This is a genomic window from Streptomyces kanamyceticus, from assembly GCF_008704495.1.
In the GTDB taxonomy this organism is placed as follows: Bacteria; Actinomycetota; Actinomycetes; order Streptomycetales; family Streptomycetaceae; genus Streptomyces; species Streptomyces kanamyceticus.
Genome location: NZ_CP023699.1, coordinates 5029824 through 5145166, shown reverse-complemented (window position 1 = coordinate 5145166; position 115343 = coordinate 5029824). Strand labels below are relative to the sequence as shown.

Here is a 115343-nt window from a genome sequence, read left to right as displayed (position 1 = left end):
CATGGTTGCGCCTTACCACGCGGGGAACTCGCGCGGCACTGTGTGCTGGGACCGCGACCGCTCTCCCAAAGCTGCGGAGTGATGATGCGTTACGCCGATCATCAAGTTCTGGTGGCCCGATACGAGGAGTTGCGCCTCGGCGTCCAGCAGACGTCGGACCGTACCCATCGCATGCAGGCGGAAGCCGTCGAGATGCGGTCGAGGGCGCTGGAGATGCGCTATGAAGCGGTGACACACCCTGGCCAACGGCGTGACAGTCGCGGATCAAGGTGAGACAGCCGCCCACGAGAAAGGGTGCCTCTCAGTGAGAGACACCCTTCTGACCAGCCCATACGCTGACCTGCTGCGGTGGGTGTGGGATTTGAACCCACGGTGACTCGCGCCACGACGGTTTTCAAGACCGTTCCCTTAGGCCGCTCGGGCAACCCACCCCGCGCCGGTCACCGGAGATCCGGGATGGCGCGGGGACAAGACTAGCGGGTCGGTCGTCGGGTCAGCTGTCGCCCTTGCGTTGGCCCAGGGTCACGTCGACCGTGTGTTCCTTGCCGCCGCGCTCGTAGGTGAGCTTGACCGTGTCGCCCGGCTTGTGGGTCCAGATCTGGCCGATCAGGGTCGGACCGCTGTCGACCACCGTGTCGTCCAGCTTGGTGATGACGTCGCCGGGCTTGAGCCCTGCCTTGTCCGCGGGGCCGTTCGGAGTGATCGCGGCCGCGCCGTTCACCCCGTCCTGGGAGATCGTCGCGCCGTTCGTGCCGTCCTGCTGCAGGGCGACCGAGGCACCGATCACCGGGTAGACCGGCTTGCCCGTCTTGATCAGCTGCTGCGCGACGTTCTTCGCCTGGTTCACCGGGATCGCGAAGCCGAGGCCGATGGAGCCCGACTGGCCCGAGCCGCCGAGGCCGCCGCCGCTGTCGGCGGGCTTGATCGCGGAGTTGATGCCGATGACCGCGCCGCGCGCGTCCAGGAGCGGGCCGCCGGAGTTGCCCGGGTTGATGGACGCGTCGGTCTGCAGCGCGCTCATGTACGAGCTCTTGCCGCCCTGCCCGCCGTCGCTCGACGTCACCGGGCGGTTCTTGGCGCTGACGATGCCCGTCGTCACCGTGTTCGAAAGCCCGAAGGGGGCGCCGATCGCGATCGTCGAGTCGCCGACCGCCACCCGGTCGGAGTCGCCGAGCGAAAGCGGCTTGAGGCCCTCGGGAGCGTTCTTGAGCTTGATGACCGCCACGTCGTAACCCTCGGCCCTGCCGACGACCTCCGCGGCGTACTTCTTGCCGTTCGAGAACGTCGCCTGGAGCTTGCCGCCCTCGGCCGCCGACGCCACCACGTGGTTGTTGGTGAGGATGTGGCCCTGCCTGTCGTAGACGAAGCCGGTGCCCGTGCCGCCCTCGCCGCCGCCGCTCTGCGCCTCGATGGTGACGACGCTCGGCAGCGCCTTGTTGGCGATGCCCGCGACCGAACCAGGCTCGCGCTTGAGGTCGGCGGGCGTGTCCGACGCGGAGACCGTGGTCGAGCCGGTGTCGTTGTCGTTCCGCTCCGCCGCCCAGTAGCCGATGCCGCCGCCGACGCCGCCGGCGAGCAGCGCGGCCGCGAGCACCGCGGCGACGAGTCCGCCGCGTCGGCCGCCGGGCTTCGGCTCCTCGGGGTGGTACGAGGCGCCCCAGCCGGAGCCGGATCCGCCCCCCGTCGCGTACGACGGCATGGCGGGCGGCTGCGGGGGCGGCCAGCTCCCCGATCCTGCGGCGGGCGCGGCGTGCGCCGGAGCGCCCGCGTAGTGCCCGGTGGCGCCCGCCGGGACGGGATGCGCCCCCTGGGCCGGGGGCCCCGCGGGAGCGGGAACCGGGTGACCAGAGTGGCCAGTGTTCTCAGGGTGTCCGGGGGGAGCGGGCGGCACGTCCCCCGTGGGCGCGGGCGGCACGTCCCTCGCCGCGTCCCCAGCGGGCGCCGCGTACGGATCCCCCGAGGGACCCGAGGGAGCGGACTCGGCGGAAGCAGCAGCGGGAGTGTCCACCGGCACGGGAGGCGCGGACGGGGCCGGAGGTACCGCGTTGCCCTCGTTGCCCTCGTTCTCGGTGCTCACAGCTCTTCTCCTCGGTCCATGCTGTCGTCGCTGTCGTTGCTGTCGGCGCTGTCGTTCTCGGTCACGGCCTGGCTGTGCCAACTGTGCATCTGTCTGCAGTCAGCTTTTCCCATGGGCTGTCAGGGCACCATAAGCCGATCCTGTGTGTCCGGCGTCCCGGGACGCCCCCTCGGGCGAGCCCGCGGGTACCACGTGATGGCACGATGACGCGGTGACCTTCGCACGACAGCACCAGATCCAGGTCGTCGCCCACCGCGGAGCCTCCGAGGACGCTCCCGAACACACCCTGGCCGCGTACAAGAAAGCAGTCGAGGACGGCGCCGACGCACTCGAATGCGATGTCCGGCTCACCGCGGACGGCCATCTCGTCTGCGTCCACGACCGACGTGTGAACCGTACGTCGAACGGCCGAGGAGCCGTCTCCGCGCTCGAACTCGCCGAGCTCGCCGCCCTGGACTTCGGCTCCTGGAAGAAGGACCACGACGAGGTCGCGGAGGGGGAGGGCCCGGACTGGGAGGGCTCGGCCGGCGACGAGGTCACCTCCGTCCTGACGCTGGAGCGACTCCTTGAGCTCGTGGCCGAAAGTAATGCCTCGGGGCGCCGCGTACAGCTCGCCATCGAGACCAAGCACCCCACCCGCTGGGCGGGTCAGGTGGAGGAGCGCCTGCTGCTGCTCCTCAAGCGCTTCGGCCTGGACGCGCCGCCCGCGCAGGGTCCTTCGCCGGTACGCGTCATGAGCTTCTCGGCGCGTTCGCTGCACCGCGTGCGGGCCGCGTCGCCGACCCTGCCGACCGTCTTCCTCATGCAGTTCGTCCTGCCGCGCCACCGCGACGGGCGGCTGCCCGAGGGCGTGGGAATCGCGGGCCCCGGCATGCGGATCCTGCGCAACCACCCCGCCTACGTGGCCAAACTGAAGCGCGCGGGCCACCAGGTGCACGTCTGGACCGTGAACGAACCGGAGGACGTCGAGCTCTGCGCGGAACTGGGTGTCGACGCGATCATCACCAACCGTCCCAAGCAAATCCTGTCCCAGCTGTCCCGTCTGGGACACCGCTGACTTTCGTTACAGGGAGTGCACCGGCGCGTTCGGTCCGTATTCGATCGTTACGAGTGCGTCACCGCACGTGGATTGGCCGGTTTCCGGTCCAGTCCATTGGGGCATCCACACCGTGGCGTGGGGCGAAGGAGGTCTCGGGGGTGGCGTTGGTGGTGGCACAGGAGGTGCCCACGTCGTCGAGCATGGCCATACCTCATGGCCCTGCGGGCGTGGGGGAAGCAAGACACCGGATGCGTGATCAGTTGCGGGTCCGCGGGGTGTCGGAGACGGTCATCGACGATGCCGTACTGGTTCTGTCGGAACTGCTCAGCAATGCCTACCGGCACGGCAGGCCGCTGGGCCGGGGAATGGTCGGCGACGGCGACGTGCGAGCGGCCTGGCACGTCGACAAGACGGGGCGGCTCACGGTCGAGGTGACGGACGGCGGCGGCCCGACCCGCCCGGTGCCCGCGACTCCGTCGGTCACCGCGCGCGGCGGCCGCGGGCTCAACATCATCACGGCACTGGCCGATGCGTGGGGCGTGCGCGACGACGTGCACGGCGAGGTCACCGTCTGGGTCGTCGTTCACGCGGGGCACCGCCACGAGGACTTCGCTACGCGCGTCGCCGCCCCTTCGGCGGCCGCGCTGCCGGAGCTCGCCTTCGCGGACCCCTTCGACGACTTGGACTGATTCCGCCAACGGCTAGGCTCGCGGCCGTACGCAAGAGACACGCAAGAGAGCCGTAGCCGGGAGACACCCAAGATGGCCAAGAAGCGCCCTCAGACCAAGGGCAAGCAGCAGCCGCAGCTCAAGGACGGTGAGATCCCGGTGGTCGGGGCCCGTGAGCCCTGCCCGTGCGGTTCGGGCCGCCGCTACAAGGCCTGCCACGGCCGGACCGCCGCGCACGCGGTGACCGAGCTGGTGCAGCGCCCGTTCGAGGGCCTGCCCGGCGAGTGCGACTGGGTCGCGCTGCGCGAGCTGGTGCCCGCGGCCACCGTCGAGCTGCACCTCAAGGGCGGGCTCCCGGAGGGCGTGCCCTCGGTGTCCCTCGCGACGGTCCTTCCGATGGCGTGGCCCGCGCTGCGCCGTGACGACGGCGCGGTCCTGCTCGGCCTGCAGAACGACACCTCGTCCGGCGACATCAGCCGCGACCTCGCCGACACCCTGCGGCGCGCCCTGGAGGCCGATCCCGGCACGCCGGTGCAGGCTCGCCGCGCACCGGCCGACGGACCGCGGCTGCAGGACGTCCTCGACCCGGCGGGCGCCTTCGAGCCCGCCGTGCACGCGGGGTTCGAGTTCTGGGTGCAGGACGCGGAGAACGCCACTCCGGAGGTCGCCGCATCCCTGGAGCGGGCGAACGCCGCGGCCATCCCGACCGTGAAGCTCACCGGCGTGGACGCCGCCTACTGGTGCGAGACGCCGGAGAAGAACCACCTGCGCTGGGTCATGCCGCACCCCGAGGAGCAGCTCCTCGACGCGCTGGCGCGGCTGCACGCGGCGGGCACGTCGAGCCTCGGCGAGGGCACGCGCCTGGTCGGCTCCTTCCGGGCGCACGGCGTGACCGTGCCGGTGTGGGACCTGCCGAGCGGGGTCGGCGCCGACGACATCGAGAAGCCCGCGGCCGAGTTCGCCGAGCGGCTCGCGGCGGCGCTCGCCACCGACGCCCCGCTGACGCCCGACGAGCGCCGCGCGCGCGGTGGCCTCACCAACCGCCAGGTGACGCTCAGCTGACGCCTGGGTCAGCCGTGACGCGCGTTCGCGGCTGACCCACCAGTCAGTCGGTGTAGAACGCGTGACTCCTGTCACAACTCCCCGTAGCGGCAGGTAAATCCCTGTCCGGATAACTGAGATCGAATTTGCCAGGAGCCGATCTCTTGTTACCGTTCTGGTAGCCCGGTTGCTGGTGCATCCCCCGTCGCCAGCAACCGGGCCCTTCCATGCCCGGGACCTGTTCAGGGCTCAACTGCCCTGAGGCGCCGCCGAGTTGCTGCCCGAGCGCAGCAGCAGCGAGCCCGAGTCCCCCGCCGCGAACTCCGCCACCGCCGAGTACTCCGCGGCCGCTCCCGCCGACCGCTCGCGCGGCGTCTCGCAGGCTCGCGGTTCGTCCTCCGTACCCACCGCACAGTGCATCTGTACGGTGCGCCCTACCGGGCCCATCACGGTCAGAACGGCCGCGAGCTGCTCTCCGGTGGCGTTGCGGTAATAGGTACGCGCCCAGGTGTCGTGACCCTGTCTGAGGACGCACGTCTGGGCCTCGACGCCGTCCGGCGAGGAGAGTTCGGGGCCGCAGCGGGCGGCCGTGGCGACGCCGAGTCCGGCGAGCAGCGAGGGTTCGGGGCTCGCCGACGGCGACGGCGTGGCGGGCGCCGAGGGGGCGTGCGAGGGGGTGGCAGGGGGCGACTTCGCGTCACCGTCGCCCACCGGCCCCGCGGCGGCACCGGCGAGCGGCAGGAGAGCCGTGACGGCCACGACGCCCAGGAGCACCATGAGGCGGGGTTGCATGCCCCGAAGATAACGACAGTTGGCGCGCGGCCCGTTCGCCGCGCGCCCATTTCCCCTACAACTCGGGCGCGCTCACACCCGTACGAGTGAGGACGTCCACGACGGCGTCCACCACCGCTTCGACGCCGGGGACCCAGGGGGCCGCGGAGCCCGGCAGCGGCGCGCGCTCCCAGTGGACCTGTCCCTGACCGGTGCCGGAGGGGGGCAGGGCGAGATAACCGCCCTCTCCGTGGAAGCGCAGGGATCCCGGCACCCAGTCCTTGGCGTACAGCAGTTCGCCCAACTGGGCCATGGAGTACGGCGCGACGAGCACGTAGACGCGGGTCTCGGTGGCGACCACGGGGCCGAGCCTGATGCCCGCCTCGTCGAGTGCGGCGAGGGCGCGCAGGCCCGCGTCGGCGGGCAGGCTGACGGCGCAGGGGGCGCTGCCGCCGGTGGCGAGCACGACGGGCGCGCCGGGGCGGTTGGTCCACCACCAGCGCACCATGCGCTCGTCGGTGGTGGCCGCGAGGAGGCCGGGGTCGAGGGGGTGCGCGCCGGGCACCACGCACTCCGGGTCGGGGCAGGCGCACCGGGTGCCGTCGCGTCGGTCGAGTCCGACGCCGGGCAGTACGGGCCACCGCCATGCGGTCGCGAAGGTCAGGGCCGCGCCGAGTTGTCCGGCGTTACGGCCGGGCTTCCTTCCCGTTCGCCAGGACAGGAGCCTGCGTCGCCTTCCGAGGATCTCGCGCATGAGCGCTCGTTCCTTTCCGTTGCACGCCGGCGATTACGCCGGGGAGACTGCGGGCCACATCACACCATGTGTGGATCACTTCGCTGTACGTACGAACTGGCACATCCGATCCCAGCCTGCGGCATGGGGAACCACTCTGAACCGAGCGTTGACGTGGCGTGGGGTGGCGGCGCCTGGCGTTTGCCGTCCCGCGATATTTCTGCCGCCTCCGCCACGGGAGGATGGGGCACGGTCGTCGTGAGTTAAGACGCCCCGGTCGTTCGCCAGGTTCCGGACGGATCCCAACTGCCCCTGGCCATCACCGAGTACGTACCCATCACGACCGCTGTAACGCTCTACCGAACAACCTCAGTCGACCGCAATATGCCCTTCCCTGGCACAGTTTTCGGCCAAGTTCTCAAGATCGCCAGTAGTTCACCGAATTACCACGGACACCAGGAATCCCAGCAGGACAATGCTGGACATCCCCTCACCAGTGCGTGTACATCTGGAGACATTGCTAGCGGCGCAGAACGACATGGGGGTTTGCGATGCTATTGAGCATTACGCACCAGCCGGAAAGCCGTCAGCCATGAGCGCCCCGCACCTTCCGAAAGTGGCCGGAATCGATTCCACAGTTCCGTCACCCGCGCACACTGCCGCGCCCGGCGCACCCGTCACACCCTCAGCGGACGACTCTCCCGTACCGGGCCCACCCGGCGCGCTGATCCAGGACCGGCTCGCGGGCTGGGTCTCCGATCTCACCACGCTGCACGAACTCATCGAGCGCCTGACGCGCACGCCGGGGCTCGACGAGGCGCTGCGCGAGCTGCTGCGCGCCGGGTCCGCGCTGGTCGGCGCCCGGCGCGGACTGGTCGTCATCGAACCCGCCGACGGACTCGGCCCCGCCACCACGGTCGGCCTCGGCCTCGCGCGCGCCGACCTCGGGCACATCGAGACGGTGCCGCGCGGCGCCACGTCGTACGGCAGGATCCTGGACGCGTCGGGCACCGCGAACCCGCCCGCCGAGATCGCGCAGCCCGACCTGCTCGCCGACGACGGACTCGACCCGCGCCACCGCGAGGTGGCGGCCCGCATCGGCTACGCGGCGAGCTACGCCCTGCCGCTCGCCACCGAGGACGCGGGCCGGATCGGCGCGGCGGTCTGGCTGTACGACGAGCCCGCCGAGCCCACCGAGCGCCAGCGCCACCTCGTCGGCCTCTACACGCGCCACGCCACCGAGCACCTGGCGCGGCTCATCGATCTCGACCGCGCCCGCACCACCGTCGACACCCTGCGCGAGGAGCTGATGCCCTCGCGGCTGCCCCGGGTCGCCGGGGTACAGCTCGCGGCGCGGCACCGCACAGGACCGCGCGGCGGCGGCGACTGGCACGACGCGCTGCCGCTGCCGGACGCCGCGCTCGGGCTCGCGGTCGGCTCCGTGACCGGCTCCGGGCCCAGCGCCGTGGCCGCGATGGGGCGGCTGCGTGCGAGCCTTCGGGCGTACGCCGTGATGGAGGGCGAGGACCCCGTCGCCGTCCTCTCCGATCTGGAGCTGCTGCTGCGCCTGACCGAGCCCGCCAGATCGGCGACGGCGCTCTTCGCGTACTGCGAGCCCGCCCTGCGCAAGGTCGTGCTCGCGGGCGCGGGGCACAGTCCGCCGCTGATCATCGGGGAGCGGCGCACGGAGTTCGTGGAGACCTCCCTTTCGGCGCCGCTCGGGATGCTCGCCTGCTGGGAGGCGCCGAGCGTGGAGATCAGTCCGGAGCCCGGAGAAACGGTGCTTCTCTACACCGACGGGCTGCTGCACCGCACGGGTGACCCGATGGACCGGGCCTTCGCGCGGCTGCACGCGGCGGCCGCGAGCGTGCCCAAGGGCATCAGGGACGACCCCGGGGCGATCGCCGACCACGTGCTGCACACCGTGCTGCCGGAGGGGCTCGACGCGGTGGACAGCGACGAGGACGTGGTGATCCTGGCGGCGCGCTTCGAGTAGTCCGCCCGGCCAGAGTGAGGCCCCGGGCACGCGCTGTAAGTGGTCCTACGCCTCTGGGACCCCTTCCCGTACGGCCGTACGATGGAGGGTGGTCCAGTGTCGTACATAGGAGGCAGATCGTGTCGGACGCTCTCAACGCGGAGATCCCGGAGACCCCGGAAGAGACCGAGGAAGAGCCGATCAAGCAGCGCAAGAACGGCCTGTACCCGGGCGTTTCCGACGAGCTTGCCGAGAGCATGAAGTCCGGCTGGGCCGACACCGAGCTGCACGACCTGCAGCCGATCGCGCAGGCCGAGAACACCGCCGCCCGCCGCGCCGCGCTCTCCGCGCGCTTCCCCGGCGAGCGCCTGGTGATCCCCGCGGGCAACCTGAAGACCCGCTCGAACGACACCGAGTACGCCTTCCGCGCCTCCGTCGAGTACGCCTACCTCACCGGCAACCAGACCGAGGACGGCGTCCTGGTCATGGAGCCGAAGGACGGCGGCCACGAGGCCACCATCTACCTGCTGCCGCGCTCCGACCGCGAGAACGGCGAGTTCTGGCTGGACGGCCAGGGCGAGCTCTGGGTCGGCCGCCGCCACTCCCTCACCGAGGCCGAGCGGCTGTACGGCATCCCCGCCTCCGACGTGCGAGAGCTGGCCGACAGCCTGCGCGAGGCGACCGGTTCCGTCCGTGTCGTACGCGGGTTCGACGCCGGGATCGAGGCGGCGCTGACCGACAAGGTCACCGCCGAGCGCGACGAAGAGCTGCGCGTCTTCCTCTCCGAGGCCCGTCTGGTCAAGGACGAGTTCGAGATCGGCGAGCTGCAGAAGGCGTGCGACTCGACCGCCCGCGGCTTCGAGGACGTCGTGAAGATCCTCGACAAGGCCGAGGCGACGAGCGAGCGCTACATCGAGGGCACGTTCTTCCTGCGCGCCCGCGTCGAGGGCAACGACATCGGCTACGGCTCGATCTGCGCCGCGGGCCCGCACGCCACCACCCTGCACTGGGTGCGCAACGACGGCGCCGTGCGCTCCGGCGAGCTGCTGCTGCTCGACGCCGGTGTGGAGACGCACACGTACTACACCGCGGACGTCACCCGCACGCTGCCGATCAACGGCCGCTTCGACGAGCTGCAGAAGAAGATCTACGACGCGGTGTACGAGGCCCAGGAGGCGGGCATCGCGGCCGTGCAGCCGGGCGCCAAGTACCGCGACTTCCACGACGCCGCGCAGCGCGTGCTCGCCGAGAAGCTGGTCGAGTGGGGGCTCGTCGAGGGTCCGGTCGAGCGCGTGCTCGAACTCGGTCTGCAGCGCCGCTGGACGCTGCACGGCACCGGCCACATGCTCGGCATGGACGTGCACGACTGCGCCGCCGCGCGCCGCGAGTCGTACGTGGACGGCACGCTGGAGCCGGGCATGTGCCTGACCGTCGAGCCCGGCCTGTACTTCCAGGCGGACGACCTGACGGTGCCGGAGGAGTACCGGGGCATCGGCGTCCGGATCGAGGACGACATCCTCGTGACGGCGGACGGCAACAAGAACCTGTCCGCCGCGCTGCCCCGCACCTCCGACGACGTCGAGGCGTGGATGGCGCGCGTCAAGGGCTGAGTCGGACCCGCAGCTGAGTCGGACCCGTACATGGCGAAGGGCCGGTCCCGGTGGGACCGGCCCTTCGGCGTTCCCTCACCGCTTCGGCTGCCGGGGGAAGCCCAGCGCCACCAGGGCGGTCAGCGCGATGCCCGCCGTCGCGACGAAGAGCGCGGTGCGGGCGCCGTCCGCCGTGGCCGCCGCAGAGGCGTGCTCGCCGAGGCCCGCGATGCCGACCAGGACCGCGAGGCCCACCGCGCCGCCGATCTGCTGGGCCGTGGACGCCATGCCGGACGCGATGCCCTGCTCATGGCCCGCGATGCCCGCGGACGCGGCGCCGAACATCAGGGTGTAGCCCGCGCCCTGGCCGACGCCGAGGATCAGGAAACCGGGGACGAGAGCGGCGTATCCGCCGTCCGCCGACATGGCGAGGGCGACCAGTGCGGTGCCCGCGGCGCCGAGCGCGAGGCTGCCTGTCATCGCGGTCCGGGTGCCGAGCCGGGTGGTGATCCGGGCCGCGAGGAGCGAGCCCGCGGTGATCGCCAGCATCGGGACGAGGTAGGCGAGTCCGGTGCGCAGGGCGTCGTAGCCGAGTACGGCCTGGAAGTAGCCGGTGAGGAAGTAGGCGAGGCTGCCGATCGTCGCCATGAAGAGGAACGTCACGGCCATGCCGGTGCGCAGACCGCGGCCGCGCAGCAGCCGCAGAGGCATCAGGGGGTCGCGGGTGCGGGCCTCGATGAGCAGGAAGGTGGCGAGCAGGGCCGCGCCGATCACCGCGGGGAGCACGACGGTCGCCGAGAGCCAGCCCGACTCCGGGCCCTGGACCAGGGCGAAGACCAGACCTGTGACGCCGAGCGTCGAGGTCAGCGCGCCGGGCAGGTCGATCCTGCGGCCCGCGCGTTCGACGGTGTCCGGGGCGATGAGGCGGAAGGCGGCCGCCACCGCGATCAGGGCGAGGGGCACATTGACGTACAGGACCGAGCGCCAGCCGAGGAGTTGGGTCAGTACGCCGCCGAGCAGCGCGCCCACGATGAGGCCGCTGCCGCCCGCGGCGCCCCACACCGAGTAGGCCCGGTCGCGGTCGCGGCCCTCGGCGAAGAGCGTGCCCACGAGGGTGAGCGTGGCGGGGAAGAGGAAGGCACCGCCGACGCCCTGCACCGCGCGGGCCGCGATCAGCAGCCCGGGGCCCGTGGCGAGGCCGCCGGCCAGCGAGGAGACGCCGTACAGGCTCAGACCGAGGACGAACATCCGGCGCGGTCCGAAGAGGTCGCAGGCGCGGCCGCCCAGGAGCAGGAAGCCGCCGAAGGCGACGGCGTAGGCGCTGATCACCCACTGGAGGTGGCCCGCGGAGAAGCCGAGTCCGCTGCCGATCTGGGGGAGCGCTACGTAGACGATGTTGTAGTCGACGGAAATGATCAGTTGGGCGAAGGCGAGCAGGGCGAGGGTGACGGCGTTCGCACTGCGGGGTGTGCGGGCGGAGTCCTGGACGGCGGCCGGAGTCGTACCGGCCGCCGTCTCCAGGGTGGCGGTCATCAGTGGGCCACCCGCTCGTCCTCGCCCGCGACCTTGGCGGTGCTCAGGGCGATGCGGTTCCAGGTGTTGATGGTGAAGATCAGGGCCAGGACGCGGGCCAGCTCCGACTCGTCGAAGTGCTGGGCCGCCTCTCCGTAGACGTCGTCCGGGACGCCGCCCTGCGAGACGAGGGTGACCGACTCGGTCAGGGCGAGCGCCGCCCGCTCCTTCGCCGTGAAGAAGTTACGGGCCTCGCGCCACACGCCGATCATGTGCAGCCGCGCCTCGTCCTCGCCGGCCTTGCGGGCGTCGGAGGTGTGCATGTGGAGGCAGTACGCGCAGCCGTTGAGGAGCGAGGCGCGGATCTGGATCAGCTCGACGAGGGCCGGGTCGAGGCCGTCGCGGGCGGCGGCGTCGAAGCCGATGAGGGCCTTGAAGGCCTTGGGGGCGGCCTGGGCGAAATTGACGCGGGGGGCGGGGGCTTGGGCGGTGGTGTGGGTCGCGGCGTGGGTGGCGGTGGCGGTCTGCGTGGTGTTCGTGTCGTTCGTCATGACCATGAATCTACGGTCGCGAAAGACCTCGGGTAGGGTGCATTTCCATGCCGGAATCATGGGTCAATCTGGCGGAGCGCATCGGCACCGACCTGCATGTGGACCTGTCGGGTCCCGGCAGTCGCAGAGCCGTCCTCATCCGCGCGCTCCGGGACGCCGTACGCGAGGGACGCCTGCCACCCGGCACCCGTCTGCCGCCCTACCGCTCGCTCGCCGCGGACCTGGGCCTGGCCCGCAACACCGTCGCCGACGCCTACGCGGAACTGGTCGCCGAGGGGTGGCTGACCGCACGGCAGGGATCGGGCACCCGGGTCGCCGAGCGTGCCGCGCCGCCCAAGCGCCCGCGGCTGCCGAAGCCCGCCCCCGCCAAGCCCGCCGCCCCCGCGTACAACCTGCTCCAGGGCACCCCCGACGCCTCCTCCTTCCCCCGCACGGCCTGGCTCTCGGCCGCCCGGCGCGCGCTCGGCGCCGCGCCCAACGAGGCCTTCGGGCCCGGTGACCCGCGCGGCAGGATCGAGCTGCGCAGGGCGCTCGCCGACTATCTGACACGCGCGCGTGGAGTACGCGTCGACCCCGAACGGATCGTGGTGTGCTCCGGGTTCGCGCACGCGCTGCGGCTGCTGTTCGGCGGCGGCGTACTGCGCGGCCCGTTCGCCGTGGAGTCGTACGGCCTCGGCTTCCACCGCGAGATCCTGGCGGGCTCGGGCGTACGGACGGTGCCGCTGGGGCTCGACGAACAGGGCGCCCGGGTCGAGGAATTGACCGAGGGGTCGCGGGGGCGCGAGACCGGGCCACGGGTGCGCGGGGTGCTGCTCACGCCCGCACACCAGTTCCCGACCGGCGGCCCCCTGCACCCCTCGCGCCGCGCCGCCGCCGTCGACTGGGCCCGCTCGCACGGCGGCCTGATCCTGGAGGACGACTACGACGGGGAGTTCCGCTACGACCGCGAGCCCGTCGGCGCCGTGCAGGGCCTCGACCCCGAACGCGTCGTCTACCTGGGCTCGGTGAGCAAGAGCCTGTCCCCCGCCGTACGCATCGGCTGGATGGTGCTGCCCGAGCACCTCGTGCCCGACGTGCTCGCCGCCAAGGGGGAGCGCGAGGCGTGGGCGAGCGTCCTCGACCAGCTCACGCTCGCCGACTTCATCGCGTCCGGGCAGTACGACCGGCACATCCGCCGGATGCGACAGCGCTACCGGAGCCGCCGCGACCGGCTCGTCACCGCCCTCGCCGAGCGCGCCCCGCACATCACGGCCACCGGCATCGCGGCGGGCCTGCACGCGGTGCTCCGGCTGCCGCCCGGCACGGAGGCGTCCGTGGTCAAGGCGGCCGCCTGGCAGGGGATCGCGCTGGAGGGCCTCGCCCAGTTCCGGCATCCCGAGGCCACGATGGCGGCCACGGACGGTCTCGTCGTCGGCTACTCGACGCCCTCGGAGCATGCCTACGGAGCGGCGGTCGACGCGCTGTGCCGCGCGCTGCCGCCGGACGAGCGGGGGTACCCCACCGACGGCCGGGTCAGGCCGTCAGCAGCGGCGCGTCCTCACGCCACTTGAGGATCTTGTCGAAGCTGATCACCGCACCACCCCTGCCCGGCCTGTTGCCGAGCTGGACGTGGTCGGCGAGTTCACTGATCAGCCACAGGCCCCGGCCGTGCTCGTCCGTCTCGGACGCGGGCGGCCTGGGCAGGGGACGGCCGCGCGTCGCGGACGCGACGGCGGGAACGGCTGCGGGAGCGGCCGCCGCGGGGCCCTGGACGCCCGGGAAACCGGGGCCCGAGTCGGCCACCACGATGCGGCACTTCTCGCCGTCCAGATACGCGGTGACGCGGTACGCCCCGCTCGTGCCCCCGTGCGCGGTGGCGCCGCCGTGCTCCACGGCATTGGCACACGCCTCGCTGAGGGCTACCGACAAATCGTAGGAAACGTCCGGATCCACACCCGCCGTGTCCATCGCACCGATGAGCAGACGACGGGCGAGCGGAACGCTCGCGGCTTCGCGCCGCAAATGGAGAGACCACCAGATGCTCATGCTCCAGCCTCCTGGCCGCGGCTCGACATACCGATACGTATTGCCGCAACCGCCCGGGGATAAGCGCCCAGTTGACGTGATGCCGCCCATACGGCGGATGCGCGGTCTTCTCGGCGCGGTGTAGAGAAGGTGGCCCCGGCAGCGCGAAAGCCGCACTCATCAGCGCGAACCGGACCTAGCGGACCTGCCGTATGCGATGGGTAAGTCCAGTGCGATGATGGCCCGGCCATGACTGCCCCCCACCAGCGTCAGCCGCGCGCCGGAGCCGATCTCCGGCTGCTCAGGGCCGCGATGTTCGCCGCGGTCTGCGTCGTGCTGTCCGCCGGGGGCCATGTGCTCGCTTCCTGCGTCGCCGTCCCGCTGTGGACGCTGGGCGTGGCCTTCGTCGCCGTTCTCGCCGTCACGTTGCCGCTCGCCGGGCGCGAGCGTTCGCTGCCCGGCATCGCCGCGCTGCTCACGGCGGGCCAGCTCGGCCTGCACGCCCTGTTCGGCCTCGGCCAGCACGGCTCCGCGACCGCCGCGGCGAACAGTGACGCCTCCCTGGTGGAGCGGGCCGCGCGCCTGGTCTGCGGGGCGGGTACCGCGACGATCAGCCCGGCGCAGGCCCAGCGGATCCTCACCACGGCGGGGCTTCAGCCGGGCGGCACGAGCGGCGCGGGCGGCATGGACCACGCCGCCATGCACCAGCACGGGCAGTCGGCCGCCGCCGCGGCGGACACCGCGGTGGACTCGATGACCTCCATGAACGGCATGGGCGGTATGAGTGGCATGGGCGGCATGTCGCTGATGCCCTCGCTGCCCATGCTGATCGCGCACGTCCTCGCGGCCCTCGCCGCCGGCTGGCTGCTGCGCCGCGGCGACATCGCCCTGTTCCGCCTCGTCCGGCTCTCGGCCGACAGCGCGACCGGGTTCGCCGAAGGGGCGCTCGTACGCTCGTTGCGCTCCGCCCTCACGCTCGTACGCGCCCTGCGGGCCGGACTGCCCGGCGCGGACCTGACGACCGGGCCACTGACCGCGCGTACCGCACCGCGCACACCGGCCGAGCCCCGGACGGTCGCACTGGAGGACACGGTGATCAGGCGCGGCCCGCCCGCCGCCGCCCAGGACGTCGAACTCGCTGCCTGACGCACCGCACTCCGCACACAGCACGGAGGGGTGCCGTCGGCACGCACGCGCGCGTGCCCGCTCGGTCCGCGCGCCAACCTCCGTACTGCTCACCACTGTGGTCACCGTCGTGACCACCCCTGCTGAATGTGGAGTGCCTCCATGAACGCCAAGTCACGCCTCGCCGCCGCGGCCACCGTCGCCGCCTCCGCCGTGCTCGTCCTCTCCGCGCCCGCCTTCGCGCACGTCAGCGTCTCGCCGGAGGGCGAGGCCGCCAAGGGCGGGTACGCGACGGTCAACTTCAAGGTGCCGAACGAGCAGGACGACGCCTCGACCGTCAAGGTCGAGGTCGCCTTCCCGGGCGACCACCCGCTCGCCTCGGTGATGACGGAGCCCGTGCCCGGCTGGAACGTGAAGGTCACCAAGGCCAAGCTCGACAAGCCGCTCGAGATCCACGGCGAGAAGATCGACGAGGCCGTCTCCAAGGTCACCTGGACCGCCGACGGCAAGGGCATCCAGCCCGGCACCTTCCAGAAGTTCCCCGTCTCCATGGGCCAGCTGCCCGAGAACGCGGACTCGTTGGTCTTCAAGGCCATCCAGACGTACGACAACAAGGACGTCGTCCGCTGGATCGAGCCGCAGCAGAAGGGCCAGGAGGAGCCGGAGCACCCCGCGCCCACCCTTGAGCTGACCGCCGCCTCCGACGACCACCACGGTGGCGCGGGAGCGAAGGACGACGCCAAGGCCGGTACCGAGAAGGCCGCCGCCTCCGAGGACTCCGACAGCAGCGACACCACGGCCCGGGTGCTCGGCATCGTGGGCATCGTCGTGGGCGCCGCGGGTGTCGCCTTCGGCGTGCTGGCCGGCCGTCGCCGTACCGCCGCCTGATCCGTCGGCAGAGCCACCCTTCGGGGTGCGCCGGCCCGGCACACGCCTGCCCCGGTGCACCCCGGCCCCCTCACATCTGGGACATTTTCGTATGCGCACGAAGAGCTCGAAGAGCACTGACAGCAGCACTGACAGCAGCACTGAAGCGGGTATCGAAGCAGGTACCGCAGTAAGCACCGACCACGGCACCGTCCGCACCGTCCGTACGGGCCGCCGCAGGGCACTCGCCGCGGCCGCCCTGCTGAGCGCGGCCGCTCTCACGCTGACCGCCTGCGGCAGCGGCGGGGACGACAAGCCCGTCGCCGACGTCTCCGTAGAGAAGGACTCCGGCAAGGCCGCCACGGTCCTGGACAACCCGTACAAGAAGCCGAACCTCGTCCTCAAGGACGTGAACGGCAAGAAGTACGACCTGCGCGAGCAGACCAAGGGCAAGGCGACCCTGCTCTACTTCGGCTACACGCACTGCCCCGACGCCTGTCCCCTGACGATGGGCAACATCGCGGTCGCCAAGAAGGAACTGGAGAAGTCCGGCCTCTCCAAGGCCGAACGGGACAAGCTCCGGGTCGTCTTCGTCACCACCGACCCCGACCGCGACACGTCCGCCCACCTCAAGGAGTGGCTGGACGGCGTGGACTCCGACTTCGTCGGCCTGACCGGCGACTTCGCGACCATCCAGGCCGGGGCCAGCCAGGTCGCGATCAGCGTCGAGCCGACCAAGAAGGACAAGAAGGGCAAGCTCGTCTCGATGCACGGCACATCGGTCATCGCCTACTCGCCGAAGACCGACAAGGGATACGTCCTCTACGGAGAGAAGGCCACCTCGGCCGACTACACCAGGGATCTCCCCAAGCTCATCAAGGGAGAGACCCCGTGAACCACCGCACCACCACCCACCGCCGCGCCCTCGCGGGCGGCGCCATAGCGCTGGCCGCGGCGCTGACCCTGGCGGGCTGCGGCGGCGACTCCGACGCCAAGGAGTCCGCCGACAAGCCCGAACTGAAGGTCAGCGGGGCCTTCATCCCCGAGCCCACCATGGACGACATGGCCGCGGGCTTCCTGAAGATCGACAACGCGGGCGGCGCCGACAAGCTGACCTCCGCCACCAGCGACATCGCGGGCGACGTCACGCTGCACAGCTCCAAGGACGGCGCGATGAAGGAGCAGGAATCCTTCACCGTGCCCGCCGAAGGACAGCTCGACTTCACCCGCGGCGGCAACCACCTGATGTTCGAAAAGCTGAAGCGCAAGCCGAAGCAGGGCGACAAGGTGGCCGTGACACTGCACTTCCAGAAGTCGGACCCGATCAAGGTCGAGGTGCCGGTCAAGGAAGCGACGCACAACCCCGAGCAGCAGGGCGAGTCGGCACACGGCTCGCACAAGTCGCACTGAGGGACGGACCGTTGATGCAGACCATCGCTCCCCGCTCCGGGAACGCTCCCGGTTCCAGGACCGCTCCCGGTTCCAGGACCGCTGGCCACGCCTGGACCGGCGTGCCACGCCTCCTGCGGCTCCTCCTGGTGATCGTCGCCGCGACCGGCGCGTTCCTCGCCGGTGCCGCGCCCGCCTCCGCGCACGCCGCGCTGACCGGCAGCGACCCGAAGCAGGGAGCGGTGGTCCCCAAGGCTCCCGACCAGGTGAAGCTCACCTTCTCCGAGAAGGTCGCCATGTCGGACGGCTCGGTGCGGGTGCTCGACCCCTCGGGCAAGCGCGCCGACACCAAGAAGACCACCGACCTCGGCTCCAACACCTACGGCGTGAAGCTCCGTCCCGGCCTGCCCGACGGCACCTTCACCGTCGCCTACCAGGTGGTCTCCGCCGACAGCCACCCCGTCGCCGGCGCCTTCACCTTCTCCATCGGCGCGCCCTCCGACACCAAGGTCGCGCTGCCCGACCAGGAGGCGGGCGGCGGCCTGGTCGGCGTGCTCTACGACATCGCGCGCTACTTCTCGTACGCCGGGTTCATCCTGGTCGTCGGCGGCGCCGCCTTCGTGCTCGGCTGCTGGCCGCGCGGCGCGGGCGTACGGCCCGTCCAGCGCCTGGTGACGTACGGCTGGGTCACGCTGACCGGCGCCACCCTCGCCCTCCTCCTGCTGCGCGCCCCCTACACCAGCTCCGGCAAGCTCGCCGACGCCTTCGACATGGGCAAGCTCGGCGACGTCCTCAACACCAAGACCGGCGCGGCCCTGGTCTCCCGGCTGCTGCTGCTCGCCGCCGCCGCGCTGTTCATCGCGGTGCTCTTCGGGGCGTACGAGAAGCGGACCGACCCCAAGGAGAAGAAGGACCTCACCTTCGGGCTCGCCATCGGCGGCACCGTCGTCGCCATCGGGATCGCGGCGACCTGGGCGATGGCCGAACACGCGTCGACCGGCATCCAGGCGGGGCTCGCGATGCCCGTCGACGTGCTGCACCTGCTGGCCGTCGCCGCCTGGCTCGGCGGGCTCGCCGCGCTCGTCGTCGCGCTCTACCGCACGCCGTCGGTGGAGGAGGCGGCCGTACGGCGGTTCTCACGGGTCGCCTTCACCAGCGTCGTCGTCCTCGCCGCGACCGGCCTCTACCAGTCGTGGCGGCAGGTCGGCTCGTGGTCGGCGCTGACCGGTACGTCGTACGGGCAGCTGCTCCTCGTCAAGGTCGGCCTGGTCGTCGTCCTGGTGGGCGTCGCCTACATCTCGCGGCGCTGGACCGGCCGCATCGCCGCGGAGGCGGGCGGACTCGCCCCGGAGGCCGCGGCCGCCGTGGTCGTCGAGCAGCGCACGGAGAAGCCCGTCACGGTGCCCTCCGGCGGCGCCGACGCCCAGCGCTCCGCCCAGCTCGCCCGCCAGCAGGCGGCCATGGCGAGCGCCCGCGAGAAGCGCATCCGCGACGCCGACCCGCACCGCTCGGGGCTGCGCCGCTCGGTGCTCACCGAGGCGGGCATCGCCGTCGTCCTGCTGGCCGTCACCACGATCCTGACGACCACCGAGCCGGGCCGTACGGAGGAGGAGGCCGCCAAGGCCACCTCGGCCGCGGCGGCGCAGCGCTCGGGCCCGCTCACGCTCAAGGTGCCCTTCGACACAGGTGGCCAGGACGGCAAGGGCACGGTGCAGCTCGACCTCGACCCGGGCCGCACCGGCAGCAACGCCCTGCACATCTACGTGAAGCGGCCCAACGGCAGCGCCTTCGACATCCCCGAGGTGAAGGTCTCCTTCACTCTGGAGTCGAAGGACGTCGGACCGCTGCCCGTCGCTCCCGACCACATCGCCACCGGACACTGGAGTGCGAGCGGGGTGCAGATCCCGATGGCGGGCGACTGGAAGATCGCGGTGACCGTGCGGACCTCGGACATCGACCAGGTCACCGTGAAAAAGAACGCGCAGATCGGCTGAACGGAACCACCATGGCGGACAACGGGATCTCGCGGCGTCGGCTGCTCGGCACCGCGGGCGCGACCGGCCTCGCGCTCGGCGCGGGGGGCGGCGCGGTCGGCTATGCCGCGGCCTCCTCGGGCTCGGGCTCGTCCTCGGACGGCGTGTCGAAGGCGGCGCTCGCGTCGCTCGGCACGGACGAGGTCATGTTTCACGGGAAACATCAGGCAGGCATCACCACGCCGACACAGGCCAGCGGCCACCTCGCCGCCTTCGACCTGACGGCGGGCGCCGGTCGCAAGGAGGCGGCGGCCCTGCTGCGCCGCTGGTCGGCCACTGCCGCGCGGCTGATGGCGGGCGAGCCCGTGGCGGGCGACGACACGTCGGTCGCCCGGGACGCGGGCCCCTCCTCCCTCACCGTCACGTTCGGCTTCGGCGCGAGCTTCTTCGCCCGTACGGGCCTTGCGAAGCAGCGCCCGGACGCCCTCGATCCACTGCCGGACTTCTCGTCCGACCGGCTCGACAAGGCGCGCAGCAACGGCGACCTGTGGGTGCAGATCGGCGCGAACGACTCGCTGGTAGCCTTCCACGCGCTGCGGGCGATCCAGCGGGACGCGGCGGGGGCGGCGCGCGTGCGCTGGCAGATGAACGGCTTCAACCGCTCCCCTGGCGCCACCGCGCACCCGATGACGACCCGCAATCTGATGGGCCAGGTCGACGGCACGAACAACCCGAAGCCGTCGGACAAGGACTTCGACGAGCGCGTCTTCGTGCCCGCCGACGGCGACCCCGCGTGGATGGCGGGCGGCTCCTACGTGGTCGTACGCCGGATCCGGATGCTCCTCGACAGCTGGGAGAAGCTCGGCCGCAAGGACCAGGAGGCGGTGATCGGGCGGCACAAGTCGGACGGTTCGCCGCTGACCGGCGGCACGGAGACCACCGAGCCCGACCTGGAGAAGACCGGCGCCGACGGCACGCTCGTCATCCCCGTCAACGCGCACGCCCGCATCTCGCGGCCCGACCAGAACGGCGGCGCCGCGATGCTGCGCCGCCCCTTCTCGTACCACGACGGCTTCGACGGCAAGGGCGCGCCGGACGCGGGGCTGCTCTTCGTCTGCTGGCAGGCGGACCCGGTCCGCGGCTTCGTCCCGGTCCAGCGCAAGCTCGACCGGGGCGACGCCCTGTCGGAGTTCCTCCGGCACGAGTCGAGCGGGCTCTTCGCGGTGCCGGGCGGGGCGGCGAAGGGCGAGTACGTGGGGCAGCGGCTGCTGGAGGGGTGAGGGGCCCCGCGGGGGTGCGGGGGTCGCCCTGTGAGACGCGTGAGCCATGCCACGTACGGGCCATTAGGGTGACGGTATGTCGGCCACGCGCTACACCTATCTCGGCCCCGAGGGCACCTTCACCGAGGCCGCTCTCCGCACGCTGCCCGAAGCGGCCGCCCGGGAGCTGGTCCCGATGGTGTCCGTACCGGCCACGCTCGACGCGGTCCGCAACGGCGAGGCGGCGGCCGCGCTCGTGCCCATCGAGAACTCTGTCGAGGGCGGCGTCACCACCACCGTCGACGAACTCGCCAAGGGCGAGCCCCTGATGATCTACCGCGAGGTGGTCCTGCCGATCACCTTCGCCCTGCTCGTGCGCCCGGGCACCGCGCTCACCGACATCAAGACGGTGACCGGCCACCCGGTGGCCCAGCCCCAGGTGCGCAACTGGCTCGCCGCGCACCTGCCCGACGCCCTGTGGGAGTCGGCCGCCTCGAACGCGGACGGCGCGCGCCTGGTCCAGGAGGGCCGCTTCGACGCCGCCTTCGCGGGCGAGTTCGCCGCGGCGACGTACGGGCTCGTGCCGCTGGTCAGCGAGATCCACGACGCGGTGAACGCCGAGACCCGCTTCGTGCTCGTCGGCCGCCCGGCCAGGCCCGCCGCGCCGACGGGCGCCGACAAGACCTCCGTCGTGATCTGGCTCGGCGACGACCACCCCGGCGCGCTGCTCGAACTGCTCCAGGAGTTCGCCGTACGCGGCGTCAACCTCATGCGGATCGAATCGCGCCCGACCGGCCAGGGCATCGGCAACTACTGCTTCTCGGTGGACGCCGAGGGGCACATCACCGACCGCCGGGTCGGCGAGGCGCTGATGGGCCTCAAGCGGATCTGCCCCCAGGTGCGCTTCCTCGGCTCGTATCCGCGGGCAGGGGCGGCGCCCGCCGATGTGCGGCCGCTGCGGCCCGGCACGTCGGACGAGGCGTTCATGGCGGCGGCGGACTGGCTGGCGCGCAGCCAGGACGGCCGTTTCTAGCCAATCGCCCCAGTCCTACCTGCAGATTTACGTTGTCCACAGAAGTTATCCACAGGTGTGCGTCTCGACCTGGGGACAAGTCGACAACGAAGCACGACATGGTCGACAAATCTGCCTACAGGGCCCAACTCCATCCACAGTCTCGTACGTCACCCCTCGTCCACTCTTTTCCATTGATCAACTCTTTGGAGCGAACCATTTCCACTCGAAAGTGGGGATGAGCGTGGTTTGGGAAAGGAATCCTTCGTCACGCATGCGGCTTTCGGAATGACTACTTCCGGCATCCACAGATCTTTCGCACACCCTGTGGATAACTCTTCGGAGGGCTACATTCCTGTGGACAACAGGAGTGCACCGGCACTCCAAGTCCCGCCTCCCGCAAGGGGTTCAGGTCAAGGCGGCGAGGGCACTCTGCCCCATTTCGGGGATTGGCACCTTTTTCATTGACCGGCCGTCGACACATGCGAGACGGAGCTTTTCCGGCCGAATCGATGCCGGATCGATCATGATTACGCACCCCTCGAACCGGGAATTCATTTCCTAGCAAACCGGGCATAACGTACACAATGGAATATCGAGTCGTGGGCCGGAACCGCTCGACGGTAGCCTTGAGGGGTGATTGACCTTCGCCTGCTCCGTGAGGACCCCGACCGTGTTCGCGCCTCCCAGCGCGCCCGTGGAGAGGACGTCGAGCTCGTCGACGCCCTGCTCTCCGCCGACGAGCGGCGCAGGTCGTCCGGCGTCCGCTTCGACGAGCTGCGCTCCGAGCAGAAGTCGCTCGGCAAGCTCATCCCCAAGGCCACGCCCGAGGAGCGCGCCGAGCTCCTGACGAGGGCCGAGCAGCTCAAGGTCGACGTGAAGTCCGCCGAGGCGGCTCAGAACGAGGCCGACGAGGAGACCAAGAGCCTCCTGCTGAAGCTCGGCAACATCGTCCACGCGGACGTCCCCGTAGGCGGCGAGGAGGACTTCGTCGTCCTCGACACCATCGGCACCCCGCGCGACTTCGCGGCCGAGGGCTTCGAGCCGAAGGACCACCTGGAGCTCGGCGAGGCGCTCGGCGCCATCGACGTCGAGCGCGGCGCGAAGGTCTCCGGCTCGCGCTTCTACTACCTCACCGGCGTCGGCGCGCTCCTGGAGCTCGCCCTGGTGAACGCGGCGATCGCGCAGGCGACGGAGGCCGGGTTCGTCCCGATGCTGACGCCCGCCCTGGTCCGCCCGCGCGCCATGGAGGGCACCGGCTTCCTCGGCCAGGCCGCGGACAACGTGTACCACCTGGAGAAGGACGACTACTACCTGGTCGGCACCTCCGAGGTGGCCCTCGCCGGGTACCACATGGACGAGATCATCGACGCCGACAAGCTGCCCCTGCGGTACGCCGGTTTCTCGCCCTGCTTCCGCCGCGAGGCGGGCACGTACGGCAAGGACACCCGCGGCATCTTCCGCGTGCACCAGTTCGACAAGGTCGAGATGTTCTCGTACGTCGACCCGGCCGACGCGGAGAACGAGCACCAGCGCCTCCTGGAGTGGGAGAAGCAGTGGCTGACCGGCCTCGGCCTGCCCTTCCAGGTGATCGACGTCGCCACCGGTGACCTCGGCTCCTCGGCCTCGCGCAAGTTCGACTGCGAGGCGTGGATCCCCACCCAGGGCAAGTACCGCGAGCTGACCTCGGCCTCGAACTGCGACGGCTTCCAGGCCCGCCGCCTCTCCGTGCGCATGCGCGAGGGCAAGAAGATCCAGCCCCTCGCGACGCTGAACGGCACGCTGTGCGCCGTCCCGCGCACCATCGTGGCCATCCTGGAGAATCACCAGCAGGCCGACGGCTCCGTGGTGGTGCCCGAGGTGCTGCGTCCTTACCTCGGGGGACGAGAGATTTTGGAGCCCATCGCCAAGTGAGCCACCCAGCTCCGGTCACGCCCTCCTTCCCGTACAAGCTGGTCGCGACCGACCTCGACGGGACGCTGCTGCGCCCCGACGACACGGTTTCGGAACGGACGCGCGAGGCGCTCACCGCGGTCACCGCGGCGGGCGCCGCGCACATCATCGTCACCGGCCGTGCGGTGCCCTGGACCCGTCACATCCTCGACGACCTCGGCTACGAGGGCATAGCGGTGTGCGGGCAGGGCGCGCAGGTCTACCACGCGGGGGAGCGCCGGCTGCTGACGTCGGTGACGCTCGACCGGCAGCTGGCGGGCCTCGCGCTGGCCAAGATCGAGGCGGAGATCGGCCCCCTGGCACTCGCCGCGAGCCGCGACGGCATCGACGGCGAGGTCCTGGTCGGCCCCGGGTACGGGGTCCAGGAGGGCCCGCTCCCGGTGATCCCCTTCACGGACATCGCCGATCTGTGGGCGGCCCCGCTGAACAAGGTGTACGTCCAGCACCCCGGCCTCGGCGACGACGCCCTCGCGGACGTGGCCCGTCAGGTGGCGGGCGACCTGGTCGGCGTCACGATGGCGGGCGAGGGCATCGTCGAGCTCCTGCCCCTCGGCCTCTCCAAGGCCACGGGCCTCTCCCTGGCGGCCCGCCGCCTGGGCGCGAAGGCCGCGGACACGATCGCCTTCGGCGACATGCCCAACGACATCCCGATGTTCGCCTGGTCGGCCCACGGCGTAGCCATGGCCAACGCCCATGAGGAACTCAAGGCGATCGCCGACGAGGTGACCACGTCGAACGAGGCGGACGGCATCGCGGTGGTGCTGGAGCGGTTGCTGGCGTAACAGCCCGTCCGGCGTTTGAGGACGAACTCGGCGGAGCCGGTGACGACACCGGCCCCGGACCCGAGCACCACGACCCGCTCAAGCCCAGTGCAACGCTACGCGGAGGATGCGCGGATCGAACGCGCGCGGGGCTGTCGACCCCGACGACGGCTTAGCAAGCCGCTGCCTTACCACTCGGCCAATCCTCCGGGTGGGCGGCCCGCGCAGAACGGTCTCTGCGCGCTCGAAGCGGCCGCCCCGGGCAGCTCCCCCGTGAGCGGGGCTCCACGGAGTGAGTAACTACTCCGGCGCCTGCCGCGGGCTGCCCTGGTGGGAACTCGACGGACTCGTCCTGACGGACACGTCGGCTCCTCTCCCAGCAGGTGAGCGCCAATTCCTGGCGCGGTGACGTCAACTACTCTGCCCGCAACGCGAGTTCACCGCCACCGAATAAATCCGCCCCGGCGCCGCCGCGACGCTAGCGCCGACGCCACTTCCTCCGGCGTGACCTGCTGAAGAACCATCCCGCGGGCGGCTCGTCGGAGCGCCACGGCTGCGGCTCGGGCGCCCCGCGCGCCCGCCACCGCTCGGCGAGCATGCGGGCCCGCGCCGACGGCTCCTCCGCCGCCGCGGACCGCACGAAGTCCTCGTCCAGGACGACGTCGTCCCAGTCCTCCTCCGATGCCCTCGCCATCGCGGCACCTCCTCGGAAACAGCGCACCCTCCCACCAGTGTCCTGATGGGAGGGTGAAAGCACCGTCAAGACGGGCGCGGGCTACTCCTCCCCGGCCAGCTTCAGCGTCCGCAGCTTCTGTCCCGCGTACCAGGTCGTGACGACCGTGACCACGACCAGCAGGATCGTCGCGGCGGGCAGGCCGACGTCCGAGGTGATCAGATCGCCCTCGCCGACCTTCTGGGCCACCGCGAGGGACCACTGCTGCACGCTGAGGGTGCGCGCCCCGGCGACCAGGGAGCCGAAGAGGGCCTCCCAGACCAGGGCGTAGACGAGCCCGAAGACCACGGCGTGCCGGGTGACGGTGCCGAGCAGCAGGAAGATCGCCGCGTAGGTGATCGAGGCGACCAGCGACGCGATGGTGTACGCGATGGCGATCTGCTGTCCGTTGCCGTTCAGGATCATTCCGGCGATGAACGTCGGGATCGCGGAGAACGCCATGGTGACGGCGATGGCGACGATCAGCTTGGTGAAGATGATCGTGGGCCGCTTGATCGGCTTGGAGAGCAGGTAGACGACGGATCCGTCGTCGATCTCCGGGCCGATCGCGCCCGTGCCCGCGATGACGCCGATGATCGGCACCATCGTGGCGAGCGCGAATCCGCCCAGGACGTCGACGGCCACTTGGTCGTCGGCGCCGCTGAAGCCGCGGACGGCGGCGGAGATCACGATGAGCAGGACGGGCAGGGCGCAGAGGATCAGAGCCCGGCGGCGGCCGAGCAGGGCCCGGTAGGTGAGCCGGGCGACAGTGGGGTCGTACACGATGGCTCCCTTTCAGGCCGCGACGAGATAGGAGAAGACCGACTCGAGGGACTCGTCCGAGGGCGAGACCGTCAGGAGCCGGATGCCGTGCTCACGGGCGACCCGTGGCAACAGCGTGGTGAACCGGCCGAAGTCGACCGCCTGAATGCGCAACGCGCCCTCCTTGAGGTCGACTTCGATGCCGGCCGTAGACGGATCGGCGATCAGCGCGGCGGCCAGGGCGCGGTCGTCGCTGGAACGGATCAGGTAGCGGTGCGGGCGGTCGGTCATCAGGCGGCGGATCTTGCGGAAGTCACCGCTCGCCGCGTGCCGCCCGGCGACGATCACCTCGATGTGCGAGGCGAGTTGCTCGACCTCTTCGAGGATGTGCGAGGAGAACAGGACCGTGCGGCCCTGGTCGCCCATGTTCCGCAGGAGGTCCATCAGCTGCATGCGCTGGCGCGGGTCCATGCCGTTGAAGGGCTCGTCGAGCAGCAGCACGGACGGCTCGTGGACCAGGGCGGAGGCCATCTTCACGCGCTGGCGCATGCCCTTGGAGTACGTCGAGATCTTGCGGTCCTGCGCGTACTCCATCTCGACCGTGGCGAGCGCCTTCTTGGCGGCCCGCTCGTCGAGGCCGTGCAACTCGGCGTTGGCGACGACGAATTCGCGGCCCGTGAGGAAGTCGTACATCGCCTCGCGCTCGGGGACGATGCCGATGTCCTTGTAGATCTGCTCGTTGCGCCAGATCGGCTTGCCGTCGAGCGTGACGCTGCCCGTGGAGGGGGCGAGGAAGCCGCCCATCATGTTGATGAGGGTGGACTTGCCCGCGCCGTTGGGACCGAGGAGTCCCGTGACTCCCGGGCCGATGTTCATGGTGATGTCGTTGACCGCCACCACGTTTCCGAACCAGCGCGATGTGTGGTCGATGTTGATCATCGTCATCAGAGGCCGACCTTCCGGTAGCGGCGCATCATGGCGCCGTAGCAGCCCGCGATGAGGCCGAGAACGACGAGTGCGTAGATGACGCCGACGCCCGTGGACGGCCCTTCCCCGCCGGGGAAGGCCGAGGTCGCGCCGAGGAAGGCGGTCTGCACGCCGTCGATGAGGGTGATCGGCGAGAAGAGTCCGAGCCAGGCGATGGCGCCGGTGCTGCCCTGGTCGAAGGCGATCGCCTGGACCGTGGACACCGCTCCGTAGGTGATGGTCAGGACCGCGATGACGGCGGCGATGCCGAAGCCGCGCCGGGGGGTGATCGCCGAGATGACGAGCGCGATGCCGCCGAAGAGGAGCGAAAGGAGCGCCACGGAGACGAGTCCTTGGGCGAATCCCTTGGTCTGGTCGGCGAAGTCGAGCTTGGCGAGCAGCGCTCCTACGTAGAGCACGAGCAACGGGGCCGCCGTGAGGATGAAGAGGGCCGAGCTCATCGCGGCGAACTTCGCCTGGACGTAGTCGCCGCGCTCGATGGGCCGGGAGAAGTAGAGCGGCACCGTCTTGAAGCGCAGGTCACGTGACACGGTCTGTGGCGCCTGCGCGGCCAGGAAGAGGCCGATGACGGCCTGCATGACGATCGCGTAGCGCGTGTAGTCCACGGGGAGGCTGTTGGCCTTGGTGGCCACGGCGACCGCGACCATGATCGCGGCGGGCACGCACATCACCGCGAAGAGGACCATGGGCAGGACCTTGGACTTGGCGGAGCGCCCGAGGCCGTACGCGCCGCGCAGGCTCTGGGAGAAGAGCGAGCGGCGGGCGTAGGCGCGGCCGAGGCGGGGGCCTTCGTAGTTGCGGTACCCGATGTTGTGGATCTGGGTGGATTCCGTGCTCATCGCTCGCCTCCTTCCTGCTGTGCGGTGGCCGCGGTGGCTGCGGTGGCTGCCCAGGCGGCCGCGCGCTCGGAGACGGGCTCCTGCCGCGGCTCTTCCTTGAAGACCTCCGCGATGTGGTGCCTGCGCTGTTCCATCCGGACCAGGCCGATGTCGAGGTCGGCGACGAGGTCGCGCACGAGGTCGTAGGTCTCCTCGCCCTCGGCGGTGAGCAGGATCGTGTGTCCCGCGCCGGGCAGCTCGCCGCCGGCCTCCGTGTCGATGCCGCGGCCCTGGAGCGCGTCGCGCAGCGCGCGGGTGCCGTCGGGGTGGGCGTCGGTGTCGGTGACCTCGACGGCGAGCGTCGTGGTGGTCTGGGTGAAGTCGGTGGTGGAGCTGGACCGCAGGAGCTTGCCGCCGTCGACGACGACGACGTGGTCACAGGTGCGCTCCAGCTCGCCGAGGAGGTGCGAGGTGACGAGGACCGAGATGCCGAAGTCGGTGTGGACGCGGCGGATCAGGCCGAGCATCTCGTCGCGCCCGACCGGGTCGAGGCCGTTCGTCGGCTCGTCGAGGAAGACCAGCTGGGGGTCGTGCACCAGGGCCTGCGCGAGCTTCACGCGCTGCTTCATGCCCGTCGAGTAGCCGCCGATGGGGCGGTACCTCTCCTCGTAGAGACCCACGTGCCGCAAGGTGTCCGCGGTGCGTTCGCGGGCCGCGGTGGGCGGGAGTCCGGACATGCGCGCCATGTGGACGACGAACTCGGTGGCCGAGACGTCGGGCGGCAGGCAGTCGTGCTCGGGCATGTATCCGACGCGTTCGCGGATCTCGCCGCCACTGGTGGCGACGTCGAGGCCGAGCACGGACGCGCGGCCCTCCGTGGCGGGGGACAGACCCAGCAGGATCTTGATCAGTGTGGACTTGCCGGCTCCATTGGCTCCGACGAGTCCGGTCACACCGGGCCCGATGTCCATGGAGAGCCGGTCAAGCGCGGTCACCCTCGGGAACCGCTTGCTCAGGCTTTCGGTCGCGATCACAGTCACGCTTCGAAGGTAGTGGCGCAGAGCACACCAGTCGTCAGACCACGGGCTTGCCCTGACCTCACTCTGGAGTATTACGGGCCCGTAAGGGTCGTCCGGAAGTCGACCCTTGGGGGTTCTTCCGGACCTGTCCCGCAGGGTTGGGCAGAGCTATTGACGTAGCCGCCGGTCATTGTCACATTCATCAGTGTCAAGTTACGAGCGCGTACAGCGATGGACCGGACAGAGGCCTGGCACGCACGGGCCGGACACGGGACGGACGGTGGCATGACCTCAGCAGTTGCAGGCGAACTCTCCGCGGAGCTGCGGGGGTTCAGGGAAGTGCAGACCCTCGCGTACGCATGCGCGGAAGCGGTCGCCGCCCAGCTCAAGCCGGGTGTGACGGAGCGCGATGCGGCGCGGATGCAGCGCGACTGGCTGCGCGAGCGCGGTGTGCGGGACTGGTTCCACCTGCCCTTCGCCTGGTTCGGGGACCGCACGGCGTTCGTGAACTTCCGGATCCCCCTGCAGTTCTTCCCGACGAACCGGAAGCTGGAGCCGGGGATGCCCTTCATCCTCGACATGGCCCCGGTCTACAAGGGGTTCACCGCCGACATCGGCTACTCGGGCTGCCTTGGTCTCAATCCCGTGCACGACAAGCTCCTCGCCGACCTGGAGGCGCACCGCGAGCTGATCCTGCGCGAGGTGCGCGAGCGCCGCCCGCTGCGCGAGATATACGAGGACGTGGACCGCCTCATGGTCCGCCAGGGCTATGCCAACCGCCACCGCGCCTACCCCTTCGGCGTCATCGCGCACAAGGTCGACCGGGTCAAGGAGCGCCGCCTGACGCCGCACCTCTTCGGGTTCGGCACGCAGTCGCTGAAGGGCCTGGCGAGCGACGCGATCCACGGCCACCGGGACGGCTGGTCCCCGCTGTGGTCCCCCTACAAGTTCTCCGACCACCCGCCCCGCCAGGGGCTCTGGGCGGTCGAGCCGCACCTCGGATTCCGGGGTACGGGCGCGAAGTTCGAGGAGATCCTGGTCGTCACCGACTCCAAGGACCCCGAACAGAGCGCGTTCTGGCTGGACGACGACCTGCCGCACGTGCGGCGCTGGGCTGAGGAGAGGGCCGCCGCATGACGACCGCAGACATCCACAAGAGCACCGGCGGCAAGAGCACCGGCGGCATCTGGAAGGACGCTCGCGAGCGCTGGGTGCGCACGGGCGGTGTCGAGCTGTGCGTCGCCGAACTGGGCGACGCGGAGCGGCCCACGGTCCTGCTGGTGCACGGCTATCCGGACTCCAAGGAAGTGTGGACCGAGGTCGCCGAGCGCCTCGCGGACCGATTCCACGTCGTCCTCTACGACGTGCGGGGCCACGGCAGGTCCACGGCCCCGCGGCCGCTGCGCGGCGGCTTCACGCTGGAGAAGCTGACTGATGACTTCATCGCGGTCATCGACGCGGTCAGCCCGGACAGGCCGGTGCACGTGGTCGGGCACGACTGGGGCTCGGTGCAGTCCTGGGAGTTCGTCACGGTCAAGCGCACGGAGGGGCGCATCGCGTCCTTCACCTCCATGTCGGGCCCCTCGCTGGACCACTTCGGGCACTGGATCAAGAAGCGGATGACCCGGCCGACCCCGCGCAAGGTCGGTCAACTCCTCGGCCAGGGCGCCAAGTCCTGGTACGTGTACATGCTGCACACCCCCGTACTGCCCGAGCTCGCCTGGCGCGGCCCGCTCGGCAAGCGGTGGCCGAAGATCCTGGAGCGCGTCGAGAAGGTGCCGTCCGGCGACTACCCGACGTCCTCGCTGCCCCAGGACGCCGCGCACGGTGCCTGGCTCTACCGGGACAACGTCCGCGCGCGGCTGCGCAGGCCCCGCGCCGACGCGTACGCGCACGCGCCCGTGCAGCTCATCACGCCCTCCGGAGACATCTTCCTGTCCGAGCGGCTCTACGACGAGTTGGAGCTGTGGGCCCCGCAGCTGGTCCGCCGCACCCTGCCCGCCAAGCACTGGGTCCCGCGCACCCGGCCCGACCAACTGGCCGCCTGGATAGGCGATTTCGTCACGAGCAACGAGGACGGCATGCCCGCCAAGAACAGTGTGGCCACGGGGAAGCACGCCGACCGGTTCGGCGGTCAGCTCGTCCTGGTCACCGGCGCGGGCAGCGGCATCGGACGGGCCACCGCGTTCGCCTTCGCCGAGGCGGGCGCGCGCGTGGTCGCCGTCGACCGGGACGCGGAGAGCGCGGCCCGCACGGCGGAGATGTCCCGCCTGATAGGCGCCCCCGCCGCCTGGGGCGAGACGGTCGACGTCACCGACGAGCAGGCCATGGAGAAGCTCGCCGAGAAGGTCGCCACGGAGTACGGAGTCGTGGACGTCCTGGTGAACAACGCGGGCATCGGCCTCTCCGGCTCCTTCCTCGACACCAGCGCCGAGGACTGGAAGAAGGTCCTGGACGTCAATCTGTGGGGCGTCATCCACGGCTGCCGCCTCTTCGGCAGGCAGATGGCCGAGCGCGGCCAGGGCGGCCACATCGTCAACACCGCGTCCGCCGCGGCCTATCAGCCCTCCAAGGCGCTGCCCGCCTACAGCACCTCCAAGGCGGCCGTCCTGATGCTCAGCGAGTGCCTGCGCGCGGAGCTCGCGGGCCAGGGCATCGGGGTCTCCGCGATCTGCCCGGGCCTCGTGAACACGAACATCACGGCGACGTCCCGCTTCGTCGGGGTCGACGCCGACGAGGAGAAGCGCCGCCAGAAGAAGTCCTCCCGGCTCTACGGGCTGCGCAACTACCCGCCGGAGAAGGTCGCCGACGCGGTCCTGCGCGCCGTCGTGAAGAACCAGGCGGTGGTCCCGGTCACCCCCGAGGCCCGCGGCGCCCACCTCATGTCCCGCTTCACTCCCAAGGCCCTGCGCGCGATCGCCCGATTGGAGCCACCGTTGTGAGCACGGAGAAGAACGCCGATACGCGCGCCGAGGAGCACTACAGGATCGTGCCGCGCCGGGTCTCGTTCGACTGGGACGAGACGCCGCTGCACTGGATTCCGGACGAGCCGACCGCCACCCACGTCATCAACGTCCTGCACTTGCTTCTCCCCGCGGGGGAGCGGTGGTTCGTGAAGGTCTTCAAGGAAGGCCTTCCGCTGGTCACCGACCCGGTGCTGCTGAAGGACGTCAAGGGCTTCATGGGCCAGGAGGCCACGCACAGCGTGCAGCACGCGCACGTGCTCGACCACCTGGCCGCGCAGCACCTGGACACCGCGGCCTTCACGAAGTACGTCGACTTCCTCTTCGAGAAACTCCTCGGCGAGGAGCCGCCGTTGGGGGCGCCGATTCCGACGCAGGAGTGGCTGCGCTTCCGCCTCTCCGTGGTCGCCGCGATCGAACAGTTCACCGCGGTCCTGGGGAACTGGGTGCTGCACGCCGAGGGCCTGGACCGCGCCGGTGCCGACGAGGTCATGCTCGACCTGCTGCGCTGGCACGGCGCGGAGGAGGTCGAACACCGCGCGGTCGCCTTCGACATGTACCAGCACTGCGGCGGCACGGGCGCGCCCCGGTACGCCCGCCGGATCGCGGGCATGGCGGTCACCGCGCCCGTGATGCTGTACCTGTGGATCTGGGGCACCGCCTATCTGATCCGCCACGACCCCCAACTCGCGGGCCGACTGCGGTACTCACTGGCCGGGCACAACAAGGCGGTCGCCAAGGGCCTGCTGCCCACCTGGCGGGAGCTCGGCACGGCCATACCCCGCTACCTGCGGCGGTCGTACCATCCCTCGCAGGAAGGCTCGCTGCGCAAGGCCGTCGAGTATCTGGCGCAGTCACCCGCGGCACGTGCCGCGGCCGCGGCGGTGGGCCGAGCGGCCATCGCCTAGCACGAGGCAACACGGAGGGCGGGGAGCGTGGAGTACACCGAGCCCACGGAGCGGTTCCGGCTGGAGTACCGGATCGAGGACCTGGCGCACCACAGCGGCGCCACGGTCCGCACGATCCGCGCCTACCAGGACCGCGGGCTGCTCCCCCGCCCGGAGCGGCGCGGCAGGTCCAATGTGTACGGCGACGCGCACCTGGCGCGGCTGCGGCAGATCGCCGACCTGCTCGACCGGGGCTACACCCTGGCCTCCATCAAGGAGCTCCTGGAGGCCTGGGACGCGGGCCGGGGACTCGGCGGCGTGCTCGGCCTCGCCGCCGAGGTCGACGGGCCCTGGACGGACGAGAAGGCCGACCGGATCACCCGCGCCGAGCTCGACGCGGCCTTCGGCGGCACCCCGGACGAGGCGGCCGTCGCCGACGCCGTCGCGCTCGGCGTCCTGGAACCCGTGCAGGGAAGCGACGACGAGTTTCTCGTGCCGAGTCCCCAAGAGCTCGCGGTGGCCGTCGAGTTGTACGCGGCGGGAGTTCCGCTCTCCGCGATCTCGGGGCATTTGCGGGAGTTGCGGGGACAGGTCGAGCACATCGCCTCCCGTTTCCTGGAGTTCACCACCGAGCACGTCTTCGCGCGATATCTCGGCAATCACCCGCCGACAGAGGCGGACGCCGCAGAGGCCGCCTCTCTCGTACGCCGACTGCGGCCCCTCGCACAGCAGACGGTCGATGCCGAACTGGCGCGCGCCATGCGTCTGTTCGCCACCCTGCACCTACGGCGCCACCTCGACCCCGAGCTGCCGCCCGAGCACGCGGATCTGCCGCAGAACGTGGCCCTGCCCGCCGCCACAATGCGGGCCGTGCGGGCTCTGGTTGGTGAGGAGAACACCCCGGCGTTCATCTCCGCAGCTGCCGAACGGGAGGTCCAGGCCCGGACATTGGACGCACTTGCCTCAACTCACCTCAAGAGTGAGTAAATTGGTCAAATAGCCTTAATCGCCTGTGAGTTGTCCACAGAATCGCCAAGTAGCCTGTGGATAACTGGACTTGGCTGTGGATCAAACCTGTGGATTGAAATTGGCGGATGAAAAATGGGCGACCGAAAGTGAACGGAGCCGGAAAGGGAGGAAAGAAGAGAGGAACGAGAGAGACGAGAGGGACGATGCGGAGCGGGCGGCGGCGACGGAAGAAAATCGCGTGCGCGGGAAGCGGATCCCCGGGACGCTGAACGGATGACAGAAAGACCCCCCGCGGGGCACGAACGACAAACCCGGGGCCAAGAACCCGGCGCGCACCACCAGCGCACCGTGAAGGTGTCCAAGTACCTCTCGAAGCACCTGCGCCACCAGCCCGAGCGGATCGGGCTCACGCTCGACGCACACGGCTGGGTGGAGATCGACACGCTCCTCGCCGCGACCGCCGCGCACCGCTTCCCCCTCACCCGGGCCGAGCTCGACCACGTAGTGGAGACCAACGACAAGCAGCGCTTCGCCGTCGAGGGCACCCGGATCCGGGCCAGCCAGGGGCACACCGTCGACATCGACCTCGACCTGCCCGCGGCGACGCCGCCCGCGTACCTCTTCCACGGCACCGTGGCCCGCCTGCTGCCCGCGATCCGCGCCGAGGGGCTGCGCCCGATGAACCGGCACGCCGTGCACCTCTCGCCCGACCGCGGGACCGCGACGCGCGTCGGCGCCCGCCGCGGCCGCCCCGTCGTCCTGTCCGTGGACTCCGGCGCGCTGCACCGGGACGGACACCTGTTCCAGGTCAGCGCCAACGGCGTATGGCTCACCGCCGCCGTACCGCCCGCCTATCTGCGCTTTCCCGGCCCGCACTGAGCGGGCATGATCGGCCGCATGGAGCATCTGCACAGCACCGAGGCCGCCCTCGACGCCCTGCGCGAGCTCGCCCGTGAGTACGACAGGGAGATCGAGGTCACGCACGACATCGGTGCCGACCAGACCTCGCGCCGCGGTGCCGCGGGCATCGGCGTGACCGCCGACCCCGACGGTTCGCTGCCCCACGAGGCGTACGTGGAGTTCGGCGGCTCGCCGCGGATCTCGGTGCGGCTCTACCCCGGCGACGAGTCCGGGGACGCCGACGCGCTGATCACCGTGGAACACGTCGCGTGCCACGACATCCCGCGCGACTCCGTGCCCGCCTTCGTCCGGTCGGTCCTCTCCGGCCTCGCGCACGTCAAGGGCAGGCGCTTCCCGCCCGGCTACCGCTTCGTCGTGCCGCTGCCGGGCGACGAGACGTACAAGGAGTTCATCCCGATGGTCAGCCTGACGCCGTGGCTCAGCTCCAGGGTCCGCTGAGCGGCCGGTCCGCCGACGGACTTACGCTCGGACACATGAACCTGCGCCTGAGCACCGTGATCCTTCCCGTACTCCGCTGGCACGAGGGCGGCAGGGAGCGCTGGCAGCGCGCGGAAGAGCTCGGTTTCCACACCGCGTACACCTATGACCACCTCTCCTGGCGCACCTTCCGCGACGGCCCGTGGTTCGGCGCGGTGCCGACGCTGACCGCCGCCGCGGCCGCCACCGAGCGGATCCGGCTCGGCACGCTCGTCACCTCGCCCAACTTCCGGCACCCGGTGACACTCGCCAAGGAACTGATCACGCTCGACGACGTCTCGAACGGCCGGATCACCCTCGGCATCGGCGCGGGCGGCAACGGCTTCGACGCCACGGCGCTGCGCCCGAGCGACGAGGAGCCCTGGACGCCGCGCGAGCGGGCCGACCGCTTCGGCGAATTCCTGCCGCTCCTGGACCGCCTGCTCTCCGAGGACGTCGTCTCCCACGACGGCACGCACTACTCGGCGAGCGAGGTGCGGAACATCCCCGGCTGCGTCCAGCGCCCCCGGCTGCCCTTCGCGGTGGCCGCCACGGGACCGCGCGGACTGCGGCTCGCCGCCCGCCACGGACAGGCATGGGTGACCACGGGTGACCCGAAGCTCTTCGAGAACGGCACTCCGGAGCAGTCATTTCAAGCCATCCGCGGACAGGCCGACAAGCTCGCCGCGGCCTGCGACGAGATCGGCCGCGACGTCGCCGAACTCGACAAGATCCTGCTCACCGGCTTCACCCCGGACCGCCCGCTCGACTCCTTCGACGCCTTCGTCGACTTCGCGGGCCGCCACGCCGAGCTGGGGTTCAACGAGATCGTCATCCACTGGCCGCTGCCCGGCACATACTTCGGGACGGACGAGAAGGTCTTCGAGCGGATCGCCATGGAGGCTCCGGCCCAGCTGATCAGCGGCTCGACGGGAGCCTGACGGCACTCAGATGTGCGCCCCAGCGCACGGCCGTGCACACGGGTACGGGACAATCCGTGGCGTGACCTCAGCTACCCCTCGGCCCCAGCCCCCGGCCGCCACCGCCCCGGACGCCTTCGCCCCGTCCGGTCCGCGACCGCGGCCCCGGATGATCGCCACGGACCTGGACGGAACGCTGCTGCGCGACGACAAGTCGGTCTCCGACCGCACGGTCGCCGCGCTCGCGGCCGCCGAGGAGGCCGGGATCGAGGTGTTCTTCGTGACCGGCCGCCCGGCCCGCTGGATGAACGTGGTCAGCGACCACGTCCACGGTCACGGCCTCGCCATCTGCGGAAACGGCGCGGCGGTCGTCGATCTGCACGGCGGCCCCGGCGCGCACCGCTTCGTCAAGCTGCGCGAGCTGGAGCGGGAGATCGCCCTCGACGTGGTGCGGCGGCTGCGGGCCGCGGCACCCGGCACGTCCTTCGCGATCGAGCGGACCGGCGGGCTGCACCACGAGGAGACGTACCCCCCGCTGCACATGGAGCCCGCCGAAAGCGTCGCGCCCGCCGAGAAGCTGCTCGCGGCGGACTCCGTAGGGGCGGCCGTCGCGGACCAGCCCGTCCTGAAGGTCCTCGCCCACCACCCCGACCTCGCGCCCGACGAGTTCCTGGTCGTCGCCCGCGCCGCCATCGGCGACCGCGCCACGGTCACCCGCTCCAGCCCGAGCGCCCTCCTGGAGATCAGCGGCCCCGGCGTCTCCAAGGCCAGCACCCTGGAGCTGTGCTGCGCCGAGCGCGGCATCGCGCCCGAGGAAGTCGTCGCCTTCGGAGACATGCCGAACGACATCGAGATGCTCACCTGGGCGGGCACGTCGTACGCGATGGGCAACGCCCACCCGGACGTCATCGCCGCCGCGTCGGGGCGCACGGTCGCCAACAACGAGGACGGCGTCGCGGTCGTCATCGAGCAGATCCTGGCGGACCGGCGGACGGACGGCACGGCGGACCGACGGCAGGGCTAGAGCCTGACGCCCCGCTCGGCCAGCCACGCGCGCGGGTCCACGCCCGAGCCCAGATAGGGCGTGAGCCGCGTCTCGAAGTGCAGATGCGGGCCCGTGGAGTTGCCGGTCGTGCCCGTCTGCCCGATCCACTGCCCGGGGCGCACCCGGTCCCCCTGGTCGACGCCGACGGCCGCGAGATGCGCGTACTGCGTGAAGTAGCCGCCCTTGTGCCGCACCACGATCTCGATCCCGAAGCCCCCGCCGCACGACACGCTCTCCACCCGGCCCGCGCCGACCGCCCGCACGGGCGTGCCGATGCCGACCGCGAAGTCCTGCCCCGTGTGCCGGTGCGCCCAGCGCTCGCCCGCGCTGTCGAAGCCCGCGGAGAGTTCGTACGTCTCCACGGGCGTCACCCACGCGCGCGTGGGACGTGTTCCGGGCTGCTCCAGGCGTACGGCACCCCGGCACTTGCCCGCGGTGACCGACCGGTCGGCCTCGCCCTGAAGGGTCCACCGCGCCGACTCCAGCTTCGCCTCGATGCCGCGCTTCAGGCGCGCGAGGCGTACGTTGCGCCGGTCCAGGGAGCGCTTGGCGCGGTCCGCCCTGCGCTTGGCGACCGCGAGCCTGGCCGCGGCCCGCTGGGTCTTGGCGACGGCGCTGTTCACGGCGAGATCCGCCTGCAGCAGGGCCTGCTTGCCGCGCATCAGGTCGTCGGGGCTGTCGGCCAGGAGCAGCTGGGCGGTGTAGGGCAGGCCGCCACCGGTGCGGTACTGGGCGCTGGCCATCCGGCCCAGGTCGCCGTGGAGCACGGCCACGTGGTGCCGCTCGTCGGCGAGGAGCCGGTCCAGCCTCCGGAGCCTCGTCCGTTGGAGGCCCGCTGCCCGACGGCCCTCTTCGTAGCGTGCGGTCGCGGCGGACGCCTCTTCGTAGAGGCGTGCCACATCGGCGCTCGTGCTCGGGCCCTCGGAGCCGGCGGCGGGCGGCATGAGGCCCAGCAGCGCGCACAGCAGCACCGACACGCTCAGGAGCGGGTGCGGACGGCGGTGGCGGCTCGGGGGGCTCGGGGACATGTCAGGGATCGTTGCCCGACCCGGCGGCATGCTTCCTGCGCGACTCGTGCACTCGGGGGGCACGGTGCCCCGTACGGCCCAGGTGCATACCGCCGAACAGGGGCGTTCCCCAGAAGCCTCAGACAGGGGCGTTCTTCCGGAGCCTCAGACAGGGGCGTTCTCCAGGAGCCTCAGTACGGCGCCTGCCACACCACCGTCGTGCCGCCGCCGTCCTCGCCGATGCCGGGTCCGTACCAACTGTCGCCGCCCAGCGACTCCGCCCGCCTCTTGAGGTTCTTCAGGCCGCTGCGCCTGCCGCCCTCCGCGATGCCCACGCCGTCGTCGGCGACGGTCAGACGCACCCCCTGCTGCCCGTCGGGGAGGATCACGGAGGAGTCGACGACGACGTCGATGCGGGCGGCCTCCGCGTGCCGGAACGCGTTGGACAGCGCTTCCCGCAGGGCCGCGATGAGGTTCTTGCCCGCCAGCTCGCCGACCACGGTGTCGACGGGTCCCACGAAGTGGTGCGAGGGCTTGAAGCCGAGCGGCACGGCGGCCATGTTGATCTCGCGGAGGACCCGCGTGCGCAGCCCCGAGGGGGCCTCGGCCGGTCCCTGCTGGAGGGCGAAGATCGCCGTACGGATCTCCTGGATCGTCACGTCCAGCTCGTCGACGGCCTTGCCGACGCCGATCTGCACCTCCGGCACCACGGACCTGCGCTGGGCGCTCTCCAGCATCATGCCGGTGGCGAAGAGCCGCTGGATGACGAGGTCGTGCAGGTCCCTGGCGATCCGGTCCCGGTCCTCGTAGACCGCGAGCCGCTCCCGGTCCCGCTGCGCGTCGGCCATCATCAGGGCGAGCGCTGCCTGCGAGGCGAACTGCGCGGCCAGCGTCCGCTCAGCCTCGCTGAACGGACGTCCCCCACGCGCGCGTGGCGTCACGAGCGTCCCGAGCACCCGGCCGTCGCTCTGCAGCGGCAGCATCATGACGGGTCCGTAGTGGCGCGCCAGGTCGGTCATGACGCGTGGGTCGGTCGCCGCGTCGTCGATGAAGACGGCCTGCCCTTCGAGCAGTCGGCTGACGATGCGGCTCTCCGGAGGGACGATCATGCCCAGGGCCCCGCCGGGTTCGTCCGAGGAGACGGCGACGATCTCCATGCCGCCCTCCTCGTCGGGGAGCAGCACGATGCCCGCCGCCGAGTCCGCCAGGTGCCTCGCCTGCTCGGCGACGACCGCGAGCGCCTCCTCTGCGTCGCTGCCGGAGAGCAGGGCCGTGGTGACCGCCACGGAGCCGTCGATCCAGCGCTCGCGCTGCTTGGCGGCTTCGTAGAGGCGTGCGTTGCCGATGGCGATGCCCGCCTCCGTCGCGAGGACGCGGACCATGTGCACGTCGTAGTCGTTGAAGTCCGCCCCGCCCCGCTTCTCGGTCAGGTAGAGGTTGCCGAAGATCTCGCCCTGGACGCGGATGGGGACGCCGAGGAAGGTCCGCATCGGCGGGTGGTGGGGCGGGAAGCCGCAGGAGCGCGGGTCGGCGGAGAGATCGGCGAGGCGCAGCGTCCTGGGCTGGTGGATGAGGGCGCCGAGCAGCCCCTTGTGGCCGTCGGGCAGCCGCCCGATCCGCTCGGCCGTCTCGGGATCGATGCCGAAGTAGACGAAGTCGGAGAGCCCTTCGCCGTCTTCGGAGACGACGCCGATCGCCGCGTAGTGGGCGTCCGCCAGCTCGGCCGCGGTCTCGCAGATGCGGTCCAGGGTGGTGTGGAGTTCGAGTCCGGTGCCGACCGATCGCATGGCTTCGAGCAGTTGCGGCACCCGTGAGGTCAGCTCGGGCGAGAGCCCTTGCAGGCTGCGGGTGGCCCGCGTCGCAGCCTCCGCCGAGTCCGGTGTGCCGTCGGGGAACGGAGAGTCGGCGGAGGCCGATGGTGCTGACATGTCTTTGAGCCTAGTAAGTCCTATTTGCAGGGGAAAGTCGAGGCTCTTTCTCCAGCCCTCCAGCGCGCCCCCGGCGGCGCGCGTCCACTAGCGCGCCCCGGCCGTCAGCAGATCCGCCGCCCGCTCCAGCTCCAGCATCCGCCGCAGCGGCCCGTCGAGCGCGGCCAGCTCGTCGTACGTGCCGTGCTGCGCGACCCGTCCCGCGTCGAGGACCAGCACCTCGTCCACCGCGTCGAGCCCGGCGAGCCGGTGCGTGATGAGCAGCGTCGTACGACCCTCGGTCGCGGCGAGGAGGTCGGCGGTGAGCGCGTCGGCGGTCGGCAGGTCCAGGTGCTCGGCGGGCTCGTCGAGGATGAGCACGGGGAAGTCCGCGAGCAGCGCGCGGGCCAGGGCGAGACGCTGGCGCTGGCCTCCGGAGAGGCGCGCCCCGTGCTCCCCGACGAGCGTGTCGAGGCCGTCGGGTAGCGAGTCGGCCCAGTCGTCGAGGCGCGCGCGGACCAGGGCGTCGTGGAGCTCCGCGTCGGTGGCGTCCCGCTTGGCGAGGAGCAGGTTCTCGCGCACCGAGCTGTCGAAGATGTGCGCGTCCTGCGCGCACAGCCCGACGAGCCCGCGCACGGTGTCGCCGTCCAGCGCTGCCGCGTCCGTGCCGCCGAGCGTGTACGTCCCTTCGTACGACCCGAGGAACCGCAGCAGCACCTGGGCGAGCGTCGTCTTGCCGGACCCCGAGGGGCCGACCACGGCGATCCGCCGCCCCCGCTCCAGCGTGAGGTCCACCCCCGCGAGGGCGGGCGCGTCGGCGTCCTGCCCCTCGTAGCGGGCGCACAGTCCCTCGACCCGCAGCGGGAAGGGCGTCGTGGGCGCCTGTGCGGGCTCGGCTGGCTCGGGGACGGGCACGGGAGCGTCGAGGACCTCGTAGACGCGCTCAGCGCTCTTCCTGACCCGCTGGCGGTACTGCACGGCGAGCGGCAGACCCGCCACCGCCTCGAAGGCGGCGAGCGGCGTGAGGACGACGACGGCCAGGGTGATGCCGCCGAGCCGTCCGTCGTGCACGGCCTGCACGCCGACGAGCGCGGCGGCGGCGACCGTGAGGCCGGTGACCAGGGCGCCGAGCCCGTCACCGAGTGCCGTCGCGGTGGCGCCCCTGGAGGCGATCCGGGTCAGCGCGGCGTCGGACTCCCGCGCCTTGGCCGTACGCCGCCCCAGCGCACCGGCGACGGTCAGCTCCGCGGTGCCGGTGAGCAGGTCGGCGACGCGGGTGGCCAGCGCCCCGCGCGCGGGGGCGAGGCGCCGCTCCGCGCGCCGGGCCACGGCGCCGCTCACCAGCGGCACGCCGACGCCCGCGAGGAGCAGGCCCGCGGCGAGCACGGCGCCCGCCTCGGGCAGCAGCCAGGCGGTGAAGCCGACGGCGCCCGCGCTCACGACGGCCGCGGCGGACGCGGGCAGCAGCCAGCGCAGCCAGTAGTCCTGCAGCGCGTCCACGTCGGCCACCAGACGGGAGAGGAGGTCACCGCGCCGGGTGCCCCGCAGACCCGCCGGAGCGAGCCGTTCCAGGCGCCGGTAGACGGCGACGCGGGTGTCGGCGAGCATCCGCAGCACGGCGTCGTGGGACACGAGGCGCTCGGCGTACCGGAAGACGGCACGGCCGATCCCGAAGGCGCGGGTCGCCGTCACGGCGATCATCAGGTACATCACGGGCGGCTGTTCCGACGCCCTGGAGATCAGCCACCCGGAGGTGGCCATGAGCCCCACGGCACTGCCGAGCGCGAGGGCCCCGAGCAGCAACGCCAGCGCCAACTGCCCGCGCCGCGCCCGCGCGGCGTGCCTGACGCGGGCCAGGACCCCGCCCTTGGAGCTGGCATCCTCCGGCAGCGCTACAGGCCCGGCGTCCTGCCCGTTGTGGGCAATCGTGCCGCTGGGCGAGTGGGGCCTCCCCTGCTCGAGCGAAGCCGAGAGCTTGGGGAAGGGTGGGCACAACCCCCGCTGCCGAGCACCCTCCACGGAGGCATCTAGCCGGACCACCCGATCGGCGACAGCCAACAGCGCGGGCCGATGCACGACCAGCAGCACGGTCCTGCCGACAGCCAACCGCCGGACGGCTTCCACCACTTCCGCCTCGGTCCCACCGTCAAGCGCCGCGGTCGGCTCGTCGAGCAGCACCACGGGCCGGTCCGCCAGGAACGCCCGCGCCAGCGCGAGCCGTTGACGCTGCCCGGCGGAGAGCCCGGCCCCGTCCTCACCGAGCACGGTGTCGGCCCCGGCGGGCAGGGCGTCGACGAAGGACAGCGCCCCGGCCGAGCGCAGCGCCTCCCGCAGTTGGGCGTCGGACGCCTCCGGCCGTGCGAGCCGTACGTTCTCCGCGATGGTTCCCGCGAAGAGGTGCGGCCGCTGCGGCACCCAGGCGATCCGCTCCCGCCACCGCTCCGGAGAGACATCGGCGAGGTCGACGTCCCCGACACGGACGCGTCCGCCGTCAGGTCGCACGAAGCCCAACAGCACGTTCACCAGGGTCGTCTTGCCCACTCCGCTGGGCCCCACGAGCGCCACCGTCTCGCCGGATCCGACCTCGAAGGAGACGTCCGACACGGCGTCCGCCGACCGGCCCGGGTAGCGGACGGTCACGCCGTCGAAGGCGATGGCACCGGTGGGCGCGGGCCCCGTCCCCGCGGTCGGTGCCGGGGTCTCCAGGACCTCGAAGATCTCCTCGGCGGCCGAGAGCCCCTCCGCCGCCGCGTGGTACTGCGCACCGACCTGGCGCAGCGGCAGATACGCCTCGGGCGCCAGGACGAGGACCACGAGGCCGTCGTAGAGGTCCATCTCGCCGTGTACGAGCCGCATGCCGATGGTGACCGCGACCAGGGCGACCGAGATCGTGGCCAGCAGTTCCAGGGCGAAGGACGACAGGAAGGCGATGCGCAGCGTCCGCATCGTCGCCTGCCGGTACTCGCCGGTGATCTTGCGGATGGACTCGGCCTGCGCCTTGGCGCGGCCGAACACCTTCAGGGTGGGCAGCCCGGCCACCACGTCCAGGAAGTGCCCCGACAGGCGGGAGAGGAGCCGCCATTGACGGTCCATCCGGTTCTGTGTGGCCCAGCCGATCAGGATCATGAAGACCGGGATCAGCGGCAGCGTCACGACGATGATCGCCGCCGACACCCAGTCCTCGGTGACGATGCGGGCGAGCACCGCCACCGGCACCACCACCGCGAGGCCCAACTGCGGCAGGTAGCGCGAGAAGTAGTCGTCGAGCGCGTCCACTCCCCGCGTCGCGAGCGAGATCAGCGACCCGGTCCGCTGCCCGGTCAGCCACCCGGGACCGAGCTCCCCCGCACGCTCCAGCAGCCGTCCCCGCAGCTCCGACTTGACCGCCGCGCTCGCCCGGTGTGCGGCGAGCTCGGTCAGCCAGGAGACCAGACCCCGTCCGGCGGCGACCACGGCGAGCAGCACCAAAGGAGTGCCCAAGTCGCCTACGGAGTGGCCCTTTTGGAACGCGCCCACCACGATCTCGGCGATGAGCATCGCCTGTCCGATGACCAGGCCCGCTCCGACGAGCCCCAGAACCACCACCGCGACCAGGAAGAAGCGAGTGGCGCGGGCGTACCGAAGCAGGCGCGGGTCGATCGGTTTCACGTGAAACACACCCTCCGACGGGCTCGATGAACGAACTCAGTGCGCGGCGTCGGCGATGTGCTGCGTGCCGATCCGCTTGCGGAACACCCAGTACGTCCACGACTGGTAGAGCAGCACCACAGGCGTCGCGACGCCGGCGCACCAGGTCATGATCTTCAAGGTGTACGGACTGGACGAGGCGTTGGTGACCGTGAGGCTCCACTCCTCGTTCAGCGACGACGGCATGACGTTCGGGAAGAGCGTCAGGAAGAGCATCGCGACGGCCGCCGCGATGGTGATCCCCGACAGCGCGAACGACCAGCCCTCGCGCCCGATCTTGATCGCCGCGATGGCTCCGACCAGCGCGACGACCGCCACGATCATCGCGATCAGGCTCTTGCCGTCGCCCTTGTCCGCCTGGGTCCAGATCAGGAACCCGAGGGCGAGGACGGCCGTGACGAGCCCCAGGCCGAGCGCCATCTTCCGCGCCCGCACCCGGATGTCGCCCACCGTCTTGAGCGAGGCGAAGACCGCGCCGTGGAAGGTGAACAGCGTCAGGGTGACCAGGCCGCCGAGGATCGCGTACGGGTTGAGCAGGTCCCAGAAGTTGCCCACGTACTCCTTGTGGGCGTCGATCTTCACGCCGCGCACGATGTTGCCGAAGGCCACACCCCACAGCAGCGCCGGGATCAGCGAGGTCCAGAAGATCGCGTGTTCCCAGTTGGTCTGCCAGCGCTCCTCGGGCCGCTTGGCCCGGTACTCGAAGGCGACACCGCGCACGATCAGACAGATCAGGATGATCAGCAGCGGCAGATAGAACCCGGAGAAGAGCGTGGCGTACCACTCGGGGAAGGCGGCGAAGGTCGCGCCGCCCGCCGTGAGCAGCCACACCTCGTTGCCGTCCCAGACGGGACCGATCGTGTTGATGAGGACCCGCTTCTCGACCCGGTTCCGGGCGAGCAGCTTGGTCAGTACGCCGATCCCGAAATCGAAGCCCTCCAGGAAGAAGTAGCCGATCCACAGGACGGCGATCAGTACGAACCAGACGTCGTGAAGTTCCATGTCCTAGTCGCTCCTTCCTTCAGTACGAGAAGGCCATGGGCCGGTCGGCATCGTCGTCGGAGTCGGAGTCGGAGCCCTTGCCGGCTCCCGGTCCGCCGATCTTGGTGGGCGGGTTGAGGTCCGCCTCGGTCAGCTCGGGCGGCCCCTTCTTGATGTACTTGAGGAGGAGCTTCACCTCGATCACGGCGAGGATCGCGTAGATGAGCGTGAACGCGATCAGTGAGGTGAGCACCTCGCCCTGCGAGACCCCTGGTGAGACCGCGTCCTCGGTGCGCAGCACCCCGTAGACCACCCAGGGCTGCCGCCCCGTCTCGGTGAAGATCCAGCCCCAGGCGGTGCCGATGAGGGGGAAGATCAGCGTCCACTGGGAGAGCCGCCACCACCACTTGCCGAGCTTCGGCGTCAGCTCCCGCTTCTTGGTGAGCATGAGCTTGGGTACGTCGTCCGCGCCGGTGCGGTGCTCCGGAGCGAGCCAGAACTTCTTCCGCGTCAGCCAGAGACCGGCGGTGCACAGGACCATCGAGACCCCGCCGAAGCCGATCATCCAGCGGTACGACCAGTAGGCGGTGGGGATGTTCGGCCGGTAGTCACCGGGCCCGAACTTCTCCTGCGCCTCCTTGTTGAGGTCGTTGATGCCGGGGATCTCGGCGTTGAAGTTGTTCTTGGCGAGGAAGGACAGTATTCCGGGGATCTCGATGGCGACGTCGTTGTGGCCCTTGGAGACGTCGCCGTACGCGAAGAGCGAGAACGGCGCGGGCTTCTCGGTCTCCCACAGCGCCTCGGCCGCCGACATCTTCATCGGCTGCTGCTCGTACATGACCTTGCCGAGGGTGTCGGCGCTGATCACGGTGAGCAGGGTGCCGACGAACGCGGTGACCAGGCCGAGCCGCATCGACATCCGCATGGTGCGGACGTGCTGCTTCTTGCGCAGGTGGAAGATGGCGATGCCGGTCATGAAGGCGCCGCCGACCAGGATGGCCGCCGAGATGACGTGGGCGAAGTTGACGATGGTCGTCTCTTGGAAGAGCACCTTCGCGAAGTCGGTGAGCTCCGCGCGCTTGGTGCCGTCCCGCTCCACGATCTTGTAGCCGACCGGGTGCTGCATGAAGGCGTTGGCGGCGATGATGAAGTACGCCGACAGGACCGTGCCGATGGAGACGATCCAGATCGTCGCGCAGTGCAGCTTCTTCGGGAGCTTGTCCCAGCCGAAGATCCACAGCCCGATGAAGGTCGACTCGAAGAAGAAGGCGATCAGCGCCTCGAAGGCGAGCGGCGCTCCGAAGATGTCGCCGACGAAGCGCGAGTAGTCGGACCAGTTCATGCCGAACTGGAACTCCTGGACGATGCCGGTGACGACACCCATCGCGATGTTGATCAGGAACAGCTTGCCCCAGAACTTGGTGGCTCTGAGGTAGTGCTCCTTGCCGGTCCGCACCCACGCCGTCTCGAGGATCGCCGTGAGAGCGGCGAGCGAGATCGTCAAGGGCACGAACAGGAAGTGGTAGACGGTCGTGATGCCGAACTGCCATCGCGCCAGGGTCTCCGGCGCTAGAGCCAGGTCCACTGCGTCTTCTCCTTACTCGCCGTGGGTCGTAGCGGCAGTTTGCCCCTTTTATCCCACTGATCTCCGGAGGAACCGGGACACGCTTGTGAACGCGTTCACATTCACAAGCATTATGTCGTACTGATTGTCGGCTCCCGAAGGGGGGTCCCCCCTTACCGTCGGAAACGCGCCATCCGGCGCCGTCCCCGTGGCCGGAACGCGGGAAGGCCCCCGGAGGACTACCTCCGGGGGCCTTCCCGAGAACGTCGACGCGGCTAGAGCTCCTTGCGGAACGCCTCCGCCGCCTGGAGGAAGATGTCGTTGGCCTCGGTCTCCCCGATCGTGGCCCGCATCCCCTCGCCCGCGAACGGCCGTACGACCACACCGGCCTGCTCGCACGCCGCGGCGAAGTCCGTCGTACGGTCCCCGAGCCGCAGCCACACGAAGTTCGCCTGCGTCTCGGGCACCGTCCAGCCCTGTCCGCGCAGCGCCTCGACCACGCGCGTGCGCTCGGCGACCAACGAGCCGACCCGGCCCATCAGTTCGTCCTCCGCGCGCAGCGACGCCACCGCCGCGTCCTGGGCGAGCTGGCTCACGCCGAAGGGCACCGCCGTCTTGCGCAGCGCGGCGGCCACCGGCTCGTGGGCGACCGCGAAGCCGACGCGCAGGCCCGCGAGCCCGTACGCCTTGGAGAAGGTGCGCAGCACGCAGACGTTGGGGCGGTCGCGGTAGATCTCGATGCCGTCCGGCACCTCGGGGTCACGGATGAACTCGCGGTACGCCTCGTCGAGCACCACCAGGACATCGCTCGGCACCCGGTCGAGGAACCGCTCGAGCTCGGCCCTGCGGACCACCGTGCCGGTCGGGTTGTTCGGGTTGCAGACGAAGATCAGACGGGTCCGCTCCGTGATGGCGTCGGCCATCGCGTCCAGGTCGTGCACCTCGCCGTCCGTCAGCGGGACACGGACCGACGTCGCGCCGCTGACCTGCGTGATGATCGGGTACGCCTCGAAGGAGCGCCACGCGTAGATGACCTCGTCGCCGGGGCCCGAGGTGGCCTGGAGCAGCTGCTGCGCGACGCCGACCGAACCGGTGCCGGTGGCGATGTGCGAGACGGGCACCCCGAAGCGGTCGGCCAGCTCGGCCATCAGGCCCGTGCACGCCATGTCGGGGTAGCGGTTGAAGGACCCGGCCGCGGCGAGCGCGCTCTCCATGACACCGGCGAGCGGCGGATAGGGGTTCTCGTTGGAGGACAGTTTGTACGCCACCGGTCCGTCGGCCGCGGCGGGCTTGCCCGGCTTGTAGGTGGGCACACCCTCCAGCTCGGCGCGCAGCCTCGGGCTCGTCTCGCTCACCGCAGTCCTCCTCGTACCAGTACCGGCTCAGTTCGAATACTGCTCACCTTATGAGGATTCCGCGCCGCTGCGAATGGGCCCAGAAGATCAGCTTGCGACAGCGCACTCCGAGGGGGAGCGCCCCGCTTTCTTCCACGCGCCGGTGGCTCACTCCGTGGCGCGCATCCCTCGTGAAGGTGAGTTGAGACCTCTTCGAGACCTCGCGCATTTGGCAGGCCCGCGCGCGACGATCAGGGGCAGCTGCCCATTGATCGCGTCAACTCCCTTGCAATCCAAGGTCATTGCCCCCTTCGCGCCATGCAGAAACGTGCCTGTCAACGAGTGAATATGCGCCCGCCCTACCCACCCCCATGAGCCCTACTATCGGCTCGCCATGACAGCAGCAGGGAAGCACCAGGTGAGTCGAGCGGAGACCGCCCGCCGGGGCAACCGGCAGAGTCGAGCGGGTATCAGAGACGTGGCCGCCGCAGCCGGTGTCTCCATTACGACTGTCTCCGACGCCCTCAACGGCAAGGGACGGCTGCCCGACGCCACCCGACGCCACGTCCGCGAGGTCGCAGAGCGGCTGGGCTATCGCCCGTCCGCGGCGGCCCGAACGCTCCGTACCGGCAAGTCGGGCCTCATCGGCCTGACCGTGACGACATACGGGGATGAACCTTTCACCTTCACCGAGTTCGCGTACTTCGCGGAGATGGCCAGAGCCGCCACCTCCGCCGCGCTCGCCCGTGGTTACGCCTTGGTGATCCTGCCGGCGACCTCGCGCCGCAGCCCGGTCGACGTGTGGTCGAACGTCGCGCTCGACGGCACCGTCGTCGTCGATCCTTCCGACCACGACCCGGTCGTCAGCGAGCTGGTCAGACAGGGCCTGCCGGTGGTCTCCGACGGGCGCCCCGCGGGGTCCCTGCCGGTCACCGCCTGGGTCGACAACGACCACGAGGCCGCGGTCCTGGAGATCCTCGACCACCTCGCGGCCGCCGGGGCGCGCCGGATCGGCCTGCTCACCGGCACCACCACGGACACCTACACCCATCTGTCCACGACCGCCTATCTGCGCTGGTGCGAACGCGTCGGCCAGGACCCCGTCTACGAGTCGTACCCCGCCCACGACCCGTGCGCGGGCGCCGTCGCCGCCGACCGGCTGCTCGCCAGACCCGACAGGCCCGACGCCGTCTACGGCCTGTTCGACCCCAACGGCACCGATCTGCTCGCCGCCGCCCGGCGCTACGGCCTGCGCGTCCCCGACGACCTGCTGCTCGTCTGCTGCAGCGAGTCCACGGTGTACGCCACCACGGAACCGCCCATCACCACGCTCTCCCTCAAACCCCGGCGCATCGGCACGGCCGTCGTCCAGCTGCTCATCGACGCCATCGAGGGCCTCGACGCGGGGCGTCCGGTCGAGCAGGTGATACCGACCGAACTGATCGTGCGCACCTCGTCCGAGCGACGTCCACCGCGCACGACGGTCAGCCCGCCCCGCTCTTCCGGCCAGGGCTGACCCCGCGGACGATCGGGCAGAGGACCCCCCACCAGCGGGGAAACCTCTGCCCAATTCGGGAGAAAACCGCGGTGAACTGGGGTTCAGCATCGATTGACCACCCCTGGTGCACCACACAGCGGGAGCCGCATTCCTATGATGGGCGGACGACACCGCGGGCCGCTGCGACCAAGCAGTCCGATCTCGGTGCAGACGCGGCGCAATGGTGGTGGAGGGGTCGATGACTCAGGGGGCCGGTCAGGGACCCGATGTGCGGACGGCGACGCTGCGCGACTTCCGCGTACCGGCGTACGTCCATGAGACCACCGGGAATCCCCAGCAGAGCGCCCCCGGCGGGGGTGAACCGTCGGACGACGGCTACACCCCCACCCAGCGCGACCTGCCGGTCATCAACCGGGGGGACACCGTCCAGGTGCAGGTGCAGGAGCAGGTCATGCCGGAGCCCCCGCAGCCACCTGCGAGCGACGAGCACGGCCCCCTGTACGTCGTCGGCGACGTACACGGCTATCTGGCAGAGCTCGTCGCGGCGCTCCAGGAGCAGGGCCTCATCGACGCCGAAGGCAACTGGTCCGCGGGCAACGCGCGGCTCTGGTTCCTCGGCGACTTCACCGACCGCGGGCCCGACGGCATCGGCGTCATCGACCTCGTGATGCGGCTCTCCGCCGAGGCCGCGGCCGCGGGGGGCTACTGCAAGGCGCTCATGGGCAACCACGAGCTGCTCCTGCTCGGCGCCAAGCGCTTCGGCGACACCCCCGTCAACTCCGGCGCGGGCACCGCCACCTTCCAGGCGGCCTGGCTCCTGAACGGCGGCCAGAAGACCGACATGGAGCGCCTGGAGGACCACCACCTCCAGTGGATGGCCCGCCTGGACGCGATGGAGGAGGCCGACGGCCATCTCCTCGTGCACTCCGACACGACCGCCTATCTGGATTACGGTGACTCGATCGAGGCGGTGAACGACACGATCCGCGAGACCCTCACGCGCAACGACGCCGACGAGTGCTGGGACCTCTTCCGCAAGTTCACCAAGCGCTTCGCCTTCCGCGACGAGTCGGGCCCCTCGGCCGTACGCGAACTGCTCGACATGTACGGCGGCACGCGCATCGTGCACGGCCACAGCCCCATCCCCTACCTCCTGGGTGACGTCGGTTCCGAGGACGAATCGGACGGAGGCGGTCCGGTCATCGAGGGACCGCACGTCTACGCCGAAGGCCTGGCCATCGCCATGGACGGCGGAGTGACCATGGCCGGAAAGCTACTGGTCCAGCAACTCCCCCTGGGTATCTGAGCGTTAGCTGGGCAGGGGCTGCATTACAGGATCACGCTGGCCAGGGGGCCTATTTCTGGAAACCCCCTGTCACCGCGTGCCGTCACGGCTCTACCATCGGCTTATCCGTAGCAGGCTCCCCTCCGTTTCTGCCCAACGGCTCGTAGCCATGCGAGCCCTAGCCCTACGGAGCATCGGGGGATGCACATGAACAGCGCTCCACACCTGCTCAATGAGGACCGCCCCGAGTATGAGCGGATCCTCGATGAGGCGCTGCGCACCGCACCTGACCACCCGGAACTCGCCGCAGTGGGCCAGCGGCTCAACACCGAACAACTGCGCACCATGGCCCTGAACGCGACAGCACTGATCACGGCCGCGGCAGCGACCGAGTACGCGCACTACGTGAAGGTTCGCGAGGAGTTGCGCGAACCTCGACCGTCGTCCACGTCGATCCGCGAAGGGAGTGGACAGACCGCCGCGGAGTCGGGCTCCGGCGGCGTCAGCCTCGCCACCACGATGGGCGAGGTGGCCGAACCAGCGGCAGCGGGAGCCGGGGCGATCGCCGTCGTCGCGGTCCTCGCACCCGTCCTCGCGGGGACGGCCGCCGCGATCTTCCTGCTCGTCGGGTACATCCTGAAGATGCTCACCCCCGAGCCCGCCTTCGCGGACACCCTGCTCACCGCGGGATGGCTGTTCGGCGCGCTCACCGCAGGGGGCATCCTGGTCGCCGCGGTCGGTCTGCTCCTGACCGCCCTGCGCAACGGCGCCACCTCGCTCCAGGCGGCAGGACCGCACGGCGAGCGGTACAAGGAGGTGGACCGGGCCAGGGAAGCCTGGGGCCGGGCCCTCTTGGAGCGGGGCATCCTCCCGTTCATGCGGGAGGCCCTGGCGGATCCGAGGACGAGCCGCGCGGCCCGCACTCTGTCGTCGGGCTCCGAAGCGGGGAGCAACCGCATGCCCCAACTCGGCTATCACCGCCCTGGGTTCAGCAGCCCTGACGGTGGAGCGACGGCGGGTCCGCGACCGAGCTACTCGAGCCCGGACTTCTCCAGCCCGGACTTCGGCGGGCCCGATCACAAGCCGGAGTAGTCGGCCGGAGCAGTCCCGGTAACCGGAGTAGTCCCGGTAACCGGAGCAATCAACACCTCTTCGAGGCGCCGCTGCCGGCGAGCGGCGGCGCGAACTCGAGGCGCACGGAAGAGGATCGGGGAAGGAGTACGGCCACTCCGCCTGCCCGTGACCAGAGCTCGGGCACGAGGACGTACTGATTCCCGGACTGCAGCATGAGCTTGAGCCCGTCGTAGCGGAAGCGATAGGCGGCCTTGGGGTCCCGGCAGCGGGTCTCGCGCACTCCCGGTGCGGTGAGGCTGAGGCTGTCCGCACTGTAGACGATCGCGTACGGATAGGTGGGCAGGTCCGCGGCGAACTCGCGGGCACGGGTCTCGCCGACGGCGGCCGCGTAGTCATTGGCCGCCCAGAAGAGACCGAGCCCCACGAGCACGAGGACGACACCCCACTCGGCGAGAGCGGCTGCCGGAGGGCGGGGCGGCGGGGCTGGCGTGGGTTCGGGTGGGGCTGGAGTTGCGGGTGGGGGCGGGGAGAGCTCCGTGTCGTTTTCGGGGTCGGACGTACCCTCGTCCGGCGGCGGGTTGGGGAGCGTACGCCAGAGATGGAGCGTGTACGCGAGGAGCAGTACGCCGAACGCCAGGCTCAGCGGCGCCGCCACGAGGATGTGGCGGAGGAAGAAGGTCCTGCTCAGGACGGACCAGAAGCCGCCGAGCGTGAGCAGCGCGCCGACGCCGGTCATGATCGGCAACGCGCGCCGCAGCAAGCGGATCTCATGCCCCGCCGTGAGGCGCCTGCGCAGCAGGTCATGGCCCCAGAAGGCGAGCAGCGAAGCGCCCGCCGTGACCGTGAGCGGCACGTAGAGCGCGTCCAGGCTGCGCATCAGGTAGTCGGCGGTGCTGAATCCGAGGACGGTGGAGTTCACACCGAAGTAGTCGAAGAACCAGTACGCGTGATGCCAGCCGAAGTAGTAGAGCAGCGCGGTGGCCATGCTGGTGGGGGCGATGATCGTGCCCACGATGGTCCACAACTGCTGGATGCCGAGCGGGCCTTCGGACGGTTCCGATGCGGTCATGGAGCGGGAGCGATGCTCGGCGGAGAGACGGAGACGGAATCCTCGGGGGGTGCGCCGTCGGGCGACGGACTCACGGACGGCGAGCCGTCGGGCGGTGGCGTCTCAGGAGGCGAACCCTCACCCGGCGTCCCGCCCAGGCAGGGCCCGAGACCGACGATCGTCAGGGGCGAGTCACGGTCGACCTTCGTGCCCGCGACCGGCGAGATCTTCACGAAGCCGCACTCCTCGACGGTGGCGGTCTCGGACGCGGGGAGGCTGGTGCTGTACAGCCGCTCCAGGTGGAGGCAGACCGTGCCGTCCTTGCAGGCGGTGCGGACGTCGTTCTGGATCAACGCCCAGGTCTGGCGGCCGAAGTCGGTGACGGCGTCGAACGGCCGTCCCTTGTAGTTGATGGCAGGAATGTGCAGCGGCGAGGTCGGCACCTTCCCGCCGCCGTTGTCCCCACTGCCGCCGCCGCTGACGTCCCCACCGGCTCCGGTGTCGCTACCGCCTCCGGCGTCCCCGCTGCCACCAGCGCTCCCGTTGTCTCCGGTGCCGCTGGTACCGCCGGTGCCACTGGTGTCTCCGGTGTCGCCACCCGAGGTCGTGCCGCCGCTGATGAGCCCGCCGCCGGAAGCGGCGGATCCGCCTCCGGACGAACTCGACCCACCGCTCCCGTCGTCATGGCCGCCGCACGCGGCGGCGGGCAGACACAGGAGGCTCAGGAGCAGGACAGAAGCCGCCCGGGGTATCCACAGAGATGTCGCCATATCGCACCACCCATGGCACTTATGCCCCTGAACTATGTGCTCTCAGGAGAATGGCACTCTGCGGACACCACCGTCTACGGCCCTGTCCACACGCGGTGTTCGCCGTCCGCTCAGTCGGCGATCGGCAGATAGACCCGGTTGCCCGCCGCGGCGAACTCCTTGGACTTCTGCTCCATGCCCGCCTCGATGTCGTCGGCGGCCAGGTCACCGCCGTGCTGGCGCCGGATGTCCTGCGAGATCTTCATCGAGCAGAACTTCGGCCCGCACATCGAGCAGAAGTGCGCCGTCTTCGCGGGCTCGGCCGGGAGCGTCTCGTCGTGGAACTCCCGTGCCGTGACCGGGTCGAGGGCCAGGTTGAACTGATCCTCCCAGCGGAATTCGAAGCGCGCGTCGGAGAGCGCGTCGTCCCAGTCCTGCGCGCCGGGGTGCCCCTTGGCGAGGTCCGCCGCGTGCGCCGCGATCTTGTACGTGATGACGCCGGTCTTCACGTCGTCGCGGTTGGGCAGGCCGAGGTGCTCCTTGGGCGTGACGTAGCAGAGCATCGCGGTGCCCCACCAGCCGATCATCGCGGCGCCGATGCCGGAGGTGATGTGGTCGTAGGCGGGCGCGATGTCCGTGGTCAGCGGGCCGAGGGTGTAGAACGGCGCCTCCTCGCAGATCTCCTGCTGGAGGTCGATGTTCTCCTTGATCTTGTGCATCGGGACGTGCCCCGGGCCCTCGATCATCGTCTGTACGTTGTGACGCTTGGCGATCGTGTTGAGTTCCCCGAGCGTCCTGAGCTCGGCGAACTGCGCCTCGTCGTTGGCGTCCGCGATCGATCCGGGCCGCAGTCCGTCGCCGAGCGAGTACGTCACGTCGTACGCCGCGAGGATCTCGCACAGCTCCTCGAAGTGCTCGTAGAGGAAGCTCTCCTTGTGGTGCGCCAGACACCAGGCGGCCATGATCGAACCGCCGCGCGAGACGATGCCGGTCTTGCGGCGCGCGGTGAGCGGGACGTACGGAAGGCGCACGCCCGCGTGCACCGTCATGTAGTCCACGCCCTGCTCGGCCTGCTCGATGACCGTGTCCTTGTAGATCTCCCAGGTCAGCTCCTCGGCCTTGCCGTCGACCTTCTCCAGGGCCTGGTAGAGGGGGACGGTGCCGATCGGGACGGGGGAGTTGCGCAGGACCCACTCGCGGGTCGTGTGGATGTTGCGTCCGGTGGACAGGTCCATGACCGTGTCGGCGCCCCACTTGGTCGCCCAGGTCATCTTGTCCACCTCCTCCTCGATGGAGGAGGTGACCGCGGAGTTGCCGATGTTGGCGTTCACCTTCACCAGGAACCTCTTGCCGATGATCATCGGCTCGATTTCCGGGTGGTTGACGTTCGCCGGGATCACGGCGCGGCCCGCGGCGACCTCGGCGCGCACGACCTCGGGGTCGAGGCCCTCGCGGATCCCGATGAACTCCATCTCGGGCGTGATCTCCCCGCTCCTGGCGTACGCGAGCTGCGTCACCGCCTGGCCCGCGCGTCCCCTGCGCGGCTGGCGCGGGCGGCCGGGGAAGACCGCGTCGAGGTTCTTGAGGCCACCGCGCGGCGAGGTGTGCTTGATGCCGTCGTCCTCGGGACGGGGCGGGCGGCCCGCGTACTCCTCGGTGTCGCCGCGGGCGATGATCCAGTTCTCCCGCAGCGGCGGCAGGCCGCGGCGGACGTCGGTCTCGGCCGACGGGTCGGTGTAAGGACCCGACGTGTCGTACAGCGTGACGGCCTTGCCGTTGGTGAGGTGCACCTGGCGGACCGGCACCCGCAGATCGGGGCGCGAACCCTCGACATACGCCTTGTGCCAGCCGATGGACTTCCCGGCCTCCGCGCCGCCCTCGGGCGTGCTGGAGGCAGGCGTGCGTGCGTCCGATGTGGTCATGAGACCTACTCCCTACGCCGGCATTACCCGGTAACAGGTTCGGCGGTCGACGCAGCGAATTCCGTACGGCTCGTGCACGATTCGTTCGTGCCGTTGCGTACGAAGGTCAGCGCCCTCTCAGCCCGGTGCTCCGAGCTCCCGCGATTGCAAAGGTGGCTCCACGCTAGCGTCATGTCGGCCGCGCTGAACAGAGGGCCCCCTCCGTTCTTGCGATGATCGGGCCGTGACCACCACAGAGCCGCCGTCCCCGCCGCCCACACCCGGACCGCCTCACGAGGGCCACGGAAACGGACATTCCCACGGGAATTCATCCGGGCACGGGAACTCACCCGGGCACTCTCACGGGCATTCCCACAGCCACGGCCCGGCCGCGCCGGTCTCCAAGCACCTGCGCAAGGTCATCGCGGCGGTGCTGATTCCTTTCGCCGCGGCGGTGGTCGTGGGGCTCATGGTGCTCTGGCCCGGCGGTGCGCCCGCGCACGAGCGGACCGGCGTCGGCTTCGACCGGCAGATGCAGTCGGCGAAGGTCACCAAGGTCCTCGAACTGCCCTGCAAGGACCTCAACGCCTCGCAGACCCCGCCGAACGGCGACACCTCCACCGCGGAGGGCCAGTCCGCGCAGTCCCGCGCCGAGGGCATCTGCAAGAAGGCGACGATCGAGGTGAGCAGCGGCAAGGACGAGGGCCGCACCTTCCACGAGATCATCCAGCCCGACTCACCCCGCCAACTCCACACGGGCCAGCAGGTGGTGGTCGCCTACGAGCCCAAGGCACCCGAGGGACTGCAGTACTCCGTCACCGATGTGAACCGCAAGATCCCCATGGCCCTGCTCGCCGGGATCTTCGCGCTCGCCGTCGTCGTGGTGGGACGGCTGCGCGGTCTGATGGCCCTGGTCGCGCTCGCCATCAGCTTCATGGTCCTCACGTTCTTCATCCTGCCCGCCATCCTGCAAGGCTCGAACCCGCTGGTCGTGGCGGTGATCGGGGCGAGCGCCATCATGCTGATCGCGCTCTACCTCTGCCACGGGCTCACGGCCCGCACCTCGGTCGCGGTCCTCGGCACACTCATCTCCCTCCTGCTGATCGGACTGCTCGGCTCCCTCTTCATCGGCTGGGCCGCGCTGACCGGCAACACGGACGACAACACCGGGCTCATCCACGGCCTGTACCCATCCATCGACATGAGCGGTCTGCTGCTCGCGGGCGTCATCATCGGTTCGCTCGGCGTGCTCGACGATGTGACTGTCACCCAGACCTCGGCGGTCTGGGAACTGCACCAGGCCAACCCGACGATGGGCTGGCGCGGCCTCTACCGCGCGGGCATCCGCATCGGCCGCGACCACATCGCCTCGGTCGTCAACACCCTCGTCCTCGCCTACGCGGGCGCGGCGCTTCCCCTGCTGCTCCTCTTCTCGATCGCACAGTCCAGCGTGGGCACGGTGGCCAACAGCGAGCTCGTCGCCGAGGAGATCGTCCGCACCCTGATCGGCTCGATCGGCCTGGTCGCCTCGGTACCGGTGACGACCGCGCTGGCCGCACTCGTGGTCTCCGCGGACCGCTCGCCCGCGGCTTCCGGTGGAGCCTCCGGTAGGGCCTCCGGTGGGGCTCCCGTCACGGCATCAGGCACGGCTTCAGGCACCGCCCGGCCGTCCCGGGGCGGGGGCAGGGGCCGACGCCGCAAGCCGTGACGTCAGCTGTGACGTCGGCCGTGACGTCGACTGTGACGTCTCCCGGGAAGGCGCCTGCCGATGCCACGAAATGCAGCAATCTGCCATCCGCTTCCGTCCGTTGACAGCCGCGGTTCAACCCGCGTTCTGCTCCTCCGCGAGGATCCGGTCGAGCGCCTCGTCGAGATGCGTGTCGAAGTCGGCGAGCGCCCGCTCCTGCCCCAGCGGCACCAGCTTGTCCGTACGGTCGAGGAACGCGAGCAGCGGCGGGATCCCCACCCTGAACAGCGCCTGGTCACCGCCGACCTGAAGCCTGATCAGCGCATCGTCGAGCAGGTCGGGGTCGGTGGGCTCGATGCGCACATCCCCGTCACCGCACGGCCTGCCCACCCCGTCGACCAGCAACTCCCGTCCGAACGTCCACGTCACCGGGGCGTCCCCGGGCAGGTGGAACGTCAGCCGCACGGCATAGGGATCGCCGGTCTCGTAGCGCAGCTCCACCGGGATTCGGAACGACAGCTCCTCGGAAACGAGGAAGCTCATCATGACCTCTGCCTGCACCGACTCGCCCATCGCGCCCTACCCCGTCACTTGGCCCTCAAGTGGCCAGGAACCAACTCCCTGACACTCCTCGCATCTTGCTTAACGTGCACACCAGATCACAAGGAGTGAGTTTTCAGATGCTGATAGAGAAGGCGAGTGTCCCTAGTAGCTTTCCGAGCTCACTCTGCAATCGCTGCGCGGCGGGCAGCAGCCGGTCCGCCTGGCAGGCGGGGACAGAAATGGCCAAAGTCGCCGCTGTGTCCCCCGCCGTGATCGGAATCGCGGCGCAGACCGTCCCCAGCGCGTACTCCTGACGCTCCACGACGGGCCGCATGCGCCCCATCGCGTCGAGCCTGCGCATGAACGTGCGATCGTCCCGTACCGAGTAGCGCGTGATCGACTGGACCGGGTAGCGGTCGAGGTGGTCCTGCCGTGCCGCTTCGTCGAGTTGGGCGAGGAGGCACTGGCCGATCGCGTGGGCGTGCCCCGTCTCACGGAAGTCCGCCCACTCCTCGACCGCGGGATTGCCCGGGGTGTCGGCGACGGCCACGAGCTCGATCTCGCCCTCGCGGTACATGGCGAAGTACACCGGGACGCCGATGGTGTCGCGCCAGTGCTCCAGGGCCTCCCGGATCGTGCCGCGACGCGTCTGCTGCGCCCCGCTGTTGCCCAGCCGCTCGGCTGCCTCACCGAGCACGAAGAGCCCCTTGTCCCGGCGCAGATAGCCCTCGTGGGTCAGGGTGCGCAGCAGGTGGTACGCGGTGGGCAGGGCGAGCCCCGCCTCACGGGCCAGCTGCTTGGCGGGCGCGCCGTGCAGATGTGAGGCAGCGGCTTCCAGCAACCGCATGGCCCGCTGCACGGAGCCGATGAGGGTGGGCGCCACGGTCGCGGCGGCCGCGTCGGCCTGCGAGGTACTGACGTCGCCCGGTGAGGTGCTCGCGCCACCCGGTGAGGTGCTCGCGCCGGTGGGCGTGCTGCTGGTGTCTGTCGGTGAGCTGCTGAGGTCGACCGCGGCCAAGGTTCACTCCCGAAGCGCGTGGGGGTCCGCCCCTGCCCGGAACGGCATGGGAGGGGGACGGGCACCCGTCCGCGGGGTCGTACCCCCGCGTCGGTTTTCGGACTCTAGCCCCTGGCAGGCGCGCTACGACCTCCGGCGGGGAAACTTCCCCCGGCCGAGGGAACCATTGCGAAAACTCACCGAACGCGCTTCAGGCGAAACACGCTTCAGTGGTCTTCAGCGGTTGTCGCGCGAAACGTCACCAGTCGCTGCGCGACGAGGACGAGCCGGATATGAACTTCCGTACGACATAGATGAGTCCACCGACCAAAGCGACGAATATCAGTGCCTTGAAGAGCAGAGCCACGACGAAACCGACGACGCTCGCTATCACGCTGCCGAACACGACCAGGGCGATGACCGGCACCGCGATCCACTTCACCCACCACGGCATTCCCGCAAAGATCTCCTTCGCCGCCATCGTCCTTACCTCTCTCCGCATCCGTGCGGGTTCCTGATTCCTTCGCAGGCTCCCGGCTTCTTGCATTCGATGCTAGGCGGCCGAAGCGCTCTGTGGGGGCCTCGGATCCCTTGTCCTCCCCTGAACCAACCCTGAGGGAACCCCGAGGTCGCAGCCCCGATCCCCTCAGACTCCGGGGGGATCGGGAGGCGGGGATCGGTAAGCGGAGATCGGGAGGCTCAGCCCTCGGGCGGCGAGAAGACGACGAGCACCCGCAGGTCCTCGCTGATGTGGTGGAACTTGTGGGCGACTCCCGCCGGTACGTAGACGACGCTGCCGCGCGCCACCTCCGTGGTCTCCATCCCGACCGTGATCGACGCCCGGCCGCTCACGACCATGTACACCTCGTCCTGCCCGTGCGGCTGCTGCGGATCGGATGCACCGGTATCGAGCGCGTACAGCCCCACCGACATGTTCCGCTCCCGCAGGAACTGCAGATACGCGCCGTCGTTGGCGGCGCGTTCCGCCTCCAGCTCGTCCAGTCGGAATGCCTTCATCGCCCTCGTACGCCCCTTGCCCTGCTCGTGACCCGGTGGTTCTCGACCGACCGCTCTCGACCTACGTCTGCCACGATCAGACACATGAAGAATTTCGTAGTCAAGACGACCGCCAACGCGGCGGCCCTGGCCGTCGCCGTGTGGCTGCTCGACAAGATCACCCTGACCGGGGACAGCACGGGCAAGAAGGTGGGGACGCTGATCATCGTCGCCCTGCTCTTCGGCCTGGTGAACTTCCTGGTCAAGCCGGTGGTGAAGGTCCTCACGTTCCCGCTGTTCATCCTGACCCTCGGTCTGATCACACTCGTGATCAACGCCCTGATGCTGCTGCTCACCTCGTGGCTGGCCGACAAGTTCGACGTGCCCTTCCACGTGGAGGGCTTCTGGACCGCCGTCCTGGGCGGCCTGGTCATCTCGATCGTGTCCTGGGCCATGAACGTCGTGCTCCCCGACGACAAGGACTGACCCGCCCGATGACCTATTCCGTCTGTTTCGTCTGCACCGGCAACATCTGCCGGTCGCCGATGGCCGAGGCCGTCTTCCGCGCGCGGGTCGAGGAGGCCGGTCTCGGCGACCTGGTCCAGGTGGACAGCGCGGGCACCGACGGCTGGCACGAAGGGGACGGTGCCGATCCGCGCACCGTCTCCGTCCTGCGCGAGGCCGGATACCGGAGCGCGCACCTGGCCCGGCGCTTCGAGGCCGACTGGTTCGCGGGGCTCGACCTGGTCGTCGCCCTGGACTCCGGCCACCTGCGGGCCCTGCGCCGCCTGGCGCCGACCCCTGCCGACGCGGCCAAGGTGCGGCTGCTGCGCTCGTACGACCCCACCGCCACCGACCCGGACGTCCCGGATCCCTACTACGGGGAGTTCGACGGGTTCGAGGAGTGCCTGAGAATGGTGGAGGCGGCGAGCGAAGGGCTGCTCGACGTCGTACGAGAAGCGGTTGAGAGGCGGGCGGCATGACGGAATCGGCACCCCTGGGCGACGGCACCCGCGCGGTGCGGGCCGGTCTCCCCGAGCCGGTGAAGCACGAACCGACGCTGCCAGGACCGGTCTTCGCGGCCCACTTCCACCTGCCGGGCGATCCCACGGGCGGATACGCCTACGCGCGCGACGAGAACCCCACCTGGACGCACCTGGAGCGCGCCATCGGCGAGCTGGAGGCCCCGGGTGCCGACGATGCCGAGACGCTGACCTTCGCCTCCGGTATGGCCGCGATCTCGGCGGTGCTGTTCTCGCAGCTGCGCGCCGGTGACGTGGTCGTCCTGCCGGACGACGGCTACCAGGTGCTTCCGCTGGTCAAGGAGCAGCTCATCGCGTACGGCATAGAGGTGCGCACCGCCCCGACCGGCGGCGACGCCCAGCTCGACGTCCTGGACGGCGCCAAGCTGCTGTGGATCGAGACTCCGTCCAACCCGGGCCTGGACGTGTGCGACGTGCGCGGGCTCGCCGATGCGGCACACGCGCGTGGCGCCCTGGTAGCGGTCGACAACACCCTCGCCACCCCGCTCGGCCAGCGCCCGCTCGAGCTCGGCGCGGACTTCTCCGTGGCCAGCGGCACCAAGATGCTCACCGGCCACGGCGACCTCCTCTTGGGCTATGTCACCTGCAAGGACGCGGAGTTGACTGCCGCCGTGCGGCGCTGGCGCAAGATCGTCGGCGCGATCCCGGGGCCGATGGAGGCCTGGCTCGCACACCGCTCCCTGGCCACGCTCCAGCTGCGCGCCGACCGCCAGAACGCCAATGCCCTGGCCGTCGCCGAGGCCCTGCGCGCCCGCGCCGACGTCGCGGACCTGCGCTACCCCGGGCTGCCCGACGACCCCTCGCACAAGATCGCCTCGCAGCAGATGCGGCGGTTCGGCTGCGTGGTCTCCTTCACGCTGCCCACGCGCGCGCGTGGCGAGCGTTTCCTCGACGCCCTGCGCCTGGTCGACGACGCGACGAGCTTCGGCGGCGTACGCTCCACGGCCGAACGCCGCCGCCGCTGGGGCGGCGACGCGGTCCCCGAGGGCTTCATCCGCTTCTCCGCGGGCGCCGAGGACCCCGACGACCTGGTGGCGGACGTGCTGCGTGCGCTGGACGAGTCCGCCGTGGCGGTGGACTGACCTCGTCGTGGCCGCTTAGGCGCTCGTTCTACGCACAACGAACGGTCCGAGCCTCCCCCCTCGTGGCTCGGACCGTTCCGGTTCCGCGCGCGAAGAACCGCGCGAACAAGGCTAGTTGACTCTGTGTCAGTGTCCAATCACGCTAGCGACAGAAAGCTATCGACATATTTATAGTTGGGCGCGCTCCGAGCGCCGGAGGGGAGGGACGTCGTCATGGACCTGGCCCTGCTGCGCACCTTCGTGACGGTGCACCGGGCCGGTTCCTTCACCCGCGCCGCCGCCCTGCTCGGGCTCTCGCAGCCCGCCGTCACCTCCCAGATACGCACGCTGGAGAGGCAGTTGGGGCGCCCCCTCTTCCTGCGCCAGGCCCGTGGGGTGACTCCCACGACCATCGGGGACGAGCTCGCCCACAAAGCCGCACCTCACTTGGACGCCCTGGTGGAGATCGCCGAGACAGGGATCGACGAGGACTCGTCGATCCGCACCCTGCACCTCGCGGGGCCGCCCGAGTTCACCGCGGAACGCGCTCTGCCCGCCCTCACGGGCCTCACCGGGCAGGACGGCCACAGCTACGCCCTGCGCGCCTCGTTCGGGAACGCCGAGGAGGTTCTCGAAGGACTCGCCGCCGGGCACCACGATCTGGCCATCACCACGGCCCGGCCGCGCGGCGCCCTGCTCACCGCGACCCCGCTGTGCGACGAGGAGCACGTCCTGGTCGCGGGGGAGCGGTGGGCGGCCCGGATCGGCCCCGGCAAGCTGCGCCGCAAGGGAGCGCTGGCCCTGGAGAACCTGCCCGTGGTCGAGGTGCACGAGTCGCTGCCGTTCGTCGCGCGCTACTGGGCCGCCGTCTTCGACACCCTCCCCGCCGCGTCCGGCGCGGTCATCGTCCCCGACCTGCGCGCGGTCCTCGCCTGCGCGGCCTCCGGCGCGGGACTCGCCGTACTGCCCCGCTATCTGTGCGCCGAGGCCATGGAGCGCGGCGAGGTCGTCGCCCTTCTCGACCCCGCGGTGCCCCCGCTGCGCACGTATTTCCTGGTGGTGCGTACGGGGACGCTCGCCATGCCGCACATCGCGCGGGCGCATGCGTGGCTGCTGCGTGCCGCCGCCCACTGGGCCTGATGGCGGCTCCGACCGGCTCACGATGTTTCACGTGGAACAGTCCGGGCCACATTTCCCCCATGACCGTCCGACCCGTGGTCAAGCGCACCGCACGTGCCGTCCTGCTGGACGGCGACGACCTGATCCTGATCAAGCGGACCAAGCCCGGCGTCGATCCGTACTGGATCACCCCCGGCGGCGGAGTCGAGCCGGAGGACGCCACTGTCGTCGACGCGCTCCACCGCGAGGTGCACGAGGAGCTCGGCGCCAAGATCATCGACGTCGTGCCCTGTTTCGTCGACACCGTGGAGCACATCGGTGAGGACGGCGGCGCGACCGGCGTGAAGGTGCAGCACTTCTTCGTCTGCCGCCTGGAGTCCATGGACATCGGCCTGCGGCACGGCCCCGAGATCGAGGAGCCGTGCGGCGAGTACGAGATCGTCCACGTGCCCTTCACCCGGGTGGGCATCGCCTCGGTCCATCTCGTACCGCTGTCGCTGCGCCACTACCTGGACGGCAACATCGAGGGCGTACGCGCGATGCACGCCCCCGACCTGGGCTAACTCCCCGCGGCAACCAGTTCCTCGACGGAGTCGTGGCGGATCCTGCCCACGGGTATGCCCACCTCCCGCAGCGCGTCGACACCGCTGCGGATCATGCCGGGCGGTCCCGAGAGGTACGCGTCGTACTCGTTCCACGGGCCGTACTCACGGACGGCGTCGGGCAGTTGTGCCCGCTGGTCGACGACCGGGCGGACGGCGAGCCAGGGGTGGGTCTGCTGGAGCCGCAGCATCGTGTCGATGTCGTACAGGTCGTGATCGGTCCTTGCTCCGTAGAACACCTCGACGGGGCGCCGTCTGCCGTGCTCGGCGACGTCCTCGACCAGTGCCTTGATGGGCGCGATACCGGTGCCGCCGCCCAGGCACAGCAGCCCGCTGTCGGTGGTGTGGTCGACGGTCATCGATCCGCCGGGCGGCCCGAGCCGCAGGACGTCACCGGGGCGGGCGCGGTGCACCAGCGAGTTGGAGACCCAACCGGCCGGGACGGCCTTCACGTGGAAGGACAGCAGCCCGTCCGAGCGGGGCGCGGAGGCGAAGGAGTAGTGCCGCCAGATCCGCGGCCACCAGGGGGTCTCCAGGCTGGTGTACTGCCCGGCCAGGAAGGGGTACGGCTGGTCGGGGCGGACCGTGACGATGGCTATGTCCGGGGTCCTGAGGTCGTGCGCGACGACCTCGGCGAACCACCAGGCCGGGGCGCGCAGTTCGTCCTCCGCGGCCGCGTCGATCATGACCTGGGAGATCTTCGTGTATGTCCGCACCCAGGCGGCCTCGGTCTCCTCGTCCCAGACCGAACTCGCGTACCGGCTCAGCGAGCCGATCAGCGCCTCACCGACGGCCGGATAGTGCTCGGGCTGGGTGCCGTACTTGCGGTGTCCGCGGCCCAGGTTCTTCAGATACGAGACGAGTACGTCGGTGTTGTCGATGTGCTCGGCCGCGGTCAGCAGCGCCTTGAGGAGCCGGTCGCGCTGGGTGTCCATCGCCGCGGGGAACAGGGCGCGCAGGTCGGGGTGGCGGGTGAAGAGCAGCGCGTAGAAGTACGAGGTGACCTTGTCGGAGTCGGGGCCGATTTCGGCCATCGTGCGTTGCACGAGGACGGCGTCGGGGGATCGCGTCTCCGGCTGAGCCGCTGGTCGCGTCTCTGACTGCGCCTCCGGTCGAGCCTCCGCAGGCGCAACTCGTGCGTGTGTCACCTCGTCGGTCGGCTCGGAGGCCTCCCGTGCGGCCGGTATTCGCCCCTCTGACGGCTCGGTGGCGAGTGCGGCGGAGCCTGACCTCCCCAGAGGGCGTATCGAGGCCAACCGGCGCCCCTCGGCGGCTTCGGGCCCCTCGGCACCGGACTGCTGTGGCTCCCCGTCCTCCTGCCGCTTCGGTGGCTTGCGTGGGGTGAACCAGCCGCCTCCCTCGCCGGAAGTGTCGTCGGCCGACGACGTGGTGGTCGGAGCGTCCATGCTGTGCCTCGCCTCGAACTTCTCTCAGTCGGTCTGCGCGCTTCCCGTCGGAAGCTGCCTGCTATCCCCGCTCTGTCTCGGTGGCCAATACGGCCACATTGAACCCCGAGTTCCCGGACCCTACGGACAAGTAGGTCGAGAATGTGACATTGGCCGCAGTCATCTCACCGCAGCCTCCCATTCACCGTCGACGTGCCGACCGCATAACGAGAAGTACGGGTTCTGGATCTCTTCACCCCGTTAGGCTTCATTGACCTACGCGCGTACCCCCCAGGTGCGAAGAGGCGCACCAGGCACGGACCGGAGTCGACCATACCGGCAGCCGTCCGGCGCACAAGTCCCCCTTCCCTTCGCCCCGAATTCCACGCCCCTGCCCCTCAATTGCCTCAATTACCGGGCGGCCCGCACCAATTCGTACGCCTTACGGAGATCCCTCCCGACATAAGAGTGGGTGGCCAGGCTCACCAGCCGTTCATCCGCATTGACGGCGACGGAAACCGGCACCGCGCCGAACAACTCCAGGTCGGAAAGCGAGTCTCCGTACGCGACGCAGTCGCCGCGGCCCACCCCGAACTCTTCACAGAGCCGGTTCGCGATCTTCACCTTGGCCGCGGCGTCGAGGATGCCCGCCGGATTCACGGGCTCGGTGAACGGCACAGCGGGGAAGTGCGAGCCGTAGGCGGCGTGCGCGCCCCAGGCCAGGAGCCGCTCCACGAAGAAGGACGGCGACAGCGACACCACCGCGCAGTAGTCGCCGCCCTCGCGGATCTCGGCCCAGGTCTCCCGGATGCCCGACAGCCAGGGCGCCCCCTCGAAGGCTCCCGTCACATGCTCGTCCGTGAGCTCCGCCCAGAGCTCACGGACGCGGACCGCGTACTGCGGTGAATCGACGTGTCCCGCCACGAAATCGCGCTCCAGCGCGGCGATCTCCGTGTCCAGGCCCAGCTGTCGCGAGATCTCCACCGGAGCGGCGGTGCCGTGCAGCAGCGTCCCGTCCAGATCGAAGAGGTGAAGGCGTGCCATGTACGCCGAGGCTAGTACCCACGGTTACTCCCGCTGTCAGACGCCCCTGACCGCCCTGCTTGGCACCGTGTTTCACGTGAAACTAAGCCGCCCCGCTCGACGGGCCACCCTGGTTGTCCATGTAGTCGGCGCGGCCGGCTGGCTCGGGCTCACGCTCGGGCTACTGGCTCTCGCCCTGACCGCGATCACCACGCAGTCCCCCGCGGCCGTCGAGGCCGCCGTCCGCTCCATGAAGGTCTTCACGGACTGGCTGGTGATCCCGCTCGCCCTGATCACGCTGCTGAGCGGCCTGCCGCTGTCCCTGGGCACGCCGTGGGGGCTCGCCAAGCACCGCTGGGTCTACACGAAGTTCTGGCTGACCCTGGCCACCACCGCCGCCTCGGTCTTCGCACTGCGCCCGGGGGTCAACGAATCGGCCGCGACAGTAGCCGCGGGCGACCCGATCACCGACCCCTCCGGTCTCATCGCCGGGCCGATCGTCTCGCTGAGCGCCTACGTCTTCATGACGGTCATCTCCGTCCTCAAGCCCTGGGGGCTCACCCGCCGCGGTCGGAAGCAGCGTGACCAGAAGCAGCGCGGCCGGAAGCAACCTGGCCAGAAGCAGGGTGGCCAAAAGCAGCGTGGTTCAGCGGACAAGCAACGTGCTTCTGCCCACAAACGGCTGGACGCCGAGTACGTACGTCAGACAGCCTGACCCGGGTGTCGACACCTTCCCTCTCCGCACTGCCCATCCGCCGGCTCACCCCCCGTGATCTGACCTTCTGCGCCGACCTGTCCGAGGACCGTGGCTGGCCGCGCGAGGAACACAAATGGGGCCTGCTGCTCTCGGCCGGAACGGGCTACGGCATCGACGACCCCGACGGCAACGGCCTCATCGGCGCCTACGTAGTGACCCAGTACGGCCCGCACGAGCGCCCCGGCCTCGCGGCGATCGGCATGGTCCTCGTCGCCGAGCGCTACGCCCGCCGGGGCATCGGCCGCCGCCTGATGCAGTACGCCGTCGAGGAAGCGGTCACCGTCCCGCTGACGCTCCACGCGACGCCGTACGGCCGTCCCCTCTACGAACAGCTCGGCTTCAAGTCGATCGGCCGTGCCGAGATGGTCCGCGGCAGGTTCACTCCCGCGGGTCCGCCGCCCGGCATCGCCACGCGATCCGCCACCGCGGAGGACCTGACGGCCATCATCCGGCTCGACACCGAGGTCTTCGGCCACGACCGCACCCATGTGATCACCCGGCTGCCCGCCTTCACCGACCAGCTCCGGGTCGCGGAGGCCGACGGCGAGATCATCGGCTACGCGGGCGCCTGGCCGAACATGGAGACCCACGTGGTCGGCCCGCTCATCGCACGCGACACGGAGACCGCCAAGGCCCTCATCGCCTCGCTCGGCACCCGCACCGACCGGCCGCTGCGCACCGACATCGACGTACGGCACGAAGAGCTCCTGGCGTGGGTGAAGGAGAGCGGCCTGGAGTCCGTCGCCTTCAACGCCGTGATGACGTACGGAACTTCGGAGCTGCCCGGTGACTGGACCCGCCGCTTCGCACCGCTGACCGTGGCGGCCGGCTGACGGCATACCCACGCAGAAGGGCCCGCCCTCAAGTGCCATGATCCTTCCGGCACTTGGGGGCGGGCCCTTCTGTACGGTCGCTCCCGCGTTACGCGAGGGACTCCACAGCCGCCGTCGCGAAGCCGTGGTCCTGCTCCGGCGCACCGCCGCCGACGCCGATCGCACCGATCAGACGGCCGTCGCGGTGGACCGGCACGCCGCCCGCGATGAAGAGCAGGGGCCGGTCGAGGGCGGTGGGCAGGGTGTGGAAGAGGCCGCCGGGCTGGACCGCGTCGACGAGGTCGGCGGTCGGGGCGTTCAGCTGAAGGGCGGTGTACGCCTTGCGGGTGCTGGTCTCGCCGGAGATCAGCACGGCCCGGTCGTCGCGCCGGAAGGCGAGGAGGTGGCCGCCCGCGTCGAGGACGGTGACGCTGACGGTGACACCGGCGACCTCGGCGGCGCGGCGGGCCGCGCTGACGAGCTTCTCGGCGTCGTCGATGGTCAGCGGGGCGACGGCGGTGGCTGTGGTGACGGTGGTGCTCATGAGGGGTCTTCTCCTTGCGGGGTGGTGCTGGGATGTGGGGGGGGTGGTGAGGGTGGGGGGTCAGTGGTGGGCGGGGACCGCCTGCTCGACGGGCGCACCGCCGGTCACGACCACGCTCGGGGCCGTGACCGAGCGGCGCTCCAGCGCGGCCGAGAGGACGGCCAGGGCGAGGGCTGACGCGGCGAGGACGGCGCCCACCCAGTTCGGGGCGGTGTAGCCGAGGCCCGCGGCGATCACGATGCCGCCGAGCCAGGCCGAGAGGGCGTTGCCGAGGTTGAAGGCGCCGATGTTGACGGCGGAGGCGAGCGTGGGCGCTCCGGACGCCTGGTCGAGTACGCGCTTCTGGAGCGGCGGTACGGTCGCGAAGCCCAGGGCGCCGATCAGCGTGATGGTCACGGCAGCGGCGATCTTGTTGTGCGCGGTGAGCGTGAAGAGGGCCAGCACGACGGCCAGGGACCCCAGCGAGATGTAGAGCAGCGGCATCAGCGCACGGTCCGCGAACTTCCCTCCGATCAGGTTGCCGGAGACCATGCCGAGGCCGAAGAGGACGAGCAGCCAGGTCACGGACGAGTCCGCGTAACCCGCGACGTCCGTCATCATCGGCGCCAGGTAGGTGACGGCGGCGAAGACTCCGCCGAAGCCGAGGACGGTCATCGCCATCGCGAGGAGCACCTGCACGTTGCGGAAGGCGGCCAGTTCGTGGCGGAGCCGCACGCCTTCGGGCTTGGGCAGGTCGGGGACGAGCTTGGCGATGCCCGCGAGGCCGAGCACTCCGAGCCCCGCGACGATGGTGAAGGTCATCCGCCAGCCGAGCGTCTGACCGACCAGGGTGCCGAGCGGTACGCCGACCACATTGGCCACGGTCAGACCGGTGAACATCATGGCGATCGCTCCGGCCTTCTTCTCGGGGGCGACCAGTTCGGCCGCGACGACCGAGCCGATGCCGAAGAAGGCACCGTGGGCGAGGGAGGCGACGACGCGGCCCGCCAGCATCACGCCGAACACGGGAGCGACGGCGGAGAGCAGATTGCCCGCGATGAACAGGCCCATCAGCAGCATCAGCATCCGCTTGCGGGAGATCTTGGTGCCGAGGACGGTCATCAGCGGGGCGCCGAGGACGACACCCAGGGCGTAACCGGTCACGAGGAATCCGGCCGTGGGGATGGAGACGCCGAAGTCACCCGCGACCTCGGGGAGGAGCCCCATGATCACGAACTCGGTGGTGCCGATTCCAAAAGCCCCGATCGCGAGGGCCAGTAGCGCGAGAGGCATGGATCTACCTTCCAGACAGTTGCGGATGCGCTTAACGTGCGTCCACAATAGTTGCAGACGCTTGTTAATTGCAAGCGCGGGATATTGCATCTGTGGACTATCCTGGTGGCAGTCACTCCGGGACTCCGGGACGGAGGAAACAAGAGCCATGACAGCGACGGACCCCGCACTCACCGCCCTTGCTCAGGGCTGGTGCGCGCTCTCCCTGCTCCACGGGCAGATCGAGACCCACATCGAGCGCGCTCTCCAGGCCGGGCACGGCCTCAGCGTGCGCGAGTACTCCCTGCTCGACGTGCTCAGCCGCCAGCACGACGGGGAGGGCGGCCATCTGCAGATGAAGCAGGTCGCGGACGCCGTGGTGCTGAGCCAGAGCGCCACCACACGCCTGGTGACGCGGCTCGAGGACCGCGGGCTCCTGTCCCGCTATCTGTGCCCCACCGACCGCCGCGGCATCTACACGGACGTGAGCGAGGCGGGCGCCGCGCTGCTCGCCCAGGCGCGCCCCACCAATGACGCCGCCCTGCGCGAGGCGCTCGACGAGGCCGCACGGAACCCGGAGCTCGCCCCGCTGGTCAAGGCCGTCGAGACGCTGCGAGTGCCCGTCTGAGCCATCCCTGTCGCGCGGGCCGCGGCCCGCATAGGCTGCGGCCATGGGAGATCTTGAAATACGTCCTGCCGTGGTCGACGATCTGCCCGCCGTCGTGGGCATGCTCGCCGACGACCCCTTGGGCGCCGCGCGTGAGTCGCCGGACGACCTCGCCCCGTACGTCACGGCGTACGAGCGGCTGGCCGGCGACCCGAACCAGCATCTGGTCGTCGCCGTGCGCGAGGGCCGCGTCGTCGGCACGCTTCAGCTGACGATCGTTCCCGGACTCTCCCGCAAGGGCGCCACACGGTCGATCATCGAAGGCGTACGCGTGCACGCCGACGAGCGCGGCAGCGGGCTCGGCACACAGTTCATCGAATGGGCCGTCGAGGAATCCCGGCGCCAGGACTGCCAGTTGGTGCAGCTGACCTCCGACGCCTCGCGCACCGACGCCCACCGCTTCTACGAGCGGCTCGGCTTCACGGCGTCGCACGTGGGGTTCAAGCTCCAGCTCTGAAACCCTGCGCCGGACAAGGCGAGTAGTCCTGTTTCACGTGAAACAGGACTACTACTCAGCGCCTACGCGAAGCCGCGCCACCCCTGCGGGTCCACCCCGCCGGGAACCGGCGCCCCTTCGTCGTACGGCTTCCGGGTGAAGACGAACGACCCCAGGTCGAGGTGGCTCACCGAACCGTCCGGCCGCCGTACCGCCCGCAGCAGCTCCCCCGCGTAGTAGCCGTTCAGGCCCGTCCACGTGCCGTCGCCGTTGGAACGGAAACGCGCCTGGCGTCCCGCGCCGGTGAGCGGGCCGAGCTCGACCCCGCCGTCGGCCGCCAGTCGGAGCGCGAGCACCTGGGTCCCCCAGTACCAGGGGCCCGTCAACTCCAGCTCCTTCTCGTCGACTTCGGGAAGGGGCCGCCAGGGCTCGGGGATGCGCGGCTCCGCCTCGGCCACGATCTTCACCAGGTCGGCGGTCAAGGCCGCCACGAGCGGCCCGGAGGTGCAGTTGGCGAGCGCGACCGCGGCCACACCGTCCTCCTCGCTCACCCACAGACCGGCCAGGAAGCCCGGGAGCGAGCCCGTGTGCCCGGCCAGGCTGCGCCCCTCCCACCGCAGCAGGTCAAGCCCGAGTCCGTACGCCCTGCCCCAGTCCCCCGGCTGCGACGGCGCCGACGGCGTACGCATCTCCCGTACGGAATCGGCACTCAGCACCCGGTCGTCGCCCTTGACCAGGAAGGACGCGAAGCGCACCAGGTCGGCCGTGGTGGACCACAGCTGTCCTGCCGGAGCCATCAGGCCCAGGTCCTCCGCGGGTTCGGGCATCATCACGTCCGCCCAGGGATGCACGGCCCAACCACCCGCGTGCGGAGCCTGCGGCTGTGCGCTCGTGCGGTTCAGCCCCAGCGGCTCAAGTACCTCACGCCTCAGCACCTCTTCCCACGGGACACCCCGCAGGGCCGCCACCAGTGCCCCCAGCAACGTATAGCCGGGGTTGGAGTAGTGGTGCCGACGGCCGACGGGGTGCCTGAAGGGCTGCTCGCCCAAGACGTCGGCCAGCTCAGGACGCGTCGATCCAGGAGTGCGCTCCCACCACTCCCCAGGCGTCTCGGCCGCGAGGCCCCCGGTGTGCGCCAGGAGTTCGGCGATCGTCGCCTCCCCCGCTCCGCTGCCCGGCAGATGCTTCTCCAGGGGGTCGCCGAGGTCGAGCACGCCCTCGTCCCGCAGCCGCATCACCAGTACGGCGGTGAAGGGCTTGGTGATCGAACCGATGCGGTACTGGACGTTCTCGTCCGGCGCGTGACCGTCCACCATGCTGCGGCCGCCGCTCCACACCAACTCCCCGTCCCGGGCCACCGATGCGACGAGGGAGGGGGTCCGCCCCTGCGTCTGAGCGGTGGCGATGCGGTGCAGCAGGGCTCGGCGGGTGGCGGGGAGCAACTCTTCACGGGGTGTCGTCATGGGACCAGTTCACCTGGGAGACGGCGCCGCGTCGAGCGGATTCCCTGGTGACCAGACTCCCGCGGCCGTGCCTTCCCGTACGTGGTGTTCGTAGATGTCGACCTTGTTGTGGATGACGTCCAGGCAGGAGTTCAGGTCGTCGATCCTGGCGCGTACGTCCCTCTCGTGCTCCTGGAGCAGTGCGAGCCTGTCCTCCTCGTTGCCCGGCCCCGAACGCACCAGTGCGGCGAACCGCTTGACCGTGGCGATCGGCATCCCCGACGCGCGGAGCCGACCGCACAGCAGGAGCCAGTCCACATCCGTCTGTGCATAGATCCGCTGCCCGCCGCCCGAGCGGGGGATCTCCCGCAGGAAGAGCCCCTCGCGCTCGAAGAACCGCAGCGCGTGCACGCTCAGCCCGGTCGTCTCGGCGACCTTCCCGATGGGGAGACCGTCCGCAACGTCCGCGGGCAGCTCGCCCGACTCATCCGTGGGCAGCCCGCCCACATCCGTACTCATGCCACGACCGTAGCGCTCCCTTGACCTAGCGCACACTCTAGGTTTTAGCGTCCTGCACATGATCACGGAACAGCGGAAGATCGGCACGGGATTCGGCGCCCACAGCACCGCGGGCGACGTCCTCACCGGCCTCGACCTGACGGGCACCACCGCCGTGGTGACCGGCGGATACTCCGGCCTCGGCCTCGAAACGACCCGCGCCCTCGTCCGCGCGGGCGCGCACGTCATCGTCCCCGCGCGCCGTCCCGACACCGCCGAAGCCGCGCTGCGCGGCCTCTCCGGGACCGAGGTGGGCGCCCTCGACCTGGCGGACCCGGACAGCGTGCGCGTCTTCGCCGAACGCTTCCTGGAGAGCGGCCGCACCCTCGACGTCCTCATCAACGGCGCGGGCGTGATGGCCTGCCCCGAAACACGCGTCGGCCCGGGCTGGGAAGCGCACTTCGGGATCAACCACCTCGGGCACTTCGCGCTCGTCCACCACCTCCGCCCGGCCTTCGCCCCGCAGGGCGCGCGGGTGGTGGCCGTGGCCTCCTCCGGGCACTTCCTGTCCGACATCCGCTGGGACGACCCGCACCTGCGCACCGGCTACGACCGCTGGCTCGCCTACGCCCAGTCCAAGACCGCCAATGCCCTCTTCGCCCTGCACCTGGACCGCCTCGGCACCGACCTCGGCCTGCACGCCTTCGCCGTGCACCCCGGAAGCATCCTGACCCCGCTGCAGCGGCACATCCCCCGCGAGGAGTGGCTCGCGCACGGCTGGGTGACCCCGGACGGCGCGCCCGCCGACGGCTTCAAGTCCCCGGAACAGGGCGCGGCGACTGCCGTCTGGGCGGCGACCTCGCCCCTGCTCGACGGCCACGGAGGCGCCTACTGCCAGGACTGCGACATCGCCGAACCGGCCACCGGCGACGACATGCTCGCCGGCGGCGTCAAGCCCTGGGCCGTCGATCCCGAGGCGGCCACGCGGCTCTGGGACCTCTCGTGCGAACTCACCGGACTCAGCGCGTTCTGAGCCCGGCCGCATCAGTACGGACGGGATCAGGTTCGCCACCTGTAGGGCCTCGCCTTCGCCACCTGTAGGGCCCCGCCGCCGATGAGATTCCCGCACCGCGCCGGTCTGTACGCGTGAGACCGACTCACGGGAGGCTGGCGCCATGCGGAAACTGATCTACGGCATGAACCTGACCCTGGACGGCTACATCGCCGCGCCCGGCGACGACATCGGCTGGAGCGTGCCGAGCGACGAGCTGTTCCAGTTCTGGTCCGACCAGTTGCAGGCGACCGACCTGTCGCTGTACGGACGCAAGCTGTGGCAGACGATGAGCTCCTACTGGCCGACCGGCGACCAGCGGCCGGGCGCCACCCCGGCGGAGATCGAGTTCGCGCGCCGCTGGCGGGACATGTCGAAGGTGGTGTTCTCCTCGACGGTCGACAAGGTCGACTGGAACACCCGCCTGGTCACCGGCGACGCGGTCGCCGAGATCACCCGGCTCAAGGCCGAGGACGGCGGCCCGATGGACATCGCCGGCGCGACGCTCGCCGGGGCGGCCATGCGGGCCGGGCTGATCGACGAGTACGTGCTGGCCACCGCGCCGGTCCTGGCGGGCGGCGGCACGCCGTTCTTCACCTCGCTGGACAGCTGGGTGAACCTGAACCTGGTGGAGACGCGGGCGTTTCCCGACGGCGTGCTCCTGACCAGGTACGAGACGAGGCGCTGAGCGCCCGTCCGGGAGTCACCCCTCCTCAACCGGAGGCTTCGGCTCGACTCCGTCGCGGCAGGCGGGGTAGTCGGGGCAGGCGGGGTAGTCGGGGAGCCGCCAGTCGCCACCGCGGTCCTCCTTCGCGAAGCGTGCGGTGAGGTCGGGAACGCGCAGGCGGCAAGCCAGGGCCGTGGCGGCCTGGAAGGCGCTGATCGCGTGCCTGTTCATGGGCATGCCGACGCGTAGCAGGCGAGGGTTCACCTCGGCCTGGATTTCGTTGATGAAGGGCCGCAGCACGCTGTCGTAGTTCGCCAGAGCCGTGGGCAGGTCGTCCGCGTGCCGGTTGATTTCGCCGGCCAGGACGTAGGCACCGACGAGGCCGCCGGAGATGCCCATGCCGCTGTAGGGGGAGGCGCAGTGTGCGGCGTCACCAGCCAGGACCACCCGGCCCTGGGACCAGGTGTCGGTGCGTACTTGAAGGATCTCCTGGGAGTAGAAGAACGGGCTCGTCTCCATGCCCGCGATGAACCACTCGGTCTGCCAGCCCGCGTCGCGGAAACGGCTGGCCCAGAATCCCTGCTGCTGTTCGATGGGCGCGCGGTGGATCGCGGAGGCTTCCGCCGACTCCTCCCGCATCACGAAGTAGACCTGGGTCTCGGTCGTGTTGTGGCTGCGCCGCATGATCTGGCGGCCGCCCGGGACCATGTAGGTGTCGCGGATGTTGCTGTCGGAGGCGGTGCGTGGGACGAACCAGTAGGCCATGTGGATGCCGACGCGCCAGTACGGGGCGAAGCCCTCCGGGAGGAGCGCCCGGCGGATGCGTGAGCCCTGGCCGTCGGCGCCGATCAGCACGTCGTACTCACCGGACGTGCCGTCGGAGAAGTGGGCGGTGACCTGGTGGTCGCCCTGGTCGAAGCCGTCGACGCTCTTGCCGAAGACGTACTCGGTGTCGTGTTCGGTCGCGTCGTGGAGGATGCGGACGAGGTCGCCGCGCATGATCTCGTACTCCGAGGTGAGGCTCTGGCGGCCCTTGCCGGAGGTGTTGGCCATGATCGTCGCCTTCGGCTTCCCGCGGGAGTCGACGAAGGCGACGCCTGCCTCGTCCACGAGTCGGCTGCGGACGGTGTCGAGCAGCCCCATCCGTTTGACCGCTTCGATGCCTTGTCCGCGCAGGTCGACCTGTGCCCCCGAGGCGCGCAGCGCCGGAGAACGTTCGACGACCGTCACCTGGTGGCCGCCGCGGGCGAGCCAGAAGGCCAGCGCCTGCCCGGTGACGCCGCCACCGGCGACGAGAACCCTCAGGGAGTGCTTCGTGATCTTGTGTGTCATGCCGACACTCCAAAATCTATCGGTGATTGATTTCTTTTCAGAATCTTCTATCACCGATAGATTGTCAACGTGACCAAGATGAACCGTGCGACCGTCGTCACTGAAGCGTTGGACCTGCTCGACGAGGTGGGTTTGGAGAACGTCAGCACGAGACGGCTGGCACAGCGGCTCGGCGTCGAGCAGCCCTCGCTCTACTACCACTTCCGGACCAAGAAGGACCTGCTCGCGGCCATGGCGCAAGCGGCCATGGCCCCCCACGCCGACGCACCCCTCCCCGCGCCCGAGGACGACTGGCGCGAGTGGTTCCTGGAGAACACGCGCAGCTTCCGGCGCACGCTGCTACTGCGCCGCGACGGCGCCCGCCTGCATGCCGGCAGCACCCCGACCGGCGACCTCGACCGGATCCGCCGCAAGATGGCCTTCCTCATCACCTCCGGCGTGCCCGAGCGAGACGCGCAGATGGCCATGCTGGCCGCCAGCCGCTACACGGTCGGCAGCGTCCTGGAAGAGCAGGCCGACGCAGGCCCCGGTGACGCCGCGGAGCCGGCGACCGACGTGCCGGAGATCGATGACGAATCGGCGTTCGAGGCGGGCCTCGCCCTCATCCTGAGCGGCCTGGTACAGCGCACCGAAGCGGGCTGATCGGATCAGGTCTGCGCCATGTCCACGAAGCGCGAGTAGTGGCCCTGGAAGGCGACCGTGATCGTCGCCGTCGGGCCGTTACGGTGCTTGCCGACGATGATGTCGGCCTCGCCCGCGCGCGGTGACTCCTTCTCGTACGCGTCCTCGCGGTGCAGCAGGATCACCATGTCCGCGTCCTGCTCGATCGAGCCGGATTCACGCAGGTCGGACACCATCGGCTTCTTGTCCGTACGCTGCTCGGGGCCACGGTTCAGCTGCGAGAGCGCGATCACCGGCAGCTCGAGCTCCTTGGCGAGGAGCTTCAGGTTTCGCGACATGTCCGAGACTTCCTGCTGGCGGCTCTCGGACCGCTTGGAACCGCCGGACTGCATCAGCTGCAGGTAGTCGATGACGACGAGCTTGAGGTCGTTGCGCTGCTTGAGGCGGCGGCACTTGGCGCGGATCTCCATCATCGACAGGTTCGGGGAGTCGTCGATGTAGAGCGGCGCGGCCGAGACGTCCGGCATCCGGCGGGCGAGCCGGGTCCAGTCCTCGTCCGTCATCGTGCCGGAACGCATGTGGTGCAGCGCCACGCGGGCCTCGGCGGACAGCAGACGCATCGCGATCTCGTTGCGCCCCATTTCGAGCGAGAAGATCACGCTCGGCATGTTGTGCTTGATCGAACAGGCTCGCGCGAAGTCGAGGGCCAGCGTCGACTTACCCATCGCGGGACGGGCGGCGATGATGATCATCTGGCCCGGGTGCAGGCCGTTGGTGAGCTGGTCGAGGTCGGTGAAGCCGGTCGGCACACCGGTCATCTCACCGGAGCGCGAGCCGATCGCCTCGATCTCGTCGAGCGCGCCCTCCATGATGTCGCCGAGCGGCAGATAGTCCTCGGTGGTGCGCTGCTCGGTGACCGCGTAGATCTCGGCCTGGGCGCTGTTGACGATCTCGTCGACGTCGCCGTCGGCCGCGTATCCCATCTGGGTGATGCGCGTGCCTGCCTCGACGAGGCGGCGCAGGACCGCGCGCTCGTGGACGATCTCCGCGTAGTACTCGGCGTTCGCCGCGGTCGGGACCGTCTGGACCAGGGTGTGCAGATACGATGCGCCGCCGACCTTGGTGATCTCGCCGCGCTTGGTGAGTTCGGCCGCGACGGTGATCGGGTCGGCCGGCTCGCCCTTCGCGTACAGGTCGAGGATCGCCGAGTAGACGGTCTCGTGCGCGGGCCGGTAGAAGTCGTGGCCCTTGAGGACCTCGACGACATCGGCGATCGCGTCCTTGGAGAGCAGCATGCCGCCGAGCACCGACTGCTCGGCATCGAGATCCTGCGGGGGAACGCGCTCGAAGGACGAGCCGCCGCCGTCCCAGCCGCCTTCGCGGCCTCGCTCGTGCTGCTCGTCGCGGCCGCCCCGGCCTCCGTCGCGGCGCGGTCGGGAGACGGGCAGACGGTCACTGGGACCGCTGTCGGCCCAGGGGTCGTCCAAAGGCTCGGAGATACTCACCGGGCCACCTCCTCCCGTCCGCCGAGCGGACCTCGCCATGCCTCTTCCTACGGCACGACACTGACAAATAAGGGGGCCCAACTCCGGTTCTGACGCGTCGGTTTTACGGGGTTTCCGAGGTCGAAAGACGAGGCGGGCGCCGGACCACGGTAGGCCCGTGGGCACCGTCAGCCAATCTGGTTATCCACAGGCGGTGTGGATGACGGGCCCGATGCTGTGGAGAACCCCGCCAAACCTGTGCACGGCCCGGTGGACAGCCCTGTGAACAAGCCCTCAGCCAACTCAGAAAAGCCTCTCTGACCTGCGACTTTCCCATCCACCGGCTGTGCAGAAGAAAAACTTCTCCACTCTGACCAAGATCACGACAAACGGCGCGCGAAGGAGCGCCCGACGAGCACCCACGTAAGGGTCTAAAGAACATTGCATCTCTTACCTGTGGAAGATTAGATTGGTGCCCATGACACAGGCTCCCGCAGCGCCCAAGGCCGTCCGGCGAAGACACGACCGAGAGATCATCGCCCTCGCCGTCCCCGCCTTCGGCGCGCTGGTCGCCGAGCCGCTCTTCGTGATGGCCGACAGCGCCATCGTCGGCCACCTCGGCACCGCGCAACTGGCCGGTCTCGGCATCGCCGCGGCACTCCTCACCACCGCGGTGAGCGTGTTCGTCTTCCTCGCGTACGCCACCACCGCCGCTGTCGCCCGCCGGGTGGGCGCCGGCGATCTCCAGGCCGCCATCCGCCAGGGCATGGACGGCATCTGGCTCGCCCTGCTGCTCGGCGCCGCGGTCATCGCCGTCGTCCTGCCCACGGCACCCGCCCTCGTCGACCTCTTCGGCGCCTCGGACACCGCGGCTCCTTACGCGATCACGTACCTGCGCATCTCCGCACTCGGCATCCCCGCCATGCTCGTCGTACTCGCCGCCACCGGCGTACTGCGCGGACTGCAGGACACCAAGACCCCGCTGTACGTCGCCATCGGCGGCTTCGTCACCAACGGTGTCCTCAATGTCGGCCTGGTCTACGGCGCGGACCTGGGCATCGCCGGATCCGCCTGGGGCACGGTCATCGCCCAGTTCGGCATGGCCGCCGTCTACCTCGTCGTCGTCGTACGCGGTGCCAGGCGGCACGGCGCCTCGCTGCGTCCCGACGCCGCCGGGATCCGGGCCTGCGCCCAGGCCGGGGTACCGCTGCTGGTCCGCACGCTCTCGCTGCGGGCCATCTTGATGATCGCGACCGCCGTGGCCGCCCGTCTCGGTGACGCCGACGTGGCCGCCCACCAGATCGTTCTGTCCCTGTGGAGTTTGCTGGCCTTCGCGCTCGACGCGATCGCCATCGCCGGGCAGGCCATCATCGGACGCTACCTGGGCGCCGACGACGCGGACGGCGCGCGCGCCGTCTGTCGGCGGATGGTGCAGTGGGGCATCGCATCCGGCGTCGTCCTCGGCCTGCTGGTCGTGCTCGCGCGCCCCTTGTTCATCCCGCTCTTCACCGGTGACGCGGCCGTCGAGGACGCGGCACTGCCCGCTCTCATCGTGATCGCCCTCGCCCAGCCGATCTGCGGCATCGTCTTCGTGCTCGACGGCGTCCTGATGGGCGCCGGGGACGGCCCGTATCTGGCCTGGGCCATGATCGCCACGCTCGCGGTCTTCACGCCCGTGGCACTCCTGGTGCCGACCTTCGGCGGCGGCCTGACCGCACTGTGGGGAGCGATGACGCTGATGATGGCGGTGCGGATGCTCACCCTGTGGCTGCGCTCCCGCTCCGGCCGCTGGATCGTCACGGGCGCCACCCGCTGAATGCGCCGACCGTTCCACGTGAACCCTGCGCTGTTTCACATGAACCCCTGCGCTGTTTCACGTGAAACAGCGCCAGAAGATCCGTGAAACACGTTGGGCCGCACCCCGAGGGGTGCGGCCCAACGCTGTGCTTCAACTCTGCCAAGCGCAGTGCTTAGGCGGAGACGACCTCGACGTTGACCTTGGCGGCAACCTCGGGGTGCAGACGCACGGACGTCGCGTGGGCGCCCAGCGTCTTGATCGGCGCGCCCAGCTCGACACGGCGCTTGTCGATCTTCGGGCCACCGGCAGCCACGATCGCCGAAGCGACGTCGGCCGGGGTGACGGAACCGAAGAGACGACCGGCGTCGCCGGAGCGGACGGCCAGGCGGACCTTGACGGCCTCGAGCTGGGCCTTGATCTCGTTGGCCTGCTCGATCGTCGCGATCTCGTGGATCTTGCGAGCACGACGGATCTGCGCGACGTCCTTCTCGCCACCCTTGGTCCAGCGGATCGCGAAGTTCCGCGGGATCAGGTAGTTGCGGGCGTAGCCGTCCTTGACGTCTACGACCTCGCCGGCGGCACCGAGGCCGGAGACCTCGTGGGTGAGGATGATCTTCATTATTCGGTCACCCTTCCCTTATCGCGCGGTGGACGTGTAGGGCAGCAGCGCCATCTCACGGCTGTTCTTCACGGCCGTGGCGACGTCACGCTGGTGCTGCGTGCAGTTGCCGGTCACGCGGCGGGCACGGATCTTGCCGCGGTCGGAAATGAACTTCCGCAGCATGTTCGTGTCCTTGTAGTCCACGTACGTGACCTTGTCCTTGCAGAAAGCGCAGACCTTCTTCTTAGGCTTGCGCACAGGCGGCTTCGCCATGGTGTTTCTCCTGTGTGATCAAGAAGTGTGGGTACGGCCCACCCTCGGCCCGGGGGCCAAAAGCCCTGAGGCTTAGAAGGGGGGCTCGTCCGAGTAGCCGCCACCGGAGCCGCCGGAGCTTCCGCCCCAGCCGCCACCGCCGCCGCCCTGCTGCTGGCCGCCGCCGGCCGGCGCACCGGTCGCCCAGGGGTCGTCGGCGGGAGCACCGCCACCGCCACCCTGCTGCTGACCGCCACCGGAGCCACCGCTCCAGCCGCCGCCCTGCTGGCCGCCGCCACCGCCGCCGTAACCGCCCTGGCCGCCTCGACCGGTGGTCTTGGTGACCTTGGCCGTGGCGTTCTTCAGGCTGGCGCCGACTTCCTCGACGTCCAGCTCGTAGACCGTGCGCTTGATGCCCTCACGGTCCTCGTAGGACCGCTGCTTCAGGCGGCCCTGCACGACGACGCGCATGCCTCGCTGAAGCGACTCCGCGACGTTCTCCGCCGCCTGACGCCAGACCGAGCAGGTCAGGAACAGGCCTTCGCCGTCCTTCCACTCATTGGTCTGCTTGTCGAAGATGCGGGGAGTGGACGCGACACGGAACTTCGCGACCGCCGCACCGGAGGGGGTGAAGCGCAGCTCGGGGTCGTCGACAAGATTGCCGACGACCGTGATGACGGTCTCGCCTGCCATGGGGGAACCTCTCGGCGGGTTTGCTGCTGGCTGCTTGTTGCTGCTACTCGATTCCCGGGTGCTACTGAGCTAGAGAGCTCAGTGCATCTCGGGACGGAGGACCTTGGTCCGGAGGACCGACTCGTTCAGGTTCATCTGTCGGTCGAGCTCCTTGACGACCGCAGGCTCGGCCTGCAGGTCGATGACCGAGTAGATGCCCTCGGGCTTCTTCTTGATCTCGTAGGACAGACGACGACGGCCCCAGGTGTCGACCTTCTCGACCTTTCCGTTGCCCTCACGGACGACGGAGAGGAAGTTCTCGATCAGCGGGGAGACAGCGCGCTCCTCGAGATCGGGGTCGAGGATGACCATCACTTCGTAGTGACGCATGTGGAACCCACCTCCTTTGGACTCAGCGGCCACGGTCGTTCCGTGGCAGGAGGGTCGTGATGCGTACGCAACGGTATCGGCCGCCACTGACAATCGGCTCCCGCGAGCGGGGGCGCTTGCTGTGGTCTGGGCAGACACCGGTGCAGAGGGTACAGAGTACCCGCACCTGTGCTTCCGGTTGAAATCCGCCGCCGGACGGGCAGAATCTGTACACATCGGGTGTCTATGGCGCTACGATGCGCCGCCTTACGCAGGAGGTGCCTCACATGGCACAGGCAATGCGACCGAACACCGCCATCTCTCTCTTCGCCACCGACGGCAAGGCCCACCCTTTCCAGGACGCGCTGGTCGGCGTGACCCTGGTGCTCGGGGCGATCGCCTTCGTGACGGCGATGTTCCACAACCTCCATCTGCTCAGTTCGTGGGCGGGTCTGGTCGGGATCGCCACGGGCGCGTACGGCCAGTTCATCTCCGTGACGACCCGTGAGCGCTTCGGGCTGATCCTGGGGCTCGGCGCATCGGCGGTCGGCTTCTTCCTCGGCATGGCGCACGGCGGACTCTTCGGCGGAGTCGTCGGCTGAGGGACTCCCGGTACCCCGGTCGCACAACCAGCCGGGGGCCAAGGTCCCGTACGCCCAGACGGGTCGCTCGCAGGGCGCAGTAGGCTTCGCGCGAGAGCCGGAGCCCCTGTACCCATGGGGACACACCAGCCCGAGGAGCGCCCCGATATGAGTCTGACCCTGAGGACCATCAGTCGCGAGCAGCATCTGGCATATATCCAGACGCTGCCGTCGGCGAGTCATTGCCAGGTCCCCGCATGGGCTGACGTGAAGAGCGAATGGCGCTCGGAGAACCTGGGTTGGTTCGACGACAGGACCGGTCAGCTGGTCGGTGCGGGCCTGGTGCTCTACCGGCAACTGCCCAAGCTGAAGCGGTATCTCGCGTACCTCCCCGAGGGTCCGGTCATCAACTGGTACGCCCCGAACCTGGACGAGTGGCTGCAGCCGATGCTGGCGCACCTCAAGCAGCAGGGCGCGTTCTCCGTGAAGATGGGGCCGCCCGTCGTGATCCGCCGCTGGGACGCTCCGGCGATCAAGGCAGGCATCCAGAACCCCGACGTGAAGCGGCTGCGCGACACCGAGGCGACGCACATCGAGCCGCGCGCCTTCGAGGTAGCGGACCGGCTGCGCCGCATGGGCTGGCAGCAGGGCGAGGACGGCGGCGCCGGCTTCGGTGACGTCCAGCCCCGCTACGTCTTCCAGGTCCCGCTGGCCAACCGCTCTCTCGACGAGGTCCAGAAGGGCTTCAACCAGCTGTGGCGGCGCAACATCAAGAAGGCCGAGAAGGCCGGTGTCGAGGTCGTCCAGGGCGGTTACCAGGACCTCGCCGAGTGGCAGCGCCTGTACGAGATCACCGCCGTGCGCGACAAGTTCCGCCCGCGGCCGCTCGCCTACTTCGAGCAGATGTGGCGGGCCCTCAACTCCGAGGACCCCAACCGCATGCGGCTGTACTTCGCGCGGCACAACGGCGTGAACCTGTCGGCAGCGACCATGCTCGTCGTCGGCGGCCACGTCTGGTATTCCTACGGGGCCTCGGACAACATCGGGCGCGAGGTCAGGCCCTCGAACGCGATGCAGTGGCGGATGCTCCGCGACGCGTACGCGATGGGTGCCACCGTCTATGACCTGCGCGGCATCTCCGACTCCCTCGACGAGACCGACCACCTCTTCGGTCTGATCCAGTTCAAGGTCGGCACCGGCGGCGAGGCCGCCGAGTACATCGGCGAGTGGGACTTCCCGCTCAACAAGCTGCTGCACAAGGCGCTCGACATCTACATGTCGCGCCGCTGATCCCGCACAATTTCGTTCCATAACTCTGATACACCGCAGACACGAGAAAGGTTCCGGGATCCAGCCATGGCGCTCACGCTCTATGTCGACACCGCGCGCTGGCGGGCACACCAGAAGCACATGCTGGAGCAGTTCCCGGGCATCGTCCCGGTCTGCAAGGGCAACGGCTACGGCTTCGGTCATGAGCGCCTGGCCGAGGAAGCCACGCGCTTCGGCTCCGACGTCCTCGCCGTGGGCACCACGTACGAAGCCGCCAGGATCAAGGACTGGTTCAGCGGCGACCTGCTGGTCCTGACCCCGTTCCGACGGGGCGAGGAGCCCGTGCCGCTGCCCGACCGCGTCATCCGCTCCGTGTCGTCGCTGGACGGCGTACACGGCCTCGTGGGCGCCCGCGTCGTCATCGAGGTCATGTCCTCGATGAAGCGCCACGGCATCACCGAGCAGGAGCTCCCGCAGCTGCACGCCGCCATCGAGGACGTACGCCTCGAAGGCTTCGCGATCCACCTGCCGCTGGACCGCACCGACGGCTCGGACGCCGTCGAGGAGGTCATCGGCTGGATGGACCGGCTGCGCGCGGCGCGGCTGCCGCTGCACACGATGTTCGTCAGCCACCTCAAGGCCGGTGAACTCGCCAGGCTGCAGCAGCAGTTCCCGCAGACCCGGTTCCGCGCGCGCATCGGCACGAAACTCTGGCTCGGCGACCACGAGGCCACCGAGTACCGCGGCGCCGTCCTCGACGTCACCGCCGTCGCGAAGGGCGACCGCTTCGGCTACCGCCAGCAGAAGGTCGCGTCCGACGGCTGGCTGGTCGTGGTCGCGGGCGGCACCTCGCACGGTGTCGGCCTGGAGGCCCCGAAGGCCCTGCACGGCATGATGCCGCGGGCCAAGGGCGTGGCCCGCGCGGGCCTCGCCACGGTCAACCGCAACCTCTCGCCGTTCGTCTGGGGAGGCAAGCAGCGCTGGTTCGCGGAGCCCCCGCACATGCAGGTCTCCATCCTCTTCGTGCCCTCCGACGCACCGGAGCCGAAGGTCGGCGAGGAGCTGGTGGCCCATCTGCGGCACACCACCACGCAGTTCGACCGGATCCTCGACCGCTGAGACCGAGTTCAGTACGTCGAAGGCCGGGCACGACGCGCGTCGTGCCCGGCCTTCGACGTATCAGGCGCCTGTTCGCTCCACCGGAACCCTGTTCGCTCTTGGCGAACAGCCCAGGAGGAGCGGGTCAGGAGAAGCGGCTCAGGAGAATGGCTCAGCGAGGCAGTTCGGTCGCCGATCCCCACCGCACCGGAGGCGCCCCGGTCGACTGCGCCACGGGCGGCGTCCTGTAGGGCGCGGGCCCCAGGACGAAGCGGTCCTCCGCGCCGTCCAGAACGCCCCCCGAGGGATCGTCGTCCCCGGCCTGCCGCACCACGTCCCGCTCCGGCATGAGGACGTCCCGTACGACCACGGCGCACAGGTACAGCGTGCCCAGCAGGTGGACGACGATGACCAGTTGGTAGCCCTCGGTCGGCAGTCCCTTGTGGGCGTCGCCGCTCGTCGTGTACGCCAAGTACAGCCAGATCCCGAGGAAGTACGCGACCTCGCACGCCTGCCAGATCAGGAAGTCGCGCCAGCGCGGCCTGGCCAGCGCGGCGAGCGGGATCAGCCACAGGACGTACTGCGGCGAGTAGACCTTGTTGGTGAGGACGAAGGCGGCGACCACCAGGAAGGCGAGCTGGGCGAAGCGCGGGCGGCGCGGCGCGGTGAGGCCGAGCGCTCCTATGCCCAGGCAGGCGAGGAGCATCAGGGCCACCGCCAGGGTGTTGACCGTGTCGGTGGTCAGCGGTGAGTCCATGCGCTGGGAGAGGATCAGCCAGAAGGAGCCGAAGTCGACACTGCGCTCCCGGCTGAACGAGTAGAACTTCGACCAGCCGTCGCTCGCGAGCAGTATCACCGGCAGATTGACGACCAGCCAGGTACCGGCCGTGCCGAGCAGCGCGGTGCCGAGCTCCCGCCAGCGGCCCGCGCGCCAGCACAGGATCAGCAGGGGTCCGAGCAGCAGGACGGGATAGAGCTTGGCGGCCGTCGCGAGCCCCAGCAGCACGCCGAAGGCCAGTGTCCGCGAGCGCGACCACATCAGCATCGCCGCGGCGGTGAGGGCGACGGCGAGCAGGTCCCAGTTGATGGTGGCCGTCAGCGCGAGGGCCGGGGCCAGGGCGACCAGCAGGCCGTCCCAGGGGCGGCGCCGGTGGGTGCGCGTGACGCAGACGGCGACGACCGCGGTGCAGGCCATCAGTATCCCGGCGTTGACCATCCAGTAGATCTTTTCCTGATGCTGGATGGAGCCGCTGCCGGGCGTCACCCAGGACGCCATCTCCATGAACATCCCGGTCAGGACCGGGTATTCGAGGTACTCCATGTCGCCGGGCAGCTTGTCGAAGTACGGAATGAGGCCGTCGGCGAAACCGCGCCCCTGGTAGAGGTGCGGGATGTCGGAGTAGCACGCGTGCGTGTACTGCGAACTCGCCCCGAAGAACCACGCGCCGTTGTAGCACGGCATCTTCTGGACCATCCCGAGAGCGAACATCCCGATCGCGACGAGCGTGATGACGCGTACGGGGGTCCACCAGGTCGCCGCGTACAGCACTCTGCGCCCGATGGGACCGCCGATCAGCTCGCTGCCGGCCGCGGCGACCTCGTCCTCCTTCGTGGGCCGTACCGGCTCCGGCTCCTCCGCGCCCACGGGCTCGTACGAGCTCATGGGCGATGACTCTGCGCTGGGGTCCGCACTAGGCATGCGGACATCCTGCCGTATGCGACTGGGAACACGGAGAGGGCCGCCGCACCGGTCGGTGCGGCGGCCCTCGTTTCACGTGAAACACGAGCGGGGGAGTCCCCGGCGTCCTGTCGACTCAGCCGGGACGTCCTGGCTCAGTCTTGGCTAGGTCTTGGCTCAGCCGTCCGAGCCGGAGATGAAGCCGCCTCCGCCGTCATTGCCGTTGCCGTTCCCGTTGTTCCCTCCGCCACCGGCCGGATCCTCGGTGGCAGTTGGTGTCCCACCACCAGGGCCCCCGTCGGCGCCGCCATCGGCACCGCCGTTCCCCGCGCCGCCGTCATGGTTGCAGTCCCAGTCGAACGGGTCGCAGGTCTCCCCGGGATCGGGCGATTCCGTAGGCGGTTTCGTGGTCTCGGAGTGCGTGGGCGTCGGGGACGTGGTCTCCTCCGGCTCCTTGGTCCTCGTCGGGGTGGGCGGCGGAGGCGGAGTCTCACCGACGACCCTGCCGATCGGCCCGGGCGGCGGGAAGGTCTTGACCGGCTCGCCCTTGAGCGCCTGCGTCATGTAGTCCTGCCAGATCCGCGCGGGGAACGAGGCGCCGTGGATCTTCTTCTCGCCGCCCGTGCCGAACATCTCCAGGAATTCGCGCTTCTTGTTGTTCTCGTTGTCGTCGAGGCGGTACATGCTGACCGCCGTCGACAACTGCGGGGTGTAGCCGACGAACCAGGCGGACTTGTTGCCGTCGGTGGTACCCGTCTTGCCCGCGACCTGGCGCCCGGGCAGCTTCGCCGAGGTGCCGGTGCCCTTGTCCACGACGGTCCTCAGCACGTCGGTGACGTTGTCGGCGACCGTGGGGTCGAAGGCCTGCTTGGTCTTCTTCTCGTGCTGGTAGACCGTCTTGCCCTCGTGCTCGACCTCCTTGACCGAGTACGGGTCGTTCTGCTTCCCGCTCGCCGCGAAGGTGGAGTAGGCACCGGCCATCCGGATCGCGCTCGGCGAGGAGGTACCGAGTGAGAAGGACGGGTAAGTGGCTCCCGCCATGGAGCTGTCGTCCTTGAGGCCGGCGTCCATCGCCGACTCCTTCACCTTGTCCAGGCCGACGTCCATGCCGAGCTGCACATAGGCGGAGTTGACCGACTCCCGCATCGCCTCGCGCAGGTCGATCTGATAGGTCGGGGGGTTGTAGTCCTGGTCACCGTCGTTCCGCTGGAGCCATTCCTTGCCGTCCCTGTCGGTCCAGACGTCACCGTTGTACTTCTGGATCTTGAGCTTGTTCTTGCCGCTGTACAAGCTCTTCGGGTCGACGATGGTGCGCTCGGACTCGCTCTGGACCTCCACGCCCTTCGGGTCGCGGACGCCGTACTTGAAGGCGGCGGCCAGCACGAAGGGCTTGTACGTCGAACCGACCTGGGCACCGGTCTGGTCGGCGTTGTTGGTGAAGTGCTTCGTCGCGTCCTCACCGCCGTAGATGGCCTTGATCGCGCCGTCCTTCGGATCCACGGAGGCCCCACCGAACTGCACGTGCGTGTCCTTCTTGGGCCGCAGCTTCTCGTTGAGCTTCTCCTTGCGGACCGTGTTCACCGACTTCTCGAGCTCCTTGACCTTCTTCCGGTCGAAGGTCGTGTGGATCTCGTAGCCGCCCTGCTGGAGCTGCTCGGCGGTGATGTTGGTGTTCTTGATGACGTACGCCTTGGCCAGGTCCACAAGGTAGCCGGTCTGACCGGCCAGGTCGGCGTTCGACCGGGGGTTCTGCAGCTTGGGGAACGTCCGGTACTTGTCCCGCTCCGTGGCGGTCAGGCGGCCGTCCTTGACCTCCTCGTCGAGGATCCACGACCACCGCTTCTTCGCGCGCGCGGTGTTGTCTTCCTTGCTCGCCGCGGGGTCGATCTCGGGGGAGCCCGCCGGGTCGTAATAGGTGGCGCCCTTGAGCACCGTCGCGAGCAGCGCGCACTGGCTCGGGTCCAGCTCGCTGGCTTCCTTGTCGAAGTACGCCCGCGCCGCGGCCTGGATGCCGTAGGCCCCGCGCCCGTAATAGGCGGTGTTGAGGTACCCCGCCATGATGTCTTCCTTGCGGACCGTGCGGCCGACCTTTATGGAGATGAAGAGCTCTTTGAACTTACGGGTGAACGTCTGCGACTGGTCGCCCAGGCGCGCGTTCTTCACGTACTGCTGGGTGATGGTGGAGCCACCCTGGGTCTGCCCGCCCTTGGCCATGTTGACCAGGGCACGCGTGATGCCCATCGGGTCGACGCCCTTGTCCTTCTCGAACGTCTTGTTCTCCGCCGACATGACGGCGAAGCGCATTTCCTTGGGGATGTCGTCGTAGTCGATGATCTGGCGGTTGCGCTCACCGCCGGTCGCGACCATCTGCTTGCCGTCGCCCCAGTAGTAGACGTTGTTCTGGGCCTTGGCCGCCTTGTCTACCTCCGGCACCTGCACCAGCGCGTACGCGATGCCCGCGACGGCCATCAGGCTGCCGAGGAAACCGATGAACAGGCCGGTGACCAGGCGCCACGACGGGACCCAGCGGCGCAGACCGTCCTTGTTCGCGCGCGGGTAGTCGATGAACCGCTTCTTGCGGGGCGGTTCGGCGCCCCGGCCTCTGCCGCGCCCGGGACCACCGGGGCCGGGGCCACCGCCACGACGGCCACCGCCACCGGAGCGTCCGCCGCCGCCGGCGCCGTCGGGCGCCCTGCGTCGGCCGCCGGCCGCACCACTGCGCTGTGCCGCGCGGCGGGCTTCGGCCCGGCCTCCATAAGGGCGGTCCTCCTCGTCCGGCGTTCCGGATCCTTGCGATCCGTACGAGGAAGAGGGCGATCCAGTGGCGCCCCGCGGTGCCGCGCGGCGGCCCGGCGACGCTCCTGGGGCGCCACGCCTGGCCGCGGCGCGTCCGCCGCCCTGCGGCTGCGGCGGTTTGCGACGGTGCTCGCTCATCGAACGATTACTCCTCGGGCAGGCGCAGCTGTCCACGCCTGGAAACGGCGGCTGATTTCCGGTCCCCCCGAAGTGCGGATGTGCCCGTTCCGGCACTCACCCGCACTGCACCGGGGACAACGACGCCCCCTGGCGTCACGTGGTTCCCGGCGGTCTGCATGGCGCACAGACTACGCACCGTCAAAACCCTCGTAGAGCCGAAGTTCACCCCAAATCAGGCAAGTTACTTCCTACGAATCGGTGATGTGACGCCGTTCACCGTGCCCCCTCTTGTCTCAACCTGATCGCCGTTCTATCGTCTCGATGTATCGAGTCGATACATCAGCTCGGCATAAGGGCCGTACTGAGGGACTTGCGGTGGACGGGAGGCGACGATGAGCAGGCGCTCCGGCATCCTCGAGTTCGCCGTGCTCGGTCTGCTCCGCGAGTCCCCGATGCACGGCTATGAGCTGCGGAAACGACTCAATACGTCGCTGGGAGTGTTCCGCGCGTTCAGCTACGGGACCCTCTATCCCTGCCTCAAGACGCTGGTCGCCAACGGCTGGTTGATCGAAGAGTCGGGCAGCACGCCTGAAGACGCCCTCGCTGCTCCACTCGCAGGGCGTCGCGCCAAGATCGTCTATCGGTTGACGGCGGAAGGTAAGGAGCACTTCGAGGACCTGCTCTCGCAGACCGGCCCCGACGCGTACGAGGACGAGCACTTCGCCGCCCGCTTCGCCTTCTTCGGGCAGACCTCGCGGGACGTACGCATGCGGGTGCTAGAGGGCCGACGCAGCCGCCTCGAAGAACGCCTGGAGAAGATGCGCGCCTCCCTGGCCCGTACCCGGGAGCGCCTGGACGACTACACGCTTGAGCTGCAGCGACACGGCATGGAATCCGTGGAGCGCGAAGTGCGCTGGCTGAACGAGCTCATCGAGAGCGAGCGGGCGGGGCGGGACCAACAGCGGTCCACCCCCCACAGCTCCGCTCAGCAGGACAGCACATCTGGGGAGTCGGCGGACCTGCCCCGGCGGCGGGAGACCAACCCGCCGCCGGATCCGTCCGATGACCCCGCCAAGTGAGACCCAGCGTTCCGCAGGGTCTTATCCGGAATACCGAGATCACACAGGGAGCAACCGGAATGGGTTCGGTTCGCGTAGCCATTGTCGGCGTGGGCAACTGCGCCGCCTCGCTGGTCCAGGGCGTCGAGTACTACAAGGACGCCGACCCGGACGCCAAGGTCCCGGGCCTGATGCACGTCCAGTTCGGCGACTACCACGTCGGTGATGTCGAGTTCGTCGCCGCCTTCGACGTCGACGCGAAGAAGGTCGGCCTCGACCTCGCGGACGCCATCGGCGCCAGCGAGAACAACACCATCAAGATCTGCGACGTGCCGAACTCCGGCGTGCAGGTCCAGCGTGGCCACACCCACGACGGCCTGGGCAAGTACTACCGCCAGACCATCGAGGAGTCCGCCGAGGCGCCGGTCGACGTCGTCCAGATCCTCAAGGACAAGCAGGTCGACGTTCTCGTCTGCTACCTGCCCGTCGGTTCCGAGGCCGCGGCGAAGTTCTACGCCCAGTGCGCCATCGACGCCAAGGTCGCCTTCGTCAACGCCCTGCCGGTCTTCATCGCCGGTACCAAGGAGTGGGCCGACAAGTTCACCGAGGCGGGCGTCCCGATCGTCGGCGACGACATCAAGTCGCAGGTCGGCGCCACCATCACGCACCGTGTGATGGCGAAGCTGTTCGAGGACCGCGGGGTCCGTCTTGAGCGCACCATGCAGCTCAACGTCGGCGGCAACATGGACTTCAAGAACATGCTCGAGCGCGAGCGCCTCGAGTCCAAGAAGATCTCGAAGACGCAGGCCGTCACCTCGCAGATCCGCGACCGCGAGCTGGGCGAGAACAACGTCCACATCGGCCCGTCGGACTACGTCGCGTGGCTCGACGACCGCAAGTGGGCGTACGTCCGCCTCGAGGGCCGCGCCTTCGGTGACGTCCCGCTGAACCTTGAGTACAAGCTCGAGGTCTGGGACTCCCCGAACTCCGCCGGTGTCATCATCGACGCCCTGCGCGCCGCGAAGATCGCCAAGGACCGGGGCATCGGTGGCCCGATCCTCTCCGCGTCCTCGTACTTCATGAAGTCCCCGCCGGTGCAGTACTTCGACGACGAGGCCTACGAGAACGTCGAGAAGTTCATCAAGGGCGAGGTCGAGCGCTAAACAGCTCTCTCCGTAGTCGCTTGTCGAGGGTCCCCGGGCATTCCGCCCGGGGACCCTCCTCATATGTGAGGGTGTGCTCCATGGCTGTCGTCGGTGACCTGCGGATACTGCTGCGGCTGCGGAACTTCAGACGGATGCTCGCCGTACGTCTGATCTCCCAGGGCGCGGACGGCGTCTACCAGGTCGCGCTCGCCACCTACGTCGTCTTCTCTCCGGAGAAGCAGACATCCCCCGGAGCGATCGCCTCCGCGATGGCGGTGCTGCTGCTTCCCTACTCACTGATCGGCCCCTTCGCGGGCGTCCTCCTGGACCGCTGGCAACGTCGACAGGTTTTCCTGTACGGCAATCTGCTGCGGGCCGCGCTGGCCTCGGTGACCGCCGTCCTGATGCTGAGCGGCGTGCCGGACTGGCTCTTCTACGCCTCCGCGCTGTGCGTCACCGCCGTCAACCGCTTCGTCCTCGCCGGCCTTTCGGCCGCGCTGCCGCGGGTGGTGGACGCCGACCGCCTCGTCATCGCCAACTCCCTCTCACCGACCGCGGGGACGCTCGCCGCGACGGTGGGCGGCGGACTCGCCTTCGTCGTACGTCTGGCGGGGTCAGACTCGGACGCGGCCGTGGTCCTCCTCGGCTCCGCCCTGTACCTCTGCGCGGCCCTCGCCTCGCTCCGCATGGCCCGCGACCTGCTCGGCCCCGACCCGGATCTGGTGCAGCCACGGCTCGGCGCCGCCCTCGCCGGAACCGCCCGAGGGCTGACGGCGGGGGTGCGGCACCTGACGCAACGCCCGGCGGCCGCCCGCGCGCTGGCCGCGATGACGGTGATGCGGTTCTGCTACGGCGCCCTGACCGTCATGTTCCTGATGCTGTGCCGGTACGCCTGGTCGTCGACGGAGTCCGACGGGCTCGCGCTGCTCGGACTCGCCGTGGGGATCTCGGGGGCGGGGTTCTTCGTGGCCGCCGTGGTGACGCCGTGGGCGGTGGGGCGGCTGGGGGCGGGCGGCTGGATCGTCGCTTGCGCGGGTGCGGCGGCGGTCCTGGAACCGGCGCTCGGCCTCCCGTTCGCGCCCGTGCCGTTGCTCGTCGCCGCCTTCCTCCTCGGCCTGACCACTCAGGGCGCGAAGATCGCCACGGACACAGTGGTGCAGTCCTCGGTGGACGACGGCTTCCGCGGACGGATCTTCTCGGTCTACGACGTGCTGTTCAACGTCGCGTTCGTGGGCGCGGCCGCGGTGGCCGCCCTGCTGCTGCCGCCGGACGGCCGATCGGTTCCGCTGGTGGTCGGCGTCGCCCTGCTCTACGCAGCAGTTACTGCGGCTATGTCCCGGTTTAGCTTGCAGTAAGTGTCACATCAATGCCACAGAGCCCCTCCGGGCTTCTGAGATGACCTCGCCCCCCGATAACTTACGGGCGTCGTATTCGCGCCATCGCGCTCTCGTTCGAGGGGGACCCCCAAAGTGACCACTCCGCCGCCCCAGGGCCAGAATCCGTACCCGCCTCAGGGCCAGAACCCCTACGGCCAGCCCCAGGGCGTCGCTCCGTACGGCCAGCAGGCTCCGGCGCCGTACCCGCCTCAGCAGGGTGCGCCCTACCCGCCGTACCAGGGTGGTCCGGTCCCCCCGCCCGCCGCCCCTTCCCGCAAGGGCAGGAAGCTGCTCCTGCGCATCGGTGGCTTCATCCTGGTCGCGATCATCATCGGCGTCGTCAAGTACCAGATGGGCAAGAGCGACGCCGAGACGATCTCGGTCGGCAGCTGCATGCACAACAACGGCACGCAGATATCGCCCGACCTCAAGGAGGTCGACTGCTCCTCCAGTGACTCCGAGTTCGAGGTCGTCGAGAAGTTCGACAACACCAGCGACGGCAACAAGTGCCAGGCCGTCAAGGCCTCCGAGCTCGCGTACTACCAGCAGGGCAAGGGCCACGACGTCGTGCTCTGCCTGAAGAAGACCAAGTAGACCCAGCAGGCCGGGCAAGACACGACCGAGGGGCGCTGTTCACGGTTTCACGTGAAACAGCGCCCCTCGGCGTATCCAGGACCTCTCGGGCGTATCCAGAGGCCCCCCGGCGCATCCGGGATTGGCTTGTTTCACGTGAAACCACGGAACAAGCCACCGCCGAAACAAGCCACCGCCCGTCTCAGCTCTGCTCGGCCCACCACTCCTTGAGCGCCGCCACCGCGGCCTCCCGCTCCATCGGGCCGTTCTCGAGGCGCAGCTCCAGCAGGAACTTGTAGGCCTTGCCGATCACGGGCCCGGGGCCCACGTCCAGGACCTCCATGATGTCGTTGCCGTCGAGATCGGGCCGGATCGAGTCCAGCTCCTCCTGCTCCTGGAGGCGGGCGATGCGCTCCTCCAGGCCGTCGTACGCGCGCGACAGGGCATTCGCCTTGCGCTTGTTGCGCGTCGTGCAGTCGGAGCGGGTCAGCTTGTGCAGTCGACTGAGGAGCGGACCCGCGTCACGCACGTAGCGACGTACGGCCGAGTCGGTCCACTCGCCCGTGCCGTAGCCGTGGAAGCGCAGGTGCAGCTCGACCAGACGCGAGACGTCCTTCACGAGCTCGTTGGAGTACTTGAGCGCCGTCATGCGCTTCTTGACCATCTTGGCGCCGACCACCTCGTGGTGGTGGAACGAGACCCGGCCGTCGTCCTCGAAGCGCCGCGTCTTCGGCTTGCCGATGTCGTGCAGCAACGCCGCGATGCGCAGCGTCAGGTCGGGGCCTTCGGTCTCCAGCGCCATCGCCTGTTCCAGGACGATCAGCGAGTGGTCGTAGACGTCCTTGTGACGGTGGTGCTCGTCCCGCTCGAGGCGCAGCGCGGGAAGCTCGGGCAGGACCCGGTCGGCCAGGCCCGTGTCGACGAGGAGGGCCAGGCCCTCGCGCGGGTGCGCGGAGAGGATCAGCTTGTTCAGCTCGTCCCGCACCCGCTCCGCGGAGACGATCTCGATGCGCTCGGCCATCGCCTTCATGGCCGCGACGACCTCGGGCGCCACCTCGAAGTCCAGCTGCGCGGCGAAGCGCGCGGCCCGCATCATCCGCAGCGGATCGTCCGAGAAGGACTCCTCGGGCGTCCCGGGGGTCCGCAGAACCCGCTCGGAAAGGTCGTCGAGTCCGCCGTGCGGGTCGATGAACTCCTTCTCGGGGAGCGCCACGGCCATCGCGTTCACGGTGAAGTCACGGCGTACGAGGTCTTCCTCGATGGATTCGCCGTAGGACACCTCGGGCTTGCGCGAGGTCCTGTCGTACGCCTCGGAGCGGTACGTCGTGACCTCGATCTGGTAGCCCTCCTTCTGGCAGCCGACCGTGCCGAAGGCGATCCCGACCTCCCAGACCGCGTCGGCCCACGGACGCACGATCGTCAGTACGTCCTCGGGGCGGGCGTCAGTGGTGAAGTCCAGATCGTTGCCGAGCCGACCCAAGAGGGCGTCCCTCACCGAGCCGCCGACCAGGGCGAGGGAGAAACCCGCCTCCTGGAATCGGCGGGCGAGATCGTCCGCGACAGGGGACACACGCAGCAGTTCGGTGACCGCGCGGCGCTGCACCTGGCTCAGTGCGCTGGGATTGTCTTCGTTGGCGTTCGGCACAACAGAAAAGGGTACGTGCCCCGGACGCCAGGGGCCGACCCGTATTCCCGCGGGCCTCCGGAGGCCCATCACCGCGCCCCCGGCCAGTTCTTCCGATCACGTGGAGCAGTCCGCGGCACTTCGCCCCAGCGCGCATCGTTACCATGCGTGGACGCAGGAACCGAGAACCATCGATGAAGCCGACGACGACGAGGAACGGGCGAACGCGTGGCCGAGGCGGCAGACATCCCGGGGACAAGCCCCTCACCTGCCCGCCGGTGGCTGCGGCGCACCGCAGCACTGCTGGTGGGTACCCCTTTGCTGGCCGGACTTCTGCACGTGCCGGCGGGGCCCACCGCGCACGCCGCCGTACCGAGAGCGACGGCCGCCGCCACCGGCTCCAGCACCGTGGACGTCTCGCTGGACGGGCTCACCCCCACCGCTCCCGGTGAGGACGACACCCTCACGGTCTCCGGCACGGTCACCAACGACAGCAAGCAGGCGGTGACCAAGGCCGAGGTCGGGCTGCGTCTGGGGCCGAGCCTGAACAGCCGCAGCGCGATCGACACCGCCGCCAAGCGCAAGGGGTACCTGCCGGGGTCCGACGGCACCGAGGTCGGCGGCAAGTACGTCGAGAAGTTCGCCAAGCTGGCGCCCGGCGTCCGGCAGGACTTCAGCATCTCCATTCCGGTCAAGGCGCTGAACCTCGGCGCCGACGGCGTCTACCAGCTGGGCGTCTCGGTCACCGGCCAGTCCGCCGCCCAGCCGTACCCGCAGGTGCTCGGCTTCGAGCGCACCTTCCTGCCGTGGCAGCCCGACGCCACCGACACGAAGACGAAGACGACGTACCTGTGGCCGCTCATCTCCAAGACCCACCTCACCGCCGAGACGGGCTCCGACGAACAGCAGACGCCGGTCTTCAAGGACGACGGCCTGGCCAAGGAGATCGCTCCCGGCGGGCGCCTGGAACAGCTCGTGTCGCTGGGCCGCGAGCTCGACGTCACCTGGGTCATCGACCCGGACCTGCTGGCCTCCGTGGAGGCCATGACGAAGAACTACCGGATCCAGACCAAGGACGGTAAGTCCACCGTCGCGGGCAAGAACCAGGCGACCGCCAACCAGTGGCTCAACGACCTCGGAGACGCCGTCAAGGGTCAGAAGGTCGTCGCTCTGCCCTTCGCCGACCCCGACCTCGCCTCCCTCGCCCACACCGGCAAGGCCGTCACCGGCTCCCTGGGCCGTCTCAAGGAAGCCACCGAGGTCGGCGCCAAGGCGGTGGACGCCATCCTCCAGGTGAAGCCGACCACCGACTTCACCTGGCCCGCGGACGGCGCGATCGACCCCTCCATCGTCGATGTCGCCACCTCGGCGGGCGCCCACTCCGTGATCACCCGCAGCGACAGCCTCCGCGAGACCGGGGGCCTCCTGTACACGCCCAACGCCGCCCGCCCCATCGGCGGCGGCACGACGGCAGTCGTGGCCGACGCACGGCTCTCGACCGCCTTCCAGGGCGACATGACGGGTGCCGAGCGCTCCACGCTCGCCGTGCAGGGATTCCTCGCCCAGAGCCTGATGATCACGATGCAGGATCCGGAGAAGCAGCGCAGCATCGTCGTCGCCCCCCAGCGCATGCCGACCGTCAGCCAGGCCCAGTCCATGGCGAAGGCGCTGAAGGCCCTCGGCGAGGGACGCTGGTCCCAGCCCCAGAGCCTGGCCGCGGCCGCGAAGGCGAAGCCGGACCCGAGCGCCACGACCCAGGTGCCGTCGGCCGGCGCCTACCCGGCGGCGCTGCGCAAGCAGGAGCTGCCGCAGTCGGCCTTCGAGTCCATCCAGAGCACCCAGAAGATGCTCGAGCGGTTCCAGGTGATCCTCACCGAGAAGGACCGGGTGGTCACCCCGTTCGGGAGGGCCATAGACCGTGAGATGGCGACCGCCTGGCGCGGCCGTCCCGGCGAGGCGAAGAGCTATCGCAAGGGCGTCACGGAGTACCTGACCACGCTCACCGAGCAGGTGACGCTGATCAAGAAGTCCGACGCGAAGCTCTCCGGGCGCAGCGCCACGATCCCGGTGTCGGTGCAGAACAACCTGGTGCAGGGCGTCGACCACTTGGTGCTGCGCCTGACCTCCATGAACCCCACCCGTCTGAAGATCGGCGACGGGCCGTACGAAGAGCACCCGATCAAGATCGCGGGAGGCCACTCCCAGTCGGTCAAGTTCACGACCAACGCCAACGCCAACGGTCCGGTTCCGGTCTACGCCCAGCTCTTCACCGAGGACGGCGAGCCGTACGGCGAAGCGATCCGCTTCGAAGTCAACGTCACCGAGATCACCCTCACGGTGATGCTCGTCATCGCCGGCGGCCTCCTGCTGCTCGTGCTCGCCGGATTCCGCATGTACACCCAGCGCAAGCGCGCGGCCCGGAAACGCGCTCTGGAGGGGCCCGACGAGGGCCCCGAGGGCGAATCCGGCACCGAGCCCGGGGAAGACGACCCCGAGCAGCCGAGTGACCCGACGCCGGACACCGCTCCTGAAAGCACCGACCCGTCGGACACGGGTGAGAGAGTGGACCGTTGAGCGATGTCGTGGCCGGTGGGCCCGGGGACGATGAGGTGGGGTAACCATGAACGCGCCGTACGACGGTGACCGTGGCCAGGGTGCGGGCGGCTCCGCCTCGCCCGGAGGCCCGCCGCCCGGCTCGCCCGAGCACGGGCAGGTGCCACCGCAGCCAGCGCCGGACATGTACCTCCAGGACGCCTACGACCAGGATCCCTACCGGGCTCAGGACCTCTCCGCCCAGGACCCGGTGAACGAGGCGCTCTACGACCGCGCGGCACACCCACCGCCGCCGCCCGGCACCTACCAGCAACAGCAGCCGCTGTACGCCCAGCCCCCCTCGCAGCAGCACGCCCCCGATCCGCGCGTATGGGCCCAGACCCCGGCCCCCGAGCCGGAGGGCCCGACCCGCCACCTCCCGTACGGCGACGACGCCAGGACGACCCAGTTCGTGGGCGTCGACGACCTGGTCACCCAGGCAGGCGAGGAGCACCACGAGCCGGACGCCTTCGCCCACCTCTTCCGTGACCAGCAGCCCGGCGGCTACCGGAACCAGCAGGCGCCCTACCAGCAGGGCTCGTACCCACAGGACTCGTACCAACAGGGCGGGTACCAGCAGAACGGGTACCCGCAGGGCGAGTACCAGCAGACCGGATACCAGCAGGACGGGTACCAACAGGCCGCCTATCAGCAGGACGGCTACCCCCAAGCCAACGGCTCGCCCCAGGGCAACGGCTACCAGCAGGGCGGCGGGTACCAGCAGGACGGCTACGCCCAAGGCAACGGCTACCCCCAGGACAACGGCTACCAGCAGCCGGTCAACGGCGGCTATTCGCCCGCCGAGCAGCCGGGCATCCCGGCTCCCGCGGCCGCCTCGGCCCCGACGCCCGCGCCCGCACCGCCCGCCAAGTCGGGCGGCCGCGCGTCGAGCCTGCTGAAGTCCAGCGCCGTCATGGCGGCGGGCACGCTCGTCTCGCGCCTCACCGGCTTCATCCGCTCCGCCCTGATCGTCTCGGCGCTCGGCGTCGGCCTGCTCGGCGACACCTTCCAGGTCGTCTACCAGATCCCGACGATGATCTACATCCTCACCGTCGGCGGCGGCCTCAACTCCGTGTTCGTACCGCAGCTGGTGCACTCCATGAAGGAGGACGAGGACGGCGGCGAGGCCTTCGCCAACCGCCTGCTGACACTCGTCATGGTGGCGCTCGGCGTGCTCACCGTCCTGGGCGTCGTCCTTGCCCCGCAACTGGTCCGGCTGATGTCCGTACCGGTCGCGAACGACCCGGCGGCCACCGAGGTCGGCACCACCCTGCTCCGCTACTTCCTGCCCTCGATCTTCTTCATGGGCGTCCACGTGGTGATGGGGCAGATCCTCAACGTACGCGGCAAGTTCGGCGCGATGATGTGGACGCCGGTCCTCAACAACGTCGTCATCATCTTCACGCTCGGCATGTTCATCTGGGTGTACGGGTCGTCGGCGGAATCCGGCATGACCGTCAACAGCATCCCGCCGCAGGCCGAGAAGCTCCTCGGCATCGGCATCCTGCTCGGTCTCATCGTCCAGGCCCTGGCGATGATCCCGTACCTCCGGGAGACCGGGTTCAGGCTGCGTCCGCGCTTCGACTGGAAGGGCCACGGCCTGGGGAAGTCCGCCAAGCTCGCGAAGTGGACCATCCTCTTCGTGCTGGCCAACCAGGCGGGCGCCCTCGTCGTCACCCAGCTGGCCACCGCGGCCACCACCGATCTGCCCTCGACCAGCGGCATCGGCTTCGCGGCCTACGCGAACGCCCAGCTCATCTGGGGCCTGCCGCAGGCCATCATCACGGTCTCCCTGATGGCGGCCCTGCTGCCCCGGCTCTCCCGGTCCGCGCACGACGGGGACACCGGTTCGGTACGCGACGACATCTCGCAGGGCCTGCGCACGACGGCCGTGGCCATCGTCCCGATCGCCTTCGGGTTCGTCGCGCTCGGCATCCCGATGTGCACCCTGATCTTCGGCTCCTCGGGCAGCGCCCAGGCCACGAACATGGGCTTCATGCTGATGGCCTTCGGCCTCGGCCTGATCCCCTACTCCGTGCAGTACGTCGTGCTGCGCGCGTTCTACGCCTACGAGGACACCCGGACGCCCTTCTACAACACGGTCATCGTCGCCGCCGTCAACGCCGCCGCATCCGGCGCCTGCTACGTGCTGCTGCCCACCCGCTGGGCGGTCACCGGCATGGCAGCCGTGTACGGCGTCGCGTACGCGATCGGCGTCGGCATCGCCTGGCGCCGACTGCGCAAGCGGCTCGGCGGCGACCTGGACGGCGCCCACGTGCTGCGCACCTACGCCCGTCTCGGGATCGCCGCGCTGCCCGCGGCGCTGCTGGGCGGCGGAGTCGCTTACGCGGTCACCCAGGGGCTCGGACAGGACGTCCTCGGGTCGCTGGCGGCGCTGATCGCGGGCGGTGCGGTACTGCTCGGTGTCTTCTTCATCGCCGCGAAGCGCATGCGGATCGCGGAGCTCAACTCGATGGTCGGTATGGTCCGCGGACGTCTCGGTCGCTGAGATGGAGGGGTTCGCACAACCATCGTCGGCCACTGTGTGTCGTGCATAGCACCGGACTGTGGGCACAATTGGCTTTGGCGTCTGACGAAGCGCAACGGATGGGGAGGCAGGGACGACGGTGGCGGAACGGAGCACGGCTGCCGTCGACGTGGCAGACAACAGCGGCGATGAGCCGCTGACCGCCAAGGCGGAGCAGGCCACGGCCGACGGGGTGGCCCAGACCCGGGAGCGGGACACGGCAGCAGACGAAGACGCGGCGGAGAACGACGAGCCCACGAGCCGCGGGGCCTCCTCGCCCCCCGAACTGCACAGCGGCCACAAGCTGGCCAGACGCTATCGGCTCGAGGAGTGCGTCACCCGTCTGGACGGTTTCAGCAGTTGGCGTGCGGTGGACGAGAAGCTCCGCCGCGCCGTCGGCGTGCATCTCCTGCCCGCCGATCATCCGCGGGCCCGTTCGGTGCTCGCGGCGGCCCGGTCCTCGGCGCTGCTCGGTGACCCGCGCTTCGTGCAGGTCCTGGACGCGGTCGAGGAGAACGACCTCGTCTACGTGGTCCACGAGTGGCTGCCGGACGCCACGGAGCTGACCGCGGTCCTCGCGGCGGGTCCGCTGGAGGCGCACGACGCGTACCAGCTCGTCACCCAGACGTCCCAGGCGATGGCCGCGGCGCACCGCGAGGGTCTCGCGCACCTGCGGCTGACGCCCAGTGCCGTCCTTCGCACCTCCACCGGGCAGTACCGCATCCGCGGTCTCGCGGTGAACGCCGCGCTGCGCGGCATCAGCTCCGACACCCCCCAGCGCACCGACACCGAAGCGATCGGCGCCCTGTTGTACGCGTCACTGACGCAGCGCTGGCCCTACGAGGACGACGCGTACGGCCTCTCCGGGCTGCCCAAGGGCGTCGGGCTCATCGCCCCCGACCAGGTGCGCGCGGGCGTGCACCGCGGCCTCTCCGAGCTCGCCATGCGCGCGCTCGTCAACGACGGGGCGACCGCGTCACGCCAGGAACCTCCGTGCACGACTCCGGAGGAGCTGGTGAAGGCCATCGGCGAGATGCCCCGCATCCGCCCGCCGGAGCCCACCTTCACCGCGCCCCCCGAGTACCAGCGCACGACCTACCAGCAGGGTACGTACGGCCGTCCTGCCGTCCACCCCGGCGCCACGCAGCCCGTGCCGGCTCCGCCGCCCCCGCTGCAGAGCCGTACCGGCAGGGCTCTCAAGTGGGCCGTGTCCGCGTTGCTCATCGCGGCCCTCGGTCTGGGCAGCTGGCAGCTCGCGGACGCCTTGATGGACCGCGAGAACTCCGGTGAACCCGGCACCTCTGAAAGCTCAGGGGGCGGCGACAAGGGTGAGCCCAAGTCCGGGAAGACCCTGAGCGTCAAGGACGCCAAGGAGCTCGTCGTCGAAGGCCAAGCCCAGGACCCGAACAAGGTCAGCGGCACGTACGACGGCGACGACGCGACGCTGTGGCGCACCAAGACGTACAACGACGGCCCCGAACTCGCTCCGTACAAGCCCGGTGTCGGTATCGTCTACGACCTCGGCTCGGCGGAGCACGTGTCCGCCGCGTCGATTGACGTTCTGTACGGCGGTGCCCGCACGTCGGTCACGTTGTACGCCGTGGATTCGCTGTCGCCTTCGACACCGCTCTCGTCGATGAAGAAGATCGGCACCGGTACGACGTCGGGCACGACCTTGAAGGTCAAGGCCGACAAGAAGCCGGTGAAGTCCCAGTACGTGCTTCTCTGGCTGACGGCGGTACCGAAGTCGGCAACCGACGGCTTCTACAGCGCGGGATTCAAGCAGGCCATCAAGGACGTGAAGTTCACGGGCTGACGGACCGGTTCGACGAGGCTCGCCGGGGGGAGGGGTTCCAGGTGGACAGCACCGAGCACGGTGACATGAGCGACCAGGACCTCCTCGCCTGCCATGTGGACGGCGACAAGGACGCCTTCGGCGAGCTCGTGCGGCGCCATCGTGACCGGCTGTGGGCCGTGGCGCTGCGCACCCTGGGCGACCGCGAGGAGGCCGCCGACGCGGTCCAGGACGCGCTCGTCTCGGCCTACCGCGCGGCGCACACCTTCCGGGGCCAGTCCGCCGTGACGACCTGGCTGCACCGCATCACCGTGAACGCGTGCCTCGACCGGGCACGGAAGGCGGCCTCCCGCAAGACCTCCCCGATCGACGACACCGAGCGCCTGGAACAGCTCCTGGAGCCCGAGGAATCGGCGGCCGCACCCGTCGAGCGCGGCGATCTGCACCGGGAGCTCCTAGAGGCGCTGGGCACCCTGCCCCACGACCAGCGCGCGGCACTCGTCCTCGTCGACATGCAGGGCTATCCGGTGGCCGAGGCCGCCCGCGTCCTCGACGTCCCCACCGGCACGGTCAAGAGCCGTTGCGCGCGAGGCAGAGCGAGACTGCTGCCGCTCCTCACTCATCTGCGGACGGAGACTCCCACGCGGAACGGGGACGGCGGCGAGAGAACGGAAGGCAAGAAGCCCGGCTCAGGGCGGAACCGGTCGCAGGGGACATCCGTCCCACCGGCAGCAGGGCCACGGGATGCGGGACCAAGCGATTCAGCTGCTGTGAAGGGCGGAGGTGGGCGAGCGTGACAACCACGACCGAATCGGCCGGGCACCCGGAAGTCACTGAGATCTCGGACCTGACCGAGGGCCTTCTCTCCCCGTCGCGTACGAGCGACGTACGGCGGCACCTGGACGGCTGCGAGCTCTGCGCCGACGTCTACGCCTCCCTCGAGGAGATCCGCGGCATGCTCGGCACGCTGCCGGGCCCGTCCCGCATGCCCGCCGACATCGCCGGGCGCATCGACGCGGCCCTGGCGGCTGAAGCCCTGCTGGATTCCACTTCGCCCGACGCGCCCTTCGCGTCAACGGAGCCGGAGACGGAGGCGGCACCGGAGGCGGTACCGGAACCCGTATCGGCTTCCACCGACACCGCCCCGGCGCACACCGCGCGTGTTTCACGTGAAACATCGCCCGCATCGGCATCCCGAACGCCCAACGATCGTCCGGCGGGACATGCCCGTGCGGCGACCGGTCCAGGGCGTGGCAGGGGCCCGCGCGGCACACGCCGCCGCACCACGGTGCTCGGCGCCGTCTTCACGGCGGCCGCCATCGGACTCGGCTCCCTGCTGGTGTACAGCCTCAGCGACGATTCCGGTGGGTCCACCAGTACGACAGCGGGGCGGCGGAACTCGGCGAGCTCTTTCGCCGACGAGAAGCTCAAGGGCAAGGTCACCGAGCTCCTCGCCAAGAACTCCGTCAAGAGCCCCGGGAAGACCGACGGGTCCAAGCCCTCCTTCAACACCCGCTCCAGTCCGGAGTCCTCCGAGTCGAAGTCGCCGCTCAGCGCGAACACCGTCGACGTTCCGACGTGCATTCAGCGCGGCATCGGCGACGGCACACCGCTCGCGGCCGAGGAAGGCACCTATGAGGGCAAGAAGGCCTACCTCGTCGTGATGCCCCATCCCTCGGACGCCACCAAGGTGTCCGCGTACGTCGTCGACGCCGCCTGCGTGGGCAAGTCCTCGCCGTCCAAGGGCAAGGTTCTGACGGAGCGCACCTACCCTCAGGGCTGAATCTCGCGCGGCGATTTCCCCGGGCCGATTCACGGGTCCGATCACGGGTCCGTCGTGCTGCTGCCAGGAGCCTTGTGGTGCACGGCACCCTCCCGTTCTGACACGCTTCCGTGCGCTCGGACACGTCGGGGAATGCATGCCCCGTAGGATCCGTTGGGTGGGGTGAGAGTCCTGATACGGACACCCGCCAGCACTACGCAGCAGTCCCCAGAGACGAGGAATCAAGCCGTGACCGACGTCCGTAACGTGATCATCATCGGCTCCGGGCCCGCCGGCTACACGGCGGCGCTCTACACCGCGCGCGCGTCGCTGAAGCCGCTGGTGTTCGAGGGCGCCGTCACCGCGGGCGGTGCGCTGATGAACACCACCGAGGTGGAGAACTTCCCGGGCTTCCAGGACGGCGTCATGGGCCCTGACCTCATGGACAACATGCGCGCCCAGGCCGAGCGCTTCGGTGCCGAGCTCGTGCCCGACGACGTCGTCGCCGTCGACCTGAGCGGCGAGATCAAGACCGTGACGGACACCGCGGGCACCGTGCACCGCGCGAAGGCCGTCATCGTCACGACCGGCTCCCAGCACCGCAAGCTCGGTCTGCCGAACGAGGACGCCCTCTCCGGACGCGGTGTCTCCTGGTGCGCCACCTGCGACGGCTTCTTCTTCAAGGACCAGGACATCGCCGTGATCGGCGGCGGCGACACCGCGATGGAGGAGGCCACCTTCCTCTCGCGCTTCGCCAAGTCCGTGACGATCGTGCACCGCCGCGACAGCCTGCGCGCCTCCAAGGCGATGCAGGACCGCGCCTTCGCCGACCCGAAGATCAAGTTCATCTGGGACAACGAGGTCGCCGAGGTCAAGGGCGACCAGAAGCTCTCCGGGCTGACCCTGCGCAACCTGAAGACGGGCGAGACGTCCGAGCTGCCGGTGACCGGCCTGTTCATCGCGATCGGCCACGACCCGCGCACGGAGCTCTTCAAGGGACAGCTCGAGCTGGACGACGAGGGCTACCTGAAGGTCGAGGCGCCCTCGACCCGGACGAACCTGACCGGCGTCTTCGGTGCCGGTGACGTCGTCGACCACACCTACCGTCAGGCGATCACGGCGGCCGGCACCGGCTGCTCCGCCGCTCTCGACGCCGAGCGCTTCCTCGCCGCTCTCGCCGACAGCGAGACCGCGGCCGCCACCGTCTGACCCCCCTCTTCCCCACCGCACCAAGCTAAGGAGACTGCCGTGGCCGGCACCCTGAAGAACGTGACCGACGCTTCCTTCGACGAGGACGTCCTCAAGAACGACAAGCCCGTCCTGGTGGACTTCTGGGCCGCCTGGTGCGGACCGTGCCGCCAGATCGCGCCGTCGCTCGAGGCGATCGCCGCCGAGTACGGCGACAAGATCGAGATCGTCAAGCTCAACATCGACGAGAACCCGGGCACGGCTGCCAAGTACGGCGTCATGTCGATCCCGACCCTGAACGTGTACCAGGGTGGCGAGGTCGCCAAGACCATCGTCGGTGCCAAGCCGAAGGCCGCGATCGTCCGCGACCTGGAGGACTTCATCGCCGAGTAGTCGATGGCGATGTTTCACGTGAAACACGAATGGACCAGTCCCCGCGGGGGCTGGTCCATTCGCCGTTCCGGAGTCACAGCGGACGCAGTGCGGGTTCCTTCTGCACCGCGCCAAGGAGTCGGTCGAGCGCCAGCTCGACGTCTTCCTTCCAGGAGATCGTCGTACGCAGCTCAAGCCTCAACCGGGGATAGGCCGGGTGCGGGCGGACCGTCTTGAACCCCACGGCCAGGAGATGCTCCGCGGGCAGCACACACGCCGGCTTCTCCCACCGTGCGTCCCCGAACGCCTCGATCGCCTTGACCCCTCGACGCAGCAGGTCCTTCGCCACGGTCTGCACGATGACGCGTCCGAGTCCCTGGCCCTGATAGCCAGGCATGATCCACCCGGTGATGAGCTGGACGGCGTCCGGCGACACAGGGCTCGTGGGGAAGGCGGTGGCGCGCGGGACATAGGCCGGTGGCGCGTAGAGCACGAAGCCCACCGGCACGTCGTCGACGTAGACGACCCGGCCGCAGGATCCCCACTCCAGCAGGACGGCGGAGATCCACGCCTCCTTCTCCAGCTCCGGCGTACCGGCCTTTACCGCGGCTTGGCCGCTGACCGGGTCAAGCTCCCAGAAGACGCACGCGCGGCAACGGTTGGGGAGGTCCGGGAGATTGTCCAGCGTGAGCGGTACGAGCCGACGCCCCATGAAGGCAGTTCCTCACTTCCGTCGCCCGCCACGCTGCGGGCGGCTGTCAGAGCGCTGCGCTCCTTGAGCAGGCTGCCGACGAAACCGCCGACCGCTCCCAGCCCGAGGCCCGCGGCCATCAGTCCGGTGCGGCTCATCGTTCGCATGGCCCCCGCCTCCCCAATGAGGTGCCGTCAGGTGGATGCGCCATACCCGAACGCATCGTATCCACGATGCGATTGTGTCGATACCGCAAGAAAGCAAAGAGCGGGCGGTGTTCCGGTACACACCGGACACGGCCCGCTCTCGCGGTGCGGATAGCTGGGGACCAGGCCCCTGCCGTCCTAGGAGGCCTCCTCCTCGGAGTCCTCCGCGGAGCCGTTCTGAAGGACCGGTCCCTCGCCCGGAGCGAGCGTGCTGAGGATGCGCTCCAGGTCCTCGAGAGAGGCGAAGTCGACGACGATCTTGCCCTTCTTCTGGCCCAGGTCGACCCTCACCCGAGTTTCGAACCGGTCCGAGAGCCGGGTCGCCAGGGTGCTGAGAGCGGGCGAGAGGCGGGTGCCCGCGCGCGGTCCCTTGGCCTTCGGAGCGCTCTGCGGACGCGACCCCATGAGGGTCACGATCTCCTCCACAGCGCGCACCGAGAGGCCCTCGGCCACGATCCGGTGGGCGAGCCGGTCCTGCTCCTCCGAGTCGTCGACGGAGAGCAGAGCGCGGGCGTGCCCCGCGGAGAGCACTCCAGCGGCCACCCGACGCTGCACGGCGGGAGAGAGCTTCAGCAGACGCAGCGTGTTGGAGACCTGCGGGCGGGATCGGCCGATCCGGTCCGCCAGCTGGTCGTGCGTGCAGTTGAAGTCCTTGAGCAGCTGGTCGTAGGCGGCGGCCTCTTCCAGCGGGTTCAGCTGGGCGCGGTGCAGGTTCTCCAGCAGCGCGTCCAGGAGGAGCTTCTCGTCGTCCGTGGCCCGCACGATCGCCGGGATGCGCTCCAGGCCCGCCTCGCGGCAGGCCCGCCAGCGCCGCTCGCCCATGATGAGCTCGTAGCGCGCCGGGCCCAACTGCCGTACGACGACCGGCTGGAGAAGGCCGACTTCCTTGATGGAGGTCACCAGCTCGGCGAGGGCGTCCTCGTCGAACACCTCACGCGGCTGCCGCGGGTTGGGCTTGATGGAGTCCAGTGGCAGCTCCGCGAAGTACGCACCCGCCACGGGCTGGTTCTCCGACGCCTGGGCCGGTTCACGCACCGGCTCCACCGTTTCATGTGAAACGGCGCTCTGCGGGAGGGCCGCCACCTTCGCGGCCGCCACACCTCGCTCGGCGGTCAGCACCGGCACCGCCGAGGGAGAGGTCGAGGCGCCCACGGACTGGGAGGGCTGCTTCTCCGTCGGGGCTGCAGGAATCAGGGCTCCGAGGCCTCGCCCCAGGCCTCTGCGTCGCTCGCTCACTGCATCCCCTCCGTCATGCTCTGCTGGTCGTTCTGAGCGCCCGCGTGGGCGTGTTGGACGTCGTACCGCACGCCCACTCCGCGCAGCGCGATCTCTCGCGCCGCCTCGAAGTAGGACAGGGCGCCACTCGATCCCGGATCGTAGGTGAGCACCGTCTGTCCGTAGCTCGGCGCTTCGGAGATTCGTACCGACCGCGGGATGCTCGTCCGCAGAACCTCGTCACCGAAGTGATTGCGGACCTCGTCCGCCACTTGGGAGGCGAGTCGGGTCCTGCCGTCGTACATGGTGAGCAGGATCGTCGACACGTGCAGGTTGGGGTTGAGGTGGCCCCGCACCAGGTCGACGTTGCGCAGGAGCTGGCCGAGGCCCTCCAGTGCGTAGTACTCGCACTGGATGGGGATCAGCACCTCCGCACCGGCAACCAGGGCGTTGACCGTCAGCAGACCCAACGACGGCGGGCAGTCGATGAGGATGTAGTCCAACGGCTGCTCGTACGCCTGGATCGCCCGCTGCAGGCGGCTCTCACGGGCCACCAGCGACACCAGCTCGATCTCCGCACCGGCGAGATCGATGGTGGCGGGGGCACAGAAGAGTCCCTCGACATCGGGCACCGGCTGAACAACCTCGGAGAGCGGCTTGCTCTCGACCAAGACGTCGTAGATGGACGGCACATCGGCGTGGTGGTCGATACCGAGAGCCGTGGAGGCGTTGCCCTGCGGGTCGAGGTCGATCACCAGGACGCGTGCGCCGTGCAGAGCGAGCGAAGCGGCGAGATTGACGGTCGTCGTCGTCTTGCCCACTCCGCCCTTCTGGTTGGCGACCACCATGACGCGCGTCTGCTCGGGGCGCGGCAGGCCTTCGCCCGCACGACCCAGTGCTTCCACCGCCAGTTGGGCAGCACGACCGATGGGTGTGTCGTCCATCGGGGTCGGTGTTTCACGTGAAACATCCTCCCCCGCCGACTCGGTACGGGGACCGGGGACCGGATCGGTCATCGGTCCCGCGATGTTGGCGTCGGACCGCAAGGATTCACTCTCCTCGACATCAGGCTCGCAATGAACAGAGCCTCCCATGCTTTCGGGGTCGTGAACCAGCGAGGCCCGGTCTTCTGTGGACGAATCCACCTCTGTGGACAACTCCGTCCCCTTATCGAGGGAACCGAGTGGCCGACGGTCGCGAGGTTCCGCAGCGCGGCCGCGACTGATGATGCCATGCAGCAGTGAGCGACGTTTCACGTGAAACACGATGCCAATAGCTAGACCTTTTTGTCCGCAACACTCCGATTAGAGGCATTTCCGTAACCAGATCAAACACCGACGTACGTCAAGTTCACACTGATGATGTGTCAAATTGCCCCTGTTAAAATCCACGAGCTCAACGGGGATGGGCATGCTGTCCACGGTCGCCACGCCGGCCTTTGCCTACCAGGACATCAAGGTGATCTGGGGACACGGCTACCGCACCAACGCCGACCACGGTGTCGCCGCGGTGAAGGACCTCGCCGACGACGACAACGAGGTGTACGTCAAGTACACGCGCAAGGGCCACGGCGACAGGCTCTTCACCCTGTGGAACAAGAAGGGGAAGGGCAAGACCACGTACAGCGGTGACGGTGGCACCGTCACCATCAAGAAGGTCTGCCGTTCCATCTCCGCTCGTCCGGACGTCTGCTTCACCAAGTCCGCGTGACCGGTCCCCGGTGAACGACAGAGGCGCTCTCCACTGAGTGGAGAGCGCCTCTTGTTCTTCCTCGCAACGCCATCAGCGACGGCGGCGGGCCCGTCCCGCGCGGGCGGCCTTGGCCCGCTTCGCCGCGAAGCGCACACCACCGGGGCTCTCACCGACCTCGACCCGTACGACCGTGGACAGCGGGTCGACCACGCCCTCGCCGACGTGCAGGACCGAGGTGTCCACCGCACCGAGCTTGCTCAAAGCGGCCCCTGCCGCCTTGACCTCTTCCTCGGCGGTGTCGCCCTTGAGGAGAAGCATCTCTCCGTACGGACGGAGCAGGGGAACGCCCCAGGCCGCCAGGCGGTCCAGCGGTGCGACCGCTCGCGCGGTCACCACGTGGACGGGCGGCAGCTTCCCCAGGACCTCTTCGGCACGGCCGCGCACGACCGTCACGTGATCGAGGCCGAGCAGCTCGACGACTTCGGTGAGGAAGTTCGTGCGCCGCAGCAGGGGTTCGAGGAGCGTGATCTTCAGATCGGGGCGGACGAGGGCGAGCGGGATTCCGGGCAGTCCGGCGCCGGAGCCGACATCGCAGACCGTGACGCCCTCGGGCACGACCTCGGACAGCACCGCGCAGTTCAGCAGGTGCCGCTCCCACAGCCGGGGCACTTCGCGAGGACCGATCAGGCCGCGCTGCACTCCGGCATCGGCCAGCAGCTCCGCGTACCGGACCGCGTCCGCGTAGCGATCGCCGAATACCGTGCGCGCCTCCTCGGGCGCCGGGGGGAGCTCCGCTGCCTCCGTCACGGGGACCGTCCTTCCGTACCGCACTGGTGTGGCTGACTATCAGGCTGACAAAGATCGGCCCCGCCTGCGAACAGACGGGGCCGGAAGAACGCTGTACCGATCAGGCGGGGAGCACGACGACGAAGCGCTCCGGCTCCTCGCCCTCGGACTCGCTGCGCAGGCCGGCGGCCTTGACCGCATCATGCACGACCTTGCGCTCGAACGGCGTCATCGGCTTGAGCTTGGCCGGCTCGCCGGAGCTCTTCACCTCGGCCGCGGCCTTGGCGCCCAGCTCGGAGAGCTCCTCGCGCTTCTTGGCGCGGTAGCCCGCGATGTCCAGCATCAGGCGGCTGCGGTCGCCCGTCTCGCGGTGCACGGCGAGCCGCGTGAGCTCCTGGAGCGCCTCCAGAACCTCGCCGTCACGGCCGACCAGCTTCTGCAGGTCGCGGCTGCCACTGTCGCTGATGATCGAGACAGCGGCCCGGTCGGCCTCGACGTCCATGTCGATGTCGCCGTCGAGATCGGCGATGTCCAGCAGACCCTCGAGGTAGTCCGCCGCGATCTCGCCCTCCTGCTCGAGGCGGGTGAGGGTGTCGCCAGCCTCAGCTGCGGCGGAGGTGGTGGTGCCTTCCGTCACGGGATGGACTCCTTCTACTTCTTGGAGGACGGGTGCTTGGGGCGCTGCTGGCCCTTGCGCGGTCCCGACTTGGCTTTGCTGCGGGTACCGGAGCCGGGCTTGTTGCCCGTGGTGTTGCCACCCGCCGACTTGGCCTTGGGGGCGGCGTCCTCAGGCTGGTCCTGAGCCTTCTCCAGCGACGTCTTCGATTCCGTCTTCGATTCCGGGTCGTCGTCCTTGGCCGCACCCTGCGTCGCGGCGGACTGGCGCTGCGACTTGCTCTGCCGCTTGGGCTGCTGGCGTTTGGGGGCGCCGCCCGTGGGCGTGCCGTCCTCTGCCTCGGCGACCGCGGAGTCGCTCTCCACCACGGTGCCGTCAGCCTGGGCCACGAGGCCCGCCTTCGTCAGACCGTTGATGAACTTCCGCTCGAACTCGTTGCGGTCCCGGCCCTTGGCGACGATCGCCTTGATGACGTTCGTGTTGCCGCGGCCCCGCACCTTCTTGGTGTGCCCGAGCTGCTTCTGCAGGCGCTCGAGGAAGGCGGCCTGAGCCTTGGAGCCGGGGGTCGGGTTCCGTCGGATCACGAACATCTGCTGGCCCATGGTCCACACGTTGGTGGTCAGCCAGTAGACGAGGACACCGACGGGGAAGTTGATGCCGAACACGGCGAACATGACCGGGAAGACGTACATCAGCATCTTCTGCTGCTGCATGAACGGCGTCTTGACCGTGGTGTCCACGTTCTTCGTCATCAGCTGGCGCTGCGTGAAGAATTGCGAGGCCGACATCAGGACGATCATGATCGCGGTGACGACGCGGACGTCGGTCAGCGAGGCGTTGAGCGCGGCGACCTTGTCGGCGCCGTCCGTGAACTTCGCGGCCAGGGGAGCGCCGAAGATGTGTGCCTTACGGGCACTCTCAAGAAGACCCTGGTCGATGACCCCGATCGTCTTGCCCGTCGCGATGCCGTTGAGCACGTGGTACAGGGCGAAGAAGAACGGCGACTGCGCCAGGATGGGAAGGCACGAGGAGAGCGGGTTGGTACCCGACTCCTTGTACAGCTTCATCATCTCTTCGGACTGGCGCTGCTTGTCGCTCTTGTAGCGCTCCTGGATCTTCTTCATCTCGGGCTGCAGCGTCTGCATCGCCCGAGTCGCCTTGATCTGCTTCACGAAGAGCGGGATCAGGCAGATCCGGATCAGGATCACCAGGGACACGATGGACAGGCCCCAGGCCCAGCCCGTGTCGGGACCGAAGATCTTCCCGTACACCGAGTGGAACTGGACGATGACCCACGAGACTGGTGTGGTGATAAAGCTGAAGAGACTGGCAATCGTGTCCACTAATCAAGCTCCTTGAGCATGGGACGGGGTCTCGGTCTCGGCGGCCGGGGCCGGGGCGGGATTCCCGGTCGGCGTGCCAGCGGCGGAGGGCCCGCCCTTGCGTTCGCGCCAGGCAGCGCGCAGCATCTCGTGCCACCGCGGACGCTTGCGCGGCGGGACATGATCGACCCCGCCCAGCGACCACGGATTGCACCGCAGGATGCGCCAGGCGGTGAGCGCCATTCCCTTGATCGCACCGTGCCGGTCGATGGCCAGGAAGCCGTAGCGGGAACACGATGGGTAGTACTTGCACACCGGGCCCAGGAGCGGACTGATCGTCCACTGGTACAGCTTGATCAGAGCCAGCAGCGGGTACTTCATCGCGCGCCCCCTCCCAGCAGCCGCTGCAGGGCGGCATCCAGGTCTCGGGCCAGCTGTGCATGGTCGGCGTCGCCCGAACCGGGCAGCGCTCGTACGACTACCAGGCTACCGGGGGGCAACGAGGCAAGCCGATCGCGCATCAAGTGGCGAAGTCTGCGCTTCACCACGTTACGAACGACCGCGCCGCCCACTGCCTTGCTGACGACGAAACCCGCACGTGTCGGGGGAATGGTCTCCCCAGGCACGTGCGGGTCCGTTGCGCCGCTGCGTAGATGGACGACGAGAAGCGGGCGTCCGGCCCGGCGTCCTCGGCGTACCGCGGTCGCGAAGTCTTCGCGCCGCCTCAGCCGATGCTCGGTAGGCAGCACGACGTCATGACCTGACTGAGATCAGGCGGAAAGGCTGGCGCGACCCTTGCCACGACGGTTCGCGAGAATCGCGCGACCGGCACGGGTACGCATCCGCAGGCGGAAGCCGTGGGTCTTGGCACGACGACGGTTGTTCGGCTGGAAGGTGCGCTTGCTCACTCGGGGGCTCCAGAAATGATCGTGTGGTGGCGGGACATCGCCTGGCTGTCACCGTGCGCCCACGAGAAGCTCGCGTATACGCACCGAGTGCACCGCTTCACAATCACAGATCGTGATCTTTGCCCATCGGAGGCAGGCGGCAGCAGCCATCGACAACTCGACCTGGTCACGGTACGCGGGGCTACGCCATCCGGTCAAACCGACCGCTGGAGGGAGACACTGTGCACAGCCTGTGGACAACAACTTGAACCGCACCCGTCGCCCTGACTACCGTGGCTGAACTCCGATTCGTTCCCTTCCCCCTCCCCATCCCGATTTCCGTCCCAAGAACCACACCTTCGTGGGACCCCGTGAGAGAGCGTGCCCTGTGGCTGACGTACCTGCCGATCTTGCCGCAGTGTGGCCACGAGTGCTGGAACATCTGCTGGGTGAGGGCCGCGGGCAGGGCGTCGAGGCGAAGGACGAACGGTGGCTCAGGAGCTGCCAGCCACTGGCACTCGTCGCCGACACCGCGCTGCTCGCCGTGCCGAACGAATTCGCCAAGGGCGTACTGGAAGGCCGTCTCGCACCCGTGGTCAGCGAGACGCTGAGCCGTGAGTGCGGCCGCCCGATCCGCATCGCCATCACGGTCGACGACTCCGTCGGCGAACCGCTGGGCCCGCCCGCGCCGCCGCTCCAGCAGCAGCCCATGCAGCAACAGCAGCACCAGCAGCACCAGCACTACGACGACCCGGAACCGCCCTCGGGGCAGGGGCAGGGGCAAGGCCAGGGCCGCGACTCGTACGACGGTTACGGCCGCCGCCACCAGGACGAGCACGGGGCGGGGCAGCGTCCCGACCAGCTGCCGACTGCCCGCCCCGCGTATCCGGACTACCAGCGCCCCACTCCCGGCGCCTGGCCGCAGCACCAGCCCCAGCACCAGCAGCCGCAGGACGACTACGGCTGGCAGCAGCCGCGGCTCGGCTTCCCCGACCGCGACCCGTACGCGAACCCGGTCCAGCAGCCGCAGCACGACTACCGCTCGCAGCCGCCGCAGGATCGTTCGCCGTACGGCCAGCAGCGCCACGATCCGCAGGACCGGCGCGAGCGCCACGACATGCCGGATTCCGGCGATCACCGGGGCAGCGGCCACGGCGGCGTGCACCGGGGCGGCCCCGTCGGTCCCACGTCGTCGAGCGGCGCCCCCGGCCCGCTGGCCGCGCAGCCGGCGCCCGCGACAGGACCCGGTGAGCCCACCGCGCGCCTCAACCCCAAGTACCTCTTCGACACCTTCGTCATCGGAGCGTCCAACCGCTTCGCGCACGCGGCCGCGGTGGCGGTCGCCGAGGCACCCGCGAAGGCGTACAACCCCCTCTTCATCTACGGAGAGTCGGGACTTGGCAAAACGCATCTGCTGCACGCGATCGGGCACTACGCCCGCAGCCTCTACCCCGGCACGCGCGTGCGCTACGTGAGCTCGGAGGAGTTCACCAACGAGTTCATCAACTCCATCCGCGACGGCAAGGGCGACAGCTTCCGCAAGCGCTACCGCGAGATGGACATCCTGCTCGTCGACGACATCCAGTTCCTCGCGGACAAGGAGTCGACGCAGGAGGAGTTCTTCCACACCTTCAATACGCTCCACAACGCGAACAAGCAGATCGTGCTCTCCAGTGACCGGCCGCCCAAGCAGCTGGTCACCCTGGAGGACCGGCTGCGCAACCGCTTCGAGTGGGGACTGATCACCGACGTCCAGCCGCCCGAGCTGGAGACGCGGATCGCGATCCTTCGTAAGAAGGCGGTGCAGGAGCAGCTCAACGCTCCTCCGGAGGTGCTCGAGTTCATCGCGTCGCGCATCTCGCGGAACATCCGTGAGCTGGAGGGCGCGCTGATCCGCGTCACGGCGTTCGCGTCGCTCAACCGGCAGCCGGTCGACCTCGGTCTGACGGAGATCGTCCTCAAGGATCTGATCCCCGGCGGCGAGGACGCCTCTCCGGAGATCACGGCGCCGGCCATCATGGCCGCGACCGCGGACTACTTCGGGCTGACGGTGGACGACCTGTGCGGATCCTCGCGCAGCCGGGTCCTGGTGACGGCGCGGCAGATCGCCATGTATCTGTGCCGCGAGCTGACCGACCTCTCCCTGCCGAAGATCGGTGCGCAGTTCGGCGGCCGTGATCACACGACGGTGATGCACGCGGACCGCAAGATCCGCGCTCTGATGGCCGAGCGGCGCTCCATCTACAACCAGGTCACCGAGCTCACGAACCGCATCAAGAACGGCTGACCGCCCGCCCGATTCGTCGCTGAAGGCGCCTCAGGAGACCTCCTGGGGCGCCTTTTTCGCTGTCTTTCGCTGTTCCTTCGCTGTCCACGGAGCGACGGCGAGCCGGACAGGCCCCAGCCGCTGTTCGATTACCCCTGGTCAGACGGCGGTTCTCCACAGATGTTCGAACTTTTTCGCGTCCACACCCTGGGGACTGGAAAGTTGTCCAGACACTGTCCACAGGGGAGGCTGCTGAGGGATCATCAGGCCAGGTCAGCCGGTTGTGGATTCGTGGACGAAGATTGTCCACAGCCTGTGGAGGAAAAACTCGTCCACAGGCTGTGCATGAAGTTGTCCACCGGCAACCCACAGGCTTGAGCTCGTTGTCCCCAGCCTTCCCCAGCTTCTCCACACGGCTGTCCACTGTTCGGCAACACGACGCGCCCTCTCACCGAGTCGAGTGAAAGGCGTCACACCAAGGTGGTCGGTTGGCCTGTGGGGAAGCTGGGTAAAGCTGGGGACGGCGCTGGGGAGAAGTGGCCCCTGCCTGTGCATCGGGTGTGCAGAACTTTCGGCCGTCCACAGAAACACCGGGTTTTCCACGGGTGTCGCCCACAGGCTCAGTGGATAAAAAACCGGTGCTGACCAGCGCTTTCGCGGTTATCCACGGTTTCCACAGCCCCTACTACTACTGACAACTAGAGAGTCCGGGGAAATTGTTTGGAAGTGGGGCCTGTGCACAACTCGCGCTCCGGAGCTTCCCTGCCGCTCGGCACGACTTGACCCCGACGGGCACCGACTGTCAGTGCGGTGCGTCAGACTGTTCCCCGGTGTCCTTCCCACGGCATGGCTGAGAGACACCGAGTCAGACGACGAGGGCCTCGGGCCCAGCGGGCGAGAGCAGCCAGCAACAGCAGGAGGGCGGCTTACGGTGAAGATCCGGGTGGAACGCGACGTACTCGCGGAGGCAGTGGCGTGGGCGGCACGCAGCCTCCCGGCACGGCCGCCAGCGCCCGTCCTCGCGGGCCTGCTGCTGAAGGCCGAAGAGGGCGCGCTGAGCCTGTCGAGCTTCGACTACGAAGTCTCGGCACGCGTCTCGGTGGATGCCGAGGTGGACGAAGAGGGCACGGTCCTCGTGTCGGGCCGACTGCTCGCGGACATCTGCCGCGCGCTCCCCAACCGCCCGGTGGAGATCTCCACAGACGGTGTACGGGCGACGGTGGTCTGTGGCTCCTCGCGATTCACACTCCACACGCTTCCTGTGGAGGAGTACCCGGCGCTGCCGCAGATGCCGACCGCCACGGGCACCGTTCCCGGTGAGGTCTTCGCCTCCGCCGCCGCCCAGGTGGCCATCGCAGCGGGTCGCGACGACACGCTGCCCGTGCTCACCGGTGTGCGCATCGAGATCGAGGGCGACACGGTCACGCTGGCCTCCACCGACCGCTACCGCTTCGCGGTCCGCGAGTTCCTGTGGAAGCCGGAGAACCCCGAGGCGTCCGCTGTGGCCCTGGTGCCCGCCAAGACGCTCCTGGACACCGCCAAGGCGCTCACGAGCGGTGACACGGTCACCCTGGCGCTCTCCGGCTCCGGTGCGGGCGAGGGCCT

At 69.7% G+C, this 115343-nt stretch carries 105 protein-coding genes and 2 tRNA genes (1 of these 107 only partly in view); 57 read left to right on the top strand and 50 right to left on the bottom strand.

Annotation, left to right across the window (positions count from 1 at the left end):
• Positions 1–346: 346 nt before the first annotated feature.
• Positions 347–431 (bottom strand) — tRNA-Ser (locus CP970_RS21820).
• A gap of 62 nt (positions 432–493) precedes the next feature.
• Positions 494–2077, bottom strand: a complete 1584-nt coding sequence (locus CP970_RS21815) for a S1C family serine protease (protein WP_055549557.1) — start codon at positions 2075–2077, stop codon at positions 494–496.
• A 211-nt stretch (positions 2078–2288) separates the two neighbouring features.
• Between CP970_RS21815 and CP970_RS21805 the strand changes: the two genes are divergently transcribed.
• The 3 genes from CP970_RS21805 (at position 2289) to CP970_RS21795 (ending at position 4846) form a co-directional block, all read left to right on the top strand.
• A complete protein-coding gene (locus tag CP970_RS21805) occupies positions 2289–3134 on the top strand; it encodes a glycerophosphodiester phosphodiesterase (RefSeq protein WP_055549554.1) in 846 nt (281 codons plus the stop codon).
• 53 nt (positions 3135–3187) lie between these two features.
• Positions 3188–3805, top strand: a complete 618-nt coding sequence (locus CP970_RS21800) for an ATP-binding protein (RefSeq protein ID WP_079043649.1) — start codon at positions 3188–3190, stop codon at positions 3803–3805.
• A gap of 72 nt (positions 3806–3877) precedes the next feature.
• Entirely contained in the window at positions 3878–4846 is a 969-nt protein-coding gene (locus CP970_RS21795; protein ID WP_055549550.1) for a DUF5926 family protein, read from the top strand.
• Between the two features lie 228 nt (positions 4847–5074).
• Here CP970_RS21795 and CP970_RS21790 read toward each other — a convergent pair whose 3' ends face one another.
• Together CP970_RS21790 and CP970_RS21785 are read right to left on the bottom strand one after the other, a co-directional pair.
• Positions 5075–5617, bottom strand: a complete 543-nt coding sequence (locus tag CP970_RS21790; protein ID WP_055549549.1) for a hypothetical protein — start codon at positions 5615–5617, stop codon at positions 5075–5077.
• A gap of 55 nt (positions 5618–5672) precedes the next feature.
• Positions 5673–6350 carry a bifunctional DNA primase/polymerase gene (locus CP970_RS21785; protein ID WP_055549547.1) on the bottom strand — a complete coding sequence of 226 codons (678 nt, stop codon included), beginning with the start codon at positions 6348–6350 and terminating at the stop codon, positions 5673–5675.
• 454 nt (positions 6351–6804) lie between these two features.
• On the opposite strand from CP970_RS21785, the gene CP970_RS21780 reads away from it, so the two are divergent.
• Both CP970_RS21780 and CP970_RS21775 read left to right on the top strand, forming a co-directional pair.
• Entirely contained in the window at positions 6805–8325 is a 1521-nt protein-coding gene (locus CP970_RS21780) for a PP2C family protein-serine/threonine phosphatase (RefSeq protein ID WP_079043648.1), read from the top strand.
• Between the two features lie 119 nt (positions 8326–8444).
• Positions 8445–9914, top strand: a complete 1470-nt coding sequence (locus tag CP970_RS21775; RefSeq protein WP_055549543.1) for an aminopeptidase P family protein — start codon at positions 8445–8447, stop codon at positions 9912–9914.
• Between the two features lie 75 nt (positions 9915–9989).
• Here the strand turns inward: CP970_RS21775 and CP970_RS21770 are convergent, their stop codons facing one another.
• Both CP970_RS21770 and CP970_RS21765 read right to left on the bottom strand, forming a co-directional pair.
• Positions 9990–11426 (bottom strand): MFS transporter, encoded by a 1437-nt coding sequence (locus tag CP970_RS21770; protein ID WP_150493745.1) that lies wholly within the window; start codon positions 11424–11426, stop codon positions 9990–9992.
• Positions 11426–11962 (bottom strand): carboxymuconolactone decarboxylase family protein, encoded by a 537-nt coding sequence (locus tag CP970_RS21765; RefSeq protein ID WP_150493743.1) that lies wholly within the window; start codon positions 11960–11962, stop codon positions 11426–11428. The genes CP970_RS21770 and CP970_RS21765 overlap by 1 nt, the downstream gene beginning before the upstream one ends.
• 41 nt (positions 11963–12003) lie before the next feature.
• Between CP970_RS21765 and pdxR the strand changes: the two genes are divergently transcribed.
• Positions 12004–13506, top strand: a complete 1503-nt coding sequence (gene pdxR, locus CP970_RS21760) for a MocR-like pyridoxine biosynthesis transcription factor PdxR (RefSeq protein WP_150493741.1) — start codon at positions 12004–12006, stop codon at positions 13504–13506.
• Here the strand turns inward: pdxR and CP970_RS21755 are convergent.
• A complete protein-coding gene (locus tag CP970_RS21755; RefSeq protein WP_055555886.1) occupies positions 13469–13981 on the bottom strand; it encodes an ATP-binding protein in 513 nt (170 codons plus the stop codon). The genes pdxR and CP970_RS21755 overlap by 38 nt on opposite strands.
• A 228-nt stretch (positions 13982–14209) precedes the next feature.
• On the opposite strand from CP970_RS21755, the gene CP970_RS21750 reads away from it, so the two are divergent.
• The 9 genes from CP970_RS21750 to CP970_RS21710 all read left to right on the top strand — a co-directional run bounded on the left by CP970_RS21750 (position 14210) and on the right by CP970_RS21710 (position 24320).
• Positions 14210–15106: a hypothetical protein gene (locus CP970_RS21750; protein WP_055555884.1), complete on the top strand. Its 897-nt coding sequence runs from the start codon at positions 14210–14212 to the stop codon at positions 15104–15106.
• A 141-nt stretch (positions 15107–15247) separates the two neighbouring features.
• The gene (locus tag CP970_RS21745; RefSeq protein ID WP_055555882.1) at positions 15248–15973 is read left to right on the top strand and encodes a YcnI family copper-binding membrane protein; all 726 of its coding nucleotides are present in this window, start codon (positions 15248–15250) and stop codon (positions 15971–15973) included.
• Positions 15974–16064: 91 nt separating this feature from the next.
• Positions 16065–16847 (top strand): SCO family protein, encoded by a 783-nt coding sequence (locus tag CP970_RS21740; protein ID WP_079044022.1) that lies wholly within the window; start codon positions 16065–16067, stop codon positions 16845–16847.
• Positions 16844–17362: a copper chaperone PCu(A)C gene (locus CP970_RS21735; protein WP_055555880.1), complete on the top strand. Its 519-nt coding sequence runs from the start codon at positions 16844–16846 to the stop codon at positions 17360–17362. Before CP970_RS21740 ends, CP970_RS21735 begins: the two co-directional genes overlap by 4 nt.
• 14 nt (positions 17363–17376) lie before the next feature.
• Positions 17377–19335: a copper resistance CopC/CopD family protein gene (locus tag CP970_RS21730; protein WP_079044021.1), complete on the top strand. Its 1959-nt coding sequence runs from the start codon at positions 17377–17379 to the stop codon at positions 19333–19335.
• Between the two features lie 11 nt (positions 19336–19346).
• Positions 19347–20594: an iron uptake transporter deferrochelatase/peroxidase subunit gene (efeB, locus tag CP970_RS21725; RefSeq protein ID WP_055555876.1), complete on the top strand. Its 1248-nt coding sequence runs from the start codon at positions 19347–19349 to the stop codon at positions 20592–20594.
• Between the two features lie 76 nt (positions 20595–20670).
• The gene (gene pheA / locus CP970_RS21720) at positions 20671–21606 is read left to right on the top strand and encodes a prephenate dehydratase (RefSeq protein WP_150493739.1); all 936 of its coding nucleotides are present in this window, start codon (positions 20671–20673) and stop codon (positions 21604–21606) included.
• A gap of 615 nt (positions 21607–22221) precedes the next feature.
• Positions 22222–23499, top strand: a complete 1278-nt coding sequence (serS, locus tag CP970_RS21715; protein WP_055552282.1) for a serine--tRNA ligase — start codon at positions 22222–22224, stop codon at positions 23497–23499.
• Complete coding sequence (locus tag CP970_RS21710; RefSeq protein ID WP_055552280.1) at positions 23496–24320, top strand: HAD family hydrolase; 825 nt, start codon at positions 23496–23498, stop codon at positions 24318–24320. The genes serS and CP970_RS21710 overlap by 4 nt, the downstream gene beginning before the upstream one ends.
• A 100-nt stretch (positions 24321–24420) precedes the next feature.
• Here the strand turns inward: CP970_RS21710 and CP970_RS21705 are convergent.
• The 6 genes from CP970_RS21705 to CP970_RS21680 form a co-directional block, all read right to left on the bottom strand.
• Positions 24421–24508: transfer RNA gene (locus CP970_RS21705), tRNA-Ser, on the bottom strand.
• Between the two features lie 269 nt (positions 24509–24777).
• Positions 24778–24993: an SGM_3592 family protein gene (locus CP970_RS21700; protein WP_055552279.1), complete on the bottom strand. Its 216-nt coding sequence runs from the start codon at positions 24991–24993 to the stop codon at positions 24778–24780.
• 81 nt (positions 24994–25074) lie between these two features.
• Complete coding sequence (locus CP970_RS21695) at positions 25075–25794, bottom strand: ABC transporter permease (protein WP_055552278.1); 720 nt, start codon at positions 25792–25794, stop codon at positions 25075–25077.
• Positions 25795–25806: 12 nt separating this feature from the next.
• Entirely contained in the window at positions 25807–26718 is a 912-nt protein-coding gene (locus CP970_RS21690; protein ID WP_055552276.1) for an ABC transporter ATP-binding protein, read from the bottom strand.
• Complete coding sequence (locus tag CP970_RS21685; protein WP_055552273.1) at positions 26718–27599, bottom strand: ABC-2 transporter permease; 882 nt, start codon at positions 27597–27599, stop codon at positions 26718–26720. Before CP970_RS21685 ends, CP970_RS21690 begins: the two co-directional genes overlap by 1 nt.
• Entirely contained in the window at positions 27596–28612 is a 1017-nt protein-coding gene (locus tag CP970_RS21680) for an ABC transporter ATP-binding protein (RefSeq protein ID WP_055552271.1), read from the bottom strand. The genes CP970_RS21685 and CP970_RS21680 overlap by 4 nt, the downstream gene beginning before the upstream one ends.
• A 270-nt stretch (positions 28613–28882) precedes the next feature.
• Here CP970_RS21680 and CP970_RS21675 point away from each other — a divergent pair, with 270 nt between their 5' ends.
• The 8 genes from CP970_RS21675 to CP970_RS21640 all read left to right on the top strand — a co-directional run bounded on the left by CP970_RS21675 (position 28883) and on the right by CP970_RS21640 (position 36737).
• Positions 28883–29734, top strand: coding sequence for a M24 family metallopeptidase (locus CP970_RS21675; RefSeq protein WP_055552269.1), 852 nt, complete (start codon positions 28883–28885; stop codon positions 29732–29734).
• Complete coding sequence (locus CP970_RS21670) at positions 29731–31539, top strand: SDR family oxidoreductase (RefSeq protein WP_055552267.1); 1809 nt, start codon at positions 29731–29733, stop codon at positions 31537–31539. Before CP970_RS21675 ends, CP970_RS21670 begins: the two co-directional genes overlap by 4 nt.
• Entirely contained in the window at positions 31536–32468 is a 933-nt protein-coding gene (locus CP970_RS21665) for a metal-dependent hydrolase (RefSeq protein ID WP_055552264.1), read from the top strand. Before CP970_RS21670 ends, CP970_RS21665 begins: the two co-directional genes overlap by 4 nt.
• Before the next feature lie 27 nt (positions 32469–32495).
• Positions 32496–33434 (top strand): MerR family transcriptional regulator, encoded by a 939-nt coding sequence (locus CP970_RS21660; RefSeq protein WP_191094940.1) that lies wholly within the window; start codon positions 32496–32498, stop codon positions 33432–33434.
• A 255-nt stretch (positions 33435–33689) separates the two neighbouring features.
• Positions 33690–34295 (top strand): RNA 2'-phosphotransferase, encoded by a 606-nt coding sequence (locus tag CP970_RS21655; RefSeq protein WP_079043808.1) that lies wholly within the window; start codon positions 33690–33692, stop codon positions 34293–34295.
• A gap of 18 nt (positions 34296–34313) precedes the next feature.
• The gene (locus tag CP970_RS21650) at positions 34314–34775 is read left to right on the top strand and encodes a hypothetical protein (protein WP_224058587.1); all 462 of its coding nucleotides are present in this window, start codon (positions 34314–34316) and stop codon (positions 34773–34775) included.
• 35 nt (positions 34776–34810) lie between these two features.
• Positions 34811–35734 (top strand): LLM class flavin-dependent oxidoreductase, encoded by a 924-nt coding sequence (locus tag CP970_RS21645; RefSeq protein ID WP_055552283.1) that lies wholly within the window; start codon positions 34811–34813, stop codon positions 35732–35734.
• Between the two features lie 61 nt (positions 35735–35795).
• On the top strand, positions 35796–36737 hold the full coding sequence (locus CP970_RS21640) for a Cof-type HAD-IIB family hydrolase (protein ID WP_055552258.1): 942 nt from the start codon (positions 35796–35798) through the stop codon (positions 36735–36737).
• Here CP970_RS21640 and CP970_RS21635 read toward each other — a convergent pair.
• The 6 genes from CP970_RS21635 to hisC all read right to left on the bottom strand — a co-directional run bounded on the left by CP970_RS21635 (position 36734) and on the right by hisC (position 47259).
• Positions 36734–37786: a M23 family metallopeptidase gene (locus CP970_RS21635; protein ID WP_055552256.1), complete on the bottom strand. Its 1053-nt coding sequence runs from the start codon at positions 37784–37786 to the stop codon at positions 36734–36736. The two genes, CP970_RS21640 and CP970_RS21635, sit on opposite strands and share 4 nt — an antisense overlap.
• Positions 37787–37956: 170 nt before the next feature.
• Positions 37957–39693: a GAF domain-containing sensor histidine kinase gene (locus CP970_RS21630; protein WP_055552253.1), complete on the bottom strand. Its 1737-nt coding sequence runs from the start codon at positions 39691–39693 to the stop codon at positions 37957–37959.
• Positions 39694–39780: 87 nt separating this feature from the next.
• A complete protein-coding gene (gene cydD / locus CP970_RS21625; RefSeq protein WP_150493737.1) occupies positions 39781–43320 on the bottom strand; it encodes a thiol reductant ABC exporter subunit CydD in 3540 nt (1179 codons plus the stop codon).
• Positions 43321–43356: 36 nt separating this feature from the next.
• The gene (cydB, locus tag CP970_RS21620) at positions 43357–44361 is read right to left on the bottom strand and encodes a cytochrome d ubiquinol oxidase subunit II (protein WP_055551266.1); all 1005 of its coding nucleotides are present in this window, start codon (positions 44359–44361) and stop codon (positions 43357–43359) included.
• A gap of 19 nt (positions 44362–44380) precedes the next feature.
• Positions 44381–45925 carry a cytochrome ubiquinol oxidase subunit I gene (locus CP970_RS21615; RefSeq protein WP_055551268.1) on the bottom strand — a complete coding sequence of 515 codons (1545 nt, stop codon included), beginning with the start codon at positions 45923–45925 and terminating at the stop codon, positions 44381–44383.
• 254 nt (positions 45926–46179) lie between these two features.
• Complete coding sequence (hisC, locus tag CP970_RS21610; protein WP_055551270.1) at positions 46180–47259, bottom strand: histidinol-phosphate transaminase; 1080 nt, start codon at positions 47257–47259, stop codon at positions 46180–46182.
• Between the two features lie 373 nt (positions 47260–47632).
• Between hisC and CP970_RS21605 the strand changes: the two genes are divergently transcribed.
• The 3 genes from CP970_RS21605 (at position 47633) to CP970_RS21595 (ending at position 51113) form a co-directional block, all read left to right on the top strand.
• On the top strand, positions 47633–48754 hold the full coding sequence (locus CP970_RS21605) for a LacI family DNA-binding transcriptional regulator (RefSeq protein WP_055551272.1): 1122 nt from the start codon (positions 47633–47635) through the stop codon (positions 48752–48754).
• Positions 48755–48974: 220 nt separating this feature from the next.
• Positions 48975–50042 (top strand): metallophosphoesterase, encoded by a 1068-nt coding sequence (locus CP970_RS21600; RefSeq protein ID WP_055551274.1) that lies wholly within the window; start codon positions 48975–48977, stop codon positions 50040–50042.
• Positions 50043–50222: 180 nt separating this feature from the next.
• The gene (locus CP970_RS21595; protein WP_150493735.1) at positions 50223–51113 is read left to right on the top strand and encodes a hypothetical protein; all 891 of its coding nucleotides are present in this window, start codon (positions 50223–50225) and stop codon (positions 51111–51113) included.
• Between the two features lie 49 nt (positions 51114–51162).
• On the opposite strand, the gene CP970_RS21590 is transcribed toward CP970_RS21595, so the two are convergent.
• The 3 genes from CP970_RS21590 to thiC all read right to left on the bottom strand — a co-directional run bounded on the left by CP970_RS21590 (position 51163) and on the right by thiC (position 54814).
• Positions 51163–52164 (bottom strand): hypothetical protein, encoded by a 1002-nt coding sequence (locus tag CP970_RS21590; protein ID WP_150493733.1) that lies wholly within the window; start codon positions 52162–52164, stop codon positions 51163–51165.
• Positions 52161–52913, bottom strand: a complete 753-nt coding sequence (locus CP970_RS21585; protein WP_150493731.1) for a hypothetical protein — start codon at positions 52911–52913, stop codon at positions 52161–52163. The genes CP970_RS21590 and CP970_RS21585 overlap by 4 nt, the downstream gene beginning before the upstream one ends.
• A 110-nt stretch (positions 52914–53023) precedes the next feature.
• Complete coding sequence (gene thiC, locus CP970_RS21580; protein ID WP_055551528.1) at positions 53024–54814, bottom strand: phosphomethylpyrimidine synthase ThiC; 1791 nt, start codon at positions 54812–54814, stop codon at positions 53024–53026.
• A 223-nt stretch (positions 54815–55037) separates the two neighbouring features.
• Here thiC and CP970_RS21575 point away from each other — a divergent pair, with 223 nt between their 5' ends.
• Complete coding sequence (locus CP970_RS21575; protein WP_055551526.1) at positions 55038–56501, top strand: YibE/F family protein; 1464 nt, start codon at positions 55038–55040, stop codon at positions 56499–56501.
• A 114-nt stretch (positions 56502–56615) separates the two neighbouring features.
• Here the strand turns inward: CP970_RS21575 and CP970_RS21570 are convergent, their stop codons facing one another.
• From CP970_RS21570 to CP970_RS21555, 4 genes are all read right to left on the bottom strand, one after another.
• Positions 56616–57053 carry an SsgA family sporulation/cell division regulator gene (locus tag CP970_RS21570; RefSeq protein WP_055551524.1) on the bottom strand — a complete coding sequence of 146 codons (438 nt, stop codon included), beginning with the start codon at positions 57051–57053 and terminating at the stop codon, positions 56616–56618.
• Between the two features lie 103 nt (positions 57054–57156).
• Positions 57157–57882 (bottom strand): IclR family transcriptional regulator, encoded by a 726-nt coding sequence (locus tag CP970_RS21565; protein ID WP_055551534.1) that lies wholly within the window; start codon positions 57880–57882, stop codon positions 57157–57159.
• Positions 57883–58279: 397 nt separating this feature from the next.
• The gene (locus CP970_RS21560; RefSeq protein WP_055551522.1) at positions 58280–58501 is read right to left on the bottom strand and encodes a DUF5326 family protein; all 222 of its coding nucleotides are present in this window, start codon (positions 58499–58501) and stop codon (positions 58280–58282) included.
• A gap of 218 nt (positions 58502–58719) precedes the next feature.
• A complete protein-coding gene (locus tag CP970_RS21555) occupies positions 58720–59037 on the bottom strand; it encodes a cupin domain-containing protein (RefSeq protein ID WP_055551520.1) in 318 nt (105 codons plus the stop codon).
• A gap of 84 nt (positions 59038–59121) precedes the next feature.
• Between CP970_RS21555 and CP970_RS21550 the strand changes: the two genes are divergently transcribed.
• The 5 genes from CP970_RS21550 (at position 59122) to CP970_RS21530 (ending at position 62802) form a co-directional block, all read left to right on the top strand.
• Positions 59122–59502 carry a phage holin family protein gene (locus CP970_RS21550; RefSeq protein WP_055551518.1) on the top strand — a complete coding sequence of 127 codons (381 nt, stop codon included), beginning with the start codon at positions 59122–59124 and terminating at the stop codon, positions 59500–59502.
• Between the two features lie 8 nt (positions 59503–59510).
• Positions 59511–59999: a low molecular weight protein-tyrosine-phosphatase gene (locus CP970_RS21545; protein WP_055551515.1), complete on the top strand. Its 489-nt coding sequence runs from the start codon at positions 59511–59513 to the stop codon at positions 59997–59999.
• Positions 59996–61141, top strand: a complete 1146-nt coding sequence (locus tag CP970_RS21540; RefSeq protein ID WP_055551514.1) for a cystathionine gamma-lyase — start codon at positions 59996–59998, stop codon at positions 61139–61141. The genes CP970_RS21545 and CP970_RS21540 overlap by 4 nt, the downstream gene beginning before the upstream one ends.
• A 213-nt stretch (positions 61142–61354) precedes the next feature.
• The gene (locus tag CP970_RS21535; RefSeq protein ID WP_055551512.1) at positions 61355–62260 is read left to right on the top strand and encodes a LysR family transcriptional regulator; all 906 of its coding nucleotides are present in this window, start codon (positions 61355–61357) and stop codon (positions 62258–62260) included.
• A 59-nt stretch (positions 62261–62319) separates the two neighbouring features.
• Complete coding sequence (locus CP970_RS21530; protein WP_055551511.1) at positions 62320–62802, top strand: NUDIX domain-containing protein; 483 nt, start codon at positions 62320–62322, stop codon at positions 62800–62802.
• Here CP970_RS21530 and CP970_RS21525 read toward each other — a convergent pair.
• Both CP970_RS21525 and CP970_RS21520 read right to left on the bottom strand, forming a co-directional pair.
• On the bottom strand, positions 62799–64247 hold the full coding sequence (locus CP970_RS21525; protein ID WP_079043775.1) for a globin domain-containing protein: 1449 nt from the start codon (positions 64245–64247) through the stop codon (positions 62799–62801). The genes CP970_RS21530 and CP970_RS21525 overlap by 4 nt on opposite strands.
• A gap of 390 nt (positions 64248–64637) precedes the next feature.
• A complete protein-coding gene (locus CP970_RS21520) occupies positions 64638–65270 on the bottom strand; it encodes an HAD family hydrolase (protein ID WP_055551507.1) in 633 nt (210 codons plus the stop codon).
• Positions 65271–65346: 76 nt separating this feature from the next.
• On the opposite strand from CP970_RS21520, the gene CP970_RS21515 reads away from it, so the two are divergent.
• Both CP970_RS21515 and CP970_RS21510 read left to right on the top strand, forming a co-directional pair.
• Positions 65347–65964 (top strand): hypothetical protein, encoded by a 618-nt coding sequence (locus CP970_RS21515; protein ID WP_055551532.1) that lies wholly within the window; start codon positions 65347–65349, stop codon positions 65962–65964.
• A gap of 5 nt (positions 65965–65969) precedes the next feature.
• On the top strand, positions 65970–66839 hold the full coding sequence (locus tag CP970_RS21510; RefSeq protein WP_150493729.1) for a GNAT family N-acetyltransferase: 870 nt from the start codon (positions 65970–65972) through the stop codon (positions 66837–66839).
• 88 nt (positions 66840–66927) lie between these two features.
• On the opposite strand, the gene CP970_RS21505 is transcribed toward CP970_RS21510, so the two are convergent.
• The gene (locus tag CP970_RS21505) at positions 66928–67362 is read right to left on the bottom strand and encodes a GlcG/HbpS family heme-binding protein (protein WP_150493727.1); all 435 of its coding nucleotides are present in this window, start codon (positions 67360–67362) and stop codon (positions 66928–66930) included.
• Positions 67363–67422: 60 nt separating this feature from the next.
• Entirely contained in the window at positions 67423–68634 is a 1212-nt protein-coding gene (locus tag CP970_RS21500; protein ID WP_150493725.1) for an MFS transporter, read from the bottom strand.
• A gap of 148 nt (positions 68635–68782) precedes the next feature.
• Between CP970_RS21500 and CP970_RS21495 the strand changes: the two genes are divergently transcribed.
• Positions 68783–69241, top strand: a complete 459-nt coding sequence (locus CP970_RS21495; protein ID WP_055549964.1) for a MarR family winged helix-turn-helix transcriptional regulator — start codon at positions 68783–68785, stop codon at positions 69239–69241.
• Positions 69242–69284: 43 nt separating this feature from the next.
• The gene (locus tag CP970_RS21490) at positions 69285–69737 is read left to right on the top strand and encodes a GNAT family N-acetyltransferase (protein ID WP_055549966.1); all 453 of its coding nucleotides are present in this window, start codon (positions 69285–69287) and stop codon (positions 69735–69737) included.
• A 62-nt stretch (positions 69738–69799) separates the two neighbouring features.
• Here CP970_RS21490 and CP970_RS21485 read toward each other — a convergent pair whose 3' ends face one another.
• Both CP970_RS21485 and CP970_RS21480 read right to left on the bottom strand, forming a co-directional pair.
• Positions 69800–71179: a serine hydrolase domain-containing protein gene (locus CP970_RS21485; RefSeq protein WP_055549968.1), complete on the bottom strand. Its 1380-nt coding sequence runs from the start codon at positions 71177–71179 to the stop codon at positions 69800–69802.
• A 9-nt stretch (positions 71180–71188) separates the two neighbouring features.
• Entirely contained in the window at positions 71189–71677 is a 489-nt protein-coding gene (locus tag CP970_RS21480; RefSeq protein ID WP_079043673.1) for a MerR family transcriptional regulator, read from the bottom strand.
• 58 nt (positions 71678–71735) lie between these two features.
• On the opposite strand from CP970_RS21480, the gene CP970_RS21475 reads away from it, so the two are divergent.
• Positions 71736–72689, top strand: a complete 954-nt coding sequence (locus CP970_RS21475) for an SDR family NAD(P)-dependent oxidoreductase (RefSeq protein WP_055549970.1) — start codon at positions 71736–71738, stop codon at positions 72687–72689.
• A 142-nt stretch (positions 72690–72831) separates the two neighbouring features.
• Complete coding sequence (locus tag CP970_RS21470; protein WP_055549972.1) at positions 72832–73395, top strand: dihydrofolate reductase family protein; 564 nt, start codon at positions 72832–72834, stop codon at positions 73393–73395.
• Positions 73396–73410: 15 nt separating this feature from the next.
• Here the strand turns inward: CP970_RS21470 and CP970_RS21465 are convergent, their stop codons facing one another.
• Positions 73411–74706, bottom strand: a complete 1296-nt coding sequence (locus CP970_RS21465) for an FAD-dependent monooxygenase (RefSeq protein WP_055549973.1) — start codon at positions 74704–74706, stop codon at positions 73411–73413.
• Positions 74707–74784: 78 nt separating this feature from the next.
• Between CP970_RS21465 and CP970_RS21460 the strand changes: the two genes are divergently transcribed.
• A complete protein-coding gene (locus CP970_RS21460; protein WP_055549981.1) occupies positions 74785–75348 on the top strand; it encodes a TetR/AcrR family transcriptional regulator C-terminal domain-containing protein in 564 nt (187 codons plus the stop codon).
• Between the two features lie 5 nt (positions 75349–75353).
• Here CP970_RS21460 and dnaB read toward each other — a convergent pair whose 3' ends face one another.
• Positions 75354–76832, bottom strand: coding sequence for a replicative DNA helicase (gene dnaB / locus CP970_RS21455; RefSeq protein ID WP_055549975.1), 1479 nt, complete (start codon positions 76830–76832; stop codon positions 75354–75356).
• A gap of 457 nt (positions 76833–77289) precedes the next feature.
• Between dnaB and CP970_RS21450 the strand changes: the two genes are divergently transcribed.
• Positions 77290–78627 carry an MATE family efflux transporter gene (locus CP970_RS21450; RefSeq protein WP_150493723.1) on the top strand — a complete coding sequence of 446 codons (1338 nt, stop codon included), beginning with the start codon at positions 77290–77292 and terminating at the stop codon, positions 78625–78627.
• Positions 78628–78781: 154 nt separating this feature from the next.
• On the opposite strand, the gene rplI is transcribed toward CP970_RS21450, so the two are convergent.
• The 4 genes from rplI to rpsF form a co-directional block, all read right to left on the bottom strand.
• Complete coding sequence (gene rplI / locus CP970_RS21445; RefSeq protein WP_150493721.1) at positions 78782–79228, bottom strand: 50S ribosomal protein L9; 447 nt, start codon at positions 79226–79228, stop codon at positions 78782–78784.
• An 18-nt stretch (positions 79229–79246) separates the two neighbouring features.
• Complete coding sequence (gene rpsR, locus CP970_RS21440; protein ID WP_003949403.1) at positions 79247–79483, bottom strand: 30S ribosomal protein S18; 237 nt, start codon at positions 79481–79483, stop codon at positions 79247–79249.
• Between the two features lie 72 nt (positions 79484–79555).
• Positions 79556–80155, bottom strand: coding sequence for a single-stranded DNA-binding protein (locus tag CP970_RS21435; RefSeq protein ID WP_150493719.1), 600 nt, complete (start codon positions 80153–80155; stop codon positions 79556–79558).
• Positions 80156–80233: 78 nt separating this feature from the next.
• A complete protein-coding gene (gene rpsF, locus CP970_RS21430; protein ID WP_016644628.1) occupies positions 80234–80524 on the bottom strand; it encodes a 30S ribosomal protein S6 in 291 nt (96 codons plus the stop codon).
• Positions 80525–80790: 266 nt separating this feature from the next.
• On the opposite strand from rpsF, the gene CP970_RS21425 reads away from it, so the two are divergent.
• The 3 genes from CP970_RS21425 to CP970_RS21415 all read left to right on the top strand — a co-directional run bounded on the left by CP970_RS21425 (position 80791) and on the right by CP970_RS21415 (position 83472).
• Positions 80791–81105 carry a hypothetical protein gene (locus CP970_RS21425; RefSeq protein ID WP_055554241.1) on the top strand — a complete coding sequence of 105 codons (315 nt, stop codon included), beginning with the start codon at positions 80791–80793 and terminating at the stop codon, positions 81103–81105.
• 147 nt (positions 81106–81252) lie between these two features.
• Entirely contained in the window at positions 81253–82374 is a 1122-nt protein-coding gene (locus CP970_RS21420) for a lipid II:glycine glycyltransferase FemX (RefSeq protein ID WP_150493717.1), read from the top strand.
• A 66-nt stretch (positions 82375–82440) separates the two neighbouring features.
• Positions 82441–83472 (top strand): alanine racemase, encoded by a 1032-nt coding sequence (locus CP970_RS21415; protein WP_150493715.1) that lies wholly within the window; start codon positions 82441–82443, stop codon positions 83470–83472.
• Between the two features lie 151 nt (positions 83473–83623).
• On the opposite strand, the gene CP970_RS21410 is transcribed toward CP970_RS21415, so the two are convergent.
• Positions 83624–85114 carry a glycosyltransferase family 87 protein gene (locus CP970_RS21410; protein ID WP_107099048.1) on the bottom strand — a complete coding sequence of 497 codons (1491 nt, stop codon included), beginning with the start codon at positions 85112–85114 and terminating at the stop codon, positions 83624–83626.
• Between the two features lie 192 nt (positions 85115–85306).
• Positions 85307–88063 (bottom strand): transglycosylase domain-containing protein, encoded by a 2757-nt coding sequence (locus CP970_RS21405; RefSeq protein WP_079043831.1) that lies wholly within the window; start codon positions 88061–88063, stop codon positions 85307–85309.
• A gap of 374 nt (positions 88064–88437) precedes the next feature.
• Here CP970_RS21405 and CP970_RS21400 point away from each other — a divergent pair, with 374 nt between their 5' ends.
• The 4 genes from CP970_RS21400 (at position 88438) to CP970_RS21385 (ending at position 92218) form a co-directional block, all read left to right on the top strand.
• Positions 88438–89124, top strand: a complete 687-nt coding sequence (locus CP970_RS21400; RefSeq protein ID WP_055552680.1) for a PadR family transcriptional regulator — start codon at positions 88438–88440, stop codon at positions 89122–89124.
• A 59-nt stretch (positions 89125–89183) separates the two neighbouring features.
• Positions 89184–90266, top strand: a complete 1083-nt coding sequence (locus CP970_RS21395) for an inositol-3-phosphate synthase (RefSeq protein ID WP_055552678.1) — start codon at positions 89184–89186, stop codon at positions 90264–90266.
• Positions 90267–90346: 80 nt separating this feature from the next.
• On the top strand, positions 90347–91603 hold the full coding sequence (locus CP970_RS21390; RefSeq protein WP_150493713.1) for an MFS transporter: 1257 nt from the start codon (positions 90347–90349) through the stop codon (positions 91601–91603).
• Positions 91604–91717: 114 nt separating this feature from the next.
• Complete coding sequence (locus tag CP970_RS21385) at positions 91718–92218, top strand: LppU/SCO3897 family protein (protein ID WP_055544613.1); 501 nt, start codon at positions 91718–91720, stop codon at positions 92216–92218.
• A 181-nt stretch (positions 92219–92399) separates the two neighbouring features.
• On the opposite strand, the gene CP970_RS21380 is transcribed toward CP970_RS21385, so the two are convergent.
• A complete protein-coding gene (locus CP970_RS21380; RefSeq protein ID WP_055544614.1) occupies positions 92400–93842 on the bottom strand; it encodes a CCA tRNA nucleotidyltransferase in 1443 nt (480 codons plus the stop codon).
• A 207-nt stretch (positions 93843–94049) separates the two neighbouring features.
• Between CP970_RS21380 and CP970_RS21375 the strand changes: the two genes are divergently transcribed.
• From CP970_RS21375 to trxA, 7 genes are all read left to right on the top strand, one after another.
• Entirely contained in the window at positions 94050–96395 is a 2346-nt protein-coding gene (locus CP970_RS21375; RefSeq protein WP_055544615.1) for a DUF6049 family protein, read from the top strand.
• Between the two features lie 46 nt (positions 96396–96441).
• Positions 96442–98922, top strand: a complete 2481-nt coding sequence (gene murJ, locus CP970_RS21370) for a murein biosynthesis integral membrane protein MurJ (protein ID WP_055544616.1) — start codon at positions 96442–96444, stop codon at positions 98920–98922.
• A gap of 118 nt (positions 98923–99040) precedes the next feature.
• Positions 99041–100756 carry a protein kinase family protein gene (locus CP970_RS21365; RefSeq protein ID WP_055544617.1) on the top strand — a complete coding sequence of 572 codons (1716 nt, stop codon included), beginning with the start codon at positions 99041–99043 and terminating at the stop codon, positions 100754–100756.
• A 65-nt stretch (positions 100757–100821) separates the two neighbouring features.
• Entirely contained in the window at positions 100822–101532 is a 711-nt protein-coding gene (gene sigM / locus CP970_RS21360) for an RNA polymerase sigma factor SigM (RefSeq protein ID WP_055544650.1), read from the top strand.
• A complete protein-coding gene (locus CP970_RS21355) occupies positions 101529–102518 on the top strand; it encodes an anti-sigma factor family protein (protein ID WP_055544618.1) in 990 nt (329 codons plus the stop codon). The genes sigM and CP970_RS21355 overlap by 4 nt, the downstream gene beginning before the upstream one ends.
• Before the next feature lie 228 nt (positions 102519–102746).
• The gene (trxB, locus tag CP970_RS21350) at positions 102747–103706 is read left to right on the top strand and encodes a thioredoxin-disulfide reductase (RefSeq protein ID WP_055544619.1); all 960 of its coding nucleotides are present in this window, start codon (positions 102747–102749) and stop codon (positions 103704–103706) included.
• Positions 103707–103745: 39 nt separating this feature from the next.
• Positions 103746–104078 carry a thioredoxin gene (trxA, locus tag CP970_RS21345; protein ID WP_055544620.1) on the top strand — a complete coding sequence of 111 codons (333 nt, stop codon included), beginning with the start codon at positions 103746–103748 and terminating at the stop codon, positions 104076–104078.
• Between the two features lie 73 nt (positions 104079–104151).
• Here trxA and CP970_RS21340 read toward each other — a convergent pair whose 3' ends face one another.
• The 3 genes from CP970_RS21340 to CP970_RS21330 form a co-directional block, all read right to left on the bottom strand.
• Positions 104152–104769, bottom strand: a complete 618-nt coding sequence (locus tag CP970_RS21340) for a GNAT family N-acetyltransferase (RefSeq protein ID WP_055544621.1) — start codon at positions 104767–104769, stop codon at positions 104152–104154.
• 323 nt (positions 104770–105092) lie between these two features.
• Positions 105093–106190: a ParB/RepB/Spo0J family partition protein gene (locus tag CP970_RS21335; protein ID WP_055544622.1), complete on the bottom strand. Its 1098-nt coding sequence runs from the start codon at positions 106188–106190 to the stop codon at positions 105093–105095.
• Positions 106187–107263, bottom strand: a complete 1077-nt coding sequence (locus CP970_RS21330; RefSeq protein ID WP_079043243.1) for a ParA family protein — start codon at positions 107261–107263, stop codon at positions 106187–106189. Before CP970_RS21330 ends, CP970_RS21335 begins: the two co-directional genes overlap by 4 nt.
• Positions 107264–107579: 316 nt before the next feature.
• Here CP970_RS21330 and CP970_RS21325 point away from each other — a divergent pair, with 316 nt between their 5' ends.
• Complete coding sequence (locus CP970_RS21325; protein WP_150493711.1) at positions 107580–107879, top strand: hypothetical protein; 300 nt, start codon at positions 107580–107582, stop codon at positions 107877–107879.
• Positions 107880–107951: 72 nt separating this feature from the next.
• Here CP970_RS21325 and rsmG read toward each other — a convergent pair whose 3' ends face one another.
• From rsmG to rpmH, 6 genes are all read right to left on the bottom strand, one after another.
• The gene (rsmG, locus tag CP970_RS21320; protein ID WP_055544625.1) at positions 107952–108668 is read right to left on the bottom strand and encodes a 16S rRNA (guanine(527)-N(7))-methyltransferase RsmG; all 717 of its coding nucleotides are present in this window, start codon (positions 108666–108668) and stop codon (positions 107952–107954) included.
• Positions 108669–108768: 100 nt separating this feature from the next.
• Positions 108769–109284, bottom strand: coding sequence for a Jag family protein (locus CP970_RS21315; protein ID WP_055544626.1), 516 nt, complete (start codon positions 109282–109284; stop codon positions 108769–108771).
• Between the two features lie 14 nt (positions 109285–109298).
• The gene (gene yidC, locus CP970_RS21310; RefSeq protein ID WP_055544627.1) at positions 109299–110606 is read right to left on the bottom strand and encodes a membrane protein insertase YidC; all 1308 of its coding nucleotides are present in this window, start codon (positions 110604–110606) and stop codon (positions 109299–109301) included.
• A gap of 3 nt (positions 110607–110609) precedes the next feature.
• Positions 110610–110966 carry a membrane protein insertion efficiency factor YidD gene (gene yidD, locus CP970_RS21305; RefSeq protein WP_055544628.1) on the bottom strand — a complete coding sequence of 119 codons (357 nt, stop codon included), beginning with the start codon at positions 110964–110966 and terminating at the stop codon, positions 110610–110612.
• Positions 110963–111334 carry a ribonuclease P protein component gene (gene rnpA / locus CP970_RS21300; RefSeq protein WP_079043244.1) on the bottom strand — a complete coding sequence of 124 codons (372 nt, stop codon included), beginning with the start codon at positions 111332–111334 and terminating at the stop codon, positions 110963–110965. The genes yidD and rnpA overlap by 4 nt, the downstream gene beginning before the upstream one ends.
• 21 nt (positions 111335–111355) lie before the next feature.
• On the bottom strand, positions 111356–111493 hold the full coding sequence (rpmH, locus tag CP970_RS21295; protein ID WP_006381191.1) for a 50S ribosomal protein L34: 138 nt from the start codon (positions 111491–111493) through the stop codon (positions 111356–111358).
• A gap of 367 nt (positions 111494–111860) precedes the next feature.
• On the opposite strand from rpmH, the gene dnaA reads away from it, so the two are divergent.
• Both dnaA and dnaN read left to right on the top strand, forming a co-directional pair.
• Positions 111861–113759 (top strand): chromosomal replication initiator protein DnaA, encoded by a 1899-nt coding sequence (gene dnaA / locus CP970_RS21290; protein ID WP_055544629.1) that lies wholly within the window; start codon positions 111861–111863, stop codon positions 113757–113759.
• Positions 113760–114669: 910 nt separating this feature from the next.
• Positions 114670–115343, top strand: the 5' portion of a protein-coding gene (gene dnaN / locus CP970_RS21280) for a DNA polymerase III subunit beta (RefSeq protein WP_055544630.1). 457 nt of this gene lie beyond the right edge of the window; the window shows 674 of its 1131 coding nt (coding positions 1–674); it begins with the start codon at positions 114670–114672; the stop codon falls past the right edge of the window.

Excerpts from the sequence above, each read along its gene's own strand:
- CP970_RS21595 (WP_150493735.1), top strand. The coding sequence starts at position 50,223 with ATGCACATGAACAGCGCTCCACACCTGCTCAATGAGGACCGCCCCGAG.
- pheA (WP_150493739.1), top strand. The coding sequence starts at position 20,671 with ATGTCGGCCACGCGCTACACCTATCTCGGCCCCGAGGGCACCTTCACC.
- thiC (WP_055551528.1), bottom strand. The coding sequence starts at position 54,814 with ATGACCACATCGGACGCACGCACGCCTGCCTCCAGCACGCCCGAGGGC.
- CP970_RS21420 (WP_150493717.1), top strand. The coding sequence starts at position 81,253 with ATGAGTCTGACCCTGAGGACCATCAGTCGCGAGCAGCATCTGGCATAT.
- CP970_RS21485 (WP_055549968.1), bottom strand. The coding sequence starts at position 71,179 with ATGACGACACCCCGTGAAGAGTTGCTCCCCGCCACCCGCCGAGCCCTG.
- CP970_RS21630 (WP_055552253.1), bottom strand. The coding sequence starts at position 39,693 with ATGTCAGCACCATCGGCCTCCGCCGACTCTCCGTTCCCCGACGGCACA.
- CP970_RS21750 (WP_055555884.1), top strand. The coding sequence starts at position 14,210 with ATGACTGCCCCCCACCAGCGTCAGCCGCGCGCCGGAGCCGATCTCCGG.
- CP970_RS21790 (WP_055549549.1), bottom strand. The coding sequence starts at position 5,617 with ATGCAACCCCGCCTCATGGTGCTCCTGGGCGTCGTGGCCGTCACGGCT.
- sigM (WP_055544650.1), top strand. The coding sequence starts at position 100,822 with ATGAGCGACCAGGACCTCCTCGCCTGCCATGTGGACGGCGACAAGGAC.
- CP970_RS21425 (WP_055554241.1), top strand. The coding sequence starts at position 80,791 with ATGGCACAGGCAATGCGACCGAACACCGCCATCTCTCTCTTCGCCACC.
- CP970_RS21745 (WP_055555882.1), top strand. The coding sequence starts at position 15,248 with ATGAACGCCAAGTCACGCCTCGCCGCCGCGGCCACCGTCGCCGCCTCC.
- CP970_RS21670 (WP_055552267.1), top strand. The coding sequence starts at position 29,731 with ATGACGACCGCAGACATCCACAAGAGCACCGGCGGCAAGAGCACCGGC.
- CP970_RS21785 (WP_055549547.1), bottom strand. The coding sequence starts at position 6,350 with ATGCGCGAGATCCTCGGAAGGCGACGCAGGCTCCTGTCCTGGCGAACG.
- CP970_RS21415 (WP_150493715.1), top strand. The coding sequence starts at position 82,441 with ATGGCGCTCACGCTCTATGTCGACACCGCGCGCTGGCGGGCACACCAG.
- CP970_RS21590 (WP_150493733.1), bottom strand. The coding sequence starts at position 52,164 with ATGACCGCATCGGAACCGTCCGAAGGCCCGCTCGGCATCCAGCAGTTG.
- CP970_RS21405 (WP_079043831.1), bottom strand. The coding sequence starts at position 88,063 with ATGAGCGAGCACCGTCGCAAACCGCCGCAGCCGCAGGGCGGCGGACGC.
- CP970_RS21525 (WP_079043775.1), bottom strand. The coding sequence starts at position 64,247 with ATGGACGCTCCGACCACCACGTCGTCGGCCGACGACACTTCCGGCGAG.
- CP970_RS21340 (WP_055544621.1), bottom strand. The coding sequence starts at position 104,769 with ATGGGGCGTCGGCTCGTACCGCTCACGCTGGACAATCTCCCGGACCTC.
- CP970_RS21780 (WP_079043648.1), top strand. The coding sequence starts at position 6,805 with ATGCTGGACATCCCCTCACCAGTGCGTGTACATCTGGAGACATTGCTA.
- CP970_RS21390 (WP_150493713.1), top strand. The coding sequence starts at position 90,347 with ATGGCTGTCGTCGGTGACCTGCGGATACTGCTGCGGCTGCGGAACTTC.
- CP970_RS21700 (WP_055552279.1), bottom strand. The coding sequence starts at position 24,993 with ATGGCGAGGGCATCGGAGGAGGACTGGGACGACGTCGTCCTGGACGAG.
- CP970_RS21530 (WP_055551511.1), top strand. The coding sequence starts at position 62,320 with ATGACCGTCCGACCCGTGGTCAAGCGCACCGCACGTGCCGTCCTGCTG.
- CP970_RS21460 (WP_055549981.1), top strand. The coding sequence starts at position 74,785 with ATGAACCGTGCGACCGTCGTCACTGAAGCGTTGGACCTGCTCGACGAG.
- CP970_RS21765 (WP_150493743.1), bottom strand. The coding sequence starts at position 11,962 with ATGGTCATGACGAACGACACGAACACCACGCAGACCGCCACCGCCACC.
- CP970_RS21540 (WP_055551514.1), top strand. The coding sequence starts at position 59,996 with ATGACGGAATCGGCACCCCTGGGCGACGGCACCCGCGCGGTGCGGGCC.
- CP970_RS21505 (WP_150493727.1), bottom strand. The coding sequence starts at position 67,362 with ATGAGCACCACCGTCACCACAGCCACCGCCGTCGCCCCGCTGACCATC.
- cydB (WP_055551266.1), bottom strand. The coding sequence starts at position 44,361 with ATGGAACTTCACGACGTCTGGTTCGTACTGATCGCCGTCCTGTGGATC.
- CP970_RS21475 (WP_055549970.1), top strand. The coding sequence starts at position 71,736 with ATGATCACGGAACAGCGGAAGATCGGCACGGGATTCGGCGCCCACAGC.
- rplI (WP_150493721.1), bottom strand. The coding sequence starts at position 79,228 with ATGAAGATCATCCTCACCCACGAGGTCTCCGGCCTCGGTGCCGCCGGC.
- CP970_RS21520 (WP_055551507.1), bottom strand. The coding sequence starts at position 65,270 with ATGGCACGCCTTCACCTCTTCGATCTGGACGGGACGCTGCTGCACGGC.
- CP970_RS21555 (WP_055551520.1), bottom strand. The coding sequence starts at position 59,037 with ATGAAGGCATTCCGACTGGACGAGCTGGAGGCGGAACGCGCCGCCAAC.
- CP970_RS21465 (WP_055549973.1), bottom strand. The coding sequence starts at position 74,706 with ATGACACACAAGATCACGAAGCACTCCCTGAGGGTTCTCGTCGCCGGT.
- yidD (WP_055544628.1), bottom strand. The coding sequence starts at position 110,966 with ATGAAGTACCCGCTGCTGGCTCTGATCAAGCTGTACCAGTGGACGATC.
- CP970_RS21730 (WP_079044021.1), top strand. The coding sequence starts at position 17,377 with ATGCAGACCATCGCTCCCCGCTCCGGGAACGCTCCCGGTTCCAGGACC.
- CP970_RS21325 (WP_150493711.1), top strand. The coding sequence starts at position 107,580 with ATGCTGTCCACGGTCGCCACGCCGGCCTTTGCCTACCAGGACATCAAG.
- CP970_RS21495 (WP_055549964.1), top strand. The coding sequence starts at position 68,783 with ATGACAGCGACGGACCCCGCACTCACCGCCCTTGCTCAGGGCTGGTGC.
- murJ (WP_055544616.1), top strand. The coding sequence starts at position 96,442 with ATGAACGCGCCGTACGACGGTGACCGTGGCCAGGGTGCGGGCGGCTCC.
- CP970_RS21490 (WP_055549966.1), top strand. The coding sequence starts at position 69,285 with ATGGGAGATCTTGAAATACGTCCTGCCGTGGTCGACGATCTGCCCGCC.
- CP970_RS21500 (WP_150493725.1), bottom strand. The coding sequence starts at position 68,634 with ATGCCTCTCGCGCTACTGGCCCTCGCGATCGGGGCTTTTGGAATCGGC.
- rpsF (WP_016644628.1), bottom strand. The coding sequence starts at position 80,524 with ATGCGTCACTACGAAGTGATGGTCATCCTCGACCCCGATCTCGAGGAG.
- CP970_RS21635 (WP_055552256.1), bottom strand. The coding sequence starts at position 37,786 with ATGTCCCCGAGCCCCCCGAGCCGCCACCGCCGTCCGCACCCGCTCCTG.
- CP970_RS21795 (WP_055549550.1), top strand. The coding sequence starts at position 3,878 with ATGGCCAAGAAGCGCCCTCAGACCAAGGGCAAGCAGCAGCCGCAGCTC.
- CP970_RS21395 (WP_055552678.1), top strand. The coding sequence starts at position 89,184 with ATGGGTTCGGTTCGCGTAGCCATTGTCGGCGTGGGCAACTGCGCCGCC.
- CP970_RS21740 (WP_079044022.1), top strand. The coding sequence starts at position 16,065 with ATGCGCACGAAGAGCTCGAAGAGCACTGACAGCAGCACTGACAGCAGC.
- CP970_RS21560 (WP_055551522.1), bottom strand. The coding sequence starts at position 58,501 with ATGGCGGCGAAGGAGATCTTTGCGGGAATGCCGTGGTGGGTGAAGTGG.
- CP970_RS21470 (WP_055549972.1), top strand. The coding sequence starts at position 72,832 with ATGCGGAAACTGATCTACGGCATGAACCTGACCCTGGACGGCTACATC.
- CP970_RS21330 (WP_079043243.1), bottom strand. The coding sequence starts at position 107,263 with ATGGGAGGCTCTGTTCATTGCGAGCCTGATGTCGAGGAGAGTGAATCC.
- pdxR (WP_150493741.1), top strand. The coding sequence starts at position 12,004 with ATGCCGGAATCATGGGTCAATCTGGCGGAGCGCATCGGCACCGACCTG.
- rpsR (WP_003949403.1), bottom strand. The coding sequence starts at position 79,483 with ATGGCGAAGCCGCCTGTGCGCAAGCCTAAGAAGAAGGTCTGCGCTTTC.
- CP970_RS21650 (WP_224058587.1), top strand. The coding sequence starts at position 34,314 with ATGGAGCATCTGCACAGCACCGAGGCCGCCCTCGACGCCCTGCGCGAG.
- CP970_RS21410 (WP_107099048.1), bottom strand. The coding sequence starts at position 85,114 with ATGAGCTCGTACGAGCCCGTGGGCGCGGAGGAGCCGGAGCCGGTACGG.
- CP970_RS21690 (WP_055552276.1), bottom strand. The coding sequence starts at position 26,718 with ATGACGATGATCAACATCGACCACACATCGCGCTGGTTCGGAAACGTG.
- CP970_RS21400 (WP_055552680.1), top strand. The coding sequence starts at position 88,438 with ATGAGCAGGCGCTCCGGCATCCTCGAGTTCGCCGTGCTCGGTCTGCTC.
- CP970_RS21675 (WP_055552269.1), top strand. The coding sequence starts at position 28,883 with ATGACCTCAGCAGTTGCAGGCGAACTCTCCGCGGAGCTGCGGGGGTTC.
- CP970_RS21685 (WP_055552273.1), bottom strand. The coding sequence starts at position 27,599 with ATGAGCACGGAATCCACCCAGATCCACAACATCGGGTACCGCAACTAC.
- CP970_RS21770 (WP_150493745.1), bottom strand. The coding sequence starts at position 11,426 with ATGACCGCCACCCTGGAGACGGCGGCCGGTACGACTCCGGCCGCCGTC.
- CP970_RS21535 (WP_055551512.1), top strand. The coding sequence starts at position 61,355 with ATGGACCTGGCCCTGCTGCGCACCTTCGTGACGGTGCACCGGGCCGGT.
- CP970_RS21550 (WP_055551518.1), top strand. The coding sequence starts at position 59,122 with ATGAAGAATTTCGTAGTCAAGACGACCGCCAACGCGGCGGCCCTGGCC.
- CP970_RS21435 (WP_150493719.1), bottom strand. The coding sequence starts at position 80,155 with ATGGCAGGCGAGACCGTCATCACGGTCGTCGGCAATCTTGTCGACGAC.
- CP970_RS21450 (WP_150493723.1), top strand. The coding sequence starts at position 77,290 with ATGACACAGGCTCCCGCAGCGCCCAAGGCCGTCCGGCGAAGACACGAC.
- CP970_RS21480 (WP_079043673.1), bottom strand. The coding sequence starts at position 71,677 with ATGAGTACGGATGTGGGCGGGCTGCCCACGGATGAGTCGGGCGAGCTG.
- CP970_RS21605 (WP_055551272.1), top strand. The coding sequence starts at position 47,633 with ATGACAGCAGCAGGGAAGCACCAGGTGAGTCGAGCGGAGACCGCCCGC.
- CP970_RS21570 (WP_055551524.1), bottom strand. The coding sequence starts at position 57,053 with ATGGGCGAGTCGGTGCAGGCAGAGGTCATGATGAGCTTCCTCGTTTCC.
- CP970_RS21600 (WP_055551274.1), top strand. The coding sequence starts at position 48,975 with ATGACTCAGGGGGCCGGTCAGGGACCCGATGTGCGGACGGCGACGCTG.
- CP970_RS21545 (WP_055551515.1), top strand. The coding sequence starts at position 59,511 with ATGACCTATTCCGTCTGTTTCGTCTGCACCGGCAACATCTGCCGGTCG.
- CP970_RS21645 (WP_055552283.1), top strand. The coding sequence starts at position 34,811 with ATGAACCTGCGCCTGAGCACCGTGATCCTTCCCGTACTCCGCTGGCAC.
- CP970_RS21755 (WP_055555886.1), bottom strand. The coding sequence starts at position 13,981 with ATGAGCATCTGGTGGTCTCTCCATTTGCGGCGCGAAGCCGCGAGCGTT.
- CP970_RS21655 (WP_079043808.1), top strand. The coding sequence starts at position 33,690 with ATGACAGAAAGACCCCCCGCGGGGCACGAACGACAAACCCGGGGCCAA.
- efeB (WP_055555876.1), top strand. The coding sequence starts at position 19,347 with ATGGCGGACAACGGGATCTCGCGGCGTCGGCTGCTCGGCACCGCGGGC.
- CP970_RS21585 (WP_150493731.1), bottom strand. The coding sequence starts at position 52,913 with ATGGCGACATCTCTGTGGATACCCCGGGCGGCTTCTGTCCTGCTCCTG.